The organism is Paenarthrobacter sp. Y-19 (genome assembly GCF_029223985.1).
GTDB lineage: Bacteria > Actinomycetota > Actinomycetes > Actinomycetales > Micrococcaceae > Arthrobacter > Arthrobacter nicotinovorans.
Genome location: NZ_CP119414.1, coordinates 4332785 through 4445389 on the forward strand (window position 1 = coordinate 4332785; position 112605 = coordinate 4445389).

The following is a 112605-nucleotide window of genomic DNA, read 5'->3' on the forward strand; positions in this document are numbered from 1 at the left end:
CCGCCACATGGCCAATCGCCGGGCAGGCGACCGGCTCGGCAACGCAGCCGGTCAGCAGGGCCACGGCCCCCGCCAGCGTGAAAGCCACTCCGATGTTCCCCATGCTTCAGAGTAGGACGGCGGTGGCCGCACCGCTACGCCGGAAGCCGCAAGCCGTCGTCGTGCATCTCCGCCAGGCCGTCGGCCAACAGTCCGTCCAGTGCCCGCTCAAGCTGCTCAGGTGCCGAGTTCAGCCGGTGCAGGGCGGCCAGCGGAATGCCGATGCCCGAGGCCTCGAATCCAAGGTCTGCGGGCGCCCGCTCAAACATGTCGCGCGGAACGGGGTGTGACGCTTCGCGCAGGACGGCCATCACGGCGCCGCGAACCTGGCGGTCGGTGCCGTGCCAGGACTGCCCTTTGGGCGTATACGACGGCGGCGGCTCACCGGCCGCGAGCCACGCGCAGCTGGAGCGGACGGGACAGTCCGCGCATTTGGGATTGCGGGCCGTGCAGACCATCGCTCCCAACTCCATGACGGAGGCGTTCCAGCGGACGGACATGGCCTGGTCGTCGGGGAGGAGCGAGTCCGCGAGGCGCATCTCCGCCGCAGTGAGCGCAGGCGCCGGCAGGGCATTCCCCGAGATCAGCCGTGCGTGGACGCGGCGGATGTTGGTGTCCACCACGGTCTCCCGCCGCCCGAAGGCAAAAGCGGCGACGGCGGCAGCTGTGTAGCTGCCAACACCCGGCAGCCCCAGGAGCTCCGGATAAGTATCGGGAACCTTGCCGTCGTGCTGCTCGCGGATGGCGACGGCGGCAGCGTGCAGCCGGAGCGCACGGCGCGGATAACCCAGGCGCCCCCAGCGGCGGACCGCCTCACCGGAGGGCTCCGCGGCCAACCGGGCGGGTGTGGGCCAGCGCTCCATCCAGTCGAGCCACACGGGCAGGACCCGGACCACGGGGGTTTGCTGGAGCATGACTTCGCTGACCAGAATGCCCCACGGGCTGCAGTCGGGCTCGCGCCATGGGAGGTCCCTGGCTGTCCGGGAAAACCACTGGTCCAGGGCGTCGTGGAGGCCGGCGAGCTGGACGGAATCGGGAAGTGTCATACTGCCATCCACTGTAGTGGAACGGCCGCGCGCACCCGCCCATGGCCGACGTCACACAGCCCCGGATTGCTGCCCTGCGGCGTGTAGGTTAGGTGCCCTGACAACCGCGAGCCTAGCCTAGAAGCATGGCCTCCAACGGTAAGCAGCAGTCGACCGCGCGCTCAACAGCGCCGGCGAAGGGTGCTGCCCGCGGCTCCTCCGGAACCCCGGCGAAAAAGAGGCGGCCCAGCCCTGCCGTGTACCGCCGTCGTCGGCAGGTTGTTTTCGGCGGCCTGCTGCTGGTGATCGCCCTGGTGGTTGTGGGGGCGCTGGCTGTCGCCGGGACTTTCGCCGGGAGTCCTGAGCCGCAAGCGGTGTCCACCTCCGAACCCGCGCAAGCGCCTACGCAGGGGAGCGCAGCGTCCACGACGCCGTCGCCGTCGGCTTCGCCCAGTCCCGTATGCGACTTCAACCTGATGACCGTCGCCGCGAAAACCGACAAGCCCGCCTACGGTGCGGAAGAAAAGCCGCTGCTCACCATGACAATCACCAACGGCGGCACTGCACCTTGCGAAGTCAACGTGGGCACGTCCCAGATGGAATACGTGGTGATGAGCGGATCCGACCGCATTTTCTCCTCCAAGGACTGCCAGACCGGCGGGGAGGACCTGGTGAAGACCATCCAACCGGGCAAGAGCGAGACTGCGAACTTCCCCTGGCAGCGGAACAGGTCGCTGGAAGGCTGCGGCGTGATCGACGCCAAACCCGGCGCCGGGGGCGCCTACTACACATTTGAGGCGCGGCTGGGAAACAAGGCCAGTCCCAAAGCGGTTTTCCAGCTGAACTGACACCTGCCGGAAAGCGTCCGACGGCGGCCGGCGGCTTAGAGGAACCGGTCCAGCAGGCTCGCCTCGGCCATGCGGCTCAAACCCTCGCGGACCGTACGGGCACGCTGATCGCCGATGCCGTCCACGGTCATGAGATCGTCGATAGTGGCGGCCATCAGGTTCTGCAGCCCGCCGAAGTAGTCCACCAGACGGTCGGCGACAGCCTTGGGCACGGACTTCAAACCGGACAGCAAACGGTAGCCGCGCGGCTGGACCACCGCGTCCAACTGCTCAACGCCACCGGCAAACCCGATGATGTGGGCGATGCGGCTGAGGTCGATCAATTCCGTGGGTCCGAGGTTGAGCAGCGCCTGCACGGCTTCCTCAATCTCCTCGGGTGTGGTGTTGGGGTCCGAGTAATCCCGGATGATCACTTCACTGCCAGGTCCGCGGCCCACAGTGAGTTCCTCAACCTGCAGGGACAACAAGCGGCCGTCTTCGCCAAGTTCCAGGACGTACTGGGCAATTTCCTCAGAGATGCGCCGGACCATTTCCTGGCGCTGCAGGGTCACGGCAACGTCCCTGACCGTGACCAAAGCCTCGATCTCCAAGGCTGAAAGCGAACTGGTGACCTGGTCCAACCTGGCGCTGTAACGCTCCAGGGTCGCCAGTGCCTGGTTGGCGCGGGCCAGGACCTTCTCCGACCCTTCCAGGACGTGGCGCAGGCCGTTCACGTACAACGCGATGATCTGCATGGATTGACTCACCGAGATGACGGGAACACCTGTTTGAATCGCGACGCGTTCGGCCGTGCGGTGCCGGGTACCGGATTCCTGGGTTTCGATGCTCGAGTCCGGGACCAGTTGCACGGCGGCGCGGACGATGTTGCTGGCGTCCTTGTCGCAGATGATGGCCCCATCCATCTTTGCCAGCTCGCGAAGCCGTGTGGGGGAGAAATCGATGCCGATGTCGAAGCCACCCGAGCAGATGGAATCGATGGTGCGGTCATATCCCAGCACGATCAAAGCGCCGGTGCGCCCGCGGAGGATGCGCTCCAGGCCGTCACGCAACGGAGTTCCGGGTGCGACTCTGGCCAGGGTCGCCTTGAGCGACTCTTCCGGGCTCCGGGCCATAGGGTTTCCCTTCGAAGGTGCAAGCCCATGGCTCGCAGACATGCTGAATGCGGTGTCAGTTGGCGCATCCGAAAAATGGCCTTGTGACGACAAGCTCAATGATAGGGCTTCATCGCACCCTTAACCGCACCAGCAAGCCCCAAAGTGGGCCATTTCGTTATGTTCGGCAGTGCTCCGGAGGCGGGTTTTCGACGACGCCCGGCAGGCGCACTTTACGAACGAGGCCCGTTGACGTGGGCTCATATAACAAGTTGGTGTATTTATTGCCCGGCTGAGACCGAAGCTGCCCGTTCATCCATGGTTCTCAGTAATCAACCTGTCGCTTGAGCTTGTTTCCCAGCCACAGCATCGCAAGGCTCACTACGAGGAAGCCGACTGATATGGCCAGAGCGAAGACCACCACACCCGTCCAGCCACCCGCACGTGCCGGGTCGATGAACCAGTAGGGATACCAGTTCACAAAGGCTCCCCGGATCAGGCTGTAGACCAGGTAACCGATGGGGTAGAGAAGCCAATACCAGATGTGCTTGGGCTTGAGGGTGGTCCGGGGCGGCTGGAACAGCCAATCCGCCACCATCACCACGGGCATCAGGTAGTGGACCACGAAGTTCACCCACGGGAGCAGGGACCCGAGGTCCTCGCCGGCAAGCAGAGCACCGAACACCAGCCCCACCACCGCCATGGCGATGGTGGCGGTCCCGCGGGTCACGTCGTCGGCCTCCGAGGGGCGTTTCCGGATCAGGACCCGGTAGCCGCTGATGAGGAGCACCAACGCAGCAAAGATGTTGGACAGATTGGTGAAGTAGCTGAAGAAGTTCCAGAGGTCGTAGCCCATGCCCAAATGAACCGTCAGCTGTGTACCCACCGCTATCAAGGTCAAAAGGCCAAAGAAGAAGCGTCCCCCGACAAGCACATTTCTCTTGGTCATGGGCCAATCCTTGCCCAAAGGAAGTCGGTGGGTGGCCCGACACCCCGAAAGTGTTAAGTGATCAGCAGTTCCAGTGCCTCTGCAAGGTGCCCCACCTCGCGCACGGAGAAGCCATCCGGGATGACTCCGGCCCCGGCAGGACTCGCCGGAACGATCGCGTGGGTGAACCCGAGCCGGTGGGCCTCCTGGATGCGCTGGTTGATCCCGGGAACAGGGCGGACCTCGCCCGCCAGGCCCACTTCGCCGAACGCAATGAGCCGCTGGGGGAGGGCCTTCCGCGACTTTGCCGACGCAACGGCCAGCGCCACCGCCAGGTCCGTGGCGGGCTCCGTAAGTTTCACGCCGCCCACCGTTGCCACGTAGGAATCGTCCTTATGGAGCATGCAGCCCGCACGTTGCTGCAGGACTGCCAGCAGCATTGCCACACGCGAGCTTTCCAGGCCGCTGGTGGCGCGGCGTGGTTGGGAGTTGGGGCTCTCGGCAAGGAGCGACTGGACCTCGGCGAGCAAAGGCCGGCGGCCTTCCATGGTGACCGTGATGCACGTCCCGGACACGGGCTCACGGGTGCGTGAAACGAACAGTCCGCTGGGATCAGCCAGTCCTTCGATGCCTGTTTCGTTGAGGTCGAAACACCCGACATCGTCCGTGGCGCCGTACCGGTTCTTGACGGCCCGCAGCAGGCGGAGACGCGAATGGCGCTCGCCTTCGAACTGGCACACGACGTCCACCAGGTGCTCCAGCAAACGCGGACCGGCGATGGTGCCTTCCTTGGTCACGTGGCCCACCAGCAAGGTGGTCATATTGCGCTTTTTGGCCGCGGCAATGATGGAGGCCGCAACCTCGCGTACCTGCGAAACACCGCCGGCGCTGCCCTCCACATCCGCGCTGCTCAACGTTTGCACGGAGTCAACAATCAGCAGCTTGGGCTCAAGCTTCTCCACCTGGCCCAGCGCCTGCCCGAGGTCGGTCTCCGCTGACAGGTAAAGGGTGTGGGCGACGGCGTCGATCCGCTCAGCGCGCAGCTTCACCTGGGCTGCCGACTCCTCGCCCGTGATGTAAAGGACGTCCTGCCCGGTCCGCGCGAACTTGGCCGCGACGTCCAGCAGCAGCGTGGATTTTCCGACGCCGGGTTCCCCGGCGAGCAGGATCACGGCACCAGGAACAAGCCCGCCTCCCAGGACGCGGTCCAGTTCGTCCACTCCGGTGGGCAGGAACGCGGCGGTGGTCCCGTCGACCTCGGCGATGCGGCGGGCCGGCTCCAAAACGGTGGCGGCCGCCGTCGTGCGCGCAACAGTGGCGCCGTATTCCTCGACGGTTCCCCAGGCCTGGCACTCACCGCAGCGCCCCACCCACTTGATGGCTGTCCAGCCGCATTCTGCGCACTTGTAGGCGGGTGTCTTGGATGTGCGCGATGTCTTTGAAGCCATGCGTTCCAGACTAGTCGTGGGGACTGACAGTATTGGCCGGGACCGACAGTACGGCCTTAAGTGCAATTCGCACTCGTTAACGTAGCCTTCGACCCTTGGAGATCTATTGCTGCGCGGGCGATTTGTATGTGTGGGCTGTCACGGCTCTGAGAGTGCCGCGGTTTCATCGGCGCCTACGTCGCTCATTGACGTTGGTTTCTGCGCCCAAAGCGGTTTGCCCAAAGGTGAGTCTGGTCGATGTGAATCAGACCGGCATCGAATTGCCGTAGTGCGTTGTAGACCTTCCTCATTTCGCCGCGATCCGCAATCAGCCCGCGTCTCACCGCGCTACTGAGGATCCAAGGCGTGTCAATGATTTTGAGTCCAAACTTGCTGGCCAACTGCTGGCCTCTGTACTCGTCGATCACCACATATACGTCTTCCCCGCGGTCTTTCCGCACCATTGCGTGGGCGATCACGAGAACCTCGCCTAAATCGCGACCCTCCATGAGCCTCTGAGCGAGCGGCATTCCCGTTAGTTTTACGACTGCCTCTGAAAGTGCGTTCAGGTCCTCTTCTGAGACATGGGAGTCCAGGATCCCAATATGGTCGTGGCTGACAAGCCAGTGCCAGTTTGGAACGGTGGCGGGCGGAAAGTCGCGGCGGTTAGATCCGCGATTGGTGATTTCACCATCCACTACGTCGGGGACATGCAGTTGATTGGAACCCCGTCGGAGCACTTCGAGGAGCAATGCGTGCTTGGCGGCCGCGCAGAAAGTGATGCAGGGTCCTGCATCGAGGATTGTAATCTGTGCGGCCATCGCTCAGTCTCCGAAAGCGTCGAGGTCGGCCCATGCGACGTCGATAACTTCAGGATGAATGCCTGCCTCTTCGAGCTCGCGGAGCAGTTGGTCTGTGTCTACGCCGCTGAGTGCGGCCAAACCTTGGACTGAAACCAGGTTGCGAATATACCCCTCCGTGGCATTCTCAACCAGGCGCTGCGGTGGTCTTGGGGTGAGGCTTTCGGCGGCCATGGCTCTGTAGTCGCCGATCCAGCCGAACCGAAGTGCCAGCGAATGTGCAGTCTGAGGCCACCACTGCGTTTTCTGCGTAGTTGTGATCCAGCCTTCTGAGTGCATTTGGATGAGTGCGAAGTTCGGGGAGACCTGATAGTGCCGCACAACGGACGAAACGTCACGGAGCCGGGCGCTACCCTTATCGACATTCAAATCTTCAAGGAAAGCTGAGACTCCCCCAACCGGAGCCAAGAGGTGGCGCGAAAAGGTGTCGGCTCTGATCTCTTCGGGCCTTCTGGCTGAGGGGTCATGTGGTAGTCCGGCCTCGTTGTCTTTGAAGACGATATGTCCCAGCTCATGGCCAAGGGACGATCTTTGGCGACCCGGAACACCGGTCGTTGCAACACCAATCACAGATTTTTCGCGAACCGGATCTGTCAACACCATGCCATCCATGCCTGCCGGCATTTCCAGAATCGCTACATCGACTCCCGGAGCAACAAGGCCAATGAGTTCGTGAAGGTCGGCTATGGGTCCGAGGCCCAGTCCCAGGCTATTCCTGATGCCTTCAGCTGCGAGATAGGCCTCCCGCTCGCTTGGTCCGATGCTGTGCGGAATTGGAGCGCGCTCTGGCGTCATGCGCCGATGCCGTGACTGGCCAGGTACGCGTCCATTTCCAGGAACTGGGTGAGCTTCCTTTTCACTTCCGCGGCATCGGCTGTAGGAAGATTTGCTCGGCTGGCCACGAGCACACGATCGCGGACTGGGTTCTCAGCGAGAAGTGCCTCCGCCGGGCAGCCCAAAGCCCAAGCAATCGAAATTATCTCGTCCATCCTCGGCCTCCGGAGGCCGCTTTCAATGCGCGCCAGCGTGGACTGTGAGATGCCCGTCTCTGCCTCGAGGTCCCGCTGGGTCCGCCCGGCTTCTGCTCGTCGGGCGGCAATTCGTTGTCCTAAGTCAGCCGTCGCCACGGGAACCCCCACTGAATCAATTTTCGAAAACTTGATTCAAGTCTAGCGCATTTGACACCCCGAGGCATCCCGATGGCTCACGGCGCATGTCGTTTCGGGCCCCGTATCGAGATTCGGGAAACAACCTCCTCGATTCAAGCGGCCCGTCCGTAGCGCACCGCGTCAACGAACACTGCCAGGCCAAACACGCCCAGTGCCACACCCATCGACGCCACCACGTCGGTGAGCCAGTGGTAGCCAAGGTAGAGCCGGCTGTAGGCGACCAGCAGCGTCAGCAGGGCGGCCCCTGCGTAGGCGGCCACCGCCGTCGTGCGTGTTCCTGAACGAGATACCAGCAAGTAGGCCAGGACAAGCGTGAAGACCGCGGCGCCGAGCGTGTGGCCGGAGGGGAAGGACAGGGCGTCATCGGGACCCAGGAGGAAGTCCGACGACGACGGCCGCGACCGGGAAACGTCCAGCTTGATGACCGCCGCGAGCACCACGGAAAGCACCATCGCGCCCATCAGGATGGCCGGACGCCACAGTTCCTTCTTCCACAGGGCCCATGCCACGGCGACCAGGCCGCCGATGATGGACATCATGGTGGGTGAGGTGGCTTCCGAGACGCCGGCCAGGAAGGCCGTTGCCAAAGCGTTGCGCGAATCGACAACCACCGAGTGAACGGCTCCGTCGAGCGTCGCCAGGCCGCTCGAGGACAACACGGAAGCGAACATCAACCAGAAGACCACGTCCCCGGCAACAAACAACCCGCCCGCCCACAGGAACAGGACCCGCTGCCGCACCCGAAGGGCGGGGGCAGGTTTTGGGCGCAGGGCCAGACGCGCAGAAGGTGCAGAAAGCATCGGCCCATTATCCACAGCGTAAATGGGACTTGGCTGGGAACGCCGGGCGAAAGCTACAGCGCGGGCAGTACCGCCCGGGCTTCCTCAGGTTCCATCCCGCTGGCCTCAAGCAGGTCCACCATGAGCGGCCGGAACAGCATCACCACGGTTTCGCCTTCGAGCCTCTGGACGTCAAGCATCTTCGGGTGCAGCCGGGCGGCGATGTCCGAGAGGTCGTTCCTGGCCCGCCGCAGATGCACCCTGCGCGTTCCTTCGCTCTGCTCGGACAGCCCGATGGTCATCTCGTCGATGGCGGCCGCAGTTTCCTGCAGGACCTCCGAGATGCTCTCGATCGCCTCGTCGGACAAAGCCGCGTGGTTGATGGCACTGGTGAGGCGGCGTGCGAACACCCGGCTGTTGCGCAGTGCGAGGTCGATGTACTCCAGCGAATGCTCCAGGCCGGCGAGTTCATCGCGGTGCCGGCGATGCGCCGGGGCCAGCGTCGCCACCTCGCCGGAAGCCCGCAGCGTTTGCCGCATCCGGTCCACCAAAGGCTGGCAGTTGCGGCCACGGATCAGGGCGTGCCAGGCAGTGGTGGAGTCGCTTTCGATCATGGCCGTGGCACACTCACGAAGAACCTCGGCGAGCTCGTGCAGGATCTTCTGGATGTCCTTCCGCGGTTCCCGGCGCGGATCCTTGGGCACCAGGATGGTCACCAGCAGCGCAAACACGCCACCCACCACGGCATCCAGGCTGCGCGTAAAAGGCCCGCCGGCCGGCGCCGGAAGCAACACCACCAGAAGCGACTGCAGCCCCAGCTGGGTGGTGAAAATAGTCCCGCTGTCCAGGAACCTGGCCAACAGGATCGAGAAGAGAAGTACGACGGCGGCCTGCCAGATCCCGGCGCCCAGCCAGTGAAGCAGCAAATCACCAACCACGATGCCCAGTGTGCAGCCCAGGCCTACCTCTATCACCCGGCGCAGCCGGGGATCGCGTGAGAAACCCAAGGCAATCAGGGAAGACGTTGCGGCGAACAGAGGCCCCTGGTGGCCCAACACGTATTCGGCGAAAGCGTAGGCGCCAACCGCGCACACCGTCATTTGGATGGCCGGCGTCAACGAGTTCCGGCTCCGGACCAAGCCGGTCCTGACTCTGGCCCGCAGAAACCTCTTGCTTGCGTTCAGTCCCTTAGCGGCAGCCATGTCCTTCAGTCTATTTCCCCGCCCGCCATCTGCCAGGGAGCGACGAGCGCAACCGGGGAACCACTCAAGGTGGCGCGCGCCACATAACCCAATGGTCCGCCGTCGTTCACCTTCCGTTCACCTGCCACCGCAGATCCCGTTACCTGCGCTCCTTACCTTCAGTAAAGGAACAAAAAGGTCCACAGCTCGCGCACGCCGAAATCTCCGTTCGGAACGCATCTGAGAAATCCCTGGAAGGGGCACATCCAAGTGAAGGCAACTCGCTTCGGCCGCAACGCGGCAATCGCGGTCATCGCAGCAGGCGCACTCGCGCTCACCGCTTGCGGTTCTGACAACGCAACCGGCACCACTGGCGGCACCCAGTCCGCAGCAGCCGGCACCAAGGTAACCGGCACCCTGACCGGTATCGGCGCCTCCTCCACCGGCGCAGCAATGGACGCTTGGAAGGCCGGTTTCGCCTCCGCAAACCAGGGCGCCACTGTCCAGTACTCCCCGGACGGTTCCGGCGCGGGCCGCAAGGCAATCATCGACGGCTCGGCACAGTTCGCCGGCTCGGATGCCTACCTGAAGGATGACGAGCTCGAGGCTTCCAAGGCCAAGTGCGGCCCCGAGGGTGCCATCAACATCCCGGTCTACATCTCCCCGATCGCCGTCGCCTTCAACATCCCTGACGTCAAGGAACTGAAGCTCGACGCCGCAACGGTCGCCAAGATCTTCCGCGGCGAAATCGCCAACTGGAACGATCCCGCCATCGCCGCCCTTAACGCAGGCGTCACCCTCCCGGACCTCAAGGTCACCCCGGTGAACCGCTCCGATGACTCCGGCACCACCACCAACTTCACCGACTACCTCGCAGCCGCTGCTCCTGAGGTCTGGACCGACAAGGCTGCCGGCGTATGGCCCGCATCCCTGAAGGGCGAAAACGCCAAGGGAACCTCCGGCGTCGTCAAGACCGTCACCGACACCCCGGGTGCCGTGACCTACGCCGACGACTCCGCAGTTTCCGGCAAGCTGGGCACCGCCTCCATCAAGGTGGGCGAAGAGTTCGTCAAGATCTCTGCCGACGCTGCTGCCAAGGCTGTCGAAGCAGGCAAGCCCGTTGACGGCCGCGCCAGCAACGACGTTGCCATCAAGCTGGACCGCAAGACCACCGCATCGGGTGCCTACCCGGTAGTCCTCGTCTCGTACCACGTTGTCTGCACCACCTACGAGACCAAGGAAGTTGCTGACCTGGTCAAGGCCTTCGAAACCTACGTAGTTTCGGATGAGGGACAGAAGACCGCTGCCGACGCCGCGAAGTCCGCACCGCTCTCCAAGACCCTGCAGGACAAGGCAAAGACCGCCATCGAATCCATCAAGGCCAAGGCCTAAGGTTCCCGGCGGGTTCGCTGAACCCGGCTGAACACTGAAGTTCCCTGTCCCGCACGGAGTGGCCGCAGAGCCGCCCGGGCGGGGCAGGGAACTTAGCCATGTATGACCAGTTCACTCCAGACTGAAGGATCGTGAAGTGACCACCAACTCCCTGACAACCTCCCAAGGCGCAGGACGCGCCGGGGACAAGGTTTTCTCCGGGGCCGCAATGGCCGCAGGGTGCCTTATTCTTGCGGTTCTCTTCGGAGTCGCGTTGTTCCTCGTGGTGCAGGCGATCCCCGCGCTCACCGCACCGCCCGCCGACATCCAGGGCGGACACGGCTTCTTCGCCTACATCGCCCCGATCGTGGTGGGCACGTTGATCGCCGCCGTGATCGCGTTGGTCATCGCCACCCCCGTGGCAATCGGCGTTGCCCTGTTCATCTCGCACTACGCCCCGCGCAGGCTCGCCGCCGGCCTGGGCTACGTGGTGGACCTCCTGGCCGCCATCCCTTCCGTTGTTTACGGCGCTTGGGGCGCGGCTTTCCTGGCCAAGGAAATCTCGCCCGCCTATGACTGGCTGGCCACCTACCTCGGCTGGATCCCGATCTTCGAAGGTCCCGCTTCGGCCACCGGCAAGACCATCCTCACCGCCGGCATTGTCCTGTCCGTCATGGTCCTTCCCATCATCACCTCCCTGTCCCGCGAAATCTTCCTGCAGACCCCCAAGCTGCACGAAGAAGCAGCACTGGCCCTGGGAGCCACCCGCTGGGAAATGATCAAGATGGCTGTGCTGCCGTTCGGTCGCCCCGGCATCATCAGCGCCATCATGCTCGGGCTTGGCCGGGCCCTGGGGGAGACCATGGCTGTTGCCCTGGTGCTGTCCTCGGGCGTCCTCACCGCGAGCCTCATCCAGTCCGGCAACCAGACCATTGCCGCGGAGATCGCCCTGAACTTCCCCGAAGCCAGCGGCCTGAAGGTCAACACCCTGATCGCTGCCGGCCTGGTGCTCTTCGTCATCACCCTCGGCGTGAACATGATCGCCCGCTGGATCATCACACGGCACAAAGAATTCTCGGGAGCCAACTAAATGACCGCCACAGTAGCCCGCAAGCGCTCCGCACTCACCAAGGGCCAACTGCCAAAGTTCGCGCCCTACATCGTGCTGGCCGTCGCACTCGTCGTCGCAGCGGCCATCATGGCACTGATCGGCTTCAACGCCTTCGGCTGGGGCATTGTCGCCGCGATCCTCTTCGCTGTCGGCCTGGTTTCCTGGAGCGGCGCTGTTGAAGGCGCCCGCAAAGCCAAGGACAAGCTGGCCACCTGCCTGGTGGTGGGTGCGTTCCTGATCGCGCTCCTGCCCTTGATTTCGGTGATCGTCACGGTGCTGATCAACGGCATCCCGGGGCTCATCACACCCGGATTCCTGGGCACCTCCATGAACGGTGTCACCGGAGCGTTCGACAACAAGGCGGCAGAAGAAGGCGCCCCCGTGCTGGGCGGCATCTACCACGCCCTGATGGGCACCATCCAGATCACCCTCCTGGCCACTGTCATCTCGGTGCCGGTGGGCCTGCTCACCTCGATCTACCTCGTGGAATACGGCAACGACCGTCCGCTGGCTCGCGCCATCACGTTCTTCGTGGATGTCATGACAGGCATTCCCTCGATCGTGGCCGGCCTCTTCGCGGCAGCGTTCTTCTTCGCCATCGTCGGCCCGGGCACCAAGACCGGTGCGGTGGCCGCCGTCGCGCTTTCCGTCCTGATGATCCCGGTGGTGGTCCGCTCCAGCGAGGAAATGCTGAAGATCGTCCCGAACGAGCTCCGCGAGGCCTCCTACGCGCTGGGCGTGCGCAAGTGGCGCACCATCACCAAAGTGGTCATCCCGACGGCGATCTCCGGCATCGCTTCCGGCGTCACCTTGGCGATCGCCCGAGTGATCGGTGAAACCGCCCCCATCCTGGTGACCGCCGGGTTCGCCACCACCATCAACAACAACGTGTTCGGCGGCTGGATGGCCTCGCTGCCCACGTTCATCTACACGCAGATCCTCAACCCGACGTCGCCGTCCAACCCTGGTCCCTCGGACCAGCGTGCTTGGGGCGCCGCGCTGGTGCTGATCATCCTGGTGATGCTCCTGAACCTCGGAGCCCGCCTCATCGCCCGCATGTTCGCGCCCAAGACGGGCCGCTAGCCGGGTCTGCCGGGACGCCCGGCACTCAAAACTTCCAGAACCCCCAAGGAACAAAGGAACACCATGTCCAAGCGCATCGACGTCAAAGACCTGAATGTCTACTACGGCAATTTCCTGGCCGTCGAGGACGTCAACATCAACATCCAAGCCAAGTCCGTCACGGCTTTCATTGGCCCTTCCGGCTGCGGCAAGTCCACCTTCCTCCGCACGCTGAACCGCATGCACGAGGTCCTTCCCGGCGCCCGCGTCGAGGGCGAAGTGCTGCTGGACGGCGACAACCTTTACGGTCCCGGCGTTGACCCCGTGACCGTTCGCACCCAGGTGGGCATGGTCTTCCAGCGCCCCAACCCGTTCCCCACCATGTCCATCCGCGACAACGTGCTGGCGGGCGTGAAGCTGAACAACAAGAAGATCTCCAAGGGAGCAGCCGATGCACTCGTTGAAAAGTCCCTTGTTGGTGCCAACCTTTGGAACGAGGTCAAGGACCGCCTGGACAAGCCGGGGTCCGGTCTTTCCGGTGGCCAGCAGCAGCGTCTGTGCATCGCCCGCGCCATCGCCGTCGAGCCTCAGGTGATCCTCATGGATGAGCCCTGCTCCGCCCTTGACCCCATCTCCACGCTGGCCGTCGAAGACCTCATCAACGAGCTCAAAGACCAGTACACCGTGGTGATCGTGACCCACAATATGCAGCAGGCCGCCCGCGTGTCCGACAAGACCGCGTTCTTCAACATCGCAGGCACCGGCAAGCCCGGCAAGCTGATCGAGTTCGCCGATACCACCAGCATCTTCAACAACCCGTCCCAGAAGGCCACGGAAGACTACGTGTCCGGCCGCTTCGGATAAGGGTTCCGCGGGTTCCGGCTTTCTATGGGGGGAGTCGGCACAGAACGACGGCGGCCGTCGCCTTGGGGGTACGGCCGCCGTCGTTTTTTGTTGCCCAACTGAGGGGGCAGATATCGACCCAATGACTGCTCACTGGGCCGTTGTCCTTCCCAGTTGGGGTTACAGGCGTGTGAGCGGGGAGAGCGCAAGCTCCAGGATGAACGCCGCTATTGCGGTGACCAGTGGCAGGTCAGGAGTGCGGGCCTGAGGCATTAGACGACAATGCAGTGATTTTTGCTGTTGGTGTAATTATTCGTCCCGAACCGGAAACAACATGTACGAGCAGGCCATTCTGCTCAGTTGTTCCAGGGGGGAAGGACCCAGACCAATGAAGTACCACCGATCCCGCTTTGCCAAGTCCGCCACTCTGGCATCGCTTGCGCTGGCACTGACACTTACAGCCTGCATACCTGCAAACCCGCCGGGTATTTCCACCGCTCGGGGAGTATCAGAACGCCCTATGCCCGCCACCCAGCCTCTCGCCGCGGTTATTGATGCGATACTGCCGGCGCCTGAATCCAGCGCAACTAATCGGCTGGAAAACCCGGTCCTGCTCGAAGTGCCATCATCGGTCATGGTCCCCGCGGCCACCGTTGCACCATCCCAGGAACAGTCAGGTACCGTGCCAGCAGCGGCGCCCGTTCCTGCTGCTGCCCCACCAATCGCTACTGCCCCAGAGGCGACCGCTCCGCCAGCCGCACCACCAGCGACCGCGCCCGCCGGCCCAGCTGCGGGCGCGTGCACCCCTGACAACATCGATATCCGGCGGAACGACCAAGTCCAAGCGATTAAGCCCATCCCGGCCAATGAGCAGCAGTACTACACCGTCCTTGGGTGCGCCGAAGGCTGGCTCGCATACTCCATTTCAGATGAGGGGATCAGGGCCATCGGCCTCGACGGTGGCAACGTTTATTTCAACTTTGCCACGCTCCAAAGCAACGGCCGATACCTGACCGATTTCACACAGTTGTGGACCAGCGTCCATAACTGGGACTTTCTCGCCTATGACGTCCAAAACGGGAAATACGCAACCGTGCAAGAGGGTATGGATGCCCAGTTTGCCACTTATGGCATTCCTGTCCGACTCAGGACGCAGCTTGTCGGCCCCGGCCCCGCGACCCCAGCACCCGGTGGCCCCACCACGGGCGAATGCGCCACGGCCAACATCGATATCCGGCGGAACGACCAAGTCCAGGCGATCAAGCCGATCCCGGCCAATGAGCAGCAGTACTACACGGTCCTTGGGTGCGCCGAAGGCTGGCTCGCGTACTCCATTTCAGATGAGGGGATCAGGGCCATCGGCCTCGACGGTGGCAACGTTTATTTCAACTTTGCCACGCTCCAAAGCAACGGCCGATACCTGACCGATTTCACACAGTTGTGGACCAGCGTCCATAACTGGGAATTCCTTGCCTTTGACGTACGGGACGGAAAATACGCCACCGTGCAAGAGGCTATGGACGCCCAGTTCGCCACAAACGGCATCCCAGTCCGGTTGAGGGAACAACTTGTTGGTCCCGGCCCAGCAACCGGCGCTCCGTAACCACCTCCCCTCCAAGCACAAGAAATTAACCATGGAATTTATAGACGCCCACTCAGTGGTGATCTTCGGCGTACTGCTCGTTCATCTCATCGGCGTGATCGTCGTCGCCGTTTCGACAGTTGTCCTGGTAGCCGCGATGTTCGTCGTCGTCCCGGTCGTGCATGCCTGCAGAAGCGTGTGGTCGGCCCGTCACGCAGGCAAGCAGAGACCCAGCGGCGACGACTTGGCCGCGCAGCGGCTCTAAAGAGATACCCGGCACGCTCATTGGGGGATTTTGCCGGGTATCTCTTCATTTAAGAGGGCTACCGGAACAGATGCTTAAACTTTTTCTACGGTTATGTAAGAAACAACGATTCCCGGGACACTTAGTGGTTGACACATCACATCGCACTAGTCCGGGGGAACAGAACAAGGATGTTGGCTACCAGAGAGCAGAAACTGATTGCTCTTCACGCTGAACACTTCAGCCGCATCTACCAGTACATCGCGTACCGGATCAACGACCGCGAACGGGCCGAGGAACTGGCCAATGACGTGTTCCGAATCGTGTGGGAAAAACAACCGCCCGAGCCGCCCGGCGTCGGATGGCTGATAGCCACAGCCAGGAATGTACTGGGCAATGAGTACAAAGGCCGGAGCCGTCGCGATCAACTTATGCAGCGGCTGGCAGAAGAAGCCCGGGTCCAGGCCGTCACCACGAACGACGATGAACAGCAGGCGAGCGTGGCCGAGATCCTGTCCAAGCTCAAGGACCGCGACAGGGAAATCCTGATGCTTTCCTACTGGGATGACCTCACCACCGCAGAACTGGCCGAAAGCCTTGGATGCACGCCGTCCGCTGCCGCGGTCAGGCTCCACCGGGCCCGGAAAGCGTTCGCGAAAGCCGCACCACAACACCTCATGACAGAACGGGAAGTCTAACCATGGACCGCATCGAACAACTCATGAAAAACGCAAAACCAAACGTCCCCGAACCCGGCACCACCCCCGGTGTCCTGCCGAGCCGGTCCCATGTCTTCTCCGATGATCCCAACGTCGTTTCTCTCGCCGACCGCAAACCTCGGCGTAAAGGGTGGGCGGCCACCACAGGTGTGGTTCTCGCTGCGGCAGCTGTCATCGGGGCGGTCGTCGTAGCCGGCAACCTCGTCCCGCAATCGGCGCCGGCGCCGGCACCGGCCACTACCGACACCCCCACTGTCACGGCCACCCCTACGCCAACGCCCACCGCGTCGCCAACGGTTACCCCTTCCGCGACGGCAAGCCCCACACCGACAACCACCCCAACCGAAACCCCGGCATGGACCCCTTCTCCGACCTCGACCACGGTTATCACCCCGATCCCGGCGCCGACCACGGCACCACCAGCGACCGCGCCCGCCGGCCCAGCTGCGGGCGCGTGCACCCCTGACAACATCGATATCCGGCGGAACGACCAAGTCCAAGCGATTAAGCCGATCCCGGCCAATGAGCAGCAGTACTACACGGTCCTTGGGTGCGCCGAAGGCTGGCTCGCGTACTCCATTTCAGATGAGGGGATCAGGGCCATCGGCCTCGACGGTGGCAACGTTTATTTCAACTTTGCCACGCTCCAAAGCAACGGCCGATACCTGACCGATTTCACACAGTTGTGGACCAGCGTCCATAACTGGGACTTTCTCGCCTATGACGTCCAAAACGGGAAATACGCAACCGTGCAAGAGGGTATGGATGCCCAGTTTGCCACTTATGGCATTCCTGTCCGACTCAGGACGCAGCTTGTCGGCCCCGGCCCTACAGCCCCAACGGGAACCGGCACACCATGACCGCCTCTGATCTGGACCAAACGACCGGCATTGGGCCCGGAAACGGCAGTCTCGTACTAGCCGTTGCAAGATCCGCGTCGTTGTCCTTCCCAGTTGGGGTTACAGGCGTGTGAGCGGGGAGAGCGCAAGCTCCAGGATGAACGCAGCTATTGCGGTGACCAGTGGCGTTGCTACCCAGAACAGCAGGATCCTGCGGACCAGGCGCCGGTTGACGGTGTGGAAGCGTTGGTTGACGCCGCCGCCCAGTACCGAGGCCGTGAGTGTGTGCGTGGTGGAAAGCGGCAGCTGAAATCCGATCGCGCCGATAAACAGCATCACCGACGTCAGGGTCTGGGCCACGAATCCACGCAGCGGATCAACCCGGATGAGCTTGTGCCCCAACGTGTGGGAGATCCGCCAGCCGCCCAACAGGGTTCCCGCCGTGAGCATGACGGCGGTGAGGAGCAGGATCCACAGAGGGACGTCGTCCCCGCCCGAGAACCCGGCAGCCACGATTGCCAGAAGAATGACCGCGGCCGTTCGCTGCCCGTCCTGGAGGCCGTGGCCGAACGCAACAGCCGCACTGGAAACGGCCTGCGCACGCCGGAAGCGCCTGTTGACGACGTTCGGCTGCGTGTAGCGGGCGGCCCACGTCACCGGCCACACCAGGAGGTAAGCCGCCCCGAAGGCTATCAACGGCGACAGCACCAGGGGGAGGACCACCTGTGTGACAACGATGCCGTCCACGCCCCCGATGGAGTTTCCACCCACCAGGATGCTCGCGCTGCCCGCGCCGATCAGGCCGCCCACCAGCGAGTTCGTGGAAGACAAAGGAATGCCACGCCACCACGCATAAACTCCCCACAGTATTGATGCCGCCAAGGCTGAGGCGAGCATGGTGAGGCCGCTGGTGCCATCGGGCAGGGTGATCCAAGACTGCGTGAAGGCGAGGACGAACGTGCCGCTGAGCATGGCGCCCACGAAGTTGAAGACGGCAGCCAGGAGCACGGCGATGGACGGCGTGAGGGCCCGGGTCCGGGTGGAAAGCGCGACGGCGTTGGAGACATCCCGGAAGCCGTTGAGGAATGCGAACCCGGCAGCCAAGGCAACTACCAGGACCAAGGCGGCGATGATCACGTCATGATTCCTTGACGATGATGCTGCCTACCTGCGTGGCGACCTTCCGCATGTCTTTGGTCACTTCCACCAACTGGTTGGCGATGTCCCGGTGCCGCGCGTACTGCGCGGACTTCATGTCCTTGAGCATCTCGGCCACCCAGATCCGATGGGTGCGTTCTGCACGCTTGGTGAGCCGGAGGATTTCAATCCAGTAGTCCTCGAGTTCATCAAGGTCCTCGAGCTTCCGCATTGCGTCCACCGTCAGCTCGGCCTGCCGGCTGATGATCTCCAGCTGGTCGGCGGCGCGTTTGGGGAGCCGGTCCAGCTTGTAGATCGCGACGAGGTCGCCGGCGGCATCCAGCTTCTCCATGGCCTCGTTGAGGTGGCGCGACAAGGTGTACATGTCCTCGCGCGGGAGGGGGTTCACGAAACTGGTGCGCATGTGCGTCAGGAGTGCGAAGTGCAGGTCCAGGGATTTCGACTCATGCTCGTGCAGTTCCTCGGCAAGGCGGTCGTGCTCGCCGGCGGGGGCGCCGAGAATCTCGGACAGGGTTCCGGTGGCTGCCACGATGACGCCGGCCATCTGTGCGAGCAGTACGAGCCCGGCAGGTTCCTGGGGGAAAAGGCGCAGCTTCATGTCGCTTCCGGGCTGGGGACGGGTGGGCGCAGGCCGCTTGACTTGACGCGACCCGTTTCGCTCCCAACTTTACCGGTCCGGCGGCGAGCTGCGGGATGCGCGCGGGAACGTTGCGGGAAGTTGTCCCCATCGCGAGGTGCTGCACATCCATGCAACACTTGGCAAGACAAATATTTAATCCAATCAATGGGGGAATTATGCGTTTCAACAATGTTGTGAAGATCACCGGCTTGGCGGCTGCCGGGATGCTCGCCTTGAGTGCCTGTGGACCCGCTGCGTCGAGCCCGACGCCGGCTGGCTCCGAATCGTCGTCCTCGTCGTCGTCCGCTTCGCCTTCAGCGTCGTCGTCGTCCTCTGCTTCTTCTGCTGCCTCCGAAGGCACTTCCTCGGGAGACTATAAGGTTGCCGCCTGGGCGCTTCCCATCTCGGACGCCGGCGAGAAGCTGGGCAGCATGAAGGGTGACAGCTTCTCCGTGGATGTCTTCCAGGTGGCCACGGACGTCGCATCCAAGGACAGCATGTTCGTGGACAAGGAAACCAAGGAGAACCTGCTGAAGAAGGGCGCTCCGATTGTTTACGTGAACTACGTGGTCACCAACACCTCTTCGGCGGATATCCCCCTGAGCCACTCGCTGGTGACGCCTTCTGCGAAGTACACGGACTGGAAGTACCTTGGCGGCATGCCGTCCGATTCCAGCAGCGACGGTTTCAAGAAGCACGGCCTCACCAGCTCAGGCATCAAGCTGAAGGAAAAGGACCCGTTCGTGCTGAAGCCGGGTGAGTCGTTCAACATCGCCGAGAACTTCGCCTACACCGCAGGCAAGGAAACCGAGATCAAGGCCACCATGACGCCGCAGGACGCGGCCGGCGACCTGGATCACGACAAGAAGGAAACCGCCGAAACTACGGTCACTTTGAAGTAGTTCCTGCCGCGTTTGCCCGGGCCCGTTTCAGGACGGGCCCGGGCAAACTGCGTTCGGGCATAAAAATGGTGCCGAACCGGATACGCCTCTCGGCGGTAGGCCGCTCGAAGCGGCTATAAGTTGAAGCCCGGGGGTTTCGCGGTTCGACACCAGTTTTAGTTTTCCCCGTCTGGCTGGCTAAGTCAACATTGACAGTCCGGGCCGGGCGTGGGTACGTTTCGCCCTTCTGCTGCGTTAGTCCAGCTCTCCAAGCCGCCACGCGTTTGCGGCATGTTCGAGGTCTTCCGCGGTTTTCACCAGCTGGTGGGAGTTTCGGGTGAGTTTGCTCGCGTGGCCCTCATTGGTGTGTTCGGCGCCGTCGGCAAGTGTCGCCTGGCCGAGTGCCACCACACGGCAGAACGCAGCCGAACGTTCCAGCGCGACGTCGAACTCGCCGTCGAAGGCGCCCGACAAAATCGCGTCAGCCATGGTCTTCATCTCGTCGGCTCCCGGCGGCTCAGCCGCCCCTGCCACCACGTTCGAAACCTGCGCGGTATCGCGCCCGGCGCGGAAGTACACGGAGATGCGCTCCGGGTTCTGGATGGTTGCGGCGCGGAGGGCATACAGCCGCCAGAGGGCGCCCGGCAGGCTTCGGGCAGGGCTTTCAGCCCACATCTCGGCGATGGCTTCGAGGCCTTGCTCATCGGCCAGCTTCACCAGCCTGCGGGTGACTTTGGGGTCGTCGCTGTCGCGGCCGCGCTTCACCAGCGCCTGGGCAGCCAAGTGCGCTGCCTCGGAAACGCGTGCCGGGTCTGCCCCACCGGCGAACGGTTCGAAATCGATGGGGGCGAAGGGCTTGGGCTTGTGGTGCCTGTTTGCTCCGCCGTACGCACGTGATCCTGGCTGTTCGCTCATGAGTTCACCGTACTCCTGTGCTCTGGTGGGGTCGAGTAACGGTTCCTTGGGCCGTTGTTGCCGGGGCGGGCCTTCGCTACCCGCTTCGCCGCCGCCCTGAGACGGACACGCCGCAGCTGCCGCGCGTCGTCGTCGACTTCCCGCACAAAGAAGGTGACGACGCCGCAGCGCGCCTTCGGTTCCATACCTGCCTTGACCTTGGGGTACAGTATTTATGGCTGTTTCAACAGCTGGAGGGCCTTTAGCTCAGTTGGTAGAGCATCGGACTTTTAATCCGTGGGTCGTGGGTTCGATCCCCACAGGGCCCACCCTCCAAAACAGGCCGGAGACGCTGAGTCTCCGGCCTGTTTTTTGTTGTCCGGCCACGGACTGGCGGTCTTGGCCCTATCTCCCGCCGCACAGCCGTGAACGGCGCAAAGGTCAGCGTGGGCGTCAGGATTTCGCCCGCCGAGCAACGATGGCGGCATGCGGACGGACTCCGGGGTCTGCGCGGGAGTGTGTGCTGGTCACGGTAAAGCCCGCATCCTGGAGCCGGGCGGCCATCTCCTCCACGGGCCAAAAATAGGCGGGCGTCACGGCATGCGGGAAGACCTTCAGGGTGACTCCCTCGAAGAATCCCAGCAGGAGACCGCCGTTGGGCCTGAGGCATCGGGCAAATTCGTCCAGGACCGCGCCGATGTCTTCAGGGGGAGTATGAATCACCGAGTACCAGGCGAGGATCCCGGCGAGTGACTGCTCCGGCGTCGGCAGATCCTTGAGGTCGCCCAGTGTGAAGGGGATGTCCGGGTAGCGCTGCCGGGCGGTCTCGATGAACTCAGGCACCAGGTCCACACCCTTGGCATCCACGCCAATCGAGTGCATGAAGTGCGTCCACTGGCCTGGGCCGCAGCCGGCGTCGATAACTTTCCCGTCGAGGCTGCCGGCCCAGTCCTGGACAAGCGCGCGATCGTCGGTGTTGGTGCTGCTGATGGACCCGAACAGCGAGGTGTACTCGGCCGCGCGGGCGGAATAGGCGGACGCGGTGATCCCGGATGACATGGACTCCAGCCTAGGCCGCTCCCCAACCCGCTCGGCGTGAATTCCCGCCGCAAAACGGCGTGCCACCGTAGCAAGCGCCGCGCAAAGCAAAGAAAGTCCTTGACTCGTCATCGATACACCGACAGCATGGTTCTATAACGTTGTAAATTGACTCGTAAGCCCCCGAACAACCCAGCAGACAAGGACCCATGCCTTGGGAGACCAGAACAACACCGCCAAAATCACCATCGACCCCGCATTTGTCATCGGTCCGGTCCGGAGAAAAACCTTTGGGGCCTTCGTCGAGCACCTGGGCCGCTGCGTCTACACAGGAATCTTCGAACCGGAGCACCCGCAGGCTGACGAGGACGGATTCCGTACCGACGTCCTGGAGCTCACCAGGGAACTCGGCGTCTCCACCGTCCGCTACCCCGGAGGGAATTTCGTTTCGGGCTACCGCTGGGAGGACGGGGTGGGTCCCAAGGAAGACCGCCCCACCCGCCTGGATCTCGCCTGGCACTCCAGCGACCCCAACCTGGTGGGCGTGGACGAGTTCGCCAAATGGTCCGAAAAGGCCGGGGTCGAGCCCATGATGGCAGTGAACCTGGGCACCAGGGGAACGCAGGAAGCCCTGGACCTGCTGGAATACTCCAACATCAAGGGCGGTACGGCCCTGTCCGAACAGCGCAAGGCCAATGGCGCCGTCGAGCCCCACAACATCAACATGTGGTGCTTGGGCAACGAGATGGATGGTTTCTGGCAGATCGGCCACAAAACGGCCGCAGAGTACGCCCGGGTTGCGGCTGAAACAGCCCGGGCCATGCGCATGGTGAACCCGGACCTGGAGCTGGTGGCGTGTGGAAGTTCCGGCCCGGACCTCCCCACATTCGGCGAATGGGAGCGTGTGGTCCTCAACGAAACCTACGAACTCGTGGACCTGATCTCAGCTCACCAGTACTTCGAGGACTTCGGCGATCTGCAGGAACACCTGACCGCCGGGCACAGGATGGAGGCCTTCATCAAGGACCTGGTGTCCCACATCGACCACGTGAAATCTGCAACGAAATCCGGCAAGCAGGTCAACATTTCCTTCGACGAGTGGAACGTCTGGCACATGTCCCGGGACGAATCCAAGGCACCCACCGGTGATGAATGGCCGGTCGCCCCGGTACTGCTGGAGGACCGCTACACAGTGGCGGACGCCGTGGTGGTGGGTGACCTCCTGATAACGCTGCTTCGCAACACGGACCGCGTCCATTCAGCCAGCCTTGCTCAACTGGTCAACGTGATCGCGCCCATCATGACCGAGCCCGGTGGCCGTGCCTGGAAGCAGACAACGTTCCACCCGTTCGCACTCACGTCGCAGCATGCCTCGGGCGATGTGCTGAACCTCGCCGTCGAATCGCCGCAGCTGGGCAGCGAAAAAACGCCCGCCTTCAGTGCGTTGTCAGCGGTGGCAACACATGACGCCGATGCCAAGGAGGCCGTCGTCTTCGCCGTGAACCGTTCGGCGACTGACGCGCTGACCCTGGACGCCGCCGTCGGAAACCTCAACGCGCAGAAGGTTACCGAGGCCATCACGTACACGAACAAGGACCCGTACTGGCAGGCGACGGCGGACGATTCGACGTCGGTCCTGCCGTCCGAAAACGTCAGCGTCAAGCTCGACGGCGGCCGCCTCACCGCCGGGCTTCCGCCCGTGAGCTGGACCATGATCAGGCTGTCCCTGGAGTCCTAGGACACCACGGGGCGTCCGGAACAGCGGGAAACTATGCGATCTGCTGCGTACCGTCGTGGAACATGGGGTACGCGGAAATGGGTGTGACGGTGGCTGGTTCCGGTGCCTGCGCTGCGGGCTCCGGAGCCGGCTCGTCGACGGTCACGATCTCCATGGACTCCATGTCCAGCAGCCGCCGGCTTCCGGTGTGGTCATTGAGCCAGAAGAGGTCCGTTCCTGCCACTGTCTTGACCACGGTGCCCCGGTGGTAGAGCCGTCCGTTGTGCCATGCCTCGACGTAGCTGCCCGGGCTCAACGGGTGCGGGTCCTCCTGGCTGCCCGGCATGGTCCCGAATGCCTGCGCCAGGCTTGCCTGTGTCTTCAGGGCCTGGAACAAGTCCCTGTTTGCGATGCTCATGTCTGCTCCCCTCGGCTGTCGCCTTCCATTCGCCCCAGCATTGCGCATGTTTGTTGCAGGGGCGTTGCAAGGGGATGAGCGATGTGTGACGGAACAAGAGGCATTGCACTCGTGGTCGGTCAAAGCCCGGAAGCCGCTCCATCTGCAACGATGTATGAAAACGCAACGAAGGAGCCCCTGCATGGCCGTCACCATGAACGACGTCGCACGCGCCGCCGGAGTCTCGTTGAAGACGGTCTCCAACGTCATCAACAACTACGAGTTCATCCGCCCTGCCACCAAGCAACGCGTCCTTGATGCGATCGAGGAACTCGGCTACGAAACCAACCTCACAGCCCGCAGCCTTCGGTCCGGCAAGACCAGCATGCTCGGCCTGGTCCTGGCAGACCTCTCCATCCCGTACTACGCGGAACTGGCATCGGACATCATGAAGGCGGCGTGGGCCCGCGGTTACCGGGTGCTGGTGGAGCAGTCCGGCAACGAGGCAGAACACGAGAAGGCGGCACTCCAAGGGCAGTTCCGCAGCCTCACCGACGGCCTCCTGTTCATCCCGCTCGCGCTCGACGCAGAGCAGATCATCGCCGCTGCCGGCAAGAAGCCGTTGGTCCTCCTGGGCGAATTCGTGCAGGACCCGCGCCTGGACATGGTCCTCATCCGGAACTACGAGGCTGCCGCGGCAGTGACCACGCACCTGTTGGCGGGCGGTCGCCGTCGGATAGCTGTCCTGGGCGCCGACGACGGCGACACAACCGGCAGTGCCGGCCTGCGCCTCAGCGGCTACAAGGCTGCGCTCGCTGACGCCGGGGTGGAGTACGACCCCGCCTTGGTGGTGCGGTGCGAGTGGCGGCGGGACGGGGGCGCTGAGGCGGTGGCGAAGCTCTTGGACGAGGGCGCGGAATTCGACGCCGTTTTCGGCCTCAACGACGCCATTGCTTTGGGAGCGCTCCACGAACTCCTGCTTCGCGGCCGGAAAGTTCCCGGGGAGATTGCCGTAGCCGGTTTCGATGACATCGAGGAGGCCCGGTTTGCCTCGCCGTCGCTGACAACGGTGGCGCCCGGTCGTACGGAAATCGCGGAGCGCGCCGTCGAACTTCTGATCGAGCGGATCGAAAGCAACCTGGCCGCTCCCGCCGTGCAGCAGCCGGAGGCGGCGTTCGAGCTGCGGGTCAGGCAGTCCGCGCCGTAGGCCGTTAGTGTTTGAGGAATGAACGTCATTCCCGCTGAAGTCGTCACCCCTGCCGTCATGATCGATGCCGACATCCTTGACCGGAATATCCAGCGGATGGCTGCCGCCATGCTCAGCAGAGGACTCAACCTCCGCCCGCACGTGAAGACGCACAAGACGTTGCAAATCGCGCGCAAGCAGCTTGCGGCGGGCGCCATCGGAATCACGGTGGCGACTATCGGCGAGGCCGAAGTCTTCGCGGCGGATGGAGTCAAGGACATCTTCATCGCCTACCCCCTCTGGGTCGAAGCCTCCCACGCGGACCGTCTTCGGGCCCTGACGGCCACATGCCGCCTTTCTGTCGGCGTCGATTCAGCGGAAAGCGCGACGGCGATGGGGCGCCACCTCGGAGTCGATGCGGCGAGCGTGGAGGTGCTGATTGAAGTGGACAGCGGACACCATCGCAGCGGCGTGCTGCCTGACGAAGTGGTGGATGTTGCCAAGGCCGCGGCTGCAGCCGGACTGAGCGTTCAGGGCGTCTTCACCTTCCCCGGACACAGCTACAAGCCGGGCATGCCGACCGGCGCGGCAAGCAACGAGAATGAGGCGCTCGGCCTGGCCGCGACGGCCCTGACGTCCGCAGGTTTCGAAGTGACCACCATCAGCGGCGGCTCCACGCCCACTGCATTGATTGACGGTGAAACTGTGGCGACCGAGCTTCGTCCAGGTGTCTACGTTTTCGGCGACGCCCAGCAACTGGAACTCGAACGGTGCGCCTGGGAGGACATCTCCCTGACCGTGGCAGCAACTGTGGTCAGCCGCCACGAGGCAGCCGGCGGAAATGTGCGCCGGGTTGTGGTGGACGCGGGCAGCAAGGTCCTGGGCAGTGACCGTCCGGACTGGGCCACCGGATACGGCCGGCTCCCGGAGTACCCCGAGGCCAAGGTAACCGCACTGTCCGAGCACCACGCCACGGTCGTTTGGCCGGACTCGGCAGATCTTCCGGCTCTGGGTACGAGGCTCAGGGTGATTCCGAACCACGTGTGCCTGGCGATGAACCTCGTGGACGAGGTCACGGTGGTGCGCGATGGGTCCGTCGTGGAGACGTGGACCGTGGCGGCGCGGGGGCGCAACAACTAGCCCATGGCCTGCGCGGTCTCGAGCAGCGTGTGGAACTCGCGGTTGTGGTAAACCAACGGGGCTGAGGCGCCGGGGTTCGCCCTGATGTCCAGGACCGTCGCGGCCAGGAGCACAGAGCCTCCCAGCGGTGCCCGGTGGATTATGTCGCAGCGCAGCGCCCACTGGGCTTCCCGGAGGATGGGCTCGCCGGTAGGCAGCAATTCCCAGTCCATGTCCTGTGTGAAGCGAGGGGCTGCGGGGTCTGCGAACGTGCGCGCCAGTTCCAACTGGCCGGCACCCACAAGGTGCACCACGATTGACTGCGCGGCCGCGATAACCGACGCCGACCGGCCGCCGGTGACTGAGAACGCGAGCGTTGGCGGATCCACCGCGACGGATGCCACCGAAGACGCCGTGAGCCCTACCGCGCCCTCGGGACCGGAGGCAGTGACGATCGCGACTCCCGCCGGGTGCGCGCGGAACGCGGACCTGAAGAGCTCGCCGACGGCCGGGGACGGCAGGGGATTGTGGTGGGTCATGGCTATACCTTTGGTGGAACTTGCTCGGAATGACGCCGCTGGGCGCACAGTATCCGATGCTAGAACCTCAACAATAGTTGAGGTCAACTCGGGCCTATTCGACCCCCGCCTGAGACGGATTGGAAACGTGCCTGAAACTTCCGCTCCCTACGCTGGTCACATCAGTCCCAGCTGTGCCCAGCCACAAGGAGATGCCGTGCACCTTTTGCCCCGTGAGCAGGAAAAACTCATGATCGTGGTGGCCGCCGACCTTGCACGGCGCCGACAAGGCCGAGGGCTCAAGCTGAACTACCCCGAAGCTGTGGCTGTCATCAGCTATGAGCTCATTGAGGGCGCCCGCGACGGCAAAACCGTGGCCGAACTCATGAGCTACGGAACCACCCTCCTCAGCCGGGACGACGTAATGGAAGGCGTGCCGGAGATGATCCATGACGTCCAGATCGAAGCCACCTTCCCTGACGGCACCAAGCTCGTCACCGTCCACAACCCCATCCGTTAGGAGCCCCCATGATCCCCGGTGAATACAGGCTCCAGCCAGGTTCCATCGCCTGCAACAGCGGCCGTGAGGCGATCGCCGTCGAGGTAGTGAACCGCGGCGACCGGCCGGTGCAGATCGGTTCGCACTATCACTTCGCCGAAGCGAACCGCGCCTTGGAATTCGACCGCGACGCCGCGTACGGCCGCCGCCTGGACATCCCGGCGGGCACCGCCGCGCGTTTCGAACCCGGGGACAGGAAAACGGTCCGGCTGATTGAACTCGCCGGGTCACGCGAAGTGTTCGGCCTCAGCAACGCAGTCAACGGAAAGCTCGACGGCGGCACTGACGTTGCCGGTGAACCCCGCCCGGGCGTCGCAGCGGAAAGGGACCACCAGTGAGCTTCGAGATTTCCCGCAAGCAATACTCCGAACTGTACGGACCCACCACCGGGGATGCCATCCGTCTGGCGGACACCGAACTGTTCCTTGAGATCGAGAAGGACCACACGGTCCACGGCGAAGAAGTAGTGTTCGGCGGTGGAAAAGTAATCCGCGACGGCATGGGCCAAAACGGCCAACTGACCCGCGTCGAAGACATCCCTGACACCGTGATCACCAACGTGGTGGTCCTGGATTACACCGGGATCTACAAAGCCGACGTCGCGCTCAAAGACGGGCATATTTTCAAGATCGGCAAGGCCGGGAACCCGCAGATCACTGACGGCGTGGACATCGTGATCGGCGCCAGCACGGAGATCATCGCCGGCGAACGGAAGATCCTCACAGCCGGCGGCATCGACACCCACATCCACTTCATCTCCCCGGAACAGGTCCCTGCGGCCCTGTGCAACGGCATCACCACGATGGTCGGCGGCGGCACGGGTCCCGCCGAAGGAACCAAAGCCACCACCATCACCCCCGGAGCCTGGCACATCTCGCGGATGCTCCAGGCCGCCGAAGGGCTCCCCGTCAACATCGGCCTGTTCGGCAAGGGCCACGCGTCCGCCGTCGAGCCCCTCGCAGAGCAGATCCGGGCAGGTGCCGTAGGACTGAAAGTCCACGAGGACTGGGGCTCCACCACCTCATCCATTGACATGTCGCTGCGCGTCGCCGACGAATACGACATCCAGGTGGCCATCCACACCGACACCCTCAACGAGTGCGGCTTCGTCGAAGACACCATTCGGGCGATCGACGGCCGGGTCATCCACACCTTCCACACCGAAGGCGCAGGCGGCGGCCACGCCCCGGACATCATCAAAATCGCCGGGCTGCCCAACGTTCTTCCCGCCTCCACCAACCCCACGCTGCCGTACACGCGCAACACCATCGAAGAGCACTTGGACATGCTCATGGTCTGCCACCACCTCAACCCGGACATTCCCGAAGACGTGGCCTTCGCCGACTCCCGGATCCGGGCCGAAACCATCGCCGCCGAAGACGTCCTGCACGACCTCGGCATCTTCGCCATCACGTCATCGGACTCCCAGGCCATGGGCCGGGTAGGCGAAGTAGTGACGCGCACCTGGCAGGTAGCCGACGCCATGAAACGGCAACGGGGAGTGCTGACGGATCCAACCGGGACCACCCACGGCTCCGCCGGCTCCGACAACTTCCGTCTCAAACGCTACGTCGCCAAATACACCATCAACGCGGCCATCGCCCAAGGAATGGCAGACGTGATCGGTTCCGTGGAAGAAGGCAAATTCGCGGACCTCGTCCTCTGGGACCCCGCGTTCTTCGGCGTGAAACCCGAACTCGTCATCAAAGGCGGCCAGATCGCCTACGCGCTGATGGGAGACTCCAACGCCTCCATCCCCACGCCCCAACCCCGTACCATGCGGCCCATGTTCGCCACCTACGGGAAGGCGCTCCAGCAAACGTCCATCACCTTCCTGTCCCAGGCAGCCATCGACGCCGGAGTGCCCGCCGAACTCGGCCTCGAACGCATCATCAAGCCCGTGTCCGGCATCCGCAACCTCACCAAAGCGGACCTGAAATACAACGGCGAAACCCCGGACATCGCCGTCGACCCCGAAACCTACAAAGTGACGGTCGACGGCGAAGAAGTCACCTCCCAGCCCTCCGACGTCCTGCCCATGGCGCAGCGCTACTTCCTCTTCTAGGAGCCCGATGATCATCGAACAAATTCTGGGCAACGTCCACGAACAGCCCGCAGGCAGTTATGCGGGCAGGCACACGGAAAAAGTGGTCCTCCCCAGCAGCCTCCTCGTCAAAAGGATCCAACGGGTCACCACCGACCACGGCAAGGAACTCGGCATCCGTCTGCCCAGCGGCTCCGGCGACCTCCGCGACGGCGACATCCTGGCAGTCGACGACCACAACGTCATCGTCATCTCCGTGCTGCCAACGGACGTCCTGGTGATAGCGCCAAGGAGCATCCACGAAATGGGCGTGGTTGCGCACTCGCTCGGCAACCGGCATCTGCAGGCGCAATTCTTTGATGCCGCATCCGAATATGAAGCCGAAGTCATGGTGTGCCAGTACGACCACACCGTAGAGGACTATCTGAAGAGCGTCGGCGTCCCCTACGACAGGCAAGAGCGGGTCATGCCGGTGCCCTTCCGCCATGCTGAGCACTCGCACTAAAGTCATGCGCCCCGGCAGGTTGGGTGCGTGCGCTTTCGCTTCGCTGGGAAGGGGGCCGTGCCCGTCCCCAGCCGCTCCCAACCTTCGCAAGCTCAGGTCGGGGCCCTCGCGGCAGTGGGCCCCCCGCGTGGCCCGCCACGCCGCGGCCCCCTTCCCAGCTCCGCTCCAGCGCACAGTTCGCACCGCCGGGGGTGCGCTTTGAGCGCGACATATCAGCTGGCTCTCCAACAGTTGACCGACTCGGCTTTGCCGACGGGCGCTTTTGCTCATTCTTTGGGGTTTGAGAGCTATATCGAGCGGGGGCTTGTGGGGGATGAGGTCACTTTCGGTACTTGGTTGAGCGCATTTGTGGGGCAGCAGTTGGTTTATTCGGATGGGTTGGCTCTGCGTTTCCTTTATGAGGGGGTGGATGTTGGCCTGTTGGATTCTGTTCTTACCGGGCAGCTGTTGGCTCGGGAGGTTCGGGAGGCTTCTTTGAAGATGGGCGGACGGTTGCTTGAGATTGGCGGGGAGGTGTTTCCGTCAGGGGAGTTGGAGGCTTATCGGGGGCTCGTTCGTGAGGGCGGCGCCATGGGGCATCAGCCTTTGGCTTTTGGGGTTATTGCGCGGTCGCTCGGCGTTCCTTTTGAAGCGGCGCTTTCCGCTTATTTGTTTGCCACGGTTACTTCGTTGACGCAGAACGCCGTGCGCGCCATACCGCTTGGGCAGAACGCCGGGCAGCGGGTACTTCGCCAAGCACACGACGCCGTTGCTGCCGCCGGCCGGGATGTAGCACAGCTGTGCTGGGACGACTTTGGGGCAGTCAGCCCCGGACTGGAAATTTCACAAATGCGGCACGAACGGCAACGCGCCCGCATGTTCATGAGCTAGTTAGTGCAAAGGACAGAACACATGACTGAACCCATCAAGATCGGAATCGGCGGACCCGTCGGAGCAGGCAAGACACAGCTCGTGGAACGCATCACCCGCCACATGAGCCGAGACATCTCCATGGCCGCCATCACCAACGACATCTACACCATCGAAGACGCCAAAATCCTCGCCGCCAACGGCATCCTCCCCGAGGACCGGATCATCGGCGTCGAAACCGGCGGTTGCCCTCACACCGCCATTCGCGAAGACACCTCCATGAACACTGCGGCCATCGAAGAACTCAAAGCCCGGCACCCGGAGCTCCAAGTCATCTTCGTCGAATCCGGCGGCGACAACCTCTCCGCCACCTTCAGCCCCGAACTCGTCGACTTCTCCATCTACATCATCGACGTCGCGCAAGGCGAAAAGATCCCGCGCAAAGCCGGACAAGGCATGATCAAGTCCGACCTCTTCATCATCAACAAAACGGACCTGGCACCCCACGTCGGAGCAGACCTCTCCGTCATGGAGCGCGACTCCAAGGAATTCCGTGGCAACAAACCGTTCTGCTTCACGAACCTCAAGACGGATGAAGGACTCGAGGAAGTCCTGAACTGGATCCGACGCGATGTCCTGATGCTTGACTTGGCCCAATGAACCGATGCGAGTTGGCGGTTAAGTCACCTTGGGCGGCGCCCGCGGATGAAGGGGGCCGTGCCCGCTCCGCGATGCCCGCCACGCCGCGACCCCCTTCATCCGCGTTCGCGGATCGCCCCACCCGCATTGTCGCGACAAAAGGCCAGTTCCTTATCCCCGGCTCCGCCGCCTCGGTGGTTACGACACCACGCGAGATACGCGTATGAACACGACGACGCAGGTCGATTTCGGCTCAGACGTTGTGGGGAACCTGGGGCCCGGCTCCACGTTGGCCTTGGGCGAAGGGCCCGTGCGGGGGCGGTTGGAGTTGGGCGTTAGTGTGCGGGGTGGGCGGTCCGTTGCTTCGCGGCAGTTTCATGAGGGCGCTTTGAGGGTGCTCAGGCCGCATTACTTGGATGGGTCCGGGCAGGTTTGCTACGTCATGGTCAATCCCGGCGGGGCGTATCTGGGGGCGGATGTGTTCGTCATTGACGTGGAGGTTGAGGCGGGGGCTGATCTGTTGTTGACCACGCAGTCGGCCGCCAAGGTGTACCGGACTCCGGGGTCGTTCGCTGAGCAGCGGATGAGTATCAAACTGGGGGAGGGCGCGCGGCTGGAGTTGGTGCCCGATCAGTTGATCGCCTATCGAGAGGCGAGCTATCGGCAGAATTCGCGCATCAGTCTCCACCCGGCGTCGTGCCTTGTCATGGCTGAGGTGGTCACGCCGGGGTGGTCCCCGGACGGGGCATCCTTCAAGTTCGAAGAAGTGAGACTGCGGAATGAGATTCACGTCCGAACGGGGGAGCACCAGGAACTGCTGGCCCTGGATAATCTCCTGATCCGGCCGCCCCTGGGGGATGTGACCGGGATGGGGTTCATGGAGGGTTTCAGCCACCTGGGATCGTTGGTGGTAGTGGATCCGCGGGTGAACCAGGAGCTTGCTGATGAACTGGCCCGAATTGCCAGGGATTTTGACGCGTATACCGGAGTTTCTTTGACCGCGACTATTGCCGGGACCACCGGGCTTGTGCTGCGATCGTTGTCGAACAGCACCGAGGAACTCAACACATTGCTGGGTGCTTGTACGGGCGTTCTGCGCGACCGTTGGTACGGACAGGCGCCCTTGAATCTGAGGAAGTACTGATGACTGCGCTGACCGAATTCGCCACCATGTACCGGGAGCGGGAAACGTTGTCCCTGCGGACCCGGCTGCTGTTCACTTTTGGTGCCGTGGCCGCTTTGCACGTTGCCGCCGTCGTGCTTTTGTTGTTTGGTTCCGCCGGTGGCGCCCAGCCGCTGGCGCTCGGGTTGGTGATTACCGCTTACGTGGCCGGCATCAAGCACAGCTACGACTGGGACCACATCGCCGCGATCGACAACTCCACCCGCAAATTCGTGGCGCAGCACAAGGACCCCGTGAGCGTGGGATTCGCGTTCAGCCTGGGGCACAGCTCCGTGGTGATCCTCGCGGGAGTGCTGGTAGTGGCCGGGGCGACGCTGATCGGCCAGTTCATGGAAGACGGCACCACGGGCAACAAGATCCTGGGCCTCATCGGCAGCGGTGTGTCCGGGTTGTTCCTGCTGACCATGGGACTGTTCAACGGCTCCGCGTTTGTTCGCGCCACGCAGGCATACCGGAAAGTCCAGGCCGGCGGGGACGTGCGTCCCGAAGACCTGGAAGCAAAAGGCCTGGTGGCCCGGCTGCTCGCCAAGCCCTTGTCGAAGGTGGAGCGGCCGCGGAACATTTACGTGATCGGCTTCCTGTTCGGCTTGGGTTTCGACACCGCCACCACCATCGGGCTGCTGGTCCTCACGACGACGGCGTCACTCGCCGGAGTCTCGCCGCTGGCCTTGATGGCCCTCCCGCTCGCGTTCACAGCAGCCATGACCCTTTGCGATTCCGCCAACGGCGTGGCCATGATGAAGATGTACAAAACCGCCATCCGTAACCCGCAGCGCAAGCTCGGTTTCAACGCTGTCATCACGGGCATTTCGGCCGTCTCGGCGCTGTTCATCTCCGTGATCACCCTCGGCGGTTTCGTCAATTCCGCGTTCGGGTTGGAGGACCCCCTGACAACCTGGCTCGGGGAGATCGACCTCGGCGACGCAGGCCTGATCCTGGTGGGCCTGTTCGTGCTGGTGTGGGCCGTGTCCGCCTGGCGTGGCCGGAGCGTCACGGCCGGGTCCTAGGAAACCGCTACCGCGTTGAAAAGCTCGGTGGTGTCCACGCCGAGATCCGGGGTGTCCAGTACGTTGGTCAGAAACACGACGCAGCGGTCCTGTTCGGGGAGCATCCACCACTCCGTCCCGGCCCACCCGGGATGGCCGTAGATTCCCTGTGCCAGCAGCTCAGACTCGTTGGCGGGCAGCTGGAATCCCAGCCCGGTGTGGCGGAGGGGCTCGGGCCGGGTGGTGATGTGGGAAACCTCAGTGGTCCGCGGACGGCGCATCGCAGCCAGCGTGGCGGGGCGAACGGCCTTCCCGGTCTGCCCCAGAAGCTCGGAACCCAGGTTGAGCAGGTCCGCTGCCGTACCGAACAGCCCCGCACCCGGATGCCTCTTCCGATACATGGCATCCACGTTCAAACCCGCAGCCTCGGTGCCGTGGATTCTGTGCGGGTTGCAGTCGGTGCCGAACGTCAGGCCGCCGGCACCTGTGTCACCGGCCAGGGACAGGAGTTGCTCCTCGAACGGGCGCCCGTCAGCCCACTCGGCCATCGCTGCAGCACCTTCGAAAGCGATATTGCAATACTGGACAAGGGAACCCGCATAGAAGGCCTGTTCGGCGGAGGTGAGGTCCTCGCGGAGGGGAGCGCCGCCGTCGAGCGCCGGATCAGCAATCCCGGAGCGGTGGCTGAGAAGGTGCTCCAGCGTCACCGTGTCCGTGCGGCTTGCGCCGAAGTCCGGGAGGACGTCACCCAGCGTGTTGCCCAGTGACAACTTCCCAAGCTCAACCTGCCGCATGACGGTCAGGGCAGTGACCGGCTTTGTCACCGAGAACAGCGCAAAGTGGTCCTCGGCTGTTGCCTGCCTGCCGCCGTCGGTCCCGAACGCCACAATGTCCTCGATGCCCTGGCTGGAGGCGATCCCCAGCACGGCAACGGGCACGCGCCCGAGCTCAACCTGTTTGCGGGCCCATTCTGCCGCGGGTCCTGTCTGCACCATTGCTGTGCCACGCTTTCGCTCGGGATTCGGTGTCTTGAATCTATCGTGATGGCGTTGAGAAGAAAGCTACCGCCACGTGTAACCCCGGCGGCCTGGCCGGAAACTATACAAGTATCCTGCAGTTCAGGGCTCTACTTTTCAGGGGGAAATCGTGCTTTCCGAGCGCGAATTGGCGTTCATCGCCATTCACAAAGACAGCTATCCATCCGTCTTCAGGTTCGTGCGCCGACGCGTCGAATCGGCGGAGATGGCTGAAGAGATCGCCGCCGACGTTTTCCGGGTCGTATGGCAAAAATGGTCGGATGATGCCCGGCCGGAACTCGGATACTTGCTCGCCATAGCGCGCAACCTTGTGGGTAATGCCTACCGCAGCCGCGACCGGCAGCAGGCTCTGCAGGAAAAGCTGCGCACGACGGCGGTGGAGCGTTTCGGGGATGACTCCGGGAACGTAGCGGTACAGGATGCGATGGACCGCTTGCGGGTGCAGGACCGCGAAATTCTGCAGCTGGCCTACTGGGACGGGCTGGGTACCACTGACATCGCCGGAGTGCTGCAGTGCAGTGAATCAGCAGCCAAGGTCCGTCTGCACCGGGCCCGGACCGCGTTCCGGAAACAGCTGCCCTCCGGCGCCGAAACGACTACACAAAAGATGGGGGTCTGAAGACAATGGATCCGATCAAGAACCAGATATCAGCGATTGACCCGCTTGCGGACGAGCGCACCGAGGTCAACTCTGAAGAAGCTTTGGCGCGCATGCTCACAGGCCCTCGGGTTTTCAGCGACAGCAACCCGACAGCCGGAGTGGTGTCCCTTGAAGACCGCAAGCGCCGAAAGGCCCGGATCGCGGGCGGGTTGTTGCTTGGTGCTGCGGCTGTCACCGCGGGTGTCCTGGTTGCGGCCAACTTTGGCCCGCTCACAGTGGCTCCCGCGCCGGCAGTGACCGTCAGCCCGACTGAGCCGGCACCTACGCCGAGTGCTTCCGTTACCCCCACCCCTACTCCCACAGCCACACCCACGCCCTCGGCCACCCCGGAGGCGACTGTTCCGGTCACCACTCCGCCGGCGGCTCCGACTGTTCCGGCGGTTGCACCGACAACGGCTCCAACGCAGCCGCCTGCTCCCGTGGCCACAGCGCAGACGTTCACTTTCCCGGATGGACACGTTTCCTTCACCTACCCCGTGGGCTGGACCGTTCGCCCGGAACAAGGTCCTTCCGACGGAGTCACCGTTTTGGACAACACCGGCGCCGAGGTCGCTTTCATGAGCAGCGGTTTCTACGGCGACGGTACTGCCGGACTGGTGGACCGCACAGTTCTGGACCGTGCCGTGGTTCCCGGGGTAACGGATACAGCAGGAAACCAGGTGGAATTCGGTTTTTCCTTGAACTACTTCATGAACTTCGACTACAACTCCGGTAACGGTGGAATGCCCACGGCTACTGGGCGTTCCGACACTCCCCCGGCGTACGTCATGGACATCCGGCTGTCCTCTGAGCTTCAATCCGGGCAGGCTTCTTCCGGCACAAACCAGATCAAGATGCCCAACGGGTTCATGATGGCCTACGTGAAGTTTGACATCAACAAACGGCCCACCTTTGCCACCCCGGAAGCGGCCAAGGCCTGGATGAACACAACGCAGTACGCCCAGTTGAAGTCGATGCTTCTGAGCGTGAGCTACAAATAGCCCCATCCGGGGGATAGCAAACGTCGCTCTGGCAGCCCGGAGCGACGTTTGCCGTCCCCCGTGGGGACCTTGACTGGCGCTGCCGTAATCTCAGGTACTTTGGCAGAAGGCCTTTATTCGCTAGGAGCATTTCTCATGACAGATATGGTTCGCCAGGCAACCGGCGCAGACCTCGGGGTTGCTGCCCGAGTACTTGGCCTTGCCTTTGAGACTTACCCTTGGACGAGATGGTCGGTTCCTGACGTTGATTATGAACAGAGACTCGAACGGCTGCAGTACCTCTACCTGGGACATGCGCTTACCCATGGATTGGTCCTGGTGGATGAACAACTGCACTCCGTCGCTGCATTCCTTCCCCCTGATGCGCCCGAGCCTGGTCCCGATATGCAGATCGAAGTTCTGGAACTGCTGGGTTCTCGAGCGACCGCGTTGATTGATCTGAGCTTGCCCCAGCCAAAGGGGCCGGCGTGGACCTTGGCCACCGTGGGCGTAGACCCGGCACATCAAGGCAAAGGGCTGGGTACGGCCGTGGCCTCGGAGGGTCTCACGCGAATAGATCGAGAGGCAGGTGCCGTGGTGCTTGAAACCTCGGACGAGCGTAACGTGCGCCTTTACGGACGCCTTGGTTTCCTTGTCACGGACACCACTGTGATTCCGGGTGGGCCCACTGTCCATTCAATGCGCCGGGCACCCCGCCCGGCAGTTGGCAGCCCGGAGCGACGTTTGCTGTCCCCTCCTTTGGGTTAGCGGACGGTGACCAGATGTCCGGCGGGGTCGTACCGGAAGGTGACCGGGCCGCCGTCGTGCTTCAAGGCGATATTGCTGCCGTTCGGGGCGCCGCCGAGACCGTAGTTCTCAGCCCAGGAGCCATTGATGGCGGCCTTGAACTCGTAACTGCCGGCGGCCAGGTTGGGCACTGACAGCTTCCAGATCCCATCCGACGGGTCCAGCTGCAGCTGCGCCTGGGCGCAGTCCGGCATCCAGTCGCCCGAGCAGCCAAGCTCGGAATTCAGGCTGCCGGGTACCGAAACGGCCGCCGGCTGCGGGCCCGCGGAGACCGCGCTGATCACGTTGGTGGAGTGGTCGTAAAGGAACGTGACGGCGCCGCCGGGGTGCGTGAACACGACGTTGGGGCCATTCAACTCGCCACGCGCGCCGTAGTTTTCGTCCCACGTGCCGTTGAGTGCGGCCTTGAATTCATACGTGCCCGCGGGCAGGTTGGGGACATTCAGCTGCCACAGTCGGTGCGTCGGCTCGTAGCTCATGAGCCCCTGCCCGCAGGACGGCTGCCAGTCTTCGGTGCAACCCAGTTCGGTGTTGAGGCTGCCGGCCACAGTGACGGTCTCGGGCTGCGTCGGTTCTCCCACCACACCGCTGCGGGGCTCACTGGCGGACGTCTGCCCGCGGTTGTCCAGCACCACAGCGCGGTACTCCACGGACGTGCCGGACTCCAGCGACGAGACGTCGTGGAACACCTGATACGGCGCGTTGTCGTCCGTGCCGATCGACGCCCAGTCGCCACCTGCAGTACGCGCCTGGAAGGTGACCTCATAGAACGAGTTACCGTCGACGTCGGCCGTCACCTTCTGGCGGGTGGCGTCCCCAGCCGCCGTGACCGGCTTCTTGAGTACGACGGCGGGTGCGGCCTTCGATTTGGCGAGTCGCCCCGCTGCTTCATAAACCACTGCGGAAAGCGGCGGGACGGTGACAGCCAGCTTCGCATCCTGACCGGACTTGGCGTTCTTGGCGGCCTCACCGTAAACCAGCTTGAACGGCTGTTTCGCTTCGTACGTTGGGATCGCCGCGGTCTGTGCGGTCTCGCTGTTGTTCACAGCCACGATGTATTCACGCTGTTCCTTGGCGTCGATGCGTGAGAAGGCGTAGATCCCGGCCCCATCAGCGGCGTAGCGGTCTTGCTGGGCACCGGTACGGAGCGTGGGGTGGTCCGCTGCGAGGGCCGCGAGCTCGCTGATCTTTTTGTACAGCGGGTGCCCGGTGTTGAAGTTGTCCGTGGCATGCGTGGCGTTGGTTCCCAAAAGGTCATCATCCAAATACTCCTGGACCTTGCTGGCGAACATGGTCTGCCTCGAGTCCTGGTCCCCGCCGGCGCCGGTGAAGCCCTGCTCATCGCCGTAATAGATCACCGGGTTGCCGCGCGAGAAGTACATCAGCTCATGGGCCAGCTCGTCGCGCTCCAACAGTTCCGCGTCGGATGCTCCCGGGTTGTCCTGGGCGATAAAGGTGCCGATGCGGCCCATGTCATGGTTACCCAGGAATGTGGGCAGTTGGTAGACGTTGGAATCGGCATCCGTGTACCAGTCATCACCGTTGAAGAAGTCTGCCAGGCCGGTGGCCTTGCTGCCTTGTGATGCGAAGCTGCGGGCTGCACCTTGGAAGCCGAAGTCCAGGACGGCTTGCATCTTGTTCTTGGTGGTGAACTTGGACGTGACGGTCTTGGAGGTATCGAAGACCTCCCCGAACATGAAGAACTCGTCCTTGCCCTGCTCCTTGGCATAGCTGAGCACTTGTGGGCCGAACTGCTGCCAAAACTCGTCATTGACGTGTTTCATGGTGTCAATGCGGAAGCCGTCCACTCCGAAGTCCCTGATCCACGTTTTGTAGACGTCCATCATCCCGTTGACCACCTTGGGGTTCTCGGTGAAAAGGTCATCCAGCCCGAAGAAGTCGCCGTACAGGGAGTCTTCGCCGGCAAAGTTGGTGTTGCCGCGGTTGTGGTAGAGCGTGGGGTCGTTCAGCCAGGAAGGAACCTTGACGTCCTTCTCAGCCGCGGGGACTACGGGCGTATAGGGGAACGACGTTGCCGCGTCCAGGGCAGGGAAGTCCTGCGTCCCGGCGTAATCGCGGTCATCGAAGACCTCGCCCGTGGCGGCGCGGTAGGGCTCGGTTTCCTTGGAAATGTAGGGAGCTGAGGACGTCTCCTGGTACTGGATCACATCGGCCGTGTGGTTGGTGATGATGTCGAAGTACACCTTCATGCCGCGGGCGTGGGCGGCGTCTATGAGCGTCTTGAGCTCGGCGTTGGTGCCCAGGTGGGGGTCGATCTGGGTGAAGTCGGTGACCCAATACCCGTGATACCCGGCGGAGCTGTTCGCCGGCGTTCCGTCACCTTGTACGGCCTTGTTCTTGAAACTGGGAGTGAGCCAGAGGGCGTTGGTGCCCAAGCCCTGGATGTAGTCCAGCTGGTCCTGCAGGCCCTTCAGATCGCCCCCGTTGTAGAAGCCTTTGCGGGTGGGATCGAAGCCGGACACCATGGGATCGGAACCCAGGCCCCCGTCGTCATTGCCGGCGGTTCCGTTCTTGAAGCGGTCGGCCATGACGAAGTAGAAGTTCTGGTTGCTGACACCGCCCCGGATGGAGTGTTGGGCCGTGGGGTCAGGGTTCTTCGCGGAGACGCCGGGCGCGGCGCCTGCCGGGAGTACCGCAGATGCGGTGAGGACGGCCGTCGTCATGAGGACGACAGCCGCCCTTCTCTTGAAGGACGTGTTGTTGGGGGATCCGGAGCTGCGGAGTGACAAGTGAAGCCTTCCTCTAGCGACAGTGCTGTGGGACAAGTCACAACTGTAAGCGCTTGCGTGATGTTAATCCAGAGTAAGCGGCCGTTGACTCGTCGGATTAGGCTCCTGATTCCAGAAAAGCTGGAAGCGTTTGCAGAATTGCCGGTCTGAATCGATGTTTCAGGCTGCTGTGCCTTTGCCCATCCATAACTCAGAATGTTGTGCGGCCGTCCATAACAAAGCGTCACTCGCTTGCATAGGGTTGAAGAGATCTGCTTCACAAAGTACCGCGAACTACCCAAGGATGAGTTTCAACGATGAAGAGCATCGCCCTCTTGCGCGAACGAGCCACCCGCGTCATGCCCACCGGTTCCCACTGCCCGGCATCGGGACTGTGGAGCCCGGACTGCGAGCCGGATGTCGTCCAGGTTTTTGCTGAAGGCCATGTGCTGCCGGCCCACAACGGCGTGGCCACGGTATGGCGGCGGCAGGCCGCCGCTGAAGTTTCGGCATGACCAGCTCCATCCTGAACAGGCCGGCCGGCTACCGCCACGTGCCTGCGGCCGAATGGGTCGAGCTCAGCGCCGGCGATCCCGTGTGGATATACGACGTCGCTTGGGGTGCCGGCACGGGCCGCGTGGACGACGTGTCCAAACACCAGGAATTGCTCTGGGTAGTCCTCGAACCGACCGGGCGCAAACTCATTTGCGGCACGGACGACGTCGAGGTCTGGTCAGCCTGAAGACCCGCCGGGATGGCGCTTGATACCAATGTCTGAGCGGATCATAGGTACCAAGTGCTGTCCCGGTGTCAATTAGCCCGCGACGAGCAACATGCTGGGTGAACCAATCTCCGCACGCCCCACAGGGCCGTCCGGCAGCCCGGTTTCCGGGTCAAGCCTGAAACTGACGACGTCGTCCGAACCTTCGTTCGCTACATACAGCCAGCCTTCGCGAACCAGATGATGGCGGGGCCACTCGCCGCCGCACGGTACCTCTCCGCGCGGCTGAACCCCGGTGCCTTCGCCCGAGACCTCCAGGACGCAGATGCGGTTGGTACCCCGCACGCCCACATAGGCGAAGCGTCCATCCGGGGAGAGGGCGATCTCTGCACCGGCATCGCCGTCCTTGGCTCCCGTGGCGCTTGCCGGGGCCACGGATGCGAGCTCGTAAGTGCCGTCCGGTTCCATCCGGACCGCTGCCACCTCCACCGAATACTCCGTGTCGACAAAGACCGTCCCGCTCAGGTGGCGGGCCATGTGCCGGGGACCCGAACCCATAGGCAGGACCACCTGGTGGTCGGGCTGCAGGCCTTCACCCGGCACGTACCTCCACACACGGACCAAGTCATGCCCCAAATCCGTGGTCATTACCCGGCCGTCAGGAAGCATCAAGCTCGAATGCGCGCGGCTTGGCCGCTCACCTCCGGGGGCTGCAGCCGAGTGGGGGTCGACGGCGGCCGCCGCGCTCTTGCGCGAGGTGATGGCGCCGTCGTCGTCCAGTTGGTAGAGGATGACCTGACCGTCGCCCCAACAGGTGGCCACGATGAAGCGGCCCTGCGGATCCGCAGCGACGTGGCACGTGGCATCGCCCGCGGGCCAAGGATCGCCGAAAGCCTCCAACGCAGTGTCGCCACTCCGGCGATAAGCCCGTACCGTCTTGCCTTCCTCCGCTACGGCGTAAACCACGGGAAGCGTCGGGTGCAGCGCCAGGAAGGACGGCGAATTGGCTTCGACGGCCAAGCCAATGGCCGTCAGCCCACCGTCACTGTCCGCCGAGAGCGCCGTGATGCCCTTGCCGTGGCCGTTCCTGTCGGCCGTGTAGGAGCCAACCCAGAGCAATGATTCGTGCGTTGTCATCTCAATGCCCCTGCACGTCCGAGTCGACGCCGGCGTCTGGTCCGCCGTCGAGAGTCTGAAGCGTGGTGAGGTCGTCCTGGTCCAGCTCGAAGTCGAAAACGTCCAGGTTCTCTTTCATGCGCTGGGGGTTGGCGGTTTTGGGTATGGCAACCAAGCCCTGCTGGACGTGCCAGCGGAGCACAACCTGTCCCGGCGTCTTTCCATACTTTTCACCAACCGTCGCCAGGACCGGGGCATTCAAAAGGTCGCTGCTGGCACCCAGCGGGCTGTAGGACTCTGTGACGATTCCGTTGCGTTCGTTGAAGGCCCGGGCAGCCGACCTCGGGACGGAAGGACTCAGCTGGATCTGGTTCACGGCCGGAACCACGTCCGTTTCCCGGAACAGGCGGTCGAGGTGCGCCGGCTTGAAGTTGGAAACTCCGATGGAGCGCGCTTTCCCTGACGCTTGAAGTTCCTCAAAGGTTCTCCAGGTTGAGACGAACTCGTCGCGCCGGGGGAGCGGCCAGTGAATCAGCAGCAGGTCCACGTAGTCCAATCCCAGACGTTCCAGCGAACCCTCCAAGCCGGCAACAGCCCTCCCGGAACCCTGGTACTCGCCGTCGAGCTTGGTGGTGATGAACAGTTCCCCACGATCCACCCCGGATGTGCGGATACCGTTGCCCACGCCCTTCTCGTTCCCGTACTTCACCGCGGTATCGATGTGCCGGTACCCGTGGCTCACCGCCTCCACCACGGCATCGGCAACCTGGGCGTCATTCAAAGGCCAAGTGCCGAGGCCCAGTTGCGGGATCTTGTGGCCGTCGTTGAGTTCGATAAGCGGTGCACGTGTCATGGGCTGGGTCTCCTCCGGGTTTCTTCGTTTCTACGCTGGCCGCTTGCTGCTTGGCAACAGCTACCGACGCGACCAGTCATGGAGTTTGTCGCTCAGCTCCATGTAGTCCTCACTCACCACCTGCAGTTCCGGGTGGGCATCATGCCACGCCACGATCTCCCGGGCTCCGTCCGCAAACGGGATGGTTGCCCGGTAATCGGGAACGAGCGCCTTGATCTTGGAATTGTCGAACACCACCGAGTGCGAACGGTCGCCCAGCAAGTTGGGACCGAGCTCCGCACTGTGAGCTGCAATGGTCTCCGAGGAAACGTGGAACAACTCCGGCTCCTCAACCCCTGCAGCACGCGCGAACAAGCGGTAAATCTGGTTCCACGGCAGGAACTCATCCGAGGTGATCGTGTAGCTTTCGCCAACGGCCTGCGGCCTGCCCAGGAGACCAACGAAGGCCTTGGCAAAGTCCCGGCTGTGGGTCAATGTCCAGAGCGAGGTCCCGTCTCCGTGCACCATGATCGGCATCCCGGCACGCATGCGATGGATGTCAGTCCAGCCGCCCACCATGGCAATCTTCGTTCGGTCATAGGTGTGGGATGGGCGAACCACCGTCAAAGGGAAGTCCTGATCGCGGTACGCCTCGAACAGCAGCTCTTCACAGGCAATCTTGTCCTGCGAGTACTTCCAGAAAGGATTCTTCAACGGAGTGGATTCCCGGATGGGCAGCGTGGTTGGCGGCTTTTGGTACGCCGACGCCGAACTGATGAAGACGTACTGACCCGTCCTGCCACGGAACATCTCCAAGCCGGCCCGCGCCTGATCCGGTGTGAAGGAAATAAAGTCCGCAACGGCGTCGAACTCCCTTCCCTGAAGTACCTCACGCACAGCCTGCGGATCGCGGACGTCCGCGTGCAGCACCTCCGCCCCATCGGGGACCGGCCGACCGGCCGACCGTCCCCGGTTAAGGATGGTCAGCCGGTGGTTCAGCGCGACGGCGCGTTCAGCCGCCGACGCACTAATGACCCCGGTCCCGCCGATGAACAGGATGTTCTTCGGCGAGACCGTGTCCGCCGCCGCTCCGAGGCTGTCCGGAAGGAGGCTGCTCACCAGGCGTAGTCTTCGGGGGCGGGGCGGTGGCCCGGGAAGATGTCATCGAGGCGCTTGAGGGCGTCCTCGTTCAGGGAGACATCCAGCGCGCGGATGGCTGCGTCCAATTGCTCCTGCGTACGCGGCCCAACAATCGGTGCAGTCACGGCAGGCTGGTGGAGGAGCCATGCCAGCGCGACGTCTCCGGGTGCATGGCCGAGTTCGTCAGCGAAATCCTCGTACTGGCGGATCTGGTCCTCGTGCTTCTTCAGGGTCTCAAGTGCCCGGCCCTCAGTGCGGCGGACGCCTTGCTCTTCCTTCTTCAGCACGCCACCCAGCAGCCCTCCTTGCAACGGCGACCACGGGATCAGGCCCAAGCCATACTGCTGCGCGGCCGGGATGACCTCAAGCTCCAATTCGCGCTTGAAAAGGTTGTAGATGGACTGCTCGCTCACCAAGCCGGTGTAGTTCCGGCGGCGCGCTGCTTCCTGCGCCTGGGCGATGTGCCAGCCGGCAAAGTTGCTGCTGCCCGAGTAGAGGATCTTGCCCTGCTGGACTGCAACCTCAATCGCCTGCCAGATCTCATCCCACGGCGTATCCCGGTCGATGTGGTGGAACTGGTAAATGTCGATGTAGTCCGTTTGCAGCCGCTTAAGGCTCGCATCAAGTGCGCGCCGTATGTTCAGCGCGGACAACTTGGACTCGTTGGGGCGGTCCGTCATGGTGCCGTATAGCTTGGTGGCCAGCACGGTCCTTTCGCGGCGCTCGCCGCCCTTGGCGAACCAGCGGCCGATGATTTCTTCGGTCCAGCCCCGGTGCTCCACGCCACCGTAAACATTGGCGGTGTCGAAGAAGTTGATGCCGGAGTCCAACGCGGAGTCCATGATGGAATGCGCTGTTTCCTCGTCCGTCTGCGGGCCGAAGTTCATGGTTCCAAGGCAGAGGCGTGAAACTTTCAGGCCGGAACGGCCCAGGTGGGTGTACTGCATGTCTGTTGGGTCCTTTGTGCTTGGCTTGCGGTCTTAGAGCTGGGTGAAAGCGGCGACGGCGGGATCGGAACCGATCCGCGCGCCTGCTTCAAGAGCGGTGATGGCGGCGAGTTCGGATTCGGTGAGGCTCAAATCCGCCGCACCGAAGTTCTCCCGCATACGGGACGAGTCCGCGGACTTTGGGATCACGATGGTTCCCTGCGCGAGGTGCCAGGCGAGGATCACCTGTGCAGGGGTAGTGCCGTGTGCTGCCGCGACAAGGGCCACTTGCTCGGCGTTCAGGTCTTTTCCCTGTCCCAACGGGCTGTATGCCTCAACGGCAATGCCAAGGTCACGGCACTTGTTGGCCAGTTCTGCCTGCTGGAACGTGGGGTGGAGTTCGATCTGGTTCACGGCGGGCACTACCTCGGCTTCCCGGAGCAGCGTGTCCACGTGATCGGCCAGGAAGTTGGAAATGCCGATGGCCCGGATCTGCTTGTCCTGGTACAGCTTCTCCATTTCCTTCCAGGCCTTCGTGAAGAGGCCCTGTGACGGGACCGGCCAGTGGATCAGGTAGAGGTCAACGACTTCCAGGCCCAAGGCGTCCCTGCTTCGCTGGAAGGCGTCATAGGCTTCGCCTTGTTCGCCGTTGCGGAGCTTGGTGGTGATGAAGAGTTCTTCGCGGGGAATGCCCGAGGCTTTGATTGCGGCGCCGACTCCTGCCTCGTTCCGGTAGGCGGCAGCGGTATCGATGTGGCGGTAGCCGGTTTCCAGGGCATCTTCCACCACCTTCTGCGTTTCGTCGGCAGGCACTTGGAAAACACCAAAACCCAGCTGGGGGATGGTGACGCCGTTGTTCAGTGTCAGCTCTGGCATGACGGTCTCCTTCGACGGGATGGTTATGGCCGTGGCGCTCCGGTTTCTGGCTAAGGCCGTAAGTCGGTTCCAGAAAGCGTTTTCGGAGGCTCAGTACTGAGCCTATGCAGTTTTGGCGGCAGAGTCAGCAATACAGCCTGATCCTGTTTTTCCTAGGTCTGGTAGTCCTACCCATAACGGTGGCCTTTCACACGCCCCGGACGGCAGAATGGACCAATGGGTCAAAGCGCCGAGTTCGGTAAGTTCCTCAAAATCATGCGTGCCCGTCTCCAGCCGGAGGACGCCGGCGCGCAGGAATCCAGCGGTTCCCGCAGGGTGCCCGGGCTTCGCCGCGAAGAGGTGGCGCGGCTCTCCGGAGTGAGCACGGACTATTACACCCGCCTGGAACAGGGCCGCAATATCCACCCGTCCAGGGCGGTCCTCGACGCAGTTGCCCGTGCGTTGCGGCTGGATGCGGGGGAGCAGGCACACATGATGGATCTGCTGGAGCATTGCGCCAGCTCCGCAGGCAGCCCCGGCCCCGTGCAAAAGGTACGTCCGGCTCTCCAACAGTTGCTCGATGCAGTGGGTGACGTCCCGGCCATGGTCCTTGGCAGGCGTGCAGATGTCCTGGCATGCAACCGGATGGCACACCTTTTGTTCACGGATTTCAGCCTGCTGCCGGCCGCCGAGCGCAACCTCACCCGTTGGCTCATCCTGGACCCTGCGGCCGGTTCTTTGTTCCGCGACTGGAAGACCGTTGCCGCTGAAGCCGTCGGTGCCTTGCGCATGGACGTGGGCCGGCACCCGAATGACCCCGAAACAAACCAGCTCGTGGGCGAACTGGCCGTCCACAGCGAACACTTCCGTCAGTGGTGGGCCGGGCACAGGGTCGCCAGCCGCGCCGCAGGCACCGTCAGGTTGCACCACCCTGTGGTGGGGGACCTGGAACTGAACTTTGAGACGCTGAGTCTCCCGGACGACCCCGACCAGCTGCTGAGGATCTATTCCGCCAAAGCCGGGTCGCCGTCGTCGGACGCTTTGACGCTGCTGAACTTTGGAGACGTGGGCACCCATGCCGAGGCCGCCGTGCCCGAACCCGCCCCTGCCCGCCGGGATGACAGTTGATGCCAATGTTTTCCGGCAAAGTCAATTGGTGGGAGCAACGCTGGGGGTTAGGCCGCTTGTAGCAGCTGGTTTAGCCGGTTGGCTGGGGTCTCGAGGTTCAGTGTTGGTCTGGGGCGGCGGTTGAGTTTCGCTGCGACCAGGCGGATGTCCTCGGGGGTGTGCACTGAAAGGTCAGTGCCTTTCTCGAACCAGAACCGCAGGAGCCGGTTGGTGTTTTCGTTGGTGCCGCGCTGCCAGGGCGAGTGCGGGTCGCAGAAGTACATCGTCGTATCGAGAGCGGTCTGGATTTTTGCGTAGTCGGCCAGTTCGGTGCCGCGGTCCCAGGTGATCGACCGGCGCAGGTGATCCGGGAGGGAGGCCATCTCCCGGATCATCGCGGCGGCAACGGTTTCCGCGGTGTGGTCCCCTGGCAGGTGCAGCAGGATCGTGAACCGGGTTGAGCGTTCCACCAAGGTTCCGATCGCTGTCCCGTTGGCGCCGATGATGAGGTCACCTTCCCAATGCCCGGGCACTGCCCGGTCCTGGACCTCGGCGGGACGTTGGCTGATCTTGAAGGCCTCTTTATAGGGGCTGTTGGCGCGCCGGTCAGTGCCGTGGGGGATGCGTTGTTTGCGTTTCAGGCTGAGCTTTTCGGCCAGGTCCGCCCGCAGGTTCCCGCGGGTTTGGACGTAAAGGGCCTGGTAGATCGTCTCGTGGCTCACCTGCATAGTCTGATCGTCACCGAAGTAATACGCCAACATCGAGGAGATCAGCTTCGGACTCCACCCGTCATCCATCCAGACGCCGATCAGCCGGCACAAACCCTCGTCCTTGGCCAGCCTGAAGGGTTTGGGACGGCGCCTGTCCTGATGCGCTTTGGCGTGAGCGACCGAGGCGTAGTACTTCCCGTCCGCGCTCGTGTGGCGTTTGACCTCCCGCCAAACTACGGACTTATCCCGCCCGATCAATGCGCCGATCTTCGCGTAACTGAGGCCCATCCGCACACCCATCTGGATCATGCCTCGCTCTTCCAGACCCAACGCACGGCCAGGGCCCCCGACTGAAGGAGCAGGATCGGCAAGACCTCCGGTAGCACCCCGGTTCACGGTCATCATTAGGCCAGACTGAACCCACCAATTGTGCCCGGTAGCGTGCACCGCCCCGACACGCCGGGCAGCAGTACGAACAGGCATCCCCGCACACACCAAATCAAGAAACTCAGTACGCGCAGCCTTGGGGAACAACTTGACCATAAAACGCTCCATCAATCAGAGCGTTGCAACGACCCTATGACTTTGCCTCCAAAACATTGGCATCAACTGTCAGCTCGCGGTGAGGTCGGTCAGCGCTCCAGGCGGAAACCGAGCTTAATAGTGACCTGCCAGTCGGCAACCGCGCCGTCCTCGAGGTGACCGCGGATTTCCTTGACCTCAAACCAATCGAGGTTCCGCAACGTTTGGGACGCTGTCGCGATGCCGTTCTTGATGGCGTCGTCCACGCCCTCGGTGGAAGTTCCTACAATTTCGGAAACGCTATACGTGTGGCCAGCCATGGTGCTCCTCATCAACGTCATACGAATCATTGGAAAAGAAATCAGACCCGCAGGGCGGGCTGTCCATGCAGACTAGCCCACGGATCCCTGTGCGGCCAGAGGTCCCGCAGCTTAGCTTTCACGCCAGTCGTTGCTGGTGATGTGCGAGCCGGCTTGGGGTCCCATTTGCAGCATTCCGCCGTCCACCGCCCACGACGCGCCGTTGACGTAGCTTGACGCCGGGGAGGCAAGGAAAGCGATGACGGCGGCGATTTCGCGTGCGTCTCCGGGGCGTCCCAGGGGCACTCCGGGCCGCTCCTTCTGGGTGGGATCCTCGTCCTCCTGGCCCGTCATGGGGGTCGCGATTTCGCCGGGCGCCACGTTGTTGGCGGTAATCCCATGCTCGGCGAGTTCCAGCGCCATGGTTTTGATGAGCCCACCCAGACCGTGCTTGGAGGCGTCGTAGGCCGAGGCCCCAACGCGGGGCTGGAATTCGTGGACGCTGGTGACGGCGATGATGCGTCCCCCTCGGCCCGCCTTCACCATGCGCTTGGCTGCCGTCTGCATGGCCACGAAGGCCCCATTGAGGTTGGTGTCCAGCGTGGTCATCCAGGTTTCGTAGTCGAGATCCAGGAACTTGGTGCCGTCGCCGGTTCCGGAGTTGTTCACGAAGACATCCACGCCCCCGAGTTCCTCGGCCAGCATTTCTACGGCGGCCGCCGTTCCGCGGGCATCGGTGGTGTCCAGTTGGTGGACCACCGCCTTGCGTCCCAGGCGGCGGACCTCCTCGGCGGTTTCCTCGGCACCCTGCTGGTCCGAGTGCCAGGTGATTCCCACGTCCATGCCGGCTTTTGCCAGCGCCACCGCCGTGGCCCGCCCGATCCCTGAATCCGAGCCTGTGACGATGGCGGTCTGTGGGGCGAATGATGCGTCGCTCATGGTCCTGCCTTTCAGTGAAGTGGTGGTGCCGATGATTTATCCCTACCCCCTGGCGCATGCAGTAAACACTCCCGGCACAAAAGGGTCACCCCGGTGTGCAGCCATGGAGTGTAGATTTCTTGCAGCAGCACCCCGCGAATCCCCACAACCAGGAGTTCTCATGTCAGAAGTTATTGTCGTCGGCGTCGACAACAGTGAAACGGCCAAGCGTGCAGCAATGGCGGCAGCGAAGCTCGCCACCGCCCTCGGTGCCGAACTGCACGTCATCAGCGGCTTCTCGGACGACCGCATTGAAGAATTCGGCAGCGGCAGCGACCGCATCACTGTCTCTTCGGCCGACTCCGCGGAATACGTGGCCCGCAAGGTCTCCGAAGAACTTGACGTTCCGGCCGGCAGCGTCAAGTACTACGCTGCCCGTGGCAACCCGGCCAACGCCCTGATCAACTACGCCGAGACCAACAACGCCTCACTGATCGTCGTGGGCAACAAGCGCATGAAGGGCTTGGGCCGCGTCCTGGGCAGCATCGCCAACAGCGTGGCACACGGCGCTCCGTGCGACGTGTACATCGTGAACACGGAAGTGGACGCGTAACACCCAAGCAAGCAAAGAGGCCGTTTTGAGCATTCAAAACGGCCTCTTCTGCTATCCGGATGGGTCCTCCGGCTGTCAGTTTCCGAAGTCGTCTGCACTGAATATCCAAAGTCGTCTGCACAGCCGGACGTTGGGGGATCGGCTTACGGACATCAGTGCAGAGGGGTAGATGCGCATCGCCCCGCTAGCTCTAGGGGACGGTTCCTGGCCTCTGGCGCTTCGGCGTAGTGTTGATACTCAGTCCTTGCTCTCTTGGGTGGATCGATTGATTGAATGCTGGGGGAATCCCGTGGGGAAACATGCGCATGAGTGCTGCCTAGAACCGGTTTCTTGTCGGGTTGCCTGACCTGATCCAGTCGACGTTAGCAAGCCAGTCCCGCCGAATTCTACGATCTGCTGACTGTCCATCATTCGCGAGGGTCATGTCATCGAGCAGCGCAAGCAGGTGATCCCCTGCACGACTTGCGTATTCCCACAAGAAGTCTGTCGCGGCCAGGAACCCCTCACGCGATGTCAACGTTAGCGATCCTGCTCCCTGAGGGGACTCAGCTGGTGACGATGATTCGCGGGTTCGAGGGAAGCGTCCGGATTTGATCCATTCGATACTTTCGACCCAGTCCTCCCAAGCGGCGGAGTCGAAGGGGCGTCCGTCGCTCGTCAGGCCAGTGTCTCCCAACAGAGTTATTAGGTCGTCGCCAGCACCACGACGTGCGTACGCCCACACAAAGTCGGACATCACGAGAAAGCAATCTTCGGTCGAGAGGATGGGATCTAGGGGAGTCGAGCTATCTGGGAACAACGTTCAGTCCTCCGCTATTGATCTCGGCACCGTTGCGAGGCTCTACCCACGCCTGCGTGCCGTCCGACAGACCGTTGAAGTACCTGCCATGTGATCCATCACATGCCAGTGTGGGATGCAGAAGCCGCCGGAACGCTCCGAACCATCATTATGCGTGTTGGCCCTTCCTTCGCACATGTCGCTCGAGGTAGAGCAGGCTCGCGGCTGCCCATTAAGCCGGCGGCTCACCGGGCGCCGCTACGTCCGATTGGGGATCCTCTACCGGACGCTTGGAGCGTTCGGAAAGCCACCGTCTTACGGACGTTGCCAAGAGGGGCTGCTGCGTTTCGCTTCGGCCTTAGTTCTTTCCAAGATCCCGGAGAAGTGCTGACGGTCGAGGTAGTTCGCGTCGGCTAGCCGGATAATGTGCCCCATGTAGGGATCTCGCTGCATCAACTTCCTATTGCCGAGACGGACAGTTGTGTAACCAGCTTTTTTCTCCGCGCGATCCCGCACCGCACACCAGTTGATGAGAACTATTACGCCAAGCCCGCCTAGCATCATCACCACGCCAAGTACGTTGACGTACCAGGTTTGGGGTACGCCTGATCGACTCAGGACGGCTAAAACGCCGCAGGACGCAACCGTTATTGTTGTGAAACGGTATCGCCACCGCCACAAGATGAACGCGGTGGGTCCGTCGACCAACCCAGCTGCTATAGAAGTTTCCATCCCGTGATTCGTATTCCATTCGCAAAGGGCGACAGCCAGTTAGAAAGCAGCTGCCGGGCATGACCGAGAGGCCAGGCCAAAGGGGCGACCGACGGCCACAGGCGGCCGCAGGTAGAAGGGTCCGTCCTTAGAACGTCCATTCAAGCTGCAGTCTAATTGGCTACGGCCACCAGCCATTCGGTGTCCGCTAAACGATCCCTCACCGGACACCGATCAGGTATGGCTGTTTGCCGTCCTGATAAGGGCAATGACTTCCTGTACGCGCTCCTTCAGGTCGAACGGCCACTCGTTTCCCCAATTTTGAGTTGCAACTTTCGAGACCGCGACCTTACTCGGCTGCTTGATACCGAGCCGGTCTGAGGCCAAAGGATTCGACCAACGATCTTGAGCAGGAAGCACGCGCTTCTTCGTGGAGGTGTGTGCTGTGTGTATCGCTTCGGTTAGAACGTGTTCCGGCACATAGTTCTCAACGGTGTAACCTGCGGTTACCCACGCCATACCTGTTGACGGGTCCTTGCTGAGATCATTGATCACCCGCTGCTTATGCTCATTGAGGCGCGCACGGCGGCTCTTCCTATCAGAGTCAATGAAAATCATCACGTAGCGGTTGAGGTTTCGAAGAGAGATGAACTCTTCTACCTCTGCTGCGTCAAGCGGTGAAAGTGCGCTGAGCAAAGACCCACCGTAGAACATCACGGAGTAGTGAGTCCCTTCAACGAATTGATCTGGAGCGAGTTGCTCGATCCAATGTTTGAGGTAAATACGGTCAGAGGGACCCTCAACCCACAGGACGGCATTCGTCTGCACGAGGTCAGAGGGACGATACCCCAGGTCTGCACATATCGCCGCCCTGTCCCGTGCTTCGCCGGAGTACATGAGGCTTGAAGTGCCATCTTTGCGGGAAACATGAAAAATGCTCCCGATCTCCGAATCCAGCATGTGAGCAGAGTGAGTCGCGATAAAGTACTGGTTTGTAGTGCTCGACTCCAGGTAGCGGAGAAGCTTCCGCTGGAGAATCGGGTGCAGATGCACCTCGGGTTCCTCGATGCACAAAATTGAGTTCTGAATGACCGTCGCCGCTGCCGCAATAATTACCACCTCATGAACGCCAGTGCCCATGTTTTCAATGGGCAGCGTGTGCCCTCCTTGAGTGACGTGGATCGTCGAGAGATCGTGCGGAACATCTATGGTGATCCCGGGGTCATCCAGCACGGCGCGGACAAAATCCTGAACTCTTGCGAAGAGTTCTTTGTCTTTCAGGCGATCAGTTGACGGATTCTGTAACTCGAGGAGACGGCGCTTAATGCTCAGCCCATTCAGATCGGGAGCTTGGCTGCTGTCGTCGGAAATTGTCCTGACACCGTTCACAGTAAATACCGAAGGAGCGTGAGGTCGTGCCCCCGCGATCCACTGGAGAACCCTGAACGCATCCTGCCCAGCACCGCCCCCACCGGAGCTAGTCAACTCCAGTGACAGAACATTCGCGAGGTGACTGTCACCCACTTCGCGGCCCATCCGTTGCAAGGCTTCGCTGTCGATTTCACCCCGTTCTCGGACCGCGAAGCCGATGACATCCTTTCCAACATCAGGAAGTGATATTCCTCCAGAACGGAGAAAACCGCGAAGCTTTTCCTTGCGGTCCTCGGAGAGGCGCCGGATTTTTTCCCACGTGAAGACGTCATCAATATGGTGCAGCTCTAGACGGCCAAAAGTGTGCTCCGCATCTCCAAGCGGCCGGTCCCACGTGGAGACGGGACTTGGTTCGGCACTATAGGTGTTACCAATGACTCGCAAAATATTGGACTTTCCAGCGTTGTTCTGACCTGCGATCAGATTTACCCTCCGCAGGGGGTAAAGCACTGCCAGCTGGTCTGACGAGAAACTCCTATAGCCGCGAAAGCTGAATCCGTTGATAAGTGTCACGGTTCCAATCATTGCCTATCACTCGCGATTGATATCGATGGCAGCCCAGCGATTGATTCGAAGTTCCCTGCCAAACGAGGCTCGCGTGCCGTAAGCCGGTCGTCCATCGGACGTGCCGGCGCTGCCCATCGGCTCTCTCCAAATCTGCGTGTTTCCGCCAAGGCTGGATTCCCGTATACCCCGCCCGAATTAATGCCCGGTGAAGGGGCCTTATACGCTACAGCCCAATCATGCCCATCGGTTATGCCCGCTGCTCGACCAGCAGTCAGGACCTCACCGCCCAGCGTCATGCTCTCCATGCCTTGGGAGTTGACGACGAGATGGTCCACGTCGACCACGGATTTACCGGCGCTAAACGAGACCGGCCCGGTCTGGAAAAGGCCGTGGCTGTGTGCCGCAACGGCGACACCTCCGTTGTCACCAAACTTGACCGGTTGGCAAGGTCCCTGCCGGACGCAAGGGATATTGCCGACGAACTCACACGCAAGGGCGTAATCCTCAACATCGGAGGCAGGATCTACGATCCCCATGACCCGGTTGGAAAGCTGCGGTTCAACATCCTGGGCATGGTCGCGGAATTTGAATCCGCCCCTATTCGCGCCCGGACCCGTGAAGGCATGGCGGTGGCGAAGTCGAAGGGCAAGCTTCGGGGTCGACAGCCCCAGCTCTCCAAAAGGCAGGAGGCCCACCTCCTGAGCCTTCATCAGGGTGGAACACACGACAACGGAGATTCTGAACTCTTCGGCGTCGCTCGCTCCACCGTCTACGGACCATCCAGCGCGCTGAGCCGACCACGTGATCGCTTCCCGGCAGTGAACGCACTGCCGGGAGCCTTCGTGCAGAGGACTCTCGACCAAAGTGTGACGCCTCGTGCAGGGGACTTTGGACACTCTGATTTCCATACCCGTCTGCACAAGTTCAGTACTTTCAGGGCAGCGTGTGCAGACGACTTCGGAGAACGACGCCGGCACTTAGTGGCCCTGGAAGGCCTCGGCCAGCCACCAGGAACCGCCGTCGGAGGCGATCTTGGCATCGATGACCAGCGGCCGGTCCTGCGTCCCGGCTTCGTAAGCAGCTATCCACGGGCGAACAGCTTCCAGGTCAGCTACGGTCCGCACTGTCACCCCTTCCGCACCGAATCCCCGGGCGATCGCGGCAATGTCGGTGTCCGGGAACACGACACTGGACAACTCGGCTTCTGCGTGCTGTGAAGCGAAATGGTGCACCTCGGCTCCGTACGCGGCGTCGTTGTAGACAATGCACACCAGCGGCATCTTCAGTCTCGCCGCGGTCTCGAGTTCGCTGATACCCATGAGGAACCCGCCGTCGCCCGTGCCCAGCACCGGCAGCCGGTGCGGCTGGGCAAGTGCGGCGCCGATGGCCGTGTACAGGCCCAGTCCGATCGCCTGGAAAGCCTGCGTGAAGCAGAACCCGAACTCGTCCGGCACGGCAAGGTATTGGCTGGGGTAGCCCATGAAGTTGCCCGAATCCACGGCTACGATCCGCTCGGCAGGGAGCATCGAATCGAGTTTGCGGGTGAGGACGCGCGGGTCGATGGAGGTCGCGGTGGACAGGTCTTCGGTCTGCACGTCCCGCCACCGTGAGCCCTGCTTGATGGCCAGGGCGTTGGCCTCTGTACGGTACTTCTCCACAGGCTCCGGCTGTGAAAGGGCCAGTACGGACAGGGCATCGGCTGCGGTCAGCGCCGAATCGCCCAGCACCCCCAGAGTGATGGGACGGTTGGCACCCAGGGCGGAGTCTTCGACGTCGACCTGGACCACCTTGGTGCCGGACGAAATGAGCCGCCCGTGCCGCATGGTCCACATGTTCAGCGCGCAGCCCCAGCCCACGATCAGGTCGGCGCCGCTGATGAACTCCGCCGTTGCGGGCGAAGAGAACCCGCCGGAAATGCCCAAGTTGTGCGCGTCACCGTTGAACAGCCCGCTCGCCACTGCGGACGTCGCCACGAGGGCTCCGGCATGGCGCGCCAGCGCGAGGATGTCGTCCCTGGCGCCGCGCCCGCCGCGTCCGGCCACGAACACGGGTCGTTCAGCCGCGGAAATCAGTGCCACCAGTTGCTCAACGGCGCCAGCGTCGGGGCGCACCTTGGGCGGTTGAGGCACGACGACGGCACCCACCTCGTCCGCTGCGGTGGCACTTTGGATGTCCAACGGCAAGCTCAGAACCACCGTGCGGCGCTCGTTCACAGCCGTCCGGAAAGCCCTGACCGTGTCAGCGACCGCCGTGGCCGGGGAGTGGATCCGCCCGGCTACAGCGCCGACGCTGCGGGCCAGGGCGTCCTGGTCGATCTTGAAGTTGGAGCGGATGGCTGCGGCCTGGGTGTCGGCGGTCAGAACGATCATGGGTGTCCGGCTTTTCGCGGCCTCCCCGATCCCGGTGATGGCGTTGCTCAGCCCGCAGCCTTGATGTGTGGTGACCACGCCCACCTTGCCCGACATCCGGGTGTAGGCGTCCGCCATGGTCGCCGCTCCACCCTCATGCCGGGCCGCGGTGAACGGGATGCCTTCGGCCATGAGCGTTCCGGTGACATCGAAGTTTCCGGAGCCCACCACCCCGAAAACGTGCCCGACGCCGAGCTTCGCCAGCGTCCTGCCCACCAGTGTGGAGACCCGCACGTGCTCACTCATGCCTTCTCCACCGCCTCTTTTTCAACCAGCGCGTACACGCGGCTGGGGCTTCCGGTGCCACCAACGATCGGCAGGGGAGCAACCACCAGCGTTGCACCGGTGATAGGAAGCCGATCCACATTCCGCAGCGACGTGACGCCGTACTTGTCCGCCCCGAGCAGGAACGAGTGGACCGGGAACATCGGATCGAGGGTACCGGCCTGGCCGGCGTCGATGCCCACGGTTTCCACGCCGAAACCGCTGATCGAGGCGTTTCCGGCGAGCCACTTGGCACCTGCAGCAGAGACCCCGGGAGTGTGGGGTCCGGCGTCGTCCGCGTTGACGAAAGCCGCAGCGTCAGCGCCGCGGGCCGCCCAACCGGTCCGGAAGATGACCCAGCAGTTCTCCGGGAACGCGCCGTGCTCTTCCTGCCATTGCTCAAAATGCTCCGGTTCCAGGAGGAAATCAGGGTCCTGCGTCGCCTCGGCGGATTTGTCGATCACCACGAGGGGACCTACCAGGCGGTGCGGTTCGATCTGGTCCACGGACTTGCCGTCCTTGCCGGTGATCCAGTGCACCGGCGCGTCCAGGTGTGTTCCTGCGTGCTCGCCCACCGTGACGTCGTTCCAGGCCCAGGCGGGTCCGGCGTCGTCGAAATTGCTCACCGGCGATACGGAAAGCCCCACCGTGTTCGCGAAAGGCTGCGGCAGGTTCAAAATGGGCGTCTCGGAGCTGAGGGGAGTGGTGAGGTCGATGATCTCCACCGAACCATTCGAAAGGGCTGTAGTGAGCCCGGCCAGAACAGACATTGTTCTCCTATCGCTTACGTGGTTTCAGTGCTTCTTGGATACGGGAAAATCGTGACGGCGGTGCGGTCAGTTTCTGCGCCACCAAGTGTCCGGAGCCGCCCGAAAGTCCAGGACCGGGGTGGGTTGAAGCCCCGATGTGCCAGAGACCTTGGATGGCCGTGCGGTGTCCGGCGGCCTCCGGGAAAGGCCGCCACAGAAGGTTCTGGAAGAACTCAGCCGAGCCGCCGTAGGGATCCCCATTGACGGCATTGGGATTGGCCAAGGCCAGGTCCGTCGGTGCCAGGATGTCGGAGGCGAGGACACTCGCGCGGGTCCCCGGAGCAAACTGTTCCAACCTTGCCAGGACCCGCTCCAGGTAGCCGGCTTTAAGTTCGCCACTCCACCCATTGCTGACGTCCAGTTCACCTGCGGCATCGCCCACAGGCGCGAACGGCACCTCCTGCAGCTGCAACCACAGCGTGGCCCTCCCCTCCGGTGCCCGCGACGGATCCAGCATGTATTGCTGCCCCACCACAACCGTTGGTTCGGCCGGCAGCAGTCCCGCTTCGGCCTGGGCGCAGGCAATTCCCGTGCTGTCCGAACCGTTGCTGAGGTGCACCAGCGGCACGGTGTTGAGCCGGGGATCGAGCCACTCAACGGGCTTGTCCAAGGCCAAGTGGATCTGCATGGCTCCGCGGCCGTTCTGGTACTTTTCAGCGGCCCGGGCAGCCGCGGCCGGGGGCTCGTGAAGCAATGACGTGTAAAGGGCCTGCGGGGAGACGTTGGCCAGCACGGTGTCGGCCGAAACACTGCCCTGCGACGTCCGGACACCCGTGACCGCTGTGCCTGAAACCAGGATCTCCTCGGCTTCGGCACCGAGCATGATCCTGACGCCGTTGTCCCTCAGGAGCGACTCGAACGCTGCAACGAACCGCGATGCCCCGCCCTTCACGACGGGCAGCCCAAAACCGTGCATGCTCATGGCCATGACGGGCAGCATCACCCCGCCCGTGGCTTGGTCCGGTCCCAGCCCGGCGTGCAGGAGCCACGGCGACCACAACTGGTCCGTTTCCCAGCCGTCAAAGCGGCTGCGGACGTAGTTGCGGCCGCTCATCACGGAGTCCCGGATGAATGACTCGTTTGCGGCCAGGCGCCCACGCCGCACGGCGCCAAAGGCGATCTTTGCAACCTCAGGAAAGGACCGCAGCTCGGCCCCGAAGGCCCCGAAAACCGTTCCGGCGTTCCGGCCCAGGTCATCGAGCATCGCCAGGTAAGCGGCCTGGTCCCGGGGCTCCTTGAAAGCAGCGCTTGTCTCGGCTGGATCCCGGTGCGCAATGACTACGCGGTGCGCCCCCGTCGCCGGGTCCGCCGCTACGCTCGCCGTCACGGGCCCGGTGGTATTGCAATACTCGAGGCCCCGGGCGTGCAGTTCCTTGCCCAGCACTTCATAGGCGCCGCCGGACACAAACAGCGGATGCCAGGAGGAGAACGTGTCGTGGATGAAGCCCGGCAAGGTCCGTTCGGAGGAGTCGATGAACCCACCCAGCCGGTCCGAGCGCTCGATGATGCACACGCGCTTTCCGTCCAGGGCAAGCTCGGCTGCCGCCACCAGGGAGTTGATTCCCGAGCCAATGATCGCGACCTCACAGGATTCGTCCATAACCGTTCCTTTCAAGAGTGCTCAGAAATCAGGGTGGCTGGCAGTGGCGTGGTACTTGCCGCCGTGGAACACCAGGGGAGCGCCGCCGTCGTGGTTGTAGCTTTCCACCTCACCCACATAGATGACGTGATCCCCGGCATCATGTCGCGAGACGGTCCGGCATTGGAAGGTCGCCACCGCGCCGTCCAGCAGCGGCACACCGGCGATGCCTTCCACGGTTTCCACTCCGGCGAACTTGTCCGTGGCCGGGGTAGCGAATTGGCGGGAAAGGACGTGCTGGTCGCTTGCCAGGATATTGATGGCAAAGTGCGTGGCTTCCTCGAAATCGCCCAGGCTGGGTGCCCGTTTGCTGGGGCACCACAGCACCAGCGGGGGATCCATGGAGACCGACGTGAAGGAGTTCGCCGTCATGCCCACCTTCCTGCCGTCCGCGGAAACGGTGGTGACCACTGTGACGCCGGTGGCGAATTGTCCCAGGGCGCTCCGGAAGTCACGGACGTCGAACGCCGAGGTGTCTTCTTCCTTCCTGGCCTGCATGAAGTCAGCAGCAGCGGTGGGATCAAACCACCACGGGTAGGACGTTCGGGGGTCGTCGAAACCGTTCACGATGCTCGCCGCCAACGCGGGATGTTCAGCGGCTTCGTTGAGGAGCGTTTTCTGGTGGTCCCGGCGGGGTTTCAGGAGATCGTTGGTCCATTCAACGGCCCACTGCCCCCAGCCCCGCCAGAATTCATCGAAAGTGCGCTCCATCCAGTGGCGATCGAATGGTTGCTGGCCACGGCGGACGATCGAGTCCAGGTAGTACTTTGCGGCCAGGGTTGCATTGTTGGAGCCCTGCCCGGTGAGGGGATCGTTGAGGACCACGGCATCACCCAGCCCGAACACCAGCTTTCCGTTGCCGAGTTCCCCGACGGCGGACCTCACCGTGGGCGTGATGCGTCCCAGAAGCGTGGCGCCGTCATCCGTCAGTTCGGCTCCGGCGAAGTTCCCGGCTTCGTGCGGAAAGTGCTCGCGCAGGATCGCCAGCGACCGCGCTAGCTGCTCTTCAGGACTTCCGACGTCGGTCCACCGGTCCATGGGGCCACCCACCACGCCCTCGAACACCATCATGCGGCACGGGCCGGAGACGGTCAGGCCCGGGAAGGTGAAAAACTCGCCGACGCCGGGGGCCATGGACATGCGGATGGCGTCACCTACAGCGCCGGCGCCCACTGCGCCGTCACCCACTGCGCCGTGACCTACTGCGCCGTCGGCAGCGCCGGCGTCGGGTTTGACGTAGTTCAGTGCAAGGACGCGCTGCGGGCGGTCGAAAGGCGACTTTGCCTTGTCCCGCGGGAAGATCTGCCCGATTTCGCCTTTGCCCGTGCTCACAATGACCAGCTCGTAGTCGCGGGCGAGTTCCTCGAGCATGCGCGGGGTGACCTTCTCGATGCGGAAATCGCCACCGACAGCGACGAACGTCTCAATCCACAGGGCGCTTTTGATCCGTTGGTCGATGGAGCGGGCAGTCCCGTCCAAGGGGGCTGCCCATTCGATGGGTTCTTCCGCGTCCACCCGGAGCTGGATGGAGGTGATGGCCGGGACTGCTCCGGATTCGTAGTATTCGGTGAGGGCGGTCCCCATCTGTGCCTCGGCATCCAGGGCCGTGGAGAACATGCACTGGCTGGACATGACTTTCCCGGTGCGGATCTGGGCTGCGGAACGGTCGGACAGCAGTGTCACTGTGTAGCCTTCCCGTTGCAGGCCCAGGGCCAGTTGGGCACCGGATTCACCGGCGCCCACGATTGCTATCTTTCGCATTATGGGTCCTTTTTAGCTTGTCTGTGCCAAAAAACGTGGCTAGGAGACTTTGGCTGCGGAAAGGCTCGCCAAGTAGCCGGCTGCCTTGTCGGGAGACATGAACCACTCCTGGAATTCCGGCGGATGGTTGAAGCCGTTGGCGAACCTGCGGGCGATGTCCGGCTCGCTGTTGGCGGCGCCCAGGAGTTCAAGGACGTGGGGCGGCGGCGGGGCCAGGAGGGCATTGGTCCAGTGTGCAACGTGCTGTGCGTAATCCCAATAGCGCTCGAATGTGGCCTGCATGAACTCAGCGCCGAACGGCTGTTCGCCGTGCCGGATGATGCTGTCCAGGTAGGACGCCGCGCACTTGCTGGCGTTGTTGGAACCTTGGCCGGTGATGGGATCGTTCAACACCACCACGTCGGCCAGGCCCAGTACCTGCCGGCCGCTCGGCAACGTGGCGATCGGGTGGCGGACAGTGGGCGCAAACCTGCCCTGGAGGACGCCGTTGGGGTCGGTGAGTTCCACATCCGTTGCCCGCTCGGCTTCCCATGGCAGGAAGGTCTTGAGGATGTTCGTGGAATTCTCCAGATGTTCCTCCGGGGAGAGGCCCTTCCAGGTGTCCATGGGACCGCCGGGAACGCCCTCGAAGACCATGATTTCGCAGGGGCCGCTGGTGGTGAGTGCGGGGAACACGAAGTATTCGCCGACGCCGGGGATGAGGTTGAAAGAAACCGCAGAGTACTCTTCGCGGGGCTTGAGGCCCTTCACGTAGGTCAGCGCCAGGGCGCGCTGCGGGGCGTCGTAGGTGCTCCGTTCGGCGTCGCGGGTGAACAGTTGGGCGATGTCTCCCTTGCCTGCGGCGACAATCACCAGGTCCGAGTTCTGCGCGTACTTCTCCAGCTCGGCCACGCCTGCGTCTTCGAAAACGAGTTCCCCGCCGCGCGCCGTGAACTCTTCCATGAACCGCGGGAACTTCACGCGCTGGTCGATGGACTTGGCATGGTTGTCCAAGCGGGATGCCCAGCTGATGGCCTTCTCGCCCGGGAGTTCGGGGTGTGGGATGGTGAAGGAAATGCCGTCGACCGTGGGGGCATCGGGCCAGAAGTCCAACCCCAGCGCCCGCTCGTGTTCCAGTGCGTTGTGGAAGATGCATTGGCTGGAGGCGACCTTGCCGTCCCGGATTTGTTCGGGTGTGCGGTTGGAAATGGTGGTCACGGAGTAGCCGGCGTCCAGCAGTCCGATGCCCAGCTGAAGCCCGGACTGGCCGGCTCCGACGATGGTGATGTGGCGTTGCGTCATGGTGTTGCCCTTCTATGGAGTGTGGTGGAGCCTGGCATCAGTTGGCGGCCAGCAGGGGGATGGTTTCTTCGGCGCGTTCAGGACCCAAGGCGGAGTAGCCGCCGTCGACCGCCCAATCGGCGCCGGTCACGAAACTTGCCTGGTCGCCGGCGAGAAACGCGACGACGTCCCCAACCTCGTGCGGGCGGCCGACGCGCTTGAGAGCGTGGAAAGGGGCGGCCACGGAATCGGTCTTGGCAAGATCACCGTTGCTGAGCGTGTCCATGATGTTGCTCCACACCCATCCGGGGCTGACGGAGTTCACCCGGATGCCGTCCGCCGCGAAGTCCACGGCCATGCTGCGCGTGAGCTGGACGAGGGCCGCTTTGCTGGCCGGGTAGAGCCAGCGGCCGGTTTGGGCGATGGAACTGGAGATCGAGGTGAAGTTGATGATGGCGCCGTGCCCTGACACTTTGAGGTGTGGGCGCGCGGTGTTGCTTGCCACCACAGCACTCACGAGGTTGACGTTGAGAGCCTCGAGCCAGTCGCTGCGACCGGATGCCGGGCCATCGTCCTTGTAGGTGCAGGCCAGGTTGACCAGGATGTCGAGACCGCCGTGGAGGGCTACGGTTTCCTCCACGAGTTCGCGCACTGCGGCGTCATCAGTGATGTCCGTGTGGGAATAGTGGATTCCTTCCCCGAGTGCTTTGGTGAGGGTGCCGCCGTCGGGAGCTATATCCGCAACCACCACCGTGGCTCCGGCGTCCCGCAGCGAGGTCACCACGCCTTGTCCCACCTTGGTTGCCCCACCGGTGACAATTGCTGTCCTGCCGTCGAGTCCTGACATGGCCCAAACCTTTCCCGTGATTGTAATATTGAAGAAATGTGACGTCCGTCATGGTTGATCCATAAGCGACTCTAGGCAGTCGCTGTTGGCCGGACTATCCACTAAGCGCAAAAGTCATCCGGATTACGCAGGGTCTTCCTCTTCTTCGTGCCAACCAACCCACGCCGCTGAGGTGAGCTGAGCGTCCTTGGCTTGAAGTTCCGCCGCCCAGAGTTCGAAATGGTGTCGATCCCACTCGTCCCGCCGGTCATGCACGAGCTTGATGTTCTTCACTGGTCCCACCTCGCTTTCAGTGCTGTTATCGTGATGTGAGCTGCGTCATACTGGTTCTGAAAGCGACTCTAGGCGGCCGTTGAAATCCGGAATATCCACGTAGCGCGGGGATCATCCGAAAAGCGCAGAACTGTGGAGTGGGTGCCCAAATGGTGAAAATTCTTCCCCGCGATGTCCTGCGGGGGCGGCCGACGATGGCCACAACTGACGTGGACGAAGCCCACGCCAGGATCGCCGAGCTGTTCTGCAGCCACGAGCTCGCACCGCGGACCCGGACCTCGGCAGTGGATATGAAGCTGCGTTCCCTGCACCGGGGCGACGTGGGCATCGAGTTCCTGGACTACGGCGCCGACGTCCGCATTGAGCCTGAAGGACTGCAGGATTTCCATCTGGTGCAGATCCCGCTCGCCGGGCATGCGTCCATGCGGGTGGAGACCAGCACGGTGGAATCCAGCCCGCACATGGCCACTGTTCCGCCGATCGACAGGCCATTCTCCATGAGTTGGGACGGCGGCAGCCCGCACCTGATCGTCTATGTGCGGCGAACGGCGCTGGAACGGGTTGCCGGGCAACTGTACGGGGACAGCGCTGTGGAGCTTGGCTACGGCATGGACCTGTCAGGCGCCGCCGGTCGCGCCTTCCTGAGGTCCGTCGTCGAGCTTCATGACGACCTGATCAGCCGGCCGCAGACCGCCGCGCCGGTGTTCGTTCAAGGCTTGTTGGCGGACAGCATGGTGTCCCGGCTGCTGATGGCGATGCAACCGCCTGCGGAGGAGGCCCGGAACACGGAAGCGGAGGGCCGGCTGGTCCGGGATTGCCGCGAACTCCTGGAGCGTCACGCCACAGAGGAACTCACGGTGCCCGATATCGCCGAGTGCCTTGGCGTTTCGGTCCGGACCCTGCAGACCGCACTGCGCGCCGAAACCGGGGCGACGCCGTCGGACCTGCTGCGGAGCATCCGGTTGGATCGCGCCCGGGAGATGCTCCTGGAAGCCGGCCCGCGTGAGCAAAGCGTGACGGCGGTTGCGGAGTCGTGCGGCTTCACGCACCAGGGGCGGTTCTCGGCGCTGTATCTGAAGACCTTCGGGGAGTTGCCGTCGGAGACACTGCGTCGCTAGCTACGCCTCCAGGACGTATGTTTTCAGGTCGTCCAGCGTCTGCTGCATGTGCGCGTCCATCGCGAGCCGCGCCTCGTTGGGGTTGCGGGATTCCAGCGCCGCGGCAATCTTCCGGTGGTGTCCGATGGCGTGTTCCTGGATCTCCGCGAAAGCGGACGTCTCCCGGCGGCGCGCCTCCAGGACGCGGTGCAGGGGTTCGAACAGTACGGCCACGAAGACGTTGCCGGAGGCGTGCAGAATCACGTCATGGAAGGCCAGGTCGGCTTCAACGAAACCCGCCAGGTCATTGTCCTCGTGGGAGGACTGCATCTTTGCCACATGCTCTTTGAGCGTGATGAGTTCGTCGTCTGAGATACGCTCGGCGGCCAGTTCGCAGGCGCCCGTCTCCAGCATGCGGCGGAGTTCGATCAACTGGATGGCCGCCGCGGCATCCTTGGTGCCCTCCGACGCTGCGCGCAGCACGGCCTCCAGGGATGCCCACTGATTCAGCGGATTCACGAACGTGCCCCGGCCTCGTTCGACGCTGAGGATCCGCTGCGCTTCCAGGGTCTTCATGGCTTCACGCACGGTCATACGGCTCACCTCGTGCTTGGCGCTGAGCTCCAGCTCGCCCGGGACAACCGTGCCGGGTGGAAATTCGCCCGCGATGATCCGGTCCAGCAACTCATCAGCGACGACGCCAACCAGCGACTTGCGTGCCATGTATCCCCATTCCTGTATCCGCCCATCCTGCGCCCGGCTTCCCCGGGGCGGGATGGATGTCAGACATCTTACGCTGGCGGTGGCCAGCTGGTTTTCCAAAACTCCTGCAACGCTTCCGCACATTGTTGCGGTTGCTCCCAGTGGACACTGTGGCCCGCCCCGGGAATGGCCTTGAGCCGGCGTCGCGGGTCCGCGTCCACAAACGCGGCCATCTGTTCCATGGACCGCACGCGGTCCGCTGTTCCGGCCAGCACCAGCAGCGGAGCGTGGACGCGCCCAGGTACTGAAGGTTCGACGCCGGTCATGGCCGCCTCGCCGCTCGGGCCCAGGACTTTGAACGGGATATCGAACCCGCGGCTGAGTAGTTCTTCGTCCTGGTAAGGCGGGTCGCCGTACCAGGCTGCCATGCATCGAACCTTGGTTCCGGCGTCGATGAAACCTTGTTTCCATTGCGCTTGCAGCATGGACCGGAAGCCTTCGTTGGGCGGCGCCGGAACCATGCCAACCAGCGTTAGGGTTGCCGTCAGCTGCGGGAAGCCGGCGGCAAGCGTCAGCGCCACGCTGCCACCCAGGGAGTGCCCCACCAGGTGAACGGGACCGCTGTGTTTGGCTTCTAGGGTCGCCGCCAAGGAGGCTGCCGCAGACTCCAGGGTCCATTCGAACTCCGGGGAGAGCGCCTCGCCGGGGTGATAGCCGGGGAGGTCCGCAATCCATGCCGGGTATCCGGCGTCGAGCAGCTTTCCGGCCAATGGTTCCCAGTAGGCGGATGTTGAGGCCCAGCCGTGGATCAGGACCGCCGGCGCCGTTTCACCTGCGGAAACAACAGGCGTGCGGATATCCACGGATGTGAACGGTGCTTCGCTGCCAGCCATGCACCCAGCCTAGTGACGCTGGTCTCCTTGCGCAGGCCGGGAGCGTTGTGTCACACTAATTCAAATGTTAGATGTCTGACATCTTACATTCACAAACCGCAGCAAAGATTTCCCACGATGGAGTGAACAGTGACCCTTGAAGCCGACGTTCTGGCCGCTTTCCCGGCGGAAGTCCAGATTCCTGCTCAGCTCGTGGCCGATGCCGTTGCCGCGTCCTCGGCAAGCAGCCCCCGCGTCCTGGTGGTCCTCGACGACGACCCCACAGGCACCCAATCCGTGGCAGATCTCGCAGTGCTGACCAGCTGGGATGTCGCTGACTTCACCTGGGCCTTCGCCCACATCCGTGACAACCAGACCAAGCCCGCCGTCTATGTGCTGACCAACACCCGTAGCCTGGACCCCGCAGAAGCCGCAGCCCGCAACGAGGAAATCGTCCGGAATGCGCTCGCGGCAGCCGCTTCTGCCGACGGACTGCGCCTGGGTTTCGTCAGCCGGAGCGACTCCACCCTCCGCGGCCACTACCCGCTGGAGCCGGACGTCATCGCCGCCACCGTGGCTGCTGAAACCGGCGAAACCACCGACGGCGTGGTAATCGTCCCCGCGTTCCCCGACGCCGGTCGCGTCACCATCGGCGGTGTGCACTACATGCGGGGCGATGCCGGTTCCCTCACCCCCGTTGCCGAGACGGAGTTCGCCAAGGACGCGAGCTTCGGCTTCGCCAACTCAGAGATGGCCAAGTATGTGGAGGAGAAGTCGCAGGGGCGGTTCCCCGCCAGCGACGTGATCGTCCTGGACCTGAACATCATCCGCGCCGGTGCTTCCGCCCAGGACCCCACCATCTCCGCGAAGGCCATCGCAGACGCCCTGGAATCCGCCACCAACTCCACCCCGATCGTGGCCGATATCGTCACCGAGAACGACTTCCGCGCCCTTGCTCTGGGCCTGGAGGAAGCAGAACGCCGCGGCAAGAAGCTCCTCTACCGCGTGGGTCCGCCTTTCGTCCGTGGACGCATCGGCCAGGAGATCCGCACCGCGCTGACCTCCGAAGAGGCCTTTGCAGGCAACACTCCCTCCACAGCCGGAGGCTTGATCGTCGTGGGTTCCCACGTGGGCGTCACCACGCGGCAACTCAACGACCTCACGGCACAGCACAGCTCGGCGAGGACCATCGAAATCGACGTCGAGAAGCTCATTGCCGGCACCAAAACCCAGGGCGAAGCAGAAGCCGAAGCGTACATCGGAACGGTAGTGGCCGACGTCGTGGATGCCCTCCGCAGCGGTGACGTGATCGTCCACACCAGCCGCCTGCTCATCAAGACCGACGACGCCGCAGCCAGCCTGAAGATCGCCCGCACCGTCTCCGCCGCCGTCGTGGCTGTCGTGAACCGCACGCTCAAGAGTTTCCCGCCGCGCTTCGTCATCGCCAAGGGCGGCATCACATCCTCGGACGTGGCCGCCCATGGCCTGGAAATCCGCCACGCGATAGTCCGCGGCCCCATGCTCCCGGGCATCGTCTCCCTGTGGGAGCCGGTGGACGGCCCTGCAAAAGGCATCCCGTACATCGTCTTCGCCGGCAACGTGGGCGACGACCAATCCCTGACCCAGGTCACCCGCAAGCTCAGCGCAACCTTCTAACAGCCAAAATTCAATGGAGAACACCATGACCAGCAGCAACTACACCGTCACCGTCCTGGGCCTCGGCGCCATGGGCCTGCCCATGGCAACCCGGCTCGCGTCCGAGCTGACCGTGCACGGCTTCGACATTGCCGAGCCCCGTCTGGAACTCGCCGCCGCGGCCGGTATCAAGACCTTCGCCTCGGCCCGCGAAGCTTCGCAGGACGCAGATGCGCTGCTGCTCGCCGTCCGCAACGGTGAGCAGCTCAACGACGTCCTGTTTGGCGAAAACGGTGTCGCTGCCGTTCTGAAGCCGGGCGCCGTGGTCATCCTGGGCAGCACGGTGGGAACTGAAGCCATCCCGGCGACGGTCGCCAAGCTGGCCGAGTACGGTGTTTCGCTGGTTGACGCTCCGCTGTCCGGAGGCCCCAAGCGTGCCGGTGAAGGCGATCTATTGATCGTGGTCGGAGCCGACCCGGAGGCGCTGGAGAAGGCGCGCCCTGCCTTGGAGCTGCTGGCCTCCACACTGAGCATCGTGGGCGACAAGCCCGGCGACGGCCAAGCCCTGAAGACCGTCAACCAGTTGCTCTGCGGAGTCCACATCGCTGCTGCCGCCGAGGCCATGGCCCTCGCGGACGCCCTCGGCCTCGACCAGGCTAAGACCCTCGCTGCCCTCGAAGCCGGAGCCGCCGGTTCCTTCATGCTCTCGAACCGTGGCCCGCGCATCCTCGAGGCCTACACGGAAGACGGCGCCGAGGTCCTCAGCCGCCTGGACATTTTCGTCAAGGACATGGGCATCGTAGGCAAGGCAACCCGGGCCGCCGGACTCGCCGCACCCGTTGCCGCTGCCGCCGAGCAGCTCTACCTGCTCGGCCAGGCCCAGGGCCTCGCCGCCGCTGATGACTCCGCCGTCATCAAGGTAGTAGCGCCCGCCAAGCGCACCGCTTAACCCCTGGGAGTTTTTGTACACCTAACGCCCTCATGGGGCGCCCTAAAGGTCATTAGCTGTACAAAAACTCCACCCACCCCAGAACGCGCGACGACGGCGATCCCCCCTTCGTCGTCGCCGCCACCTCCCGCCGGTCTGCTGTGCGCACCGGTTTGTCAAAGGAGACACCGCCCCAATGAACCCCCTCGTCAACTCCCTCATGGCCGGGGCCGCCGATGCCCCTGCCATCAAACCCGCAGTGGAGCTGGGAACACCGCTTCTGCTGACCATCGCCGCGGCAGGCATCGCCTTGCTGCTGGTCCTGATCATCCGCTTCAAGATCCAGGCATTCGTTGCCTTGCTCGCCGTCAGCATCCTGGTGGGCGTGGCCGCGCAGATTCCGCTCAAGGACATCTTCACGGTGGTGACCAACGGTGTTGGAAGCACCATGGGCAAGGTCGCCTTGTTGATTGCCCTCGGCGCCATCCTTGGCCGCATGATCGAGGTCTCCGGCGGCGTGCAGTCCTTGGCCACGCACTTCACGGAGAAGCTCGGTGCCAAGCGCGTTGCCGTCGCGTTGACGGCCGTCGGCTTCCTGGTCGCGATTCCGGTGTTCTTCGAGGTGGGAGTGATCGTCCTCGTTCCGATCGTTTACGCCTTCGCCAAAATCGCCAAGGTCCACCCCATCAAGTTCGGCCTGCCCATGGCTGGAATCATGCTGTCCATCCATGTGGCTGTTCCGCCGCACCCGGGCATCGTTGCCGGCGCCGGCGTATTCGGTGCCGACATCGGCCTGATCACTATGATCTCCCTGATCATCTGCATTCCCTTGGGCTTCCTGTCCTACTGGGTTGCCAGCATCATGAACCGCAAGGACTACGAACTCCTCCCCGGCGTGAAGCAGCAGGTTGAGGAATTCGGTTCCGATTCCCTGGTCCACGTGGGCCATGACGGTCCGGGTGCCCGCGCAATCGCCCCGCCGCGTCCGGGCCTGATCATGTTCCTGATCGCAGCGCCCATCGTGCAGATCCTTCTCGGCACCGTCGGCACACTGACCATCGCCAAGGACAACTACTGGTACGGCGTGGCTTCGTTCATCGGCAATCCGTTCTTCGCCCTCCTCGTCGCCGTTGCGTTGTCGTTCTTCCTGCTGGCTGTCCGCCGCAACTGGTCCCTCAAGGAAACAGGTGAGATTTTCGAGGGTGCCCTGCCGCCCATCGCTTCCATCCTGATGGTGGTTGCTGCCGGTGGCGTCTTCGGTGAAGTCCTCCGCACTTCCGGCATCGGAGCCGCGCTCTCCCACACCTTGGACAGCCTCGGCCTGCCCGTGATCGTGCTCGGCTTCATCATCTCGCTGGCCTTGCGCGCCGCACAGGGTTCGGCGACGGTTGCAATCGTCACGACGACGGGCCTGCTCACCTCAGCGGTCATGGAAGGCGGCTACTCGCCGGCGCAGATCGCAGTGATCGTGATTGCCATCGGTTTCGGCGCGCTCGGCCTGTCCCACGTGACCGATGCCGGCTTCTGGACCGTGATCCGTTACTACGGCCTCACGGTCTCCGACGGCCTCAAGACCTGGACCGTCCTGACCACCATCCTGGGCCTGGCCGGCTTCGTCCTGACGTACGTTGCCTGGATCCTGGTAGGAGGCCTGGCCCACTGATGCGCACGAAACTCGACCACCTGGTCAATTCCGCGTTGGCCACCGGCTCCGCTGTTCCAGCCTTCACCTGCTACGACTTCACCACCGCGCTCGCCGTCGTGTCAGCTGCGGAGGAGGCCCGCCTTGGCGTAATCCTGTTGGTGGCGCCGAAAACCGCGTCCACCGCCAACGGCCTGCGGCTCATCACTGCCCTCCGGGGCCTGGCGGACTCCGCGAGCGTCCCGGTGTCCGTCCAGCTGGACCATGCTTCGGATCTGAACGTCATCCTGGAAGCCGTGGCTGCCGGAGCTGATGCCGTCCTGGCCGATGGCTCATCCAAGCCGCTCAAGGACAACATCCGCCTGGTCCGCGAGGTCCGTGCCGCGCTGGACGCGGCGGGCCATGCCGGCGTCGTGATCGAAGCGGAGTTGGGCGGACTGGCAGGCGACGAGGACCGCGCGTTCGGGTCATCAACGCCCGACGCCGGTGCTTCCGTCCCCGGTCTCACCGACCCGGAGCAGGTGGCCGGCTTCGTGGAGCAAACGGGTGCGCAATTGCTCGCTGTTGCCGTGGGAAACGTCCACGGCAAGTACACGGGTGAGCCCAACATCCGGTGGGATGTGTTGCAGGATGTCGCTGCACGGACAGAGGTCCCTCTGGTGCTCCACGGCGCCTCCGGAATCCCGGCCAGTGAGCTTGCCAAAGCTTCCGGAATGCAGGTAGGCAAAGTGAACTTCAACACGGAGCTGCGGACCGGGATCCTGGCCACGTTGGAGTCGGAAACAGCGGCGTACCGGGCAGACGGCGAGAATCTCCAGGGATTGCTGGTCCGGTGGAACGGCTCGGCAGCATCCTTTGCCGGCGCCACGCTTGAGTTGCTCAGCGCCTGACGCCCAGCGCAGGAACACGGGGAGGCTAGGATCAGACCATGATCCTGGCCTCCCTGATTTTCGCGACGATTGCCGCCCTTCTTCACGTCTACATCTTCACCATGGAGTCCATCACCTGGACCAAGCCCGCTACGTGGAAGACATTCAGCATCACGTCCCAGGCCGAAGCGGATACCACCAAGTCCATGGCGTACAACCAGGGCTTCTACAACCTCTTCCTCGCCATCGGTGCATTGGTCGGGATTGTCGCAGTGGCCATGGGTGCACCCCAGGTCGGTTGGACCCTCGTCTTCAGCAGCTGTGGCTCGATGCTTCTTGCGTCTCTGGTCCTCGTGGCGAGCGGTAAGAAGTACCTCCGGGCAGCGACCATCCAAGGCACGACGCCGCTGCTCGCCGTCGTGCTTGGAATCCTGGCCGTAACGCTGGGCTAGTGTTCCGGCGGCCCTGTCTGGGCTGCGGCGTCGTCCATCCACAGCACTTCCCAGTGGTGGCCGTCGAGGTCCCTGAAGGCCCGGCTGTACATGAAACCGAGATCCTGCGGGTCATAGGTTTCTGAGCCGCCGGCTTCCAGGGCTTTGCCCGCCAAAGCATCCACGTCTTCCCGGCTGTCGGCCGAAATGGCGACGATGGCCGCCGTCGAATTCCTGGTATCCGCGATGGGCTGCTTGGTGAACTGGCTGAACTTGTCGTGCGTAAGCAGCATTGTGTAGATCGTGTCGCTGAAAACCACGCATGCCGCGGTTTCGTCGGTGAAGTTCGGGTTGATCGTGTAGCCAAGTGCTGTGTAGAAAGCCTTGGATGCCTCGAGGTCGCTGACAGGAAGATTCACGAAAATGGACGTAGTCATGCGTCTGATCCTGCCGTTGTTTCGGCGTCCCGTCCAGACATGGAATGCGACCATGTGGACAGGGCGGAAGCCACCCTGCTGGCTCCGCTGCTCCGCGAGGCGGACAATGGAGTCAGCACACTGGGAGTCAGCACGCAGGTGCCGGCCCGGTAGGGAGAGCCATGGAGCGGGAGGCGTTTCCTGCGGTCAGTCCAACGGCTGCGCAGAGGGATCCGGTGATCGACCTTGTCCGATTCACGTGCCTGCTGCTGGTGGTCGCAGCCCACTGCATGATGGTGAGCCCCGTTTTGCACAAGGATGGGACAGTCGAGACCCGGAACGTCCTCATGGAGCAAGCCTGGTTCACGCCTGTGCTCTGGGTCCTGATGATCGTTCCGCTCTTCTTTGTCCTTGGCGGTGTTACCGGCCTCCAGTCGTGGCGGCGGTTGAGAACGGCCGGCGGGACAGGATTCGACTTCGCCCAGCTGCGCCTCCTGCGATTGGTGCGTCCCGCCATGGCTCTGCTCGCCGTCATGTGGGGAGGGTTGTGGATCGCGCTGCTGCTGGGTGTCCATCCGCAAGTCATCCAGCTGATGACTGCCGGAGCTGCGATGCCGTTGTGGTTCCTCGCCGCGTACCTCACGGCCCAGCTGAGCATCCCCCTCTTGGCAAGATTCCATGAACGTGCACCGCTGCTGACTTTCGGGGTTCTGGTGGCCTTCATCATCGCCGTCGATTCCCTCCGCGGCGCCATTCCCGTGCTGGCGTTTACCAACATGATTTTCGTATGGTGCGCCGTGCAGCAGCTGGGATTCTTCAAGGCCGACGGCTTCTTCGAACACCGGAGCCGCACCTGGCTGGTGGGCGCCATCATCTGCAGCAATCTCCTCCTGGGACTTGTCACCGGAGTCGCTGTGTATCCGGGGAACATGGTGGTGAACATCAACCCGCCCAACTTGTGCCTGCTTCTGCTGGGCATTTCCCAGACAGCCACCCTGCAACTGCTGGGTCCAGGGCTGCGGTGGCTCGCTGACGTCCGGTGGATCCGTGCCGGGATCGCTGTGGCGGGACGCCGCTCCATGACCGTTTATCTATGGCATCTCCCCCTCCTGGTTGGCATGGCCGGTTTGTTGTTGCTCACCGACGTGCCCAGGCCGGTCGCCGAGACCGCAGAGTGGTGGTGGGCCCGCATTCCCGTCTTCATCGCTGTGGTTGCACTGCTCGTCCCGGTGACGATGCTTTTCGGCCGGCTTGAGGATCGTCCCATGGCAGCAAGCCATGCTCGAGGCCCGGGGCGGGCCGCCGTGGTGACGGCCGCCGTCGTGGTCTTTATCCCAGTGGCGGACGCCGCCTTCAACGGACTGACGCTCGCGTTGCTGGGTGGGGGAGCGGCGTGCTTCGCGCTGTCCGTCCTGCTTTTGGGCAGGGTTCCGACGCCGGTCCCCCCGGCGGCGGAGGCAGAACCTGCGGAAGCGCCGCAGGCGACCCCGGCCACGTTGCCAGCACACGATTTACGTGCCAATCTCGAACCATGACCGAGAATACGAATTCACTGGCCGAGTCGTTCCGCCCCGGCGTTACTACATTGCGCAACGACAAGTTCCACCGCTACGAGTTGCACGTAGACGGGGAGTTGGCGGTGATTTCACAGTTCCTGGACAGGCCCGGTCACATCGACTTCATCCACACGGAGACGAAACCCCAATTCAAGGGCCAAGGACTGGCGAACGTTCTGGCACACTTCGCCCTGGATGACGTCGTGGCGTCGGGGAAGCGCATCATTCCGCATTGCCCGTTCATTGCCGGTTACCTGAAAAGGCACGAGGGATATGAACAGGACGTCGACTGGCCGAAAGAAAAGCCTACGGTTGACGCGGAGCCTGACAACAACTGACCGCGCCGGGTCAGTCGGTCCGCCCTCTCGGCGAATGCGGCCTTCGTCGCGGCGAGACTGACGTGACCGTTGCTGAAGCCCAGTAGCCCAGGCCTGGTCGCGATGACCGTGGAAGCCAATCCAGCCGCGCATCCGAGAGCGCCACGATGGCGTCGTGTTCATCAACAACTTCCTGGCCGCGGCACCACGCCCTGACCTGCATGGCACTTACCAGGCTGCCGCCGTGGACATGGTCCGACTCCGTGACGCGGTAGGAGAAACTCCGCATGACGCCTTCGCCCGGGGCCAGGGAGCCGACTGACAGATGGCGACGGTCCGGGCTGGAGGTATAAACCAGGGGCTCCATGGCCTCGTTGGTGAAGGACCGCGGAATAAGTCGAATGTTACGAAGATGGCACGTGGAGTCGTTCATGATCCATGCCGTGAAGATCACCGTCTCACCGGGGACGGCCGTGCACTTGTCAGCGCCGTGGACCAATGTGATGCATTTCGCTTGCGCAACCAGCGGCCGGTTGCCGTGATGCCGGAAGTGCGAAAACGGTGTTTTCGCACTTCGCGAGTGGATTGCGGTGCCCGCGGAGACACTCCGGACCGCCCTCGACAATGACGACCGCCCTTTGAAACGCGCTACTCGTCGCACTTCGCCGGAGTTGTAAAACTTCATGCCTGATTAGTGGTGGCGGGAACAGTTTTATGTCGCTTATTCGACGAAACTTTTCGCCCCTATAGTCCTAAGTAACCTGTGATTCAAGTCAAGATGCAATCTGGTGTCACACTATTGTTTATGGATCAAGTATTAGTGTCCGGGGCCGGTGGGGCGTCCCCAACTTTGGCTGCCGAAAATGACAGCGATCCCCATATCCTGAACCTTGTCCGCCAAGGCGTCACGGACGCCTTTGACACCCTCTACAAGCGGCACGTTCAGATCGCCCACTACGTCGCGCGCACACAGTCCGACAACCCCAGCGACGCCGATGATGTCGTCGCAGAGGCCTTTGCCACCATCTTCCAGTCCTTGAAGGACGGCAAAGGCCCCAAGGAGTTTTTCCGTTCCTACCTCCTGACGGTGGTGCGGCGTACGGCGCATGAACGCAACCGAAAAGCCAGGCTCACGCAAACCGCCGCGGACGACGCCATCCTGGACGCGGCCGTCCATGATGACGATCCCGTGGTTGGCGATCTTGAGACGAGCATCATGGCCAATGCCTTCAAATCGCTGCCGGAACGTTGGCAGGCTGTTCTCTTCCACCTTGATATCGAGGGATTGAAGCCGGCTGCTGTTGCGCCACTGGTGGGTCTCACGCCGAACGGCGTCTCATCCTTGGCCATCCGGGCCAGGGAAGGTTTGCGTCAGGCCTACCTGCAACACCACATCAGCCGCAGCGTTGACCAGGCCTGCGACGAATTTGCCAGCCAGCTCGGCAAGTATGTGCGCAACGCCCTCAAACGCACGTCAAAGGAAAAAGTGGGTGCCCACCTGGAAGACTGCGCCAAGTGCACCGCGTTGTTGATGGAACTCAATGACGTCCAGGGCGGCATGCGTGCCATCCTTTTCCCCTTGGTTGCGGGCGTTGCCTTTACCCCGGCAGCTGCCGCAGCGGTCGGGTGGCCAGGCGCCGGTGTCGCAGCGGGAGGCGGTGTCGCAGCGGGCGGCGGCAAGGCCGCCGTCGTTGGCCTTCACGGAGTCAGCCAATCCTGGAAAATCCCGGCGGCCATGGTGGTGGGTGCCGCAGCTCTGGCGGGGGTCATCACCTGGTTCCTGCAACCCGAACCCGGTCCCGCTTCTGTAGTTGTTGCAGAATCTCCTGCCAGTATTCCGACGGCCGAGGAAACGGCGCCGGCCCCGGTTCCGAGCAGCAGTGCGTCGCCTGAACCCAGTGCCATTGTGGAGCCGCCCCTCCTCCCTGTCGTTGCCCCAACGGCTGTGCCATCTTTGGCCCCCAGTCAACCTCCCGCCGTCGTGATTCCGCCGGAAGAGCCGTCGGGAAGGCGCGCTGTTGTGGTAGACCCGGGCGTCATCTATTCGACGACGGCGCCGCAGGCCACCGCTTCGGCGGCACCCTTGACGCAAACGGTTGAGGCGACGTTCTCGGCCAGCCAGGGACCAAGCCCCCTTGAACGCGACCTTGGCGTCCAGTTTTCCCTGGCCGGGGATGGTTCGCCGACATCCGGAGAAGTGGTCTTTGCCCTGCCGGCGGACGCTACTTTCATAGCAGGGAAGACGGTGGTGCCGGAGGGCTGGGAGTGCAGCGCATCCGAGGCTCGCCGGATCCGCTGCACCACAGCCACGCTGGACCCGCAGCAGTTGACCTTTGTCGTCGCCGTGACCCTGCCGGACGGTGCGGAGAGCGGAACCCTGGACTACCAGTTCAGCGGGCAAGGAATCGTGCCGAAGACGTTCACCAATACCTTTCATTAAGGCGCCCGAAAGTCATTAAGGCGCCCGAAAGGGCTGTTCTTGGCGGCTTGAAAAAATTCTTGCTGATTTCGCGTCACGATTCGTGAGTTTCGCCCACTAAGAAGTTGGGTGCTCTATGCCCTGGTGCTGTCAGGAAAATCTGGCGCTTTTCTGCGTCACGAATGGTTATGGAAGCGCACAAGGCAACTGGGAGTAGCCTTCCGCATTTCACAGCCATCACGCGAGGATTCCAAGCTCGACCGGATCCCAGGCGTGGTCCAGACAGGCAAGAGAGCCAATGAAACATTCATATCCAAGAAAGCTGTTGGCGGGTGCGCTCGCTACAGCCATAATTTCCCTGGGAGTGGGTGGTGCCATGGCGCCGCCAGCCCTGGCAACCACGCCGGGAACCCCAGGCGTCACCCAGCCAGGGACGCCGGTCTACACGGAGGATTTCTCCAACCAGAACGCGACAAGTAATGCCATCAGCCTCCTGAACTACACCGGAGGCGCCGCCGCCGCCAATGAGACGTACACGGCCGATACCCCGTATACGCCCGCCGGCGGGCAGTGCGACGGATGGATCCTCAACTCTTCAACACCAACGCCGCCAACCGACCTGGGTTGCTACAGGAACCAACCGGCAGGCTGGAACCAGATCCGGTCCATGGCTCAGGCGCTTGGCCTGGCTCAGGGCCAAACTGCTGCCCAAGCCGCCAGCAACCAGGCTCTCTCCGAGTACACCAACGCAAGCTCCGGCGTGATCGATCCCGGCGTGATGTTCCGGACGACAAAGAATTCCATCCCAGCCGTATCCGGCCACTACTACGCTGTCTCGGCGTACTTTGCGGAGGTTAACTGCCACGCGGCGCACGCCAGCGAGACTTTCAGCCTCCTGGTCAACGGCACACCGATCGTGCTGGGGACGGGTCTCGACCCCTGCGGCGGCAGCACCTCGCCGGAAGTCCAGGTCACCAAGCTGCAGTCCGGCGCGTTCAAGATTCCCGAGGGCACCTCGCCGTCGTTGGGCTTGGAGCTTCGCAACGAAGCAACCACCGGGTCGGGCAACGATGTGACCTTCGACCTTCCCCAGATCGTGGATGTAACGCCGCAGCTGGACAAAGCTTTCACGCCTGCCCTCATCGGGCCGGGTGGAACCTCCACGGTTACCCTGACCGTAACCAACACTGACGACGTCAAGGCCAAGAGCGACTGGTCCATTACGGATACCCTTCCGGCCGGGCTGGTTGTCGCAGCTACCCCCAATATTGGCGGGACCTGTGTTCAGGCTGCGGGCACTGCGCCGTTCGTCAAGACGGCGGTCGCCGGCGGCAATTCCATCTCTGTCACCGGCGGCGACCTCGCGGCCGGCATGGAGTCATGCACCATCACGGTCGACGTCACATCGGATACCGAAGGAACGTACATCAACGGTCCGGGAAACATCGTCACCAACCTGAACCCGCCGGCAGACGCGACACTCATTGTGCGTGCCCCCCGGATTACCTTGAGCAAGGCCCTGGACGCTCCGCGACTGTCTGATGCTGATCAGTTCACCATGGAGATCCGTTCGGGCTCTGCCACCGGCCAGGTTGTCAGCAACCCCGCCAACTCCACCACCAGTGGTTCCGGCTCCACCGTTTCCACCGGAACCGGCACCACGGGGAAGTACGTCGCTGACACTGGTGCCAGCTACTACCTGACCGAGTCGGGTGGCTCCAACTTGTCCGATTACGCGAAGACCATCACCTGTACAGATGCCAACGGACTGCAGGCCAATCTGCCAAGCGGCGTTGCATTTGAGGGAACCCTGGCGCTCGTACCTGTGGCCGGCGCCGACATTGACTGCGTGCTGACCAACACCGCGCAGTCGGCTCCTTCGATGACGTTCACCAAGAGCGCGGAAGCGTCCGGGATTCAGTCGCCGGCTGTAGTGGGCGACAAGATCACCTACACGTTCACGGCTACCAACACCGGAAATGTGGCGTTGACGGATGTTGTCATCACCGATCCGCTGGCTGGCCTCTCCACCCTGACGTACAGCTGGCCCGGCACCCCGGGTACTCTGCTTCCGGGCGAGACCGTCACCGCGATGGCAACCTACTCCATTACGCAGGCGGACATCGACGCAGGACACGTAGCCAACTCGGCCACCACCTCGGGTAATCCTCCGACCGGTCCGCCCGTCATCCCGCCGCCCGGCACCACCGACACTCCGCTGACTCCTGGCCCCGCCATGGAATTCAGCAAGTCGGCCGATGCATCCGACATTCAGAACCCGTCCGTCGTCGGCGACATCATCACCTACACCTTCACGGCGAAGAACACCGGCAACGTGAAGTTGAGCAACGTTTCCATCAATGACCCGCTGGCTGGCCTGTCGGCTCTGGTTTACTCCTGGCCGGGCACTCCAGGCGAGTTGCTCCCGGGCCAGACCGTCACGGCTACGGCGACTTATGCAATCACCCAGTCGGATATCGACGCCGGTCACGTTGCGAACACGGCAACCACCACCGGTACCCCTCCCACCGGTCCTGCTGTGACCCCGCCCCCTGCGGGCACCGATACACCGCTGACTCCTGGCCCGGCCATGGAGTTCACCAAGACGGCGGACGCATCCGAGGTCCAGTCGCCTTCGGTAGTTGGCGACAAGATCACCTACACGTTCACGGCGAAGAACACCGGCAATGTGAAGCTGAGCAACGTCTCAATCACGGATCCGCTGGCTGGTCTTTCGGCTTTGGCTTACACCTGGCCGGGCACTTCAGGTGAACTGCTTCCCGGTCAGACGGTGACGGCTACGGCAACGTATGCCATCACCCAGGCGGATATCGACGCCGGTCACGTGGCTAACAGCGCCACGACGACGGGCACTCCTCCGTCCGGTCCTCCGGTGACGCCTCCTCCGGGAACGACGGACACTCCGTTGACCCCGGCTCCGGCCATGGAGTTCACCAAGTCGGCTGACTCCTCAGCTGTTCAGAACCCCACCAAGGTGGGTGACGTGATCACGTACTCCTTCTCCGCGAAGAACACGGGCAACGTCACGTTGAAGAACGTCTCCATCTCGGATCCGCTGCCTGGTTTGTCTGCCCTGGCATACAACTGGCCGGGCACCCCGGGTGAACTGCTTCCGGGCCAGACCGTGACGGCTACGGCAACGTACGCGGTGACGCAGGCGGATATCGACGCCGGCCATGTCGCCAACAGCGCCACGACGACGGGCACTCCTCCGTCCGGTCCTCCGGTCACGCCCCCTCCGGGAACGACGGATACCCCGTTGACCCCGGCTCCGGCGATGGAGTTCACCAAGTCGGCGGATGCCTCCGGCATCCAGAACCCTTCTGTTGTAGGTGACATCATCACCTACACGTTCACGGCCAAGAACACGGGCAACGTGAAGTTGAGCAACGTTTCCATCACTGACCCGCTGGCTGGTCTGTCAGCTTTGGCTTACACCTGGCCGGGTACTGCCGGTGAGTTGCTTCCGGGCCAGACCGTCACGGCTACGGCAACGTATGCAATCACCCAGGCTGATATCGACGCCGGTCATGTCGCCAACAGCGCCACCACCACTGGTACTCCGCCGTCCGGTCCTCCGGTCACGCCTCCTCCGGGAACGACGGACACCCCGTTGACCCCGGCTCCGGCAATGGAGTTCACCAAGACGGCGGACGCCTCCGGTATCCAGAACCCGTCCGTAGTAGGTGACCGCATCATCTACACCTTCACGGCGAAGAACACCGGCAACGTGAAGTTGAGCAACGTTTCCATCACTGACCCGCTGGCTGGTCTGTCGGCTCTGGCTTACACCTGGCCGGGAACTCCCGGCGAGTTGCTCCCGGGCCAGACCGTCACGGCTACGGCAACGTACGCCATCACGCAGGCGGATATCGACGCCGGCCATGTCGCCAACAGCGCCACCACCACTGGTACTCCGCCGTCCGGTCCTCCGGTCACGCCTCCTCCGGGAACGACGGACACCCCGTTGACCCCGGCTCCGGCGATGGAGTTCACCAAGTCTGCTGACTCCTCGGCGATCCAGGATCCGTCGGTTGTGGGTGACATCATCACCTACACGTTCACGGCCAAGAACACCGGCAACGTCACGTTGAAGAACGTTTCCATCACTGACCCGTTGGCTGGGTTGTCTGCCCTGAGCTACGTTTGGCCGGGCACTCCGGGCGAGCTGCTTCCGGGTCAGACGGTGACGGCTACGGCAACGTATGCCATTACCCAGGCTGACATCAATGCAGGTCATGTGGTGAACTCGGCCACGACGACGGGCACCCCGCCTGTTGGTCCTCCGGTGACGCCTCCTCCGGGAACGACGGACACTCCGTTGACCCCGGCTCCGGCCATGCAGTTCACCAAGTCAGCTGATACGTCGGCCGTCAAGGATCCTTCCATGGTCGGTGACGTGATCACGTATACCTTCACGGCGAAGAACACCGGCAACGTGAACCTGAGCAACGTTTCCATCACGGATCCCTTGGCTGGGTTGTCCGCCCTGAACTACGTTTGGCCGGGTACTCCGGGCGAGCTGCTTCCGGGCCAGACCGTCAAGGCTACGGCAACGTATGCCATCACCCAGTCGGATATCGACGCCGGCCATGTCGCCAACAGCGCCACCACCACTGGTACTCCGCCGTCCGGTCCTCCGGTCACGCCTCCTCCGGGAACGACGGACACTCCGTTGACCCCCGAGCCGGGCATGGAGTTCACCAAGACGGCGGATGCCTCGGCAATCCAGAACCCCACCAAGGTGGGCGACGTGATCACGTATTCCTTCTCCGCGAAGAACACGGGCAACGTCACGCTGAAGAACGTGACCATCACGGATCAGTTGGCTGGTCTCTCGGCTTTGGTCTACTCCTGGCCGGGAACTCCCGGCGAGTTGCTTCCGGGCCAGACCGTGACGGCTACGGCAACGTACGCGGTGACGCAGGCGGATATCGAGGCGGGCCACGTTGCGAACTCGGCCACCACTACTGGTACTCCTCCCACCGGTCCTCCGGTGACGCCTCCTCCGGGAACGACGGATACCCCGTTGACCCCTGCTCCGGCGATGGAGTTCACCAAGTCGGCGGATGCCTCGGCTGTTCAGAACCCCGCCGAAGTGGGCGACGTGATCACTTACACGTTCACGGCGAAGAACAGTGGCAACGTCACGCTGAAGAACGTGGCAATCACGGATCCGTTGGCTGGCTTGTCGGCGTTGACGTACACCTGGCCCGGTGCTGCAGGAATCCTGCTGCCCGGTGAGACGGTGACGGCTACGGCAACCTACGCGGTGACGCAGGCGGATATCGACGCCGGCCATGTCGCCAACAGCGCCACGACGACGGGCACTCCGCCGTCCGGTCCTCCGGTCACGCCCCCTCCGGGAACGACGGACACCCCGTTGACCCCGGCTCCGGCGATGGAGTTCACCAAGACGGCGGACGCCTCGGGGGTCCAGAACCCCACCAAGGTGGGTGACATCGTCAAGTACGCATTCACGGCGAAGAACACGGGCAACGTCACGTTGAAGAACGTGACCATCACGGATCAGCTGGCTGGGTTGTCGGCTCTGAGCTACAACTGGCCGGGCACCGCGGGTGAGCTGCTTCCGGGTCAGACAGTGACGGCTACGGCAACGTACGCCATCACGCAGTCCGACATTGATGCAGGCCACGTCGCGAACAGCGCTACCACCACCGGTACTCCTCCGTCCGGTCCTCCGGTGACGCCTCCTCCGGGAACGACGGATACCCCGTTGACCCCGGCTCCGGCAATGGAGTTCACCAAGTCTGCCGATGATTCCGCAGTTCATGACCTGTCGAAGGCCGGTGACCTGATCACTTACACCTTCACGGCGAAGAACACCGGCAACGTCACGTTGAAGAATGTGGTCATTGATGATCCCCTGGCTGGCCTCTCGGCTTTGACGTACAGCTGGCCCGGTGCAGCAGGAACCCTGCTTCCCGGTGAGACAGTGACGGCTACGGCAACGTACGCCATCACCCAGGCGGACATCGACGCCGGCCACGTCGCCAACTCGGCCACGACCACGGGCACTCCTCCCGTTGGTCCGCCGGTAACGCCGCCTCCGGGTGAAACGGACACTCCGTTGACCCCGGCTCCGGGCATGGAGTTCACCAAGACGGCTGACGCCTCCGCTGTTCACTCGCCTTCCAAGGTCGGTGACCTGATCACTTACACCTTCACGGCGAAGAACACAGGGAACGTCACGTTGACCAACGTCTCCATCGACGACCCCCTGGCTGGACTCTCTGCGCTGAGCTACACGTGGCCCGGTGCAGCAGGAACCCTTCTTCCGGGTCAAACGGTGACGGCTACGGCAACGTATGCCATCACCCAGGCGGACATCAATGCCGGTCACGTCGCCAACTCGGCCACCACCACGGGAACTCCTCCTACCGGTCCCTCGGTGACGCCTCCTCCGGGTACCACGGACACTCCGTTGACCCCGGCGGCAGGTTTGGAGTTCACCAAGACGGCTGACGCTTCTGCGGTAGGTGATCCCACCCATGTGGGTGATCTGATCACTTACACGTTCACGGTGAAGAACACCGGAAACGTTCCGCTGAAGGGCGTTGTGGTCAACGACTCCATGCCTGGTCTGTCTGCCTTGAACTACGCCTGGCCCGGTGATGCGGGAGTCCTGCTCCCCGGCCAGACGGTGACGGCTACGGCGACGTACGCCATCACGCAGGCGGATATCAACGCAGGCAAGGTGGCCAACACGGCAACTGCCACCGGCATTCCGCCCGCGGGACCGCCGGTGAGCACGCCACCTGCAACGGCTGAAGTGACCTTCCCGCCGACCGTCCCGCCGGCCGCGCCGTCGGCGTCGGCGTCGGATCAGTCCGGAGGGTCGCTGGCCAGCACTGGTGTCGTTCTCACCGTGCTGCCCATCAGCCTTCTGGTGGTTGGCGCGGGTCTCTTCCTGTTCCTCGCTGGGCGCCGCAAGCGTTCCGAGGCCTAGGTAGCAGTGTGCGTGGCAGCCGGGTTCACAGCCCGGCTGCCACGCACACGTCCGTTCATTTACACATCACGAAAGATCCAGGTAGCCATCACATGAAGAAATCAGTCGCGGGCCTCGTGGGCGTGCTGGTTGCAGTCTCGGCACTGTCCGCTTGCTCTTCGCCGCAAAGCAGCGAAGCGGGCAATCCGCCGTCGTCGACCACAACCCAAGCCGCCACCACAGGCGAGGCAAAGCCGGCGAACCCGGGCACTGGCATCATCGAGGCAACCTCCATGACCTCCTGTGACACGGCGCCCGGGAAGGTGACGGCCAAAGGGACGGTGACTCCTCCGGCCCGTGCCAAAGGAGCAGTCAAGATCACCGTCAGCTGGGTGGATTCAAAGACTTCTGCCGTGCTTGCCCGTGGAGAGCAGACCTTCAAGGATGCCGCAGCAGACAAAGCTCTCGACTGGACCATCAACGCAGAAGTCTCCAAGCCAGGGGTGGACGTCAAGTGCGTCCTCGGGGCTACGGTGCTCTAGCGCGCGGCTCCAGCAGCCGGTCTCAAGCAGCCGGGACCGCTGTTCCTTTGGAGAAGCGGCCAACCAGGTATCCACTACCCGGTTGGCCGCTTTTTTTGCCACTGGATGGCATGCCAAAAGAGAAGCCCTGCCGTGAGAAGAACGCCGCCCAGGAGCGCGTAGGGAGCGTTCGACAACATCATGTACGTGAACTGGGCCGTTGAGGCAGATTGATACGTCGCCGGAGCGGGCCCGACCAAGGCCGCGGCGGCGGTGGCAATGGCCCAGATCCCCACCCACAGCAAGCCTGCGTCAAGAACCCAGAGGGCGATGATGAAGGGGTTCACGGACAGGCGCCTGGGCGGCGGGCCTGCTGTCTCCGGAACATGCGGGCTGACTGCCTGTACGGCATTGCCATGCTCGTCGATTTCGCGGAAACCGATCCGCTCGTGAACGTGGTCTTTCATGGGTCCCCCAACCGCGGAATGTCCTTGTTCCTGCACTCTACTCCCCGTAGATCCGAGGTTGGGGTACCGGCTCTTGAAGGACCTAAATACCCGCCGTCTCCGCCGAAAGCGGCCGTATTCTCCACGCAAAACCCCGTCCGTAAAAGTCAATGACGGAGCGATCTTGCAGTTATGGACCCAGAAACCGCCTTCCGAGCGAAATAGGTCACAAAAGTTTGACGGAAAGGCTTACCTAAGTAAGGCTTACCTTGCTAACAAGCGCCCCAACGCAAACGGAAGGAAGCTGACGTGACGTCACCCAGTGTCGAAGAGCGGATCGCTCAGGAACCGGATTTTGGTTCCAAGGTGGAGCTGGCCCTCGCTGCCACAAACCAGCTGTTCAACGCCCGCAATTCGCCCAGCTACGTGGCGCAGGTGCTTCAGGGAGTCAACGCCGTCTCCACCAAGGTCCAACGGACCGCCCGGCCCTTCACTGGTGTGGGGCATGCAGATCTCAAAGCGAAGGTCGGCGCGGTTGACCTTGAGCGTCCGTTGCCTGACACCGCTGCCGCCCTTGAGGAACTCGATGAGCTTTACCTCAAGGACGCTGTCTACTTCCACGACTCCCGCTACGCAGCGCACTTGAACTGCCCCGTGGTCATCCCCGCCTTGGTGGGTGAAGCAGTGCTCTCGGCCGTGAACTCTTCCATGGACACCTGGGACCAGAGCGCGGGCGCCACCATGATCGAGCGCCGCCTTATCGATTGGACCACTGAGCGCATCGGCTTCAACGCGGAGGCCGATGGCGTCTTCACCTCAGGTGGCAGCCAGTCCAATTTCCAGGCCTTGCTGATCGCCCGCAACCACGCCGTCTCCAAGCTGCGGGCCGCGAACGGGGACGCCCGCCTGCCGCACCTTTTGGACCGGCTGCGGATCTTCACCTCCGCGGACAGCCACTTCAGCATCCAGAAGTCGGCTTCCATGCTGGGCCTCGGTTTCGACGCCGTCATCGCGGTTCCTACTGCCGAAGACCACCGCATGGACCCCGCCGCGCTTGCGGCCGCTTTGGCGGAAGCTCACGACGCCGGTCTGGTACCCATGGCCGTCGTGGCCACCGCCGGGACCACGGACTTCGGCTCGGTTGACCCGCTCTCCGAGCTCGCCGCATTGGTCCGCGCCTACGATTCCTGGCTGCATGTCGATGCGGCCTACGGCGGAGGCCTGATCGTTTCCGGGCGTTACCGGCACCTTTTGGACGGTATCCACCTGGCCGATTCCGTCACTGTGGACTTCCATAAGACCTTCTTCCAGCCGGTCAGCTCCAGTGCAGTCCTGGTCCGTAACGGTTCCATGCTTGGCCACGTCACCTACTACGCGGACTACCTCAACCCTGAGAGCGCCGCGAAGGCCGAGATCCCCAACCAGGTGGACAAGAGCATCCAGACCACACGCCGTTTCGATGCCCTGAAGCTATGGCTCACGCTGCGCATCATGGGCGCGGACGCCATTGGTGCGCTCTTCGACGAGGCCATTGACCTGACGGGCCGCGTGGGCATGCTGCTGGCTGACGACCCTGAATTCGAGCTCGCGGCAGCACCGCAGCTGAGCACCCTAGTGTTCCGGTACCGCCCCGAGGTTGAGGGTTCACGACTGGCCGAAGACGCGGCAGACATCCTCAACCCAGCCATCCGTGCAGCCATCTTCGCCTCGGGTGAGGCTGTCGTTGCCGGAACCAAGGTCGCCGGACGCCACTACCTGAAATTCACCCTCCTCAACGCAGAAGCCAGCATGGGGGACATCCACGAAATCATCGAACTGATCCGCAGGACCGGCGCCAGCCTCCTCGCAAACACCACGGAGGAAGCAGCATGAGCACCCCTGACAACGGCAGGATCTACGACGTCGCAGGCATCGGCGTCGGGCCCTTCAACCTGGGGCTGGCCGCGCTGAGCGAGCCGCTGGAAGACTTGGACTGCGTGTTCCTGGACCGCCGTGAGTCCTTCGACTGGCACCCTGGCATGATGCTTGAGCCGGCGCACTTGCAGGTTCCTTTCATGGCGGACCTTGTCACCCTTGCCGACCCGACGTCGCCTTTCTCTTTCCTGAACTTCCTGAAGCAGACGGGCCGTTTGTACCGCTTCTACATCCGGGAGAATTTCTACCCGTTGCGCGCCGAGTACAACCAGTACTGCCAGTGGGTCGCGGGCCAGCTTGAGTCCGTTCGTTTTAGCACGGATGTGCTGGATATCAGCTACGACGACGGCGTGTACCGCCTTTCGGTGCAGGGACCGGATGGCGCTGAGGTGCTTCGCGCCCGTCGACTGGTCCTTGGCACCGGAACGTCCCCGTACATTCCGGACTCCTGTGCAGGAATAGTGCACGCCGGGGGACTCGTCCTCCACAACGCCGACTACCTGTCGAGGAAGAGTGAGCTGCAGTCCAAGCGCAGCATCACCATCGTGGGCAGCGGCCAGAGCGCTGCGGAGCTCTACTACGAACTCCTTCAGGAAATCGACGTCTACGGCTACCAGCTGAACTGGGTCACCCGCTCCGGGCGCTTCTTCCCGCTGGAGTACACCAAGCTCACGCTCGAGATGACGTCTCCGGAGTACGTCGACTACTTCCACTCGCTGCCGGGCGAGCAGCGCGATTCACTGATCAAGAGCCAGAAGAACCTGTACAAGGGCATCAACTCGGACCTGATCGACGACATCTACGACCTCCTCTACACCAAGAGCCTCTCCGGCATGGTGGACTCGCAGCTGCACACCCATTCGACACTGACCGCAGCGGCGTGGGACGCGGCGACGGGCACCCACACCCTCCAGCTGCACCACGAGGAACACGGCCGCGACTACAGCCTCGAGTCCGAAGCCGTGGTCCTGGCGACCGGCTACAGCTACAAGGAACCTGCCTTCCTGGGCGGCATCCACGACCGCATCCGCCGCGACTCCAAGGGCCGCTTCGACGTCGAGCGCAACTATGGAACCGGCGTCGAACCCGGCGAGATCTTCGTCCAGAACGCGGAGCTCCACACTCACGGTTTCGTGACTCCGGACCTTGGCATGGCCGCCTACCGCAACTCCTGCATCCTGCGCGAAATTACCGGACGCGAGGTCTACCCGATCGAGCGCAGCATCGCCTTCCAGCAGTTTGGAGCGCCCGCTCCCGTGCCGGCCGGCGTCCCGGAGAACGCCGGGGTGACGGCATGAGCTTCACCTTCCGCGCTGTGGACCCCGTAGCCGACGCACCTGTCCTTCACAGCTGGGTGAGCCAGGAGTATGCCCGCTTCTGGGGAATGGTTTCGGCCACTGAGCAGGACGTTGTGGAGGAATACTCAAAGATCGCCGCCTCCGGTCACCACCAAGCGTTCCTGGGACTCGACGACGGCGTCCCCGCCTTCCTGATGGAGCGGTACCGTCCGGAGTCCTCGCCGCTGGCGGACGTTTACGACGTCCAGCCCGGCGATGTTGGCATGCACCTGCTGGTGTCGCCGCCGGTCGGTGAGCCGCAACCGGGCTACACCACGGCCGTTATGCAGTCCGTGATGACGGAACTGTTCGCGGACCCCGCAACCCGGCGGATCGTCGTCGAGCCTGACGCCCGCAACCACAAGATCCATGTCCTCAACGAAAAGGTGGGCTTCCGCCCGCGCGGCGTGGTGACCCTGCCCGCCGTCGACCCTGCCGAAGACCACAAAAAGGCTCTGTTGAGCTTCTGCGCCCGCGAGGATTTCCTCGCCACCCTGACCCCGATTCTGGCCGCGCCTGCCGCGGCGACCAGAGGAGAATCCCTGTGACCACCACTGCCGACAAAGCGACGACCACCGCCGTTGATTCCGTGTCGCACTTGACCCCTGAACGCTGGGCGGCAGCAAACCGCCATCTGGTTCGCAAGGCAATCGCGGAGTTCTCGCACGAACGCATCCTGGTGCCGGAGCTTATTCGCGATGAAGGCGCCGGCATTGGGCTTTACCGCGTAATGAGCGACGATGACGCCACCGAATACCGTTTCCGTGCACGGCTGCTGCAGCTTGAGCACTGGTCTGTTTTCGCCGACTCCATAGTGCGCCTGCGCGACGGCGGGGAGTTGCCCATTGACGCCTTGGACTTCATCGCCGAGTTTCACGAGGCACTGGCCATCCGGATGGAAATGCTGCCGGTGTACCTCGAGGAGATCAGCAGCACGCTGGCCAGCCACGCGTATAAGCAGGGCAAGCCGTTCAGCTCGGCCGAGCTGGCAGCGGGCATCACGGGCGGGACCGACCCGGCCGCTGACTTCCAGGCCATTGAGCACAGCATGACCGAAGGCCACCCCTGTTTCGTGGCCAACAACGGCCGGCTTGGTTTCGGGATCGCGGACTACCATGCGTTCGCGCCGGAAACCGGGGCAACCGTCAAGCTTCAATGGATCGCAGTGCACCGCAGCAAGGCAGTTTTCACCTCGAGCGCGGGGCTGGACTACCGGACACACTTCGAAGCTGAACTCGGGCCGGCCACCTTGGCGTGGTTCAACGCAGAGCTATCCGCGTCCGGCCTGGATCCCGAGGACTATCTCCTCATGCCGGTCCATCCGTGGCAGTGGGACAACAAGCTCACCGTGACGTTCGCGGCAGAAATCGCCCAGCGACACATCGTGAACCTGGGTACGGGGGAGGACAACTACCAGGCGCAGCAGTCCATCCGTACGTTCTTCAACACCACCTCACCGGAGAAGGCGTACGTGAAGACGGCCATGTCCGTATTGAACATGGGCTTCATGCGTGGCCTGTCTCCGCTGTACATGAAGGCAACGCCGGCCATCAACGACTGGCTTCAGGAACTGATCGGCAATGACCAGGAGCTCCAGAGCCGGGGCCTGGCCATGATCCGTGAAACCGCTGCCATCGGTTATCACAACCACTACTACGAGGCGGCTTCCGCCAAGGGTTCGCCCTACCGCAAGATGCTCTCGGCCCTGTGGAGGGAGAGTCCGCTGCCGATGCTCAAGGACGGGCAACAGCTGGCCACCATGGCTTCATTGCTGCACGTGGATTTGTCCGGGAACTCCGTGGTTTCGGCCCTGATTTCCCGGTCCGGCCTGGCGCCCACCGAATGGCTTCGCCGCTACTTCGAGGCCTACCTGGTGCCGCTGGTCCACTGTCTCTATGAGTACGAGCTCGCCTTCATGCCGCACGGGGAGAACGTGATCCTGATCCTCGAAAACGGCGTGCCCGTCCGGGCGATCATGAAGGACATCGCCGAGGAAATCGTTGTCATGGGGGACCGGCTGGAGCTGCCGGATGAAGTCTCGCGCATCAAGGCCGAGATCCCTGCCGAGGAAATGGTCCTGGCCATCTTCACGGACGTCTTTGACTGCATCTTCCGCTTCCTGTCCGCGGTTCTCGTGGAGGACGGGACACTGGCCGAGGACGAATTCTGGGAGACTGCGGCTTCCGTGCTTCGCGAATACCAACAGCGCCACCCGGAGCTTGCAGACCAGTTCGCCATGCACGACCTGTTCGCGGCGGATTTCGAGCTGTCCTGCCTCAACCGTCTCCAGCTCCGGAACAACCAGCAGATGCTTGACATCTCGGACCCTTCCGGAGGGCTGCAAATGGCCGGCCGCTTGACCAACCCCTTGGCGGGAAGACACGGGGATGCTGTTTCGCTGTCAGCAAAATCTGGAATCACTGGTCCATCACGGTCATAGGCATCCCGAGGCCTGGAGGCCCGAATTTCCGCCTGCAGTGGTTCGGAAACCTTCGGATCCGCTTGTGGCCGCAGAATATTTCACGGGTTGCCAAACACTGCAAGTCACACGGCCCAGCGACAAAACCCGGGAACGATGTGCCCTCCGGATTTTGCTAGGTTCAGTTTTGTCCAGTGAATGGATTAGTTCGACCATCTATCTCTTTGGGGGGAGGTAAAAAATATGGAGAACCAACTGGCTCAGATTGAGCAGCTTGATGAACTCGACGCACCCGGCTGGGGCGAGTGGGTTGCCGGAATCGGCGTAGGCGCAGTTGTTGGCGGCGGCCTGATTTACGGCGGAATCGCCATCGGCGTTGCGATCACCTGACACAGGAGATTGACCTTCCAGACCGTCAGACATGAAGCCTATGGGGAGGTGAAATGGAAACCACTCTTGATGTGAACAGCGAATTCAGTGCCCTCGTTGCCGGAATTGAACCCTTGGAGTCGCTTGACGCGGCTTGGAACTGGGGAGAATTCTTCGGCGGCGTGGCGATCGGAGTCGGTGCTGCAGGCGTTGTCGCCGGCGGCATCGGCATCGGCGTAGCCATCACCTAGGAAATGACAGTACTTGTGGGGGCCGGGCATTGTGATTCGGCCCCCACAGGCATTGTCCAAACATCAATCTGCAGAAAGAGTGACGACGCGAATGACTCAAAGCAAGGCATTCATCCCGCTCATCGCCGTACTTGGTGCATTGGTTGCCATCATGGGCGGTCTCACCGCGATGCTCGCGGCAACCGGAAACCAGCCAGTGCTTTTCGGCCTCACCTTGGCTATTGGCATGATCTTGCTTGTTGTGCTGGGCATCTTCATCGGACTCCTAAGAAAGCGCAGCTGACAACCATGCCAGTGGAGCCCATCGTTTCGATGACAGGCGTTGAAAAAAGGTACGGCCAAAAAACGGGAGTTTCAGGCGTCACCTTCGGCTTGGGCCGGGGTGAGTGTGTGGGGCTTCTGGGCCCCAACGGGGCGGGGAAATCCACGCTTTTGAAGATCTTGTGCGGTCTGATGCGGCCCACAGAGGGAAGCGTCCGGATCTTCAACCAGGATCCCGGGGCGGTGAAGGAGCCGGGCAAGACGCTTGGCTTTGTCTTTGACCCTGCCGGCCTCCCGCCGGACCTTACTGTCCGGGACTGCCTGACTATCGAATCGATGGCCCAAAACCTGGGACGCGGCGCCGTCGCCGCGGTTGCCGAGGACTTTGATCTGACGGAGTTCATGGGGCGGCGGGTCCGTAAGCTGTCCACAGGCCAGCGGCAGAGGGCAGCCTTGGCGGCTGCCATGATGGGTGGGCCCGATGTCCTGGTGTTGGACGAACCCATGAACGGACTCGACATCGAATCGACGCGCTGGCTTCGAATAAAAATCGAAGAACGCACCGCCCGCAACCAAACGACCCTCATTTCCAGCCACAATCTTTCGGAAGTCCGGCGGTTGGCGGACAGGGCAATTGTGGTCCGTACGACCCAACGCTATGACGGCCCTGTTCCCGAACTTGGGGATGCCGACTTGGAACGCTGGTACCTCTCCCTCGTCCATGATGGCTCGGAGAACACCCTGGACAAAGCCTCCAGTGCTGGAAAGGGTGACGCTTCGTGATACGCGCCGAAGTTTTCCGCCTGACCAGGGGATGGTCACTTCCCATCCTGCTCCTGACAGCCCTGGTGCTCAATGTCCTGGCTGCATATGGCACGTCCACGGGTTTCGATGCGGGACTCGCTGCCCCCGGTGCTTCAGAGAAGGCCACCGCGGCACTGGTGGGCCTCGGTTTCGGTGCCAGCCTCTTTTCCATGATTTTCGGGGCCATCAGCGTCACGCGTGATTTTGGCAATGCGTCCATCGGCCGGAGTGCATTCCTCTCAGGCGGCGCTGTGCGACTGCTGTCCCTGCGGGCCTTTGCCTTGGCGGTTCCCGCGATTGCCTTCGCGGTTGCAGGAACAGTTTCAGTGGTGGTGGTCGCCATGGTTGCCGTTTCCTCGAAGGGCGGCCACTTTGTCCTCGACGGCGACGGCCGCGCAACCCTGGCCGGAGTGTTCTTCACCATCATCTTCGCGGCCTACCTTGGTCATTTCATCGCCTGGCAGGGCAGGAAGTCCCTGCCCGTGGTTATCGCCCTGGTCGCGTGGACGCTGGTCTTGGAACCGAATCTGATCAACATTCTTCCTGCCGCGGGCAAGTTCCTGCCCGGCGGCGCGGGCCAAGCCATGACCCTTGATGCCTCGGCCACCTTTGACACGCTTCCAGTAGGTGCCGGTTATGCCGTCTATTTGGGATGGCTGGTGGTCCTGTTTGCCGCCGCGGGGATCCGGCTCAGACGAACGGACCTCCTGTGAGCAGCCAGTATCAGTGGCTCAGCCAGATCCGGCTCTCCGAGCAGGACGAGAGCGGGCGGATCCTCATCAGCACCGCTGCAGGTCCGGTCCTGCGTCTGCCGCAGGCCCTCGGAGAAATCGTCCGCGAAGCCCAGCAAGCATTGCCCGACGTGGATGCCCACGGTATCGCGGAACGGATACGTGCCGGCAGCGGGACGCAGAGTGGCCAGACCAAGACCGATCGTTCGCAGCTGACGGCGGCAGAAGTGCAACTGCTGCTGGACACGCTGGCAAAGAACCCGGCACTGGCCCGGCTGGACGTGTCTCCGGTCCGGCGCCTGCAGTTCCGAAAGCCATTTTCCATCCAGCTGACCCTTCTGGACCCATCGTGGCTGCTTGGCCGCATGCCCTGGACCCGGCGGATCATTCGTTCTTCCGGCTTTTGGTGGACTGTCGCCGCCCTCAACGGTGTGGGTGTGGCTGCCGTGGCCGTGCTGCTCATGGACCAGGGAAGCGCCCTTCATGACACCACGACGGTGACTGGCTACCTCTGGCTTTTGGTGGCCCTGTACCTTGCCGTCTTCATTCATGAGTTTTCCCACGCGGCGACGTTGGTCGCTTTCGGTGGCCGTTCGCACCGCGTCGGTTTCATGCTGTTCTATTTGGTTCCTGCTTTCTTCTGTGATGTAACGGATGCGTGGAACCTCAAGCCTGCTGATCGCGCCAAGGTTGCCTTGGCGGGCATCGCAGCCCAAGGAAATCTGGGTGCAATTGCCGGGGTCCTCTCCTTTGTTCTGCCCAGAGACCTTGCCACCCTTGCCGCGGCCTTTAGTGTGTTGTGTTTCCTCTACGGGCTGCTGAACCTGATCCCCTTCGTGAAGTTGGACGGGTACATCGCGTTGGTGGGATACCTCGACAAGCCAAACCTCCGGGCGAGCTGCATGGCAGAGTTCCAGGCATGGACCAGAGGCTTGATCTTCCGTCAGGGATCCCCGAGCCAGGTCCCGGCGTCCCCAAAGCGGCTGATCTTCGGATTCCTGTGCATCGTTTTCCCACTCTTGATCCTTATTGGAGTGGTGGCCGCTGCTGGAAGCTACCTGGCGTCATGGGGGAAAGTTGCAGCGTGGATCCAGTTGTTCCTGGCAGGTGGACTTGTCGTTTGGCTGCTGCTGAGGGGGATCGGCCATATGGTCGGACTGCGGAAATCCGGCATCGCCAAGGGTCCTGTAACGGTCTATGGCGCTGCACTGTTGCTTGCCGCAGTGGCACTGGTGGTCGTTGTTCCGTTCCCCAACAACGTTCGCGGCGGCCTTTACAGTGATGGTGATGGGCCCAGGTTCGTGGTCCTGGGAGGATCCGCTGGAGCAACGGGCGGGACAGTTGACCTGTTCGGGCCAGGGCTTGTGCCGGGCAGCAGGATCGGGACGGCGACAGCCGCCGGCGATCCCGAGCCGTGTACGGTTCCCCTGGCAGCAACGGTTGCCGTCAAGGAGTCGGACCTGACCCTGGACGCCCTGTGCGTCCGGCTGGACTATGCCGGCACGGCGCCCCGCACCGGCACGGCAGTATGGCAGGTCCCCGGCCAGACAATCGCCCAGTGGGTGGCCAATCTGGGAGCAAGGGCGGTCGGCCCATGATCCGCCCGAGGTTTACGGTTATTTGCCCCGCCTATAACCGCTCGGCTCCGATAGCGGCAACCATTGAGAGTGTCCTGAAACAAACCAGGGGAGACTTCGAACTACTTGTTGGCTCTGATGGTTCAACAGATGATACGGACGACATCGTCGCCGGGTTCGCACGCGCCGACAGCCGTGTGAAGTTAGTGCGGCTGGCCCACACGGGCGATCCCGGGTTGGTGCGAAACCGGCTGTGCGGGCAAGCCGGCCAGGGGTACGTGGCCTACATTGACCACGACGATGTGTGGCGGGAGGACCACTTGGCGGTTCTGGGGTCGGTCTTGGACTCTGGTGCAGAGTGGGCGGCCAGCGGTGGGGATTATCGCCATGACGACGGCTCGTCAACCATTCTCGGCGGACGCAGCCTGCTGTGGCATCCGGAACTTGCCGTGGTGGATCCCTACGCGGAGCCTTCCCGTGTGGCGCACAGGATGCCTGTCCTCACGGCGGCCGGCGGCTGGCGCAGAGCAGCCAGGGGACTGGAGGACTGGGACCTTTGGTGGCGTATGAGTTCCCGAGGGGCCGGCCTTCAGCCCGTGGATGAAACGACGGCGGTTGTGTCCATTTCCGGGACGACCCGCCGGCACACCTTGGACCACCACTTGGTGGTTCCTTTGGCGGGAACTGCCAGTGCGTCAGCGGCCCGGGCCGCGGTTGAAGACTGGTCCCAGGCGAGACTGGCCGAAGTATTTGCCGCGGACTTCCTCCGCTGGGCAGGGGAGATCGACCTCGACCCGCTGGTGATGTTGCCGTTGGCGAACAACGGGTCTGGCGGCTGCCTGCCGGAGGAAACGGCAGAACGCCCGGGCCCCTCAGTTTCAACCGCGCCGCACATGGCGTTCACTGTGGGTGCATTCCCTGGTGGTCACGATGGTTGGTTGGTGGGCATCGCAGCTCCTGTTGTCAGCCGTGGTCATCGCCAGGCGATGCAACGGGTCCTGAGGACGCGCTTCCCCGAAGCGGTGGGGCGCCTGGAATCCGGAGTGTCGCTCCGGTGCGGGGGCATAGGCGAGCAGATGAAGAATGCACAATCCAAGAGGGGGAATCATGAGTGAAGAGTTGTTGGCGGAGCCCGCAATGTCAGAACGCCTGCGTTTGTGGCTTGAAGGAGGACGCCCCGGCCCCGGTATCCGGGACGCATTGATGGTGGGGGACGTGGACGAGGAGCGGATGCGGCTGTTGCCGGCGTCGGGCACCTCGCTCGTGTTCGTCGAGGAATCGCAGGTTGAGACAGCCAAATCCCTGACGACGTCGACCGTCGTCGGCTATAGCGGTGAGTTCTCCACCAACGGTGGCGAAATCGGGATCGGTGACAGCTTTGTCCTCCAGCTGGAGGGGTATGCAACTGCGCCCTATGTCGCGATCTCGTGTCCCACAGTTTTCTCACTTGATGAGGATGCAGACCGCGAAGCTGCTGCAGCCGACGCCGATACTGCCTTCGCGTCCGGGGTGTTTCCACGGTTTCTCCTGACGCAGTTGGTGACGGTCCTGGACCAGCAGTTCTGGCAGAACAGCGGACGGCTGGGGACTGACCCGGCCCGCCTTTACGTGGCCGAGGGGGGATCGGAGCTGCTTTCCGGTCCGGCCGGCGGATCAGTGGAGGTATCCGGCGACAGCTGCCGGACATCCGCCCCCGTAGCCGGTGAAGACAACGCCCGGCTGCTTGCGGATAACCCTGGTATCGGGCGCTTTTTTGGCGCGGCCAAAGTCCTCCGCGCTGCGCAGAGTCGTTTCCCCGCCGGCGTCCAGGTGGCAGGGTTCGGTTTCCGGCTGGTCCAGGGAGAAACCCCGGGTGAGCGGTCTCGGCGCGACAGTGTTTACGTGCTGGTCGCTGAAGACGCGTACTACCTGACGGACCTCAGCACGGGAAAGCTCAGCAAGGTTCCCAAGGATGTGGCCGAAGTGGTGGAGTGTGTCCTGTCTGCTGCGGAGCCGAGCCAGGAACTTCAGGCGCGGCTGGGCCTGAAGCTCTCAGGCAAGGACCTTTCTCCGGCGGCACAGATCCGCCGGAGCAAAGAACTGCAGAAGCTTTTCGAGCACCTCGCCATTGCTCCTGAAACGGAGACGCCCGGAATCCCCGCGGTGGCCGTCCCGGTGAACCCTGCCCTGACCATTGTTCCGGTCATCGTCACATGAGCGGGAAGCCGGCAACGTTATACACCGGACGGGGCGCAGAGCTCTACCATGCGATTGTTCAGTCTGACAGCTCGGAGCTGCGGGAGATCATCCGCTGCCTCCGGGGCAAGGACGCGCGGGTGCTTGAACTGGCGGCAGGTTCCGGGCGGATAACCTTGGCCGTCCTGCCGTTTGTCAGATCGGTGACCGCAGTGGACAATTCGGCTGAGCTCCTGTCCATCCTGCAGGAGGAACTGGCCAAGCCGGAGCGGGTCAAGAACGCAGCAAAAGTGGACGCGGTCCTGGCCGACATCCTGCGGTTGGAGCTGACGGACCAGTTCGACGCCGTGATTCTGGGGACTACCTCCCTTTGCCTCTTTGACGCGGACCAACGCCGCTCGCTCTTGGGCGACATCCAACGATGGCTGCTTCCCGGCGGGGAGCTCCTGATTTCCCTGCGGACCCCCGAGCTGGGGGGAAGTGACTTCTACGTGCACGAGGTTTCCCCTCAGCTGGCCATCGAGGAATCTTTTGATGTCACTGCCGGGACGTTCACCTCAAAGCTGGTGGAACGGAATGACGCCGGGGAACGGGTGGCGGAGTATTCCGTGACAACCCATTTGCTGACCGAGGCTGAGTTCAGGGCGGAACTGGGTGCTGCCGGGTTTGCTGTGGCAGCAGCATTCGATGTTGGCCCGCGGAACCGCGCAGATGCCATCGGCAATTACAAACTTTTCAGGGCCCATGCTTCAGCTGCGGGTGCCGGTATCAAGGAGGGCCACACGCATGGGTAGCGGGGATTACTTCGAGTTCTACTTGCCATCGAAGGACTGGGGCAATGCGGAGGCCGTCACGGCCCGCGGTAACACCGTTACGTTCTCCGACGGCAGTGAAGCGCTCTGCGGGATCAGCGGCCTGTGGAATGCCAGCCTGGGCTACGGCAACCTGGCGGTGGCCGAAGCGATCAACCACGCGAACCTCCACGCGGCTACCCTGCCCATATTCCGCAGGGGTAGTGCTTACTCCCGCGAAGCGGCCGCGCGGCTCCTGGAATTCGCACGGCCCCATGAATACGCATCGGTCTTCTATTCAACGTCCGGCAGTTCCGCTCTTGACGCCGTGGTGAAGCTCAGCCGGCAGTTCCACGACATCGCCGGTAACCCAAAACGCCGCCGCGTGATCAGCTTTACAGGCAGTTACCACGGAGTGACCATGGGGGCTATGGCCGTGACCGGGTCTTATCTCTTCCAGGACGTCTATCAAGTGGACCAACGGCTCAACATCAAGATCCCGTACGACGATGTCAATGCCTTGGAAATCGTGATGAAGAGGTTTGGCCCGGAAGTGGCAGCAGTCATCATGGAGCCCGTTCTTGGCTCCGGAACCTTACCTGTTCCACAGGAAATCGTTGATGCTGTTTACGCTTTCCGGGAGTCCGAGGGTTTCCTTGTTGTTGCCGACGAGGTGGCTACCGGTTTCCATAGAACGGGACCGAAATTCGCCAGCCACCTTTGGCCGCAACCGGACGTGATGGTGGTGAGCAAGGCCCTGACCAACGGCACCTGTGCAGCGTCTGCGCTCCTCCTGGGGCGCCGCGTAGTGGACTCGTTCGACCAGGCCCAGCAAGTCTTCTGGCATGGTGAGACCCAAGCCGGATCGCCGCAGTCCTGTGCAGCGATTGTGGCGACACTGGATGAAATCGAGCGGTTGGACATCGAAGAGTCGGCAGCCCGTGTGGGGAAGAAGCTGGCCGAATTTGTCAGCACCCTGGAGGGATTGTCCCCACGGGTCAAGGGATTTGGCCTGGGAGCGTTCCGGGCGGTCCAGCTGTTTGATGGGGCGGGGGAACTCATCGGAACGGACAAGGTGTTCGAGCTGGTGGGCGAGTGCCGCCGGCGCGGGGCGATTGTCCAGCCTTCTCCGGGGGCACTGCAATTCGTTCCGGCCCTCAACTATCCCGACGAGGAGCTGGATGTGCTCTTCTCACGGATCCACAGCGTTGTGGAGGACTACGTGGCCGGGAAGCCGGCGTGATCCCTGCTCCCGTCAGCAGGCCTCCCACCCCATTGCAGATTGCAGGAGCGGGGTCCGCCCGCCATCTGGCTGCCGGTTTCCGCGACACCAAGTCGGTATTGGTGGTGGACCCTGCCGTGATGGGTCGGGCCGAGAGACTTTTGGCCGGAGGATTCCTGTGGCTGGAAACTGCTCCGCCGGTGGTCAGCGCAGAACATGCAGCCGGGTTCGGCCGCAGGCTTCGGGAGCGCGGAGTGGAGCGTGTCCTCAGCGTTGGAGGCGGAAACACCATGGACTTCGCGAAGCTGGCGGTGTCCATGGCGGCGGATCCGTTGGTGGAATCAGTTGTGACCCGTAGCGGTGGCCCTGCCGGCGTGGTGGTCCTGCCCCGGCCGCTCAGTAGCCACATCGAAGTGTCCGCCATACCCACTACCTTTGGCACCGGGTCCGAGGTCACCTCAGGCGCCTGCTTCGAATCCGCTGGGCCGGCCGAAGGTCACGGCGGATTCCGTGCCAAGAGCCTTGTCCTGCTGGAGGGACTGAAAACCTCGGCAGTCGCTTATGATCCGGAATTCCTTGAAGCGCCGCCCTGGCTCATTGCCGAAGGCCTCCTGGAACCGGCAGTCCGGCTCCTGACGTCCCTTGTTGAGGGGACCCCGGACCTGGCCTACTCCGATGCGCAGGGCAGCTGGCTCCTTGCGGAGGCAGGAGAACACTTGGCGGCCGGGCAGAAGACGGACTTCCGGTTGTCCCCGTCTGAACGAGTGGATGCTGCCCTGCTGAGCGCCGAATCGCACGCTGGTTGGTCCTTGCGCGGACGTGGCCCCGCGCCGTCGTCGCTCTGGTTTCCGGCCAACGAGCTGTCCATGGCTTTGGGTTTGCGCAAGAACCAAGCCTCCGCGCTCCTGCTGCGGCCCTGGTTGGAAGCTGTAGGCAACGGGAAGGCAGCATGGGGAAACCAGCGGAAACTGGACGAGCTCTGGCCCCTGGTTTCCGTTGGAGCCGCCGCTGCGGTGACCGCAACACTGAAGGGGCCCGACGGCGGTGCCTTGGTCGGCGGACTGGCCGGCGGAGACGGAATGCAGGTGGACGATCTGGCCGATTCCTTGGCCACCAGGACCCTTGGACGCTTCGGCCGTGGACGTCCCATGAAGCGGGCAGTGGGACATGGGGAGCTCGTGGATCTCTTTGCGGCTGCCTTGTCCCCTGCCAATTTCCAGCAAGCCGGCCTGCAGCAAACAGGGAGCGATTCATATGGCCGTTGACTATCAGCAGACACTGAATCCTGCGAACGGGCTTGCCCGCAGCGTCCGTGTGCTCCGTCCCGACGGGTCCACGAACCTGCTCTGGACCGTCGCAGTGGATATTGGTCAGGAACGACCCGATGAGGCGGACGCCGGAATCGACATGAGCTGGGTTGGCGCGGCCGGAATCCGGCGTGCGCCTACCCTTGCCCGTGCCGCCGGCGAAGCTGTTGAGCGCAGTGCTCTCATTCCCGGGACAAAACTGCCTGCCGGCGACGGATTTCCGATGGCTCCCCGCGGTGCGTCGTGGGGCGACATTTCCGTAGCGACGGATCTGCCTCTCTATACAGGAACAAGGTACAGCGGAGATGGCGCGACGGCGGCCGTTGCTGTCCCTGCGGCCGCGGTTGACTTTCCGCCGCTGCCCGGCGTGACAGACCTTTTTGACCCCGGCCCTTCCGGAACCGCAGCCGGCGTTGATCTGACCTCGGCGGCCAATTCTGCCGCGAAGGAGATCATCGAACGGAGCTCGGCGATGCTGGGTTGGGCACAACCGGAAGGAGCCCGGCGGTACGCCCTGCGTGATGAGGCGTTCGGCCGGCAGGCCCTGGACCTTGGCTCCGTGGCAGCCGCCCAGGGTGTGGAGCTGGAAGTCATCCGGCTTGAAGAGCCACACGGCCACGCGGTATGGATGGTGGTGGCCATTGACGGCGTTCAGGGGGTTGTGGGGGCGGGCCTCGGACTGGAACGGGACCCTTCCATCGGAGTACTCCGGGCCGTCCAGGAGTCGCTTCAGATCAGGTCGTTGCTCATCAATATGAAGAGTTTCGAGGGCGAAAAGGCCGTGTCCCTGCCGGTTGCGAACGAGATGGACAGAGCGCGGTATTGGGCCTCGGACGCCAGCATTGGGCGCATCCGTGGGTGGCTGGCGCGTATACCCCGGGCAGAGCGGTTTGCCGGAGCCGCGGAGCCGCCGCACGTCAAGGGAAAAAACGCCGCATGGCTGGAGAGCCTGCCGGAGCACACAGTGGTTGACCTGACGCCGCGCCTTCCGCCAGCCATCCGGGACATGGGCTGGTGTGTGGTGAAAATCTTCTGCGACACGTTGCAGCCACTGCGCATGTCCGATGCCCTGGAATGGAACGTCCTCCACCGTGGCAGCTTGTCCGGACCCGGCGGCCTGCAAGCAAACGTGCTCCCGCATCCCTTCATCTAGGAACCCTGCGTCGATCGGGGCCTGCTGGTAAGGAGCGGGGGCTAGTCTTGGGCCATGACGACTCGAGCCAATGAACTCACCGCACTTGTTACTGGAGCAACTGCCGGGCTCGGTGCCGAGTTCGCCCGTCAGCTCGCCGAGTCGGGACACCACCTGGTTTTGGTGGCAAGGGACGAGCAGCGGTTGAAGGAAAAAGCCGCGGAGCTTGAACGCGACTTCAGCATCCTGGCAGAGGTGCTGCCCGCGGACCTGACCACCGACGTCGGCGTTTCGGCTGTGGCGGACCGCCTCCGGGACGCTGCGAGGCCGGTGGATGTGCTGATCAACAACGCCGGAGTGGGGCTCTTGAAGTCGTTCGAGGACAACGAATTGGCCGAGGAACGCCGCCATTTGAGGCTGCACGTCCAAACGCCCATGGAACTGTGCCATGCCGCGCTGGAAGTGATGCTGGCCCGCGGCAAGGGCCGGATCATCAATGTGGCCAGTGTTGCCGCCTTCGCCAACCGGGGCACCTACTCCGCAGCCAAGGCATGGCAGGTGACGTTCAGCCGTTGGGCCAACACCACGTACGCCAAGTCCGGGGTGCTGGTCACCGCCGTCTGCCCGGGTTTCACCCACACCGAATTCCACGACCGCATGGGCATGGACAAATCGGTGGCCCCCCGCTTCCTGTGGCTCACCGCCGAGCGTGTGGTGCGGGAAGGGTTGGAGGACAACGCCAAGGGGAAGGGCGTTTCCATCCCCACCAAACGGTACAAAGTGGTCAGCTTCTTCGCTCGCGTTCTTCCGGCAAAGCTGACCGCCGGACCACCGCGCCGGCCGCTGGAGCCCTAACTCCCGTTCGCCAACGCGTCGACAAGCCGCGCGAGTGGATCCGGAGCTTGGCCCGCTGGCAGGGCTGCCACCAACAGGGGCGCGTAGCGGATCTTGTTCCCGCTGCGTCCACCAAAGAAACGGCGTAGTTGCGACGGAACCGGCTGTCCTCGTTGCGAAGGCTGGCGTTGGAGCAGCCGGAACGACGCCAGCTCACCCTGGGTGTCGATGACACCGAGCACGGCATCAATGCCGAGGCAGCGTATGAGTTCGTCCTCAAGATCAGCACGGCAAACCTGGAATCCGAGTTCGTACAAGGGGCCCGCGCCGAGTCCGGCCCGGCCCAGCGCGCGGGCAACGCCACGGGACTCGCCCTCGTCGCACAGCCCAAGGAGCCGGTGGTTTGCGCCGGCCGGGCCGTAAATATCGAGGTAACGGACAATGCTGGTGGCGCCTCCCATGGGGACCACCGATACATGCGCCGCGTCCAGGTCATATCCGCGACGGCGCGCGAGCATCTCGACCGCGAGCCGGTCGCTTTCGCCTTCGACCAGGACAGTCGTCGCCTGCATTGAACCAGTATGCCGCAGGCAGCTGAAGACGGGGCCCGTGGATGTCAGGCCGGGAGTGCCTTGGTGCGCGGCTTCCGCACGAACACCGCCACCGAGATTCCGACCACTGCACCTATGAACGTCTCAATGGCGCGTTCCATCACCAGCACACCCGGGTCCATCGGAGCCGCAAGCTGCGCGATCAGCAGGACTACCGGCGTGAAGAACACCATCGCCCAGCCGTAATGCCGGGCCATGAACAGCTCCGTGGGGAACTGGCAGAGCATCACCACGACGGCCAGGACCAGGGCGGAATGGCCGGGGAAGTACTGCAGTGGCGACAACGGACCAGGGAAGAGGACGACGGCGACCACCGCCAACCCGAGGAACGTCCCCACAATGCGGTGGATGCCCCGGTGGACGCGGCTTGGGAGGTCGGCACCGGCCAGCGGCACTGCGGCTGCAGCCATGGCCCAGTGCGGGTGGCCGCTGCCGCTCAGAACACCGATGGCGCCGGCCGCGCTCACCGCCAAGGAGTAGCGCGCGGCATGGACCAGGGCTGCATGGCGAAGCGCGCCCCGGAGGGCAGGGGCTTCCCGCGCAGCACCGGCCACCCAGGTGCGGCGCCGGAACCAGCCGGCGAAACCGACCACCAAGGAGAAGGCAGCCGAGGCAGCTCCGATGAGTACCGCCGTCGAGAAGGTCACGCTGGTGGGGACGGAAGCGCAGGCGCCCAGCGCGAGGATGCCGAAGAACGGTCCGATCGGTTTGAGGCGGACGCGGTCCGAGTACAGGGACCCGGCACCGGCAAACAGGGTAGCCACCAGCACCAGCCACCACGAATGGATGTGGTTCACGGACAGGAAAACGCCGATCGTAAGTCCGCCCACCAGGATCAATGCGGCCTGTGCCTGGTGCTTGAGCCGGAGTTGGTGGGGCTCGTTGCGGCCGTACATCCCCGTGAGCGCACCGAAAACTGCGTACAGCATGAGGTCGGGGCGGCCGACGAGGATCAGGAAGAGCCCAGGCAGCGCAACGCTCAGGGCAACCCTTACGGCAGAAAGACGATCGTTGTTCGCCGGCCCAAGACGGTGGAGTTCGCGGGCGTGCATCAGAAGTGCGGGCACAGGAAACACCACCAATCATTCAGGGTTTGCTTTCGAAATTATCAGGGCTGTCCGTACGCCGCCATAAGCCCGGTCACAACCCGTAGTGAACCGGGGCATGCCGAACCGGGAACGTCTGGGAAGATCGAGGTATGCCTGTCGCCTTCGTTTGCCGCACCCGCTCCAGCATGTCGCCGCAGGAGCTGTTCGACCTGTCACGGAACATCGACGGCCACGTGGGTTCGATGACCAAGAGTCGTGAGAAAGCCATCGCGGGGGTGACGTCCGGGTTGATCTCGGAAGGCGAGACCGTCACCTGGCAGGCCTGGCACCTGGGAGTCCGGTTCCGCATGACCAGCCGCATCGTGCGGATGGAGGCTCCGGCGTCGTTCTCTGACGAACAGGTGATGGGCCCCTTCAAGTACCTCCGCCACACGCATGAGTTCCGGCCCGAGGGCAGCGGGACACTGATGGTGGACACCATCGAATTCGCGGCGCCGTTCGGACCGCTGGGCCGGCTGGCGGAAAAGCTGGTCCTCGCCCGGTACATGCAGAACCTCATTGAAGAACGCAATAAATTCCTGGTGGCTCCTCCCGCGCTGGACGCACGGCAATGATCCGGCTGGCCCACTCGGACGACCTGCAGATGATGCAGGACATCGAGCGCGCCGCGGGGGAGACTTTCCGGCAGCTCGGCATGGACCAGATCGCGGACGACGAGCCTTTTCCCGTGGAAACGTTGGGCGCCTACGCGGCAGCCGGACGTGCTTGGGTGTACGTCGACGGACTCGACTATCCGGTGGCGTACTTGCTGGCCGACGTCGTCGATGGAAACGGCCACGTGGAGCAGGTCAGCGTCCACCCCGACTACGCACATCAGGGCATCGGCCACGAACTGCTGCACGCCGCGCGGATCTGGACGCGCGGCCACGGCATGCAACGGCAAACATTGAGCACGTTCCGGGATGTGCCCTGGAACGCTCCGTACTATCGTCGGCTTGGTTTTGAAGTGCTCGACGCCGGCAGCTGGGGTCCGGAGCTCACGCACCTCATGGAACACGAGGCACAGTTGGGGCTGACCCGTTGGCCGCGGGTGGCGATGTGGCGTCCTGCTGTTCCTCCGGTGTAATTATTCAGCTACGAGTTCAACCTCGTAGCTGTCGGTGTTAAGCAGGTAGGCGGCGTAGTGGTCCGGACCGCCGGCATGCGGATACTTGGACTCGAACATCTCGTACCAGCCCGCGTCCGCGCCGAGCGACCGGATCCTGTCCACGTTCTCCCGCGTGCCTGCGTGAAAGGCCACGTGGTTGACCCCGGGATCGGTCCGGCGGTGGGCCGTACCCGTGATGGCATCGGTCTGTTCCACCACCACGTACGTCCCGCCGAGCTTCCAACTGCACCCGGTGGGCCACTGCTGGAACGGCTCGTAGCCGAGCTGGCCCAGGAGCCAACCCCACTCTTCCCTGGCGCGTTCAAGGAACGGCACCCAGATTTCCAGATGGTGGATCGAGCCGACAGGCCCCCGGGATTGTGCAGTTTCCTCGCGCATGCGCCGAGTCTACGAGGTCCGCGCCCGTTCCACATCCGCCGCGCTCGCCGCGTCGCCGGAGGCACGGAGCCCGGCAATCACGCCGTCAACATCCGCTGGAGTACGGTTCTGGCTGAGTTTGGTCTTCGCCTCCACCCGGGTAATCACGAGTTCGACGCCGACAATCGCCCTCAGTTGTCCGGCAATGAACCGCTCGGGTGCTTCATCCACCGTCCACGGCCGGGGCATACCGGCCTCGTGCTGCCCGGAGAGGCGACGGACATGCCGGCCCAGCCATTCGGCGTCGTCATGAACAACAAGCTCACCGTAGACATGCGCTGTGGAGTAGTTCCAGGTTGGCACCACACGGCCGTGCTCTGCTTTCGACGCGTACCACGACGGCGAAATGTACGCGTCCGCGCCTTGGACGATCATCAGGGCTTCACCGGTAACGGGGGAGGACCATTGGGTGTTGTTCCGGGCCATGTGGGCCTGCAGCGCCCCATGCTCACCGACCGCCGGTTCGTACACGAAGGGCAGGAGGGTGGCGAGCAGCCCGTGCGGCGTCATGGTGACAAGGTTGGCGGCCCCGCTGTGGTTGAGCAGATGGGCCATGGCCTCATCGGATGCCGCGAAATGCGCTGGGGTGTACATGTTTTCTTCCTTTCAGTGCGTTCAGGATTTCGACGGCGGGTTGAGCCTTACGCGGACAGCGGCTCCTGCGCAGAGGACCACCGCCAGTCCGCCCACAACGGTGGTCCACGTCATCGGCTCGCCCAGCAACAGCCCGGCCCACGCGATGCTCATGACGGGTTGGACCAGTTGGATCTGGCTGACCTGAGCCATGGGGCCGATCGCGAGTCCGTGGTACCAGGCGAAGAAGCCCAGGAACATGCTCACGACCCCCAGGTAGGCGAAACACAACCACTGGACGGGTGACGCGGCGGGCATTCCGGAACCCAGCGAGACCAGTGTCAGCACGATCATGACGGGGGAGGCCACCACCAATGCCCAGGAGATGGTCTGCCAGGCGCCCAATTCACGGGCCAGCAGTCCGCCCTCTGCGTAGCCGATGGCTGCAGCCAGGACAGCACCGAGCAGCAGGAGATCAGCCCAGTGCAGGGAGCCGAATCCGCCGGACTGGACCAGGGCGAAAACCAGGGCGGCTACGACACCTACTGCCGTGAGGATCCAGAACAATGGACGGGGGCGTTCCCGGCCGCGGATCACCGCTATCGTGGCGGTGGCGGCGGGCAGTAGCGCGATCACGACAGCACCGTGGCTTGCGGAGGTGCTGGTGAGGGCGAAGGTCGTCAACAAGGGGAAACCTGCCACGATCCCGCCCGCTACTACGGCCAAGCGGAACCATTGACGGCCGCGGGGGAAGCGTTGACGGGTCAGGCCCAGTGCCAGCGCGGCAAGGAGGGCCGCAACCACTGCCCTTCCGGCTCCGATGAAGAGAGGAGACATGCCCTCTACAGCCACGCGGGTCAGTGGGACCGTGAAGGAGAATGCCAGGACGCCGAGGAGCCCCCACCAGATGCCGGTCGAGGTCTTGGTGGATATCACTGGCCGCGAAAGTGTAGTAGCGCTACTATTGTGACTCATGAACAACGATAGCAGTTCCCGGATCGTCTCGCGAGTAAAAGAGTGGATCGCCGGAGCCGCTCCGGGAGCAAAACTGCCATCTACCAGGCAACTCGTCGCGGAGTACCAGGCGAGCCCCGTAACGGTGCAAAAAGCGCTGCGAACCCTCACCGCCCAAGGCCTGATCGAGAGCCGGCCGGGCGTGGGGACGTTCGTTCGCGCCTACCGCACGGCCAGGCCCTCCGACTACGGCTGGCAGACAGCCGCCCTGCGATCGGCCCAAACGGCCAGGCCATTGAACTCCGCCGCCATGCGCAGCGCCTCCAACGACGTCATCGCTTTCCATTCCGGCTATCCCGCTCGGGAACTCCTGCCGGAGCGGCAGGTCCGCGCCGCGCTGACCCGCGCAGCCCGGGGCGATGCCGCGTTGTCGCGGCCCCCGGCGCAGGGTTTTCCGGAACTCCAATCCTGGTTCGCGCAGGAGCTCAGTACCTCAACGCCGGTGGGCGTCACGCCTCCCCAGCCGAGCGACGTCGTCATTCTTCCCGGGAGCCAAAGCGGACTGAGCTCAATTTTCCGCGGCCTGGTGGGCCACGGGCAGCCGCTGCTGGTGGAGTCGCCAAGCTACTGGGGAGCGCTGCTTGCCGCCGGGCAGGCGGGCGTGAACGTCATTCCTGTCCCCAGCGGCCCGGAGGGGCCGGACCCGGACGAACTGGACAGGGCTTTCGAGGAATCCGGGGCGAGGCTCTTCTATGCGCAGCCCAACTTCGCCAATCCCACGGGCGCCCAGTGGTCCGCGGAACGCGGCGAGGAAGTGCTGCGGATCGTTCAGCGCCACGGGGCTTTCCTTGTGGAGGACGACTGGGCCCACGATTTCGGCATCACGGCGCCGTCGGTGCCCGTCGCGGCAAAGGACGACTCCGGGCACGTCGTCTACATCCGCTCCCTGACCAAAAGCGTCTCGCCATCCATCCGGGTGGCTGCGATCATCGCCCGCGGCCCCGCCCGTGAACGGATCATGGGCGCCCAGGCTGCCGAGTCGATGTACGTCAGCGGGCTGCTGCAGGCGGCAGCGCTCGACGTCGTCACCCAGCCCGCGTGGCAAACGCACCTCCGCGGACTCAGTCATCAGCTGCAGTCGCGGCGCGACCTCCTGGTCACCAGCCTCCGCGAGCACGTACCGCAGGCGCACCTGAGCCACCTTCCCAAGGGCGGTTTGAACCTGTGGCTGCGGATGCCGGACGGGTTCGACGTCGAGCAGCTCACCAAGGATTGCGAAGCGGCCGGCGTCCTGATTGCTGCCGGGACCGAGTGGTTCCCGGCAGAACCGGAAGGCCCCTACATCCGGCTCAACTACGCCGGTCCGAATCCCGGTCGATTCCCTGAGGGGGCACGGATTATCGGCGAGGCAGTGGCTGCACAATCGGGGCTTTAACAGCCGCAGCCACCAACCTCAAGGAGAGCGCCTTGGGGCTGGTGGCTGCGGTGGGCGGCAGCTGCCGCGAACTATCCGTGACGCTTGGAGTGTGCGTCGCTATGCAGAAGTTGCAGGCAAAGGGGGCCTACGCGGGGGTCAGATCCGACTTGCCTTTACCAAACACTGCATCATCGATCGGCTGGCCGTCGAACGGCATCTCGTCCAGGTTGATGAGCGGGTTGGTGTCCTGCGTGGCGACGAGCTCGCGTGCCTCAGCCTGGGTGTCCACGCTGGGCATGGAGCCCGGCAGCGGGCGCTGGGCCGATTCACGCAGGAAGTAGATGGCAATGGCGCCCACAATGGACGTGGCCATCAGGTAGTACGCAGGCATCATGTCATCGCCCGTGCCTTCGATCAGGCCCTGCACGATGAACGGTGTGGTTCCACCGAAGATCGCAACCGAGAAGTTGTAAGCGATGCCCATTCCGCCGTAACGGCTGGACGTCGGGAACAAGGCCGGCAGTGCCGAGGCCAGGTTGGCGATGTAGAACGTCACCGGGAAGGCGATCAGCGCAAGGCCGGCCAGCGTGGACCAGATCTCGCCGATACCGATCAGCAGGAACGCGGGGACGGAGAACACGATGGTGCTGCCTGCGCCAACCCACAGGACCGGGCGGCGTCCGATGCGGTCGGACAACTTACCTGTCAGCGGGATACAAACAGCCATGATCACCAGGACCGGGATGGTCAGCAGGGTGCCGTGCACGGGGTCGTAGCCCTTGGAGTCAGTGAGGTACGTGGGCATGTAGGACGTCAGCGCGTAGCCGACGGTGTTGGCAGCGGCCGCGAGGATCATGGCCAGCACGATCTGGCGCCAGTAGGCCTTGACGATGCCGATGGGGCCCTTGGCGACTGCGGCGTCCTGCGAAGCTGCGTCCTTGGCGGAAGCCTCCTGCGCGTCCAGGGTTGCCTGGAACTGGGGGGACTCCTCGATCTTGCTACGGAAGTACACCGCGATGAGGCCCAGAGGACCGGCAATCAGGAACGGAATCCTCCAACCCCATTCCTCCATGGCGGCCTGTCCCAGCGTGAGCTGCAGGACCGAAACCAGGGCGGCGCCGAGGGCGAAGCCGATGTAGCTGCCCATATCAAGGAAGCTGGCGAAGTAGCCGCGGCGCTTGTCCGGGGCGTACTCGCTGACGAAGGTTGTGGCACCGGCGTACTCGCCACCGGTGGAGAAGCCCTGGATGAGCTTCAGGATCACCAGCAACGCGGCGGCCCAGATGCCGATCTGCGCGTAGCCGGGAAGGAGGCCGACGGCGAACGTACTTGCCGCCATCAGCATCAGTGTTGCTGCGAGGACCTTCTGGCGGCCCACCTTGTCGCCAAGCCAACCGAACACGACGCCGCCGAGGGGGCGGGCGATGAAGGTTGCGGCGAAGGTGCCCAGAAGAAAGAGTGTCTGGACAGACTTGTCTGCTTCCGGGAGGAAGACAGGGCCCATGGTTGTGATGAGGTAGCCGAAGACACCGACGTCGTACCATTCCATGGTGTTGCCGACGATGGTGCCGCCGAGTGCTTTGCGCAGCATCGGCTTATCCACCACGTTGACGTCCGATTCTTTCAATCGGCGCTTCGGGCGGAGCTTCGTTTTCTTTGCTGCGGTCTTAATTGCGTTTGCTGCGTTCGTGGCGGCCGGGGTGTGGCCTGCCAATACCTGGTTCCCGGTGGCGTTCCTTGCGCCATCCGGAGAGACGGTGTTGCTTTGGTCTGTGGGCATTTGGGCTTCTCCTAGGGAGGTCATTTGCTTGCGACTTCTGCTGCCCCGCTCTGGGCAGGGTTTCAATTTTACGCGGTTCGGCCCCAAAACCCGAGTTGAGATCCTATTTTTGGCCCCTAAGAGGGTGCAAATTGCCTAGGTGTGTTGCATCTCATTACCGGCTTTTGCCCTGTAAGGACGCGGAAGTCGGGTGGTTTTTGCCCCGCGAGGCGCGTTGTTACCAAATTGTTTAGCTATGCCCACTTAACAGGGCCATTTCCGGCCCTAAAAGTGACGAATCATCCCTGGCCGGGTGCAGCCCCCACCACTAGTGTGGCATCGAGATCCTCATCCGTCACCACGTCGACCATCAACCCCGAGGCGCTCAGGAGGGCGGCCGTTTCGACGGACTGCTGCCGCGACGTCTCGATCAGGAGCCACCCGCCCGGCGCTAACCACCCAGGCGCCCCAAGCGCCACCCGACGCTGCACATCCAAACCGTCAGCGCCGCCGTCGAGCGCCACAGCGGGCTCGTGCAGCCGCGCTTCCGGAGGCATCAGGCTGATCGACTCCGTCGGGACATAGGGAGCATTGACCAGGAGCACGTCAACCCGGCCCAGCAGCCGGCGGGGGAGCGGATCGAAGAGATCGCCCAGAAAAGCAGTGCCGCCACGAGGCTCCAGGTTGCGCCTGGCGCACGCCACCGCGGCAGGATCGATATCCGCGGCGTGCAGTTCGCAGCCGCCCAGAATGTCGTTGAGGGCGGCACCTATCGCTCCGGACCCGCAGCAGAGATCCACGACGACGGCACGGCGCCCAACGATTGACCGACGGGCTTTGAGAGCCGCTTGCCGCACCAGGAACCCGGTGCGACGCCGGGGCACGAACACCCCCGGATCAACAGCTATCCGGGTCCCGCAGAAATCCACCCATCCGAGAATGTGCTCCAGTGGCAGTCCGGTGACGCGCAGGTCCACCATCCGGTTGAGCTCCTCCGGATGGGTGGCGGCATCGATCAGGAGACGGGCTTCGTCCTCGGCAAAAACACAACCGGCATCGCGAAGGGCAGCGACGATCGACGTAGTCCGGATCACGAGAGTCATGCTAGCTGAGGGGTTCACAAATATGGAGGATCGCGGTTAGGGTATGACGCATGGGAACACTGATTTTTGAGTAGACAGGCCCGTGCTCTGCTGTGAGCACGCCCTGCCTGACAGAAGACAAAAATCCACGCCTGTTGAGGCTTGCCTCCATGCCGTTCCCGTTGTCGACGCCTTTTCTCGAACCGAACGCCACGGGATACGTGTCTCTTCAGGACTCACTTACTTCCAGGAGTCCATATGACTGCCAACCCGACAGATAACAACAAAACCCCCGCTGCCGGCGGTATCAAATCCAAGCTGACCGACGCCCAGAGGGCGATGCTGGCCAGTAAGTCCGGCGGTGGCGCACCGGCCGGCTGGCAAAGCACCGGTAAGGGGCACAAACCCACGGCCGCGAGCGGTAAGCAGGCCAAGACCGAGAAAAAGGTCCGCTGGTAAGTCCAGCGGACAGGCGCACTGGAAAGGAAGAACCATGACTGCGAATCACAATACTGAGAGCATCGATCCTGCGGTTGCAAGCCACTTGGTGGAGTCCATGGACATGGCTCCCATGCCCGAGCCAACAACCATTGCCGTGGCCTTGGGTGCGGACCCAAGCAAGCAGTGGCCTGACGGAAACGGCAAACGCCGCCACCCGAAGGAACGCGACCAGGCCCACGGACGCATGGGCCAGGGAGCAGCCGTGACGGCGATCCACCGGACCAGCCGCCCGCAGATGCCACACTCCTCCTAGCCGCACCAAACAGCACAGCCAGCCCAACCGGGGGACAACAAACGTCGTATTGACCCGTCAGTACAGCGTTATCGTTCCCCCTGGTTGGGCTGGCTGACGTCTGAGGGGGACTTGTCCGGACGCCAGCCCCGCCACACCGGATGACGAAGCCTGCCAGGGCCTGTCCAGTTGCCGAAAGTCACCTCGGCCACCAGCACCGGCTTCACCCAGTGCGCTCCGGCCGCGTCCTCCCTCGGAATGTCTTTGAACGGGGAGTCGTCCACCATCAAGGGCTCCAACTGCTCCATGATGTCCCGCAGCTGCCAGTCCTTGAACCCCGTGCCCACCCTTCCCACGTAGTGCAAGGTGTCGCCGTCGGGAATGCCCAGCAGCAACGCCCCGAAAGTTCCGCTTCGGGCGCCTGCGCCGGGCCGCCACCCGCCCACCACCACTTCCTGGCTCTGCTCCAGCTTGAGCTTGATCCACGAAGCACTGCGGCGGCCGGCCACATAGCGGCTGTCGGCTTTCTTGGCCATCACGCCCTCCAGGCCCAGATCCGCGGCGCTGGTCATGAGGTCGTCGACGTCGTGATCCAACACGGCGGAAACGTGAACCGGGCAGCCGCCGGGCATGCGTTCGGCGAACGCGTCCAGCCTTTCGCGACGCTCGACGAAAGGCAGCCCGCTCAAGTCCGCGCCGGCGTCGTACAGCAAATCAAAGAGCATGAGCTGTACCGGCACCGAGACCCGGGCACGCTCGATGTCGGCCGTTTTGACCAGGTTCATACGGAGCTGCAGCCGGCCGAAATCCGGCCTGGACCCCTTGCCGAGGGCGACGATTTCGCCGTCTGCCACGAAGTCCCCTTCGGGCCAGCACGCGCGGTCCGTCAGTTCTGGATAGGCAGCCGTGAGGTCGTTCCCATTGCGGCTCATAAGGCGGATCCGGCCCTCGGTACCGGTGATGATGGCCCGGATACCGTCCCACTTGAGCTCATACAGCCAGTTGTCGCCGCGAAGATCAGCGGTGGTCCCGGACGTGGCGAGCATCGGAGCGTAGTCGCGCAAGGGCTGTGGCTCCTGCTTGGGCTCGGGCGCTGACTCCGGTTCCGGCGGGGCCTGGCGCTTCGCTGCGGGCGCGGTTGCGGCGGTCCGCCTGGCGCCCGGCTGTTCCTTCATCAGGTGGATCAGCCAGCGGTCGCCCGTGTTGATCAAGGCCAGGCGTTTGGTGCCGCCCAGTCCACCACCCGGCTCGCCCGTGAGCGTCGCGATGACTTCCTTGCCATCGCGCCACTTCTCGCACGTGAACTCGCCACGGTCCCAAATGGTCATGGTTCCCGCCCCGTACTCGCCCTTCGGAATGACCCCGGCGAACGTTGCGTACTCCATGGGGTGGTCCTCGGTGTGCACGGCCAGGTTGTTCCGCTCGGACGTTTCCGGGACACCGCGGGGCAGCGCCCAGGAAGCCAGGACACCGTTGTGCTCCAGGCGCAGGTCAAGATGGTAGCGGCGGGCGTGGTGCTCCTGGATCACGAAGATTCCGCCGGCCGGCGCAGGATCGTCCGGCTTGGGCTGCGCGGAGGAAGCGGGGCCCTGCGACACCGCAGAAGCAGCCGACGACGACGGAAACGGCTCCGGGGTTTTGCCCGGATCGCGCATCCCGACGTATTTGGCGAGACGATTCCCGACCGTTACCACGCGCTCGCGGCCACCGCCCGATACAGCGGACGCACCGGCGTCGTCATTGTCGTCCTCGCCATGGGGCGGCAGGTGCCGGTCCGAAATGGGCGCGAAGTGGTCGTTGCCCGAACTGACCCGTTCCATCACTTCCGTGTAGTCCAACTGGTCAAGGGAAGGAGAGGCCAGCTCCTGCCACGTCCGGGGAGCCGCCACCGTTGGTTGGGCTCTGCCACGCAAGGAGTACGGCACGATCGTTGTCTTGTTCCCGCTGTTCTGGCTCCAGTCCACCAGGACCTTGCCCTTGCGCAGGGACTTCTTCATATCGCTGACCACGAGGCCAGGGTGATCGGCTTCCAGGGCGCGCGCGAGCTCATGGGCGAACGCGGACACTTGCTCGGATTTCAACGTGCCGTCGAGCCCTGCATAGAGATGGATGCCTTTGCTTCCGCTGGTGACGGGGACAGGTTCCATGCCCATGTCCTGCAGGATGGAACGGGCCAGGGTGGCAACTTCCACGCACTCGGGCAGTCCGGCTCCGGGACCGGGGTCCAGATCCAGGACGAAGCGGTCGGGCCTGAGGGGCTTGCCCGCAGCATCCACCTGCCATTGCGGAACGTGGATTTCCAGGGACGCGATCTGGGCCATCCACGTGAGCGTGGCCAGGTTGTTCACCATCGGATAGACGTTGGTGTGGTCCGAATGCTGAATGGCGGCCCGGGGGATCCAGCGTGGCGCTGAGTCCTCCAGGTTCTTCTGGAAGAACACCTCACCGGGATGTTCGGCCGTGCCCACGCCGTTGACCCAGCGTTTGCGCGTGACGGGCCGGTTGGCCGCGGCGGGGATGAGGAAGGGGGCCACGGTGGCGTAGTACTCAAGGACCTCAGCCTTGGTGGTCCCGGTTTCCGGGTAAATGATTTTGCCCAGGTTGGTGAGGGTGAGTTCGTGGCCTTCCACGGTCACCCGCTCCTGCTGCTTGCCTGCCACCTCTTCTCCTCCGCTGTGTTGTGCTGTTGACTGGGTGCATGAGGGCTATATGGAAGGGATCTATCGCGTTCGGTCTGGTCAACGTACCAGTGAAGCTCTACAGTGCCACGGAGGATCACGACATTGGCCTGCACCAAGTCCACAATAAGGACGGCGGACGCATCAGGTACCAGCGTAAATGCGAAAT

The 112605-nt window shown here is 63.2% G+C and carries 109 protein-coding genes, 1 tRNA gene and 1 pseudogene (2 of these 111 only partly in view); 64 read left to right on the forward strand and 47 right to left on the reverse strand.

The window, feature by feature from the left end; all coding sequences use genetic code 11:
- Nucleotides 1-103 carry the 5' portion of a hypothetical protein gene (locus PYR64_RS20395; RefSeq protein WP_055973723.1) on the reverse strand. It extends 380 nt beyond the left edge of the window, so the window shows 103 of its 483 coding nt (coding positions 1-103); it begins with the start codon at nt 101-103; the stop codon falls past the left edge of the window.
- Between the two features lie 31 nt (nt 104-134).
- Nucleotides 135-1085 (reverse strand): A/G-specific adenine glycosylase, encoded by a 951-nt coding sequence (locus PYR64_RS20400; RefSeq protein ID WP_275777325.1) that lies wholly within the window; start codon nt 1083-1085, stop codon nt 135-137.
- A gap of 125 nt (nt 1086-1210) precedes the next feature.
- Here PYR64_RS20400 and PYR64_RS20405 point away from each other — a divergent pair, with 125 nt between their 5' ends.
- Nucleotides 1211-1912, forward strand: a complete 702-nt coding sequence (locus tag PYR64_RS20405; RefSeq protein WP_275777327.1) for a hypothetical protein — start codon at nt 1211-1213, stop codon at nt 1910-1912.
- Between the two features lie 35 nt (nt 1913-1947).
- Here PYR64_RS20405 and disA read toward each other — a convergent pair whose 3' ends face one another.
- The 8 genes from disA to PYR64_RS20445 all read right to left on the reverse strand — a co-directional run bounded on the left by disA (nt 1948) and on the right by PYR64_RS20445 (nt 9368).
- Nucleotides 1948-3024 (reverse strand): DNA integrity scanning diadenylate cyclase DisA, encoded by a 1077-nt coding sequence (disA, locus tag PYR64_RS20410; protein WP_018780121.1) that lies wholly within the window; start codon nt 3022-3024, stop codon nt 1948-1950.
- Nucleotides 3025-3328: 304 nt separating this feature from the next.
- Nucleotides 3329-3952: a Pr6Pr family membrane protein gene (locus tag PYR64_RS20415; RefSeq protein ID WP_018780122.1), complete on the reverse strand. Its 624-nt coding sequence runs from the start codon at nt 3950-3952 to the stop codon at nt 3329-3331.
- A gap of 53 nt (nt 3953-4005) precedes the next feature.
- Nucleotides 4006-5379 carry a DNA repair protein RadA gene (gene radA, locus PYR64_RS20420; protein WP_275777330.1) on the reverse strand — a complete coding sequence of 458 codons (1374 nt, stop codon included), beginning with the start codon at nt 5377-5379 and terminating at the stop codon, nt 4006-4008.
- 182 nt (nt 5380-5561) lie between these two features.
- Entirely contained in the window at nt 5562-6179 is a 618-nt protein-coding gene (locus tag PYR64_RS20425; RefSeq protein ID WP_275777332.1) for a hypothetical protein, read from the reverse strand.
- Between the two features lie 3 nt (nt 6180-6182).
- Complete coding sequence (locus PYR64_RS20430) at nt 6183-7013, reverse strand: ImmA/IrrE family metallo-endopeptidase (protein ID WP_189076358.1); 831 nt, start codon at nt 7011-7013, stop codon at nt 6183-6185.
- A complete protein-coding gene (locus PYR64_RS20435) occupies nt 7010-7357 on the reverse strand; it encodes a helix-turn-helix transcriptional regulator (protein WP_179128450.1) in 348 nt (115 codons plus the stop codon). Before PYR64_RS20435 ends, PYR64_RS20430 begins: the two co-directional genes overlap by 4 nt.
- A 122-nt stretch (nt 7358-7479) precedes the next feature.
- Entirely contained in the window at nt 7480-8187 is a 708-nt protein-coding gene (locus tag PYR64_RS20440; protein WP_189076359.1) for a phosphatase PAP2 family protein, read from the reverse strand.
- A 53-nt stretch (nt 8188-8240) separates the two neighbouring features.
- Nucleotides 8241-9368 (reverse strand): FUSC family protein, encoded by a 1128-nt coding sequence (locus tag PYR64_RS20445; RefSeq protein ID WP_018780125.1) that lies wholly within the window; start codon nt 9366-9368, stop codon nt 8241-8243.
- Nucleotides 9369-9617: 249 nt separating this feature from the next.
- Between PYR64_RS20445 and pstS the strand changes: the two genes are divergently transcribed.
- The 8 genes from pstS (at nt 9618) to PYR64_RS20485 (ending at nt 17139) form a co-directional block, all read left to right on the forward strand.
- Nucleotides 9618-10739, forward strand: coding sequence for a phosphate ABC transporter substrate-binding protein PstS (gene pstS, locus PYR64_RS20450; protein WP_018780126.1), 1122 nt, complete (start codon nt 9618-9620; stop codon nt 10737-10739).
- Between the two features lie 136 nt (nt 10740-10875).
- Nucleotides 10876-11808: a phosphate ABC transporter permease subunit PstC gene (gene pstC / locus PYR64_RS20455; protein WP_018780127.1), complete on the forward strand. Its 933-nt coding sequence runs from the start codon at nt 10876-10878 to the stop codon at nt 11806-11808.
- Nucleotides 11809-12912, forward strand: coding sequence for a phosphate ABC transporter permease PstA (gene pstA, locus PYR64_RS20460; protein ID WP_055973712.1), 1104 nt, complete (start codon nt 11809-11811; stop codon nt 12910-12912).
- 63 nt (nt 12913-12975) lie between these two features.
- Entirely contained in the window at nt 12976-13755 is a 780-nt protein-coding gene (pstB, locus tag PYR64_RS20465) for a phosphate ABC transporter ATP-binding protein PstB (RefSeq protein ID WP_039239203.1), read from the forward strand.
- Nucleotides 13756-14254: 499 nt separating this feature from the next.
- The gene (locus PYR64_RS20470) at nt 14255-15337 is read left to right on the forward strand and encodes a hypothetical protein (protein ID WP_275777338.1); all 1083 of its coding nucleotides are present in this window, start codon (nt 14255-14257) and stop codon (nt 15335-15337) included.
- A gap of 31 nt (nt 15338-15368) precedes the next feature.
- Nucleotides 15369-15581: a hypothetical protein gene (locus tag PYR64_RS20475; RefSeq protein WP_018780130.1), complete on the forward strand. Its 213-nt coding sequence runs from the start codon at nt 15369-15371 to the stop codon at nt 15579-15581.
- Between the two features lie 170 nt (nt 15582-15751).
- Entirely contained in the window at nt 15752-16258 is a 507-nt protein-coding gene (locus PYR64_RS20480) for a sigma-70 family RNA polymerase sigma factor (RefSeq protein ID WP_275777340.1), read from the forward strand.
- A 2-nt stretch (nt 16259-16260) separates the two neighbouring features.
- On the forward strand, nt 16261-17139 hold the full coding sequence (locus PYR64_RS20485) for a hypothetical protein (RefSeq protein WP_275777342.1): 879 nt from the start codon (nt 16261-16263) through the stop codon (nt 17137-17139).
- A gap of 99 nt (nt 17140-17238) precedes the next feature.
- On the opposite strand, the gene PYR64_RS20490 is transcribed toward PYR64_RS20485, so the two are convergent.
- Together PYR64_RS20490 and PYR64_RS20495 are read right to left on the reverse strand one after the other, a co-directional pair.
- A complete protein-coding gene (locus tag PYR64_RS20490) occupies nt 17239-18255 on the reverse strand; it encodes an inorganic phosphate transporter (RefSeq protein WP_275777344.1) in 1017 nt (338 codons plus the stop codon).
- A gap of 1 nt (nt 18256) precedes the next feature.
- The gene (locus tag PYR64_RS20495) at nt 18257-18874 is read right to left on the reverse strand and encodes a hypothetical protein (protein WP_018780233.1); all 618 of its coding nucleotides are present in this window, start codon (nt 18872-18874) and stop codon (nt 18257-18259) included.
- Nucleotides 18875-19071: 197 nt separating this feature from the next.
- On the opposite strand from PYR64_RS20495, the gene PYR64_RS20500 reads away from it, so the two are divergent.
- Complete coding sequence (locus PYR64_RS20500; RefSeq protein WP_018780232.1) at nt 19072-19797, forward strand: hypothetical protein; 726 nt, start codon at nt 19072-19074, stop codon at nt 19795-19797.
- Between the two features lie 234 nt (nt 19798-20031).
- Here PYR64_RS20500 and PYR64_RS20505 read toward each other — a convergent pair whose 3' ends face one another.
- On the reverse strand, nt 20032-20691 hold the full coding sequence (locus PYR64_RS20505; protein WP_018780231.1) for a hypothetical protein: 660 nt from the start codon (nt 20689-20691) through the stop codon (nt 20032-20034).
- 235 nt (nt 20692-20926) lie between these two features.
- On the opposite strand from PYR64_RS20505, the gene PYR64_RS20510 reads away from it, so the two are divergent.
- Nucleotides 20927-20999 (forward strand) — tRNA-Lys (locus tag PYR64_RS20510).
- 124 nt (nt 21000-21123) lie between these two features.
- Here PYR64_RS20510 and PYR64_RS20515 read toward each other — a convergent pair.
- On the reverse strand, nt 21124-21729 hold the full coding sequence (locus PYR64_RS20515) for a class I SAM-dependent methyltransferase (protein WP_189076366.1): 606 nt from the start codon (nt 21727-21729) through the stop codon (nt 21124-21126).
- Nucleotides 21730-21922: 193 nt separating this feature from the next.
- Between PYR64_RS20515 and PYR64_RS20520 the strand changes: the two genes are divergently transcribed.
- Nucleotides 21923-23446 carry an alpha-N-arabinofuranosidase gene (locus PYR64_RS20520; protein WP_275777347.1) on the forward strand — a complete coding sequence of 508 codons (1524 nt, stop codon included), beginning with the start codon at nt 21923-21925 and terminating at the stop codon, nt 23444-23446.
- A 31-nt stretch (nt 23447-23477) separates the two neighbouring features.
- Here PYR64_RS20520 and PYR64_RS20525 read toward each other — a convergent pair whose 3' ends face one another.
- Nucleotides 23478-23843, reverse strand: a complete 366-nt coding sequence (locus tag PYR64_RS20525) for a hypothetical protein (RefSeq protein WP_055973688.1) — start codon at nt 23841-23843, stop codon at nt 23478-23480.
- A 181-nt stretch (nt 23844-24024) separates the two neighbouring features.
- On the opposite strand from PYR64_RS20525, the gene PYR64_RS20530 reads away from it, so the two are divergent.
- Both PYR64_RS20530 and PYR64_RS20535 read left to right on the forward strand, forming a co-directional pair.
- Nucleotides 24025-25029 carry a LacI family DNA-binding transcriptional regulator gene (locus PYR64_RS20530; protein WP_275777349.1) on the forward strand — a complete coding sequence of 335 codons (1005 nt, stop codon included), beginning with the start codon at nt 24025-24027 and terminating at the stop codon, nt 25027-25029.
- A gap of 18 nt (nt 25030-25047) precedes the next feature.
- Nucleotides 25048-26148: a D-TA family PLP-dependent enzyme gene (locus tag PYR64_RS20535; RefSeq protein WP_275777351.1), complete on the forward strand. Its 1101-nt coding sequence runs from the start codon at nt 25048-25050 to the stop codon at nt 26146-26148.
- On the opposite strand, the gene PYR64_RS20540 is transcribed toward PYR64_RS20535, so the two are convergent.
- Complete coding sequence (locus PYR64_RS20540; RefSeq protein ID WP_275777353.1) at nt 26145-26666, reverse strand: flavin reductase family protein; 522 nt, start codon at nt 26664-26666, stop codon at nt 26145-26147. The two genes, PYR64_RS20535 and PYR64_RS20540, sit on opposite strands and share 4 nt — an antisense overlap.
- Before the next feature lie 196 nt (nt 26667-26862).
- Between PYR64_RS20540 and PYR64_RS20545 the strand changes: the two genes are divergently transcribed.
- The 8 genes from PYR64_RS20545 to PYR64_RS20580 all read left to right on the forward strand — a co-directional run bounded on the left by PYR64_RS20545 (nt 26863) and on the right by PYR64_RS20580 (nt 33431).
- Nucleotides 26863-27165: an urease subunit gamma gene (locus tag PYR64_RS20545; RefSeq protein WP_018780224.1), complete on the forward strand. Its 303-nt coding sequence runs from the start codon at nt 26863-26865 to the stop codon at nt 27163-27165.
- An 8-nt stretch (nt 27166-27173) separates the two neighbouring features.
- Nucleotides 27174-27542: an urease subunit beta gene (locus PYR64_RS20550; protein WP_018780223.1), complete on the forward strand. Its 369-nt coding sequence runs from the start codon at nt 27174-27176 to the stop codon at nt 27540-27542.
- The gene (ureC, locus tag PYR64_RS20555) at nt 27539-29269 is read left to right on the forward strand and encodes an urease subunit alpha (protein ID WP_055973675.1); all 1731 of its coding nucleotides are present in this window, start codon (nt 27539-27541) and stop codon (nt 29267-29269) included. The genes PYR64_RS20550 and ureC overlap by 4 nt, the downstream gene beginning before the upstream one ends.
- Before the next feature lie 7 nt (nt 29270-29276).
- Nucleotides 29277-29753, forward strand: coding sequence for an urease accessory protein UreE (gene ureE / locus PYR64_RS20560; RefSeq protein WP_018780221.1), 477 nt, complete (start codon nt 29277-29279; stop codon nt 29751-29753).
- A gap of 198 nt (nt 29754-29951) precedes the next feature.
- Nucleotides 29952-30623: an urease accessory protein UreF gene (locus tag PYR64_RS20565; protein WP_275777357.1), complete on the forward strand. Its 672-nt coding sequence runs from the start codon at nt 29952-29954 to the stop codon at nt 30621-30623.
- Between the two features lie 21 nt (nt 30624-30644).
- Nucleotides 30645-31262, forward strand: a complete 618-nt coding sequence (gene ureG / locus PYR64_RS20570; RefSeq protein ID WP_275777359.1) for an urease accessory protein UreG — start codon at nt 30645-30647, stop codon at nt 31260-31262.
- 202 nt (nt 31263-31464) lie between these two features.
- Complete coding sequence (locus tag PYR64_RS20575; RefSeq protein WP_345799339.1) at nt 31465-32385, forward strand: urease accessory protein UreD; 921 nt, start codon at nt 31465-31467, stop codon at nt 32383-32385.
- Nucleotides 32385-33431: a nickel transporter gene (locus PYR64_RS20580; RefSeq protein WP_275777361.1), complete on the forward strand. Its 1047-nt coding sequence runs from the start codon at nt 32385-32387 to the stop codon at nt 33429-33431. The genes PYR64_RS20575 and PYR64_RS20580 overlap by 1 nt, the downstream gene beginning before the upstream one ends.
- On the opposite strand, the gene PYR64_RS20585 is transcribed toward PYR64_RS20580, so the two are convergent.
- Nucleotides 33428-34405 (reverse strand): serine hydrolase domain-containing protein, encoded by a 978-nt coding sequence (locus PYR64_RS20585; RefSeq protein WP_275777363.1) that lies wholly within the window; start codon nt 34403-34405, stop codon nt 33428-33430. The genes PYR64_RS20580 and PYR64_RS20585 overlap by 4 nt on opposite strands.
- 151 nt (nt 34406-34556) lie before the next feature.
- Here PYR64_RS20585 and PYR64_RS20590 point away from each other — a divergent pair, with 151 nt between their 5' ends.
- From PYR64_RS20590 to PYR64_RS20600, 3 genes are all read left to right on the forward strand, one after another.
- Entirely contained in the window at nt 34557-35066 is a 510-nt protein-coding gene (locus tag PYR64_RS20590) for a sigma-70 family RNA polymerase sigma factor (RefSeq protein WP_018780215.1), read from the forward strand.
- 5 nt (nt 35067-35071) lie between these two features.
- Nucleotides 35072-36088, forward strand: a complete 1017-nt coding sequence (locus tag PYR64_RS20595) for a hypothetical protein (protein WP_275777365.1) — start codon at nt 35072-35074, stop codon at nt 36086-36088.
- 135 nt (nt 36089-36223) lie between these two features.
- Nucleotides 36224-36835, forward strand: a complete 612-nt coding sequence (locus PYR64_RS20600; protein ID WP_275777367.1) for a GNAT family N-acetyltransferase — start codon at nt 36224-36226, stop codon at nt 36833-36835.
- Here the strand turns inward: PYR64_RS20600 and PYR64_RS20605 are convergent.
- The gene (locus PYR64_RS20605; RefSeq protein ID WP_275780027.1) at nt 36832-39558 is read right to left on the reverse strand and encodes an alpha-amylase family glycosyl hydrolase; all 2727 of its coding nucleotides are present in this window, start codon (nt 39556-39558) and stop codon (nt 36832-36834) included. The two genes, PYR64_RS20600 and PYR64_RS20605, sit on opposite strands and share 4 nt — an antisense overlap.
- A 362-nt stretch (nt 39559-39920) precedes the next feature.
- Between PYR64_RS20605 and PYR64_RS20610 the strand changes: the two genes are divergently transcribed.
- Together PYR64_RS20610 and PYR64_RS20615 are read left to right on the forward strand one after the other, a co-directional pair.
- Nucleotides 39921-40118: a hypothetical protein gene (locus tag PYR64_RS20610; RefSeq protein ID WP_064723466.1), complete on the forward strand. Its 198-nt coding sequence runs from the start codon at nt 39921-39923 to the stop codon at nt 40116-40118.
- Nucleotides 40115-40345: a hypothetical protein gene (locus PYR64_RS20615; RefSeq protein WP_275777370.1), complete on the forward strand. Its 231-nt coding sequence runs from the start codon at nt 40115-40117 to the stop codon at nt 40343-40345. Before PYR64_RS20610 ends, PYR64_RS20615 begins: the two co-directional genes overlap by 4 nt.
- Before the next feature lie 72 nt (nt 40346-40417).
- Here PYR64_RS20615 and PYR64_RS20620 read toward each other — a convergent pair whose 3' ends face one another.
- The 5 genes from PYR64_RS20620 to PYR64_RS20640 are packed head-to-tail and all read right to left on the reverse strand — an operon-like array spanning nt 40418 to nt 45214.
- On the reverse strand, nt 40418-41461 hold the full coding sequence (locus PYR64_RS20620; RefSeq protein WP_275777372.1) for a beta-propeller fold lactonase family protein: 1044 nt from the start codon (nt 41459-41461) through the stop codon (nt 40418-40420).
- Nucleotide 41462: 1 nt separating this feature from the next.
- The gene (locus PYR64_RS20625; RefSeq protein ID WP_018780208.1) at nt 41463-42293 is read right to left on the reverse strand and encodes an aldo/keto reductase; all 831 of its coding nucleotides are present in this window, start codon (nt 42291-42293) and stop codon (nt 41463-41465) included.
- Nucleotides 42294-42353: 60 nt separating this feature from the next.
- On the reverse strand, nt 42354-43391 hold the full coding sequence (locus PYR64_RS20630; RefSeq protein WP_275777374.1) for an NAD-dependent epimerase/dehydratase family protein: 1038 nt from the start codon (nt 43389-43391) through the stop codon (nt 42354-42356).
- The gene (locus tag PYR64_RS20635) at nt 43388-44359 is read right to left on the reverse strand and encodes an aldo/keto reductase (protein ID WP_039239253.1); all 972 of its coding nucleotides are present in this window, start codon (nt 44357-44359) and stop codon (nt 43388-43390) included. Before PYR64_RS20635 ends, PYR64_RS20630 begins: the two co-directional genes overlap by 4 nt.
- A gap of 33 nt (nt 44360-44392) precedes the next feature.
- Nucleotides 44393-45214, reverse strand: coding sequence for an aldo/keto reductase (locus PYR64_RS20640; RefSeq protein ID WP_018780205.1), 822 nt, complete (start codon nt 45212-45214; stop codon nt 44393-44395).
- A 216-nt stretch (nt 45215-45430) separates the two neighbouring features.
- On the opposite strand from PYR64_RS20640, the gene PYR64_RS20645 reads away from it, so the two are divergent.
- Nucleotides 45431-46321, forward strand: coding sequence for a helix-turn-helix transcriptional regulator (locus PYR64_RS20645; RefSeq protein ID WP_275777378.1), 891 nt, complete (start codon nt 45431-45433; stop codon nt 46319-46321).
- Nucleotides 46322-46368: 47 nt separating this feature from the next.
- Here the strand turns inward: PYR64_RS20645 and PYR64_RS20650 are convergent, their stop codons facing one another.
- The 3 genes from PYR64_RS20650 to PYR64_RS20660 form a co-directional block, all read right to left on the reverse strand.
- Nucleotides 46369-47415 carry an IS30 family transposase gene (locus PYR64_RS20650; protein WP_200888294.1) on the reverse strand — a complete coding sequence of 349 codons (1047 nt, stop codon included), beginning with the start codon at nt 47413-47415 and terminating at the stop codon, nt 46369-46371.
- A gap of 227 nt (nt 47416-47642) precedes the next feature.
- Complete coding sequence (locus PYR64_RS20655) at nt 47643-47852, reverse strand: dodecin (protein ID WP_011773002.1); 210 nt, start codon at nt 47850-47852, stop codon at nt 47643-47645.
- A 111-nt stretch (nt 47853-47963) separates the two neighbouring features.
- Complete coding sequence (locus PYR64_RS20660) at nt 47964-48770, reverse strand: SDR family oxidoreductase (RefSeq protein ID WP_055973635.1); 807 nt, start codon at nt 48768-48770, stop codon at nt 47964-47966.
- A gap of 160 nt (nt 48771-48930) precedes the next feature.
- On the opposite strand from PYR64_RS20660, the gene PYR64_RS20665 reads away from it, so the two are divergent.
- A complete protein-coding gene (locus tag PYR64_RS20665; protein ID WP_018780363.1) occupies nt 48931-49362 on the forward strand; it encodes a universal stress protein in 432 nt (143 codons plus the stop codon).
- A 1723-nt stretch (nt 49363-51085) separates the two neighbouring features.
- Here PYR64_RS20665 and PYR64_RS20670 read toward each other — a convergent pair.
- Complete coding sequence (locus PYR64_RS20670; RefSeq protein ID WP_275777388.1) at nt 51086-52795, reverse strand: AAA family ATPase; 1710 nt, start codon at nt 52793-52795, stop codon at nt 51086-51088.
- A gap of 230 nt (nt 52796-53025) precedes the next feature.
- On the opposite strand from PYR64_RS20670, the pseudogene PYR64_RS20675 reads away from it, so the two are divergent.
- Nucleotides 53026-53379: pseudogene (locus tag PYR64_RS20675) on the forward strand (recombinase family protein); the annotation flags it as partial.
- A 387-nt stretch (nt 53380-53766) separates the two neighbouring features.
- On the opposite strand, the gene PYR64_RS20680 reads toward PYR64_RS20675, so the two are convergent.
- From PYR64_RS20680 to PYR64_RS20710, 7 genes are all read right to left on the reverse strand, one after another.
- Nucleotides 53767-55443 (reverse strand): thiamine pyrophosphate-binding protein, encoded by a 1677-nt coding sequence (locus tag PYR64_RS20680; protein WP_275777390.1) that lies wholly within the window; start codon nt 55441-55443, stop codon nt 53767-53769.
- The gene (locus PYR64_RS20685; protein WP_275777392.1) at nt 55440-56231 is read right to left on the reverse strand and encodes a cyclase family protein; all 792 of its coding nucleotides are present in this window, start codon (nt 56229-56231) and stop codon (nt 55440-55442) included. The genes PYR64_RS20680 and PYR64_RS20685 overlap by 4 nt, the downstream gene beginning before the upstream one ends.
- A gap of 7 nt (nt 56232-56238) precedes the next feature.
- A complete protein-coding gene (locus PYR64_RS20690; protein WP_275777394.1) occupies nt 56239-57870 on the reverse strand; it encodes an NAD(P)/FAD-dependent oxidoreductase in 1632 nt (543 codons plus the stop codon).
- 21 nt (nt 57871-57891) lie between these two features.
- Complete coding sequence (locus PYR64_RS20695; protein WP_275777396.1) at nt 57892-59670, reverse strand: flavin reductase; 1779 nt, start codon at nt 59668-59670, stop codon at nt 57892-57894.
- A gap of 39 nt (nt 59671-59709) precedes the next feature.
- Nucleotides 59710-60951, reverse strand: a complete 1242-nt coding sequence (locus tag PYR64_RS20700) for a styrene monooxygenase/indole monooxygenase family protein (protein ID WP_275777398.1) — start codon at nt 60949-60951, stop codon at nt 59710-59712.
- 37 nt (nt 60952-60988) lie between these two features.
- Entirely contained in the window at nt 60989-61777 is a 789-nt protein-coding gene (locus tag PYR64_RS20705; protein ID WP_210078238.1) for an SDR family oxidoreductase, read from the reverse strand.
- 123 nt (nt 61778-61900) lie between these two features.
- On the reverse strand, nt 61901-62050 hold the full coding sequence (locus PYR64_RS20710) for a hypothetical protein (protein WP_179128464.1): 150 nt from the start codon (nt 62048-62050) through the stop codon (nt 61901-61903).
- Between the two features lie 149 nt (nt 62051-62199).
- On the opposite strand from PYR64_RS20710, the gene PYR64_RS20715 reads away from it, so the two are divergent.
- Nucleotides 62200-63168 (forward strand): AraC family transcriptional regulator, encoded by a 969-nt coding sequence (locus PYR64_RS20715; RefSeq protein ID WP_275777401.1) that lies wholly within the window; start codon nt 62200-62202, stop codon nt 63166-63168.
- On the opposite strand, the gene PYR64_RS20720 is transcribed toward PYR64_RS20715, so the two are convergent.
- Together PYR64_RS20720 and PYR64_RS20725 are read right to left on the reverse strand one after the other, a co-directional pair.
- Nucleotides 63169-63870 (reverse strand): FadR/GntR family transcriptional regulator, encoded by a 702-nt coding sequence (locus PYR64_RS20720; protein WP_039239287.1) that lies wholly within the window; start codon nt 63868-63870, stop codon nt 63169-63171.
- A 68-nt stretch (nt 63871-63938) separates the two neighbouring features.
- Nucleotides 63939-64742, reverse strand: coding sequence for an alpha/beta hydrolase (locus PYR64_RS20725; RefSeq protein ID WP_275777404.1), 804 nt, complete (start codon nt 64740-64742; stop codon nt 63939-63941).
- Nucleotides 64743-64871: 129 nt separating this feature from the next.
- Here PYR64_RS20725 and PYR64_RS20730 point away from each other — a divergent pair, with 129 nt between their 5' ends.
- The 5 genes from PYR64_RS20730 (at nt 64872) to PYR64_RS20750 (ending at nt 70247) form a co-directional block, all read left to right on the forward strand.
- Nucleotides 64872-66377, forward strand: coding sequence for a four-carbon acid sugar kinase family protein (locus tag PYR64_RS20730; protein WP_275777406.1), 1506 nt, complete (start codon nt 64872-64874; stop codon nt 66375-66377).
- 25 nt (nt 66378-66402) lie between these two features.
- Nucleotides 66403-67305, forward strand: coding sequence for an NAD(P)-dependent oxidoreductase (locus tag PYR64_RS20735; protein ID WP_275777408.1), 903 nt, complete (start codon nt 66403-66405; stop codon nt 67303-67305).
- A 175-nt stretch (nt 67306-67480) separates the two neighbouring features.
- Nucleotides 67481-68947, forward strand: coding sequence for a GntP family transporter (locus PYR64_RS20740; protein ID WP_018778989.1), 1467 nt, complete (start codon nt 67481-67483; stop codon nt 68945-68947).
- Nucleotides 68947-69816, forward strand: a complete 870-nt coding sequence (locus PYR64_RS20745; RefSeq protein WP_275777410.1) for a class II fructose-bisphosphate aldolase — start codon at nt 68947-68949, stop codon at nt 69814-69816. The genes PYR64_RS20740 and PYR64_RS20745 overlap by 1 nt, the downstream gene beginning before the upstream one ends.
- Nucleotides 69817-69854: 38 nt before the next feature.
- Nucleotides 69855-70247 carry a DUF1304 domain-containing protein gene (locus PYR64_RS20750; protein WP_039239292.1) on the forward strand — a complete coding sequence of 131 codons (393 nt, stop codon included), beginning with the start codon at nt 69855-69857 and terminating at the stop codon, nt 70245-70247.
- Here PYR64_RS20750 and PYR64_RS20755 read toward each other — a convergent pair.
- Nucleotides 70244-70663, reverse strand: a complete 420-nt coding sequence (locus PYR64_RS20755) for a VOC family protein (RefSeq protein WP_275777413.1) — start codon at nt 70661-70663, stop codon at nt 70244-70246. The genes PYR64_RS20750 and PYR64_RS20755 overlap by 4 nt on opposite strands.
- A 161-nt stretch (nt 70664-70824) precedes the next feature.
- On the opposite strand from PYR64_RS20755, the gene PYR64_RS20760 reads away from it, so the two are divergent.
- Nucleotides 70825-72177, forward strand: coding sequence for an acyltransferase (locus tag PYR64_RS20760; RefSeq protein ID WP_055977222.1), 1353 nt, complete (start codon nt 70825-70827; stop codon nt 72175-72177).
- Entirely contained in the window at nt 72174-72536 is a 363-nt protein-coding gene (locus tag PYR64_RS20765; protein WP_275777416.1) for a GNAT family N-acetyltransferase, read from the forward strand. The genes PYR64_RS20760 and PYR64_RS20765 overlap by 4 nt, the downstream gene beginning before the upstream one ends.
- 10 nt (nt 72537-72546) lie before the next feature.
- Here the strand turns inward: PYR64_RS20765 and PYR64_RS20770 are convergent, their stop codons facing one another.
- On the reverse strand, nt 72547-72948 hold the full coding sequence (locus PYR64_RS20770; RefSeq protein ID WP_155845952.1) for a hypothetical protein: 402 nt from the start codon (nt 72946-72948) through the stop codon (nt 72547-72549).
- Nucleotides 72949-73320: 372 nt separating this feature from the next.
- Between PYR64_RS20770 and PYR64_RS20775 the strand changes: the two genes are divergently transcribed.
- The 3 genes from PYR64_RS20775 (at nt 73321) to PYR64_RS20785 (ending at nt 82446) form a co-directional block, all read left to right on the forward strand.
- The gene (locus PYR64_RS20775; protein ID WP_026267329.1) at nt 73321-74955 is read left to right on the forward strand and encodes a sigma-70 family RNA polymerase sigma factor; all 1635 of its coding nucleotides are present in this window, start codon (nt 73321-73323) and stop codon (nt 74953-74955) included.
- A gap of 277 nt (nt 74956-75232) precedes the next feature.
- Nucleotides 75233-81925, forward strand: a complete 6693-nt coding sequence (locus tag PYR64_RS20780) for a hypothetical protein (protein ID WP_275777421.1) — start codon at nt 75233-75235, stop codon at nt 81923-81925.
- A gap of 92 nt (nt 81926-82017) precedes the next feature.
- Nucleotides 82018-82446 carry a hypothetical protein gene (locus PYR64_RS20785; protein ID WP_055977230.1) on the forward strand — a complete coding sequence of 143 codons (429 nt, stop codon included), beginning with the start codon at nt 82018-82020 and terminating at the stop codon, nt 82444-82446.
- Between the two features lie 74 nt (nt 82447-82520).
- Here PYR64_RS20785 and PYR64_RS20790 read toward each other — a convergent pair whose 3' ends face one another.
- Entirely contained in the window at nt 82521-82892 is a 372-nt protein-coding gene (locus tag PYR64_RS20790; protein WP_275777424.1) for a hypothetical protein, read from the reverse strand.
- 288 nt (nt 82893-83180) lie between these two features.
- Between PYR64_RS20790 and PYR64_RS20795 the strand changes: the two genes are divergently transcribed.
- The 17 genes from PYR64_RS20795 (at nt 83181) to PYR64_RS20875 (ending at nt 100016) form a co-directional block, all read left to right on the forward strand.
- Nucleotides 83181-84743 (forward strand): aspartate aminotransferase family protein, encoded by a 1563-nt coding sequence (locus PYR64_RS20795; protein ID WP_275777426.1) that lies wholly within the window; start codon nt 83181-83183, stop codon nt 84741-84743.
- Entirely contained in the window at nt 84740-86083 is a 1344-nt protein-coding gene (locus tag PYR64_RS20800) for a lysine N(6)-hydroxylase/L-ornithine N(5)-oxygenase family protein (protein ID WP_275777428.1), read from the forward strand. The genes PYR64_RS20795 and PYR64_RS20800 overlap by 4 nt, the downstream gene beginning before the upstream one ends.
- Nucleotides 86080-86670, forward strand: a complete 591-nt coding sequence (locus tag PYR64_RS20805) for a GNAT family N-acetyltransferase (RefSeq protein WP_079582630.1) — start codon at nt 86080-86082, stop codon at nt 86668-86670. The genes PYR64_RS20800 and PYR64_RS20805 overlap by 4 nt, the downstream gene beginning before the upstream one ends.
- Nucleotides 86667-88562 (forward strand): IucA/IucC family siderophore biosynthesis protein, encoded by a 1896-nt coding sequence (locus PYR64_RS20810; protein WP_275777431.1) that lies wholly within the window; start codon nt 86667-86669, stop codon nt 88560-88562. The genes PYR64_RS20805 and PYR64_RS20810 overlap by 4 nt, the downstream gene beginning before the upstream one ends.
- Nucleotides 88563-88784: 222 nt before the next feature.
- Entirely contained in the window at nt 88785-88931 is a 147-nt protein-coding gene (locus PYR64_RS20815) for a hypothetical protein (RefSeq protein ID WP_018778973.1), read from the forward strand.
- Between the two features lie 53 nt (nt 88932-88984).
- Nucleotides 88985-89161 (forward strand): hypothetical protein, encoded by a 177-nt coding sequence (locus tag PYR64_RS20820; protein WP_018778972.1) that lies wholly within the window; start codon nt 88985-88987, stop codon nt 89159-89161.
- A gap of 91 nt (nt 89162-89252) precedes the next feature.
- Nucleotides 89253-89444: a hypothetical protein gene (locus tag PYR64_RS20825; protein ID WP_018778971.1), complete on the forward strand. Its 192-nt coding sequence runs from the start codon at nt 89253-89255 to the stop codon at nt 89442-89444.
- Nucleotides 89445-89473: 29 nt separating this feature from the next.
- Nucleotides 89474-90205, forward strand: coding sequence for an ABC transporter ATP-binding protein (locus tag PYR64_RS20830; protein ID WP_162239614.1), 732 nt, complete (start codon nt 89474-89476; stop codon nt 90203-90205).
- Nucleotides 90202-90939 carry a hypothetical protein gene (locus tag PYR64_RS20835; RefSeq protein WP_018778969.1) on the forward strand — a complete coding sequence of 246 codons (738 nt, stop codon included), beginning with the start codon at nt 90202-90204 and terminating at the stop codon, nt 90937-90939. Before PYR64_RS20830 ends, PYR64_RS20835 begins: the two co-directional genes overlap by 4 nt.
- On the forward strand, nt 90936-92555 hold the full coding sequence (gene mpaP, locus PYR64_RS20840; protein ID WP_018778968.1) for a daptide biosynthesis intramembrane metalloprotease: 1620 nt from the start codon (nt 90936-90938) through the stop codon (nt 92553-92555). Before PYR64_RS20835 ends, mpaP begins: the two co-directional genes overlap by 4 nt.
- Nucleotides 92552-93649 carry a glycosyltransferase family A protein gene (locus PYR64_RS20845; protein WP_275777435.1) on the forward strand — a complete coding sequence of 366 codons (1098 nt, stop codon included), beginning with the start codon at nt 92552-92554 and terminating at the stop codon, nt 93647-93649. Before mpaP ends, PYR64_RS20845 begins: the two co-directional genes overlap by 4 nt.
- Nucleotides 93642-94730 (forward strand): hypothetical protein, encoded by a 1089-nt coding sequence (locus tag PYR64_RS20850; RefSeq protein ID WP_018778966.1) that lies wholly within the window; start codon nt 93642-93644, stop codon nt 94728-94730. The genes PYR64_RS20845 and PYR64_RS20850 overlap by 8 nt, the downstream gene beginning before the upstream one ends.
- Nucleotides 94727-95503 carry a class I SAM-dependent methyltransferase gene (locus PYR64_RS20855; protein WP_018778965.1) on the forward strand — a complete coding sequence of 259 codons (777 nt, stop codon included), beginning with the start codon at nt 94727-94729 and terminating at the stop codon, nt 95501-95503. Before PYR64_RS20850 ends, PYR64_RS20855 begins: the two co-directional genes overlap by 4 nt.
- A complete protein-coding gene (locus PYR64_RS20860) occupies nt 95496-96743 on the forward strand; it encodes an aminotransferase class III-fold pyridoxal phosphate-dependent enzyme (RefSeq protein ID WP_018778964.1) in 1248 nt (415 codons plus the stop codon). Before PYR64_RS20855 ends, PYR64_RS20860 begins: the two co-directional genes overlap by 8 nt.
- On the forward strand, nt 96740-97987 hold the full coding sequence (locus PYR64_RS20865; protein WP_275777438.1) for an iron-containing alcohol dehydrogenase: 1248 nt from the start codon (nt 96740-96742) through the stop codon (nt 97985-97987). The genes PYR64_RS20860 and PYR64_RS20865 overlap by 4 nt, the downstream gene beginning before the upstream one ends.
- On the forward strand, nt 97977-99182 hold the full coding sequence (locus PYR64_RS20870) for a YcaO-like family protein (RefSeq protein ID WP_018778962.1): 1206 nt from the start codon (nt 97977-97979) through the stop codon (nt 99180-99182). Before PYR64_RS20865 ends, PYR64_RS20870 begins: the two co-directional genes overlap by 11 nt.
- A gap of 54 nt (nt 99183-99236) precedes the next feature.
- Nucleotides 99237-100016 carry an SDR family oxidoreductase gene (locus PYR64_RS20875; protein ID WP_018778961.1) on the forward strand — a complete coding sequence of 260 codons (780 nt, stop codon included), beginning with the start codon at nt 99237-99239 and terminating at the stop codon, nt 100014-100016.
- Here PYR64_RS20875 and PYR64_RS20880 read toward each other — a convergent pair.
- Together PYR64_RS20880 and PYR64_RS20885 are read right to left on the reverse strand one after the other, a co-directional pair.
- Nucleotides 100013-100567 (reverse strand): TOPRIM nucleotidyl transferase/hydrolase domain-containing protein, encoded by a 555-nt coding sequence (locus tag PYR64_RS20880; protein WP_275777441.1) that lies wholly within the window; start codon nt 100565-100567, stop codon nt 100013-100015. The genes PYR64_RS20875 and PYR64_RS20880 overlap by 4 nt on opposite strands.
- 44 nt (nt 100568-100611) lie before the next feature.
- The gene (locus PYR64_RS20885; RefSeq protein WP_275777443.1) at nt 100612-101682 is read right to left on the reverse strand and encodes an FUSC family protein; all 1071 of its coding nucleotides are present in this window, start codon (nt 101680-101682) and stop codon (nt 100612-100614) included.
- Nucleotides 101683-101804: 122 nt separating this feature from the next.
- On the opposite strand from PYR64_RS20885, the gene PYR64_RS20890 reads away from it, so the two are divergent.
- Together PYR64_RS20890 and PYR64_RS20895 are read left to right on the forward strand one after the other, a co-directional pair.
- The gene (locus PYR64_RS20890) at nt 101805-102269 is read left to right on the forward strand and encodes an SRPBCC family protein (RefSeq protein WP_275777445.1); all 465 of its coding nucleotides are present in this window, start codon (nt 101805-101807) and stop codon (nt 102267-102269) included.
- A complete protein-coding gene (locus PYR64_RS20895; RefSeq protein ID WP_039239309.1) occupies nt 102266-102781 on the forward strand; it encodes a GNAT family N-acetyltransferase in 516 nt (171 codons plus the stop codon). Before PYR64_RS20890 ends, PYR64_RS20895 begins: the two co-directional genes overlap by 4 nt.
- On the opposite strand, the gene PYR64_RS20900 is transcribed toward PYR64_RS20895, so the two are convergent.
- From PYR64_RS20900 to PYR64_RS20910, 3 genes are read right to left on the reverse strand one after another with little or no spacing between them, the layout of a single operon-like run.
- Nucleotides 102782-103201, reverse strand: a complete 420-nt coding sequence (locus PYR64_RS20900; RefSeq protein WP_018778956.1) for a VOC family protein — start codon at nt 103199-103201, stop codon at nt 102782-102784.
- A 9-nt stretch (nt 103202-103210) separates the two neighbouring features.
- Entirely contained in the window at nt 103211-103834 is a 624-nt protein-coding gene (locus tag PYR64_RS20905) for an FMN-binding negative transcriptional regulator (protein WP_039239311.1), read from the reverse strand.
- A 21-nt stretch (nt 103835-103855) separates the two neighbouring features.
- The gene (locus PYR64_RS20910; protein WP_055977256.1) at nt 103856-104788 is read right to left on the reverse strand and encodes a DMT family transporter; all 933 of its coding nucleotides are present in this window, start codon (nt 104786-104788) and stop codon (nt 103856-103858) included.
- Here PYR64_RS20910 and PYR64_RS20915 point away from each other — a divergent pair.
- Nucleotides 104787-106202, forward strand: coding sequence for a PLP-dependent aminotransferase family protein (locus tag PYR64_RS20915; protein WP_026267325.1), 1416 nt, complete (start codon nt 104787-104789; stop codon nt 106200-106202). The two genes, PYR64_RS20910 and PYR64_RS20915, sit on opposite strands and share 2 nt — an antisense overlap.
- A gap of 127 nt (nt 106203-106329) precedes the next feature.
- On the opposite strand, the gene PYR64_RS20920 is transcribed toward PYR64_RS20915, so the two are convergent.
- Complete coding sequence (locus PYR64_RS20920) at nt 106330-107964, reverse strand: MFS transporter (RefSeq protein ID WP_018778952.1); 1635 nt, start codon at nt 107962-107964, stop codon at nt 106330-106332.
- A gap of 278 nt (nt 107965-108242) precedes the next feature.
- Nucleotides 108243-109046 (reverse strand): putative protein N(5)-glutamine methyltransferase, encoded by an 804-nt coding sequence (locus PYR64_RS20925; protein WP_275777451.1) that lies wholly within the window; start codon nt 109044-109046, stop codon nt 108243-108245.
- A 237-nt stretch (nt 109047-109283) separates the two neighbouring features.
- Between PYR64_RS20925 and PYR64_RS20930 the strand changes: the two genes are divergently transcribed.
- Together PYR64_RS20930 and PYR64_RS20935 are read left to right on the forward strand one after the other, a co-directional pair.
- The gene (locus tag PYR64_RS20930) at nt 109284-109484 is read left to right on the forward strand and encodes a hypothetical protein (protein WP_039239315.1); all 201 of its coding nucleotides are present in this window, start codon (nt 109284-109286) and stop codon (nt 109482-109484) included.
- 34 nt (nt 109485-109518) lie between these two features.
- Nucleotides 109519-109779, forward strand: coding sequence for a hypothetical protein (locus tag PYR64_RS20935; RefSeq protein WP_275777455.1), 261 nt, complete (start codon nt 109519-109521; stop codon nt 109777-109779).
- Between the two features lie 68 nt (nt 109780-109847).
- On the opposite strand, the gene PYR64_RS20940 is transcribed toward PYR64_RS20935, so the two are convergent.
- Nucleotides 109848-112418, reverse strand: coding sequence for an ATP-dependent DNA ligase (locus PYR64_RS20940; RefSeq protein WP_275777457.1), 2571 nt, complete (start codon nt 112416-112418; stop codon nt 109848-109850).
- Nucleotides 112419-112456: 38 nt separating this feature from the next.
- Between PYR64_RS20940 and PYR64_RS20945 the strand changes: the two genes are divergently transcribed.
- A protein-coding gene (locus PYR64_RS20945) for a Ku protein (RefSeq protein WP_275777459.1) crosses the window boundary here: on the forward strand, nt 112457-112605 show its 5' end (the start). Its footprint extends 718 nt past the window's final position; the window shows 149 of its 867 coding nt (coding positions 1-149); its start codon is at nt 112457-112459; its stop codon lies beyond the right edge, outside the window.

What these genes read in the sequence shown, in the direction of transcription:
- PYR64_RS20400 (WP_275777325.1), bottom strand. Translation starts at nt 1,085, where the DNA reads ATGACACTTCCCGATTCCGTCCAGCTCGCCGGCCTCCACGACGCCCTG.
- PYR64_RS20890 (WP_275777445.1), top strand. Translation starts at nt 101,805, where the DNA reads ATGCCTGTCGCCTTCGTTTGCCGCACCCGCTCCAGCATGTCGCCGCAG.
- PYR64_RS20605 (WP_275780027.1), bottom strand. Translation starts at nt 39,558, where the DNA reads ATGACGACGGCCGTCCTCACCGCATCTGCGGTACTCCCGGCAGGCGCC.
- PYR64_RS20530 (WP_275777349.1), top strand. Translation starts at nt 24,025, where the DNA reads ATGGCCGTCACCATGAACGACGTCGCACGCGCCGCCGGAGTCTCGTTG.
- PYR64_RS20575 (WP_345799339.1), top strand. Translation starts at nt 31,465, where the DNA reads ATGAACACGACGACGCAGGTCGATTTCGGCTCAGACGTTGTGGGGAAC.
- ureE (WP_018780221.1), top strand. Translation starts at nt 29,277, where the DNA reads ATGATCATCGAACAAATTCTGGGCAACGTCCACGAACAGCCCGCAGGC.
- PYR64_RS20820 (WP_018778972.1), top strand. Translation starts at nt 88,985, where the DNA reads ATGGAAACCACTCTTGATGTGAACAGCGAATTCAGTGCCCTCGTTGCC.
- PYR64_RS20600 (WP_275777367.1), top strand. Translation starts at nt 36,224, where the DNA reads ATGACAGATATGGTTCGCCAGGCAACCGGCGCAGACCTCGGGGTTGCT.
- PYR64_RS20620 (WP_275777372.1), bottom strand. Translation starts at nt 41,461, where the DNA reads ATGACAACGCACGAATCATTGCTCTGGGTTGGCTCCTACACGGCCGAC.
- PYR64_RS20760 (WP_055977222.1), top strand. Translation starts at nt 70,825, where the DNA reads ATGGAGCGGGAGGCGTTTCCTGCGGTCAGTCCAACGGCTGCGCAGAGG.
- PYR64_RS20900 (WP_018778956.1), bottom strand. Translation starts at nt 103,201, where the DNA reads ATGCGCGAGGAAACTGCACAATCCCGGGGGCCTGTCGGCTCGATCCAC.
- PYR64_RS20695 (WP_275777396.1), bottom strand. Translation starts at nt 59,670, where the DNA reads ATGCGAAAGATAGCAATCGTGGGCGCCGGTGAATCCGGTGCCCAACTG.
- PYR64_RS20685 (WP_275777392.1), bottom strand. Translation starts at nt 56,231, where the DNA reads ATGTCTGTTCTGGCCGGGCTCACTACAGCCCTTTCGAATGGTTCGGTG.
- PYR64_RS20615 (WP_275777370.1), top strand. Translation starts at nt 40,115, where the DNA reads ATGACCAGCTCCATCCTGAACAGGCCGGCCGGCTACCGCCACGTGCCT.
- PYR64_RS20765 (WP_275777416.1), top strand. Translation starts at nt 72,174, where the DNA reads ATGACCGAGAATACGAATTCACTGGCCGAGTCGTTCCGCCCCGGCGTT.
- PYR64_RS20475 (WP_018780130.1), top strand. Translation starts at nt 15,369, where the DNA reads ATGGAATTTATAGACGCCCACTCAGTGGTGATCTTCGGCGTACTGCTC.
- PYR64_RS20915 (WP_026267325.1), top strand. Translation starts at nt 104,787, where the DNA reads ATGAACAACGATAGCAGTTCCCGGATCGTCTCGCGAGTAAAAGAGTGG.
- PYR64_RS20830 (WP_162239614.1), top strand. Translation starts at nt 89,474, where the DNA reads ATGACAGGCGTTGAAAAAAGGTACGGCCAAAAAACGGGAGTTTCAGGC.
- PYR64_RS20800 (WP_275777428.1), top strand. Translation starts at nt 84,740, where the DNA reads ATGAGCACCCCTGACAACGGCAGGATCTACGACGTCGCAGGCATCGGC.
- PYR64_RS20535 (WP_275777351.1), top strand. Translation starts at nt 25,048, where the DNA reads ATGAACGTCATTCCCGCTGAAGTCGTCACCCCTGCCGTCATGATCGAT.
- PYR64_RS20880 (WP_275777441.1), bottom strand. Translation starts at nt 100,567, where the DNA reads ATGCAGGCGACGACTGTCCTGGTCGAAGGCGAAAGCGACCGGCTCGCG.
- PYR64_RS20925 (WP_275777451.1), bottom strand. Translation starts at nt 109,046, where the DNA reads ATGACTCTCGTGATCCGGACTACGTCGATCGTCGCTGCCCTTCGCGAT.
- PYR64_RS20650 (WP_200888294.1), bottom strand. Translation starts at nt 47,415, where the DNA reads ATGATGACCGTGAACCGGGGTGCTACCGGAGGTCTTGCCGATCCTGCT.
- PYR64_RS20485 (WP_275777342.1), top strand. Translation starts at nt 16,261, where the DNA reads ATGGACCGCATCGAACAACTCATGAAAAACGCAAAACCAAACGTCCCC.
- PYR64_RS20705 (WP_210078238.1), bottom strand. Translation starts at nt 61,777, where the DNA reads ATGTCAGGACTCGACGGCAGGACAGCAATTGTCACCGGTGGGGCAACC.
- PYR64_RS20610 (WP_064723466.1), top strand. Translation starts at nt 39,921, where the DNA reads ATGAAGAGCATCGCCCTCTTGCGCGAACGAGCCACCCGCGTCATGCCC.
- PYR64_RS20775 (WP_026267329.1), top strand. Translation starts at nt 73,321, where the DNA reads ATGGATCAAGTATTAGTGTCCGGGGCCGGTGGGGCGTCCCCAACTTTG.
- PYR64_RS20790 (WP_275777424.1), bottom strand. Translation starts at nt 82,892, where the DNA reads ATGAAAGACCACGTTCACGAGCGGATCGGTTTCCGCGAAATCGACGAG.
- PYR64_RS20585 (WP_275777363.1), bottom strand. Translation starts at nt 34,405, where the DNA reads ATGGTGCAGACAGGACCCGCGGCAGAATGGGCCCGCAAACAGGTTGAG.
- PYR64_RS20700 (WP_275777398.1), bottom strand. Translation starts at nt 60,951, where the DNA reads ATGACGCAACGCCACATCACCATCGTCGGAGCCGGCCAGTCCGGGCTT.
- PYR64_RS20640 (WP_018780205.1), bottom strand. Translation starts at nt 45,214, where the DNA reads ATGCCAGAGCTGACACTGAACAACGGCGTCACCATCCCCCAGCTGGGT.
- PYR64_RS20480 (WP_275777340.1), top strand. Translation starts at nt 15,752, where the DNA reads ATGTTGGCTACCAGAGAGCAGAAACTGATTGCTCTTCACGCTGAACAC.
- PYR64_RS20495 (WP_018780233.1), bottom strand. Translation starts at nt 18,874, where the DNA reads ATGAAGCTGCGCCTTTTCCCCCAGGAACCTGCCGGGCTCGTACTGCTC.
- PYR64_RS20845 (WP_275777435.1), top strand. Translation starts at nt 92,552, where the DNA reads ATGATCCGCCCGAGGTTTACGGTTATTTGCCCCGCCTATAACCGCTCG.
- PYR64_RS20445 (WP_018780125.1), bottom strand. Translation starts at nt 9,368, where the DNA reads ATGGCTGCCGCTAAGGGACTGAACGCAAGCAAGAGGTTTCTGCGGGCC.
- PYR64_RS20525 (WP_055973688.1), bottom strand. Translation starts at nt 23,843, where the DNA reads ATGAGCATCGCAAACAGGGACTTGTTCCAGGCCCTGAAGACACAGGCA.
- PYR64_RS20780 (WP_275777421.1), top strand. Translation starts at nt 75,233, where the DNA reads ATGAAACATTCATATCCAAGAAAGCTGTTGGCGGGTGCGCTCGCTACA.
- PYR64_RS20785 (WP_055977230.1), top strand. Translation starts at nt 82,018, where the DNA reads ATGAAGAAATCAGTCGCGGGCCTCGTGGGCGTGCTGGTTGCAGTCTCG.
- PYR64_RS20550 (WP_018780223.1), top strand. Translation starts at nt 27,174, where the DNA reads ATGATCCCCGGTGAATACAGGCTCCAGCCAGGTTCCATCGCCTGCAAC.
- PYR64_RS20645 (WP_275777378.1), top strand. Translation starts at nt 45,431, where the DNA reads ATGGGTCAAAGCGCCGAGTTCGGTAAGTTCCTCAAAATCATGCGTGCC.
- PYR64_RS20740 (WP_018778989.1), top strand. Translation starts at nt 67,481, where the DNA reads ATGAACCCCCTCGTCAACTCCCTCATGGCCGGGGCCGCCGATGCCCCT.
- PYR64_RS20660 (WP_055973635.1), bottom strand. Translation starts at nt 48,770, where the DNA reads ATGAGCGACGCATCATTCGCCCCACAGACCGCCATCGTCACAGGCTCG.
- PYR64_RS20715 (WP_275777401.1), top strand. Translation starts at nt 62,200, where the DNA reads ATGGTGAAAATTCTTCCCCGCGATGTCCTGCGGGGGCGGCCGACGATG.
- PYR64_RS20875 (WP_018778961.1), top strand. Translation starts at nt 99,237, where the DNA reads ATGACGACTCGAGCCAATGAACTCACCGCACTTGTTACTGGAGCAACT.
- PYR64_RS20750 (WP_039239292.1), top strand. Translation starts at nt 69,855, where the DNA reads ATGATCCTGGCCTCCCTGATTTTCGCGACGATTGCCGCCCTTCTTCAC.
- PYR64_RS20895 (WP_039239309.1), top strand. Translation starts at nt 102,266, where the DNA reads ATGATCCGGCTGGCCCACTCGGACGACCTGCAGATGATGCAGGACATC.
- PYR64_RS20500 (WP_018780232.1), top strand. Translation starts at nt 19,072, where the DNA reads ATGCGTTTCAACAATGTTGTGAAGATCACCGGCTTGGCGGCTGCCGGG.
- PYR64_RS20850 (WP_018778966.1), top strand. Translation starts at nt 93,642, where the DNA reads ATGAGTGAAGAGTTGTTGGCGGAGCCCGCAATGTCAGAACGCCTGCGT.
- PYR64_RS20930 (WP_039239315.1), top strand. Translation starts at nt 109,284, where the DNA reads ATGACTGCCAACCCGACAGATAACAACAAAACCCCCGCTGCCGGCGGT.
- PYR64_RS20770 (WP_155845952.1), bottom strand. Translation starts at nt 72,948, where the DNA reads ATGAACGACTCCACGTGCCATCTTCGTAACATTCGACTTATTCCGCGG.
- PYR64_RS20745 (WP_275777410.1), top strand. Translation starts at nt 68,947, where the DNA reads ATGCGCACGAAACTCGACCACCTGGTCAATTCCGCGTTGGCCACCGGC.
- PYR64_RS20855 (WP_018778965.1), top strand. Translation starts at nt 94,727, where the DNA reads ATGAGCGGGAAGCCGGCAACGTTATACACCGGACGGGGCGCAGAGCTC.
- pstB (WP_039239203.1), top strand. Translation starts at nt 12,976, where the DNA reads ATGTCCAAGCGCATCGACGTCAAAGACCTGAATGTCTACTACGGCAAT.
- PYR64_RS20735 (WP_275777408.1), top strand. Translation starts at nt 66,403, where the DNA reads ATGACCAGCAGCAACTACACCGTCACCGTCCTGGGCCTCGGCGCCATG.
- PYR64_RS20505 (WP_018780231.1), bottom strand. Translation starts at nt 20,691, where the DNA reads ATGAGCGAACAGCCAGGATCACGTGCGTACGGCGGAGCAAACAGGCAC.
- PYR64_RS20470 (WP_275777338.1), top strand. Translation starts at nt 14,255, where the DNA reads ATGCCCGCCACCCAGCCTCTCGCCGCGGTTATTGATGCGATACTGCCG.
- PYR64_RS20920 (WP_018778952.1), bottom strand. Translation starts at nt 107,964, where the DNA reads ATGCCCACAGACCAAAGCAACACCGTCTCTCCGGATGGCGCAAGGAAC.
- PYR64_RS20825 (WP_018778971.1), top strand. Translation starts at nt 89,253, where the DNA reads ATGACTCAAAGCAAGGCATTCATCCCGCTCATCGCCGTACTTGGTGCA.
- pstA (WP_055973712.1), top strand. Translation starts at nt 11,809, where the DNA reads ATGACCGCCACAGTAGCCCGCAAGCGCTCCGCACTCACCAAGGGCCAA.
- PYR64_RS20910 (WP_055977256.1), bottom strand. Translation starts at nt 104,788, where the DNA reads ATGAGTCACAATAGTAGCGCTACTACACTTTCGCGGCCAGTGATATCC.
- PYR64_RS20415 (WP_018780122.1), bottom strand. Translation starts at nt 3,952, where the DNA reads ATGACCAAGAGAAATGTGCTTGTCGGGGGACGCTTCTTCTTTGGCCTT.
- PYR64_RS20635 (WP_039239253.1), bottom strand. Translation starts at nt 44,359, where the DNA reads ATGCAGTACACCCACCTGGGCCGTTCCGGCCTGAAAGTTTCACGCCTC.
- PYR64_RS20905 (WP_039239311.1), bottom strand. Translation starts at nt 103,834, where the DNA reads ATGTACACCCCAGCGCATTTCGCGGCATCCGATGAGGCCATGGCCCAT.
- PYR64_RS20665 (WP_018780363.1), top strand. Translation starts at nt 48,931, where the DNA reads ATGTCAGAAGTTATTGTCGTCGGCGTCGACAACAGTGAAACGGCCAAG.
- PYR64_RS20655 (WP_011773002.1), bottom strand. Translation starts at nt 47,852, where the DNA reads ATGGCTGGCCACACGTATAGCGTTTCCGAAATTGTAGGAACTTCCACC.
- PYR64_RS20595 (WP_275777365.1), top strand. Translation starts at nt 35,072, where the DNA reads ATGGATCCGATCAAGAACCAGATATCAGCGATTGACCCGCTTGCGGAC.
- radA (WP_275777330.1), bottom strand. Translation starts at nt 5,379, where the DNA reads ATGGCTTCAAAGACATCGCGCACATCCAAGACACCCGCCTACAAGTGC.
- PYR64_RS20580 (WP_275777361.1), top strand. Translation starts at nt 32,385, where the DNA reads ATGACTGCGCTGACCGAATTCGCCACCATGTACCGGGAGCGGGAAACG.
- disA (WP_018780121.1), bottom strand. Translation starts at nt 3,024, where the DNA reads ATGGCCCGGAGCCCGGAAGAGTCGCTCAAGGCGACCCTGGCCAGAGTC.
- PYR64_RS20515 (WP_189076366.1), bottom strand. Translation starts at nt 21,729, where the DNA reads ATGTCATCCGGGATCACCGCGTCCGCCTATTCCGCCCGCGCGGCCGAG.
- PYR64_RS20870 (WP_018778962.1), top strand. Translation starts at nt 97,977, where the DNA reads ATGGCCGTTGACTATCAGCAGACACTGAATCCTGCGAACGGGCTTGCC.
- PYR64_RS20425 (WP_275777332.1), bottom strand. Translation starts at nt 6,179, where the DNA reads ATGGCCGCACAGATTACAATCCTCGATGCAGGACCCTGCATCACTTTC.
- PYR64_RS20815 (WP_018778973.1), top strand. Translation starts at nt 88,785, where the DNA reads ATGGAGAACCAACTGGCTCAGATTGAGCAGCTTGATGAACTCGACGCA.
- PYR64_RS20755 (WP_275777413.1), bottom strand. Translation starts at nt 70,663, where the DNA reads ATGACTACGTCCATTTTCGTGAATCTTCCTGTCAGCGACCTCGAGGCA.
- PYR64_RS20720 (WP_039239287.1), bottom strand. Translation starts at nt 63,870, where the DNA reads ATGGCACGCAAGTCGCTGGTTGGCGTCGTCGCTGATGAGTTGCTGGAC.
- PYR64_RS20440 (WP_189076359.1), bottom strand. Translation starts at nt 8,187, where the DNA reads ATGCTTTCTGCACCTTCTGCGCGTCTGGCCCTGCGCCCAAAACCTGCC.
- PYR64_RS20540 (WP_275777353.1), bottom strand. Translation starts at nt 26,666, where the DNA reads ATGACCCACCACAATCCCCTGCCGTCCCCGGCCGTCGGCGAGCTCTTC.
- PYR64_RS20690 (WP_275777394.1), bottom strand. Translation starts at nt 57,870, where the DNA reads ATGGACGAATCCTGTGAGGTCGCGATCATTGGCTCGGGAATCAACTCC.
- PYR64_RS20725 (WP_275777404.1), bottom strand. Translation starts at nt 64,742, where the DNA reads ATGGCTGGCAGCGAAGCACCGTTCACATCCGTGGATATCCGCACGCCT.
- PYR64_RS20860 (WP_018778964.1), top strand. Translation starts at nt 95,496, where the DNA reads ATGGGTAGCGGGGATTACTTCGAGTTCTACTTGCCATCGAAGGACTGG.
- ureG (WP_275777359.1), top strand. Translation starts at nt 30,645, where the DNA reads ATGACTGAACCCATCAAGATCGGAATCGGCGGACCCGTCGGAGCAGGC.
- PYR64_RS20935 (WP_275777455.1), top strand. Translation starts at nt 109,519, where the DNA reads ATGACTGCGAATCACAATACTGAGAGCATCGATCCTGCGGTTGCAAGC.
- PYR64_RS20680 (WP_275777390.1), bottom strand. Translation starts at nt 55,443, where the DNA reads ATGAGTGAGCACGTGCGGGTCTCCACACTGGTGGGCAGGACGCTGGCG.
- PYR64_RS20430 (WP_189076358.1), bottom strand. Translation starts at nt 7,013, where the DNA reads ATGACGCCAGAGCGCGCTCCAATTCCGCACAGCATCGGACCAAGCGAG.
- PYR64_RS20625 (WP_018780208.1), bottom strand. Translation starts at nt 42,293, where the DNA reads ATGACACGTGCACCGCTTATCGAACTCAACGACGGCCACAAGATCCCG.
- PYR64_RS20805 (WP_079582630.1), top strand. Translation starts at nt 86,080, where the DNA reads ATGAGCTTCACCTTCCGCGCTGTGGACCCCGTAGCCGACGCACCTGTC.
- PYR64_RS20405 (WP_275777327.1), top strand. Translation starts at nt 1,211, where the DNA reads ATGGCCTCCAACGGTAAGCAGCAGTCGACCGCGCGCTCAACAGCGCCG.